We start from the raw sequence: 114847 nt of genomic DNA on the forward strand, positions 1-114847 counted from the left end.
CCCCGCCGATAGCGGCAAAGACATGCCGGGCGAGGATGGCGGCATCGGCCGGGGCGCCGGTCTCGTCGATGCGCCGATAGATGCGATCAAGCGCGTTGAGCGCGATCCAGGTGCCCGAGCCCCCATCGTCGATGAGGAGCCCCCGTCCTCCGACCCGCACCAGCGTGCCATCGGCCATGACGTGGAGGCCGATAGAGCCGGTGCCGGCCGAAACGAGGTGCCCCTCGCCCGGGGCGAACGCGGCTCGATAGGCGAGGTCCATGTCATCCGAGCAGCTTACGGCAGAAACCGGAGCGCCCAGATGCAGCGAGAGGATCGCGGCTGCGTCGCCATGCATGGCGGGCCCGAGGCCGGTCGCGCCGATATGGATGCGGCCGACCTGGCCCGAAGGCCGGTGCGCCGCGATGGTTTCGGCCATCGCCTCGAAACGCTGCCGCTCGAGGGCGGCGAAGAGGTGGCCGGTGGCGCCGGGCGTTGCACCGCGTCCGATCTCGAGCCCCTGGGCGTCGAGCGCCACCCAGCGCGAGGCCGTGCCTCCCACATCGATACCAAGGCTGATCATGGCGCGCGCTTCAGGGCCGAGGCGAAGCTGCGGGTGATTTCGCGCGGATTGGTGATCATGGTGCCCACCACCACGGCATGGGCGCCGGCATCGAGCGCGGCACGGGCAAGTTCGGGAGTATTGAAACGGCCCTCGGCAATGACCGGCACGGAGACGCGCGCGGCCAGCGCCGCGATCAGCGCCAGATCGGGCAGGATGGCCTTGGGAGCGGCCGGATCGGTATAGCCCGCCAGCGTCGAGGAGATGAAAGCCGCGCCCATCTGCTCGGCGGCAAGGCCTTCCTCGAGCGTCGAGACATCGGCAAAGACGGGGGTCGCCAGATCCTCGCTCACCCGGCGGATGAGTTCTGCGAGGGGTTCGCCATCGCGGGGGCGGGGGGTGGCATCGAGCGCAACGATATCGGCGCCGGCTTCGACCAGCTCGGCGGCAGCGGCCAGGCTGGGGGTGATGTAGACGGGGAAGCCCTCGGACACGATCTTGGCGATGCCGATGATCGGCAGGCCCGCCGGCATCGCCGCCCGCACATCCTCGGCGCCATTGACGCGCAGGGCCGAGGCGCCGCCCTGGGCGGCAGCCAGCGCCATCGCGCCCATGAATTGCGGCCCGTGCAGCGGATTGTCGGGCCGGGCCTGGCAGGACACGATCAGCGTTCCGCGCGGGATGAGGCTTTCGCTCATTTCACGGCTCCAGATGTCATGCCCGCGATGAACTGCTTTGAGAGCACGATATAGATGATCACGATGGGCGCGGCCGACAGCGTGAGGCCCGAGAACAGCACGCCCCAGTCGGTGGTGTATTCGCCCATGAAGGTGGTGAGGCCCTGCGGCAGGGTCTTGAGATTGTCGTTCTGGATGAAGACCAGCGGGAAGAAGAAGTCGTTCCAGATCGGCACGACGTTCTGGATGCCGGCGATGACCATGGCGGGCCGCACGAGCGGCAGCATGATGGCCCACATGATGCGCGCCTCGCTCGCCCCATCCATGCGGGCGGCGTCCTCGAGTTCATTGGGCAGCGAGCGGATGAAGCCCGTCATGATGAACACCGTCGTGGGCAGGCCCATGGCGGTATAGACGAAGATCAGCGACAGCTGGTTGTTGAGGATGCCAAGGTCGCGCATCAGCATGAAGAGTGGGATGATCGCGAGCTTGAGCGGCAGGGTGAGCCCGGCAAGGAAGAACATCAGGATGAAGCTCGACCCCGTGAAGGCATAGCGCCCGATGGCATAGGCGGCCATGGTCCCCAGCGTCAGGATCAGCACCATCGAGGCGCCGGTGACGAAGAACGAATTCAGCAGGTAGCGCAGGAAGTTGGTTTCGTTCCAGATCTTGATGAAATTGCCGACCTGGGTGAAATCGGGGATCGAGAAGGGCGCCTGGAAGATCTGCGGCGTGGTCTTGAAGGCCGAGAACACCATGATGACGATGGGCGCCAGCATGATGATGGTGTTGGCGATCAGGATGATCTGCAGGAGCCCGTCGCGCCCGAGGCTCGCCAGCATGCCGGGGCGGTCGCCATAGGTCATGGCCTTGCGGCTGGCAGTTGCCGATGCGGTGCTCATAGCTGGATCTCCCGGCGGCGCAGGCGGATGGTCAGCGTCGTGGCAAAGATCGCGATGAAGATGAAGATCAGCACGGCGAGCGCGCTGCCGAGCCCGAAATCCTGCTGGCCCGCCGAGACGTTACCGAAGGCGGTGCGATAGAAATAAAGCCCGAGCACGTCGGTTGAGCCGAAGGGCGAACCATCGAGCCCGGCCATGATGTAGGGCAGCTCGAACCAGTTGAACGCGCCCACGAACAGGAGGGTAAAGACGATCGTCGCGCTCGGGGCCACCAGCGGCCAGACGATCTTGGTGATCTTGACCCACTCGCTTTCGGTTTCCATGCGCACCGCATCGAGGATTTCACCGGGAATGCGCTGCATGCCCGCAAGGAAGACGAGGGTGGGAAAGCCCACCATGTGCCAGGCCTGGGCGGCGATCAGGCCCCAGAGGGCAGTGTTGCCCTGGCCGAGCCAGGGTTGCGCCAGCCAGCCCATGCCGATGCTGCGCAGGCTGATGTTAATCACCCCGAACAGCGGGTGGTAAAAGAGCTTGAAGAGATAGGCCACGATGATGGTGGAGAGCACCACGGGCAGGAACACCGCGATGCGATGGAAGCGGGCCCCCGGCATCTCGCGCCAGAGCGCATAGGCCAGAAGGAACCCCAGCCCGTTCTGCAAGACCATCAGGGCAAAGAACACGATGACGTTGTTCTTGAAGGCGTTGAGCGTCCAGCTGCGATAGGGCTCGACGAAGAGCACGGTGTGGAAATTTTCGAGCCACACGAAGTCGCCGCGCCGCAGCCCCTGCCAGTCGAAGAACGCATAGGCGAAGGCGAGGAGGATCGGATAGACGATAAAGAGCGCCACGAAGGCCATGGGCGGCACGATCAGCAGCGTGATCCAGAGGCCGCGTCCTGTCATCCTGAGTTTTGGCATCTGCGGCTCGCTGATTGCGGGACTTGGCCGGGCGATCGAATGTCGCCCGGACCGGGTTCGGTCGGCCACTCGCCCGGCTTCCCGTTGATGGGAAGGCCGGGCGAGGTTGCGCGCGGCTTAGTTCTTGAAGGGCTCGTACCAGGCCGAAAGACCGGTGGTGAGGGCTTCACCGATGGCTTCGGGCGTGGTCTGCCCGGCAAACAGCTTCTGCATCTCGCCCTGGATCAGCACCGAGCCCGAGGGCTCGCCATAACGGAAATGGGCCAGCATCAGATAGGGGATCGAGGACTGGTTGAGCTCGGCGACCTCGGCCAGGAGCGGGTTGTCGAAGGTAACGCCCGGCACGGTCGAGATGTTGTTGAGCGTATTGGCGAAGGCCTGGCCGAATTCGAGGCTGGCCAGATAGTTCAGGAACTTGATCGAAGCTTCCTTGTTGGCGCCGGCCGCGTTGGCCGCATAGCCGCCGTCGAAATATAGGCCGACCAGCTTGTCGTCCTCGGCGGTGGCGCCGGGAGCGGCGAACATGCCGAGCTCGATCGAGGGGTTCTGCGAGCGGAAGGTAGCGAGCTCATACGAGCCGCCCACGAACATCGCTGCCATACCCGACGAGAAGAGCTGCTGGGCGGAGGGATAGTCGAGCCCGATAAAGCCATCGGGGAAGTAGTCGGCGGCAAGAGCGGCAACTTCGCCGATGGCGTTGGTGAAGCGCTCGTCGGTGAAGTCGGCATCGCCCGACATCAGGCCTTCATAGAAGTCCTTGCCCATCAGCGAGGAGCCGAGGCCGAAGGTCACGGTCTCGTTCTGCCAGGCGGTTGCGGTGCCGTTGGCGAACGGAATGACGCCGGCATCCTTGAGCTTCTGGGACAGGGCCTTGAGCTCTTCCCAGGTCTGGGGCTCCTCGATGCCATTGGCGTCGAAAATGGCCTTGTTGTAGATCACGAGCTGGGTCTGGCTCGCAAAGGGCACCGCGTAGAGCGTGCCATCCGAACGGACGGATTCAGCGGCGAGCGCCGGAGCGGCGAAATCGGCGAGGGCCGGGATCGTCTCGGTCGAGAGCGGCTCGAGATAGCCGGCCGAGGCGACGTTTTCGAGCCCGCCATAGGCGCGCACCATCATCACGTCGGGGCCGGTGCCACCGGCGAGCGCGGTGGAGAGAATGGTGTTGTAGTTGGCCGCCTCGAAGGTCTGGAAATTGACCGTGATGCCGGGATTGGCAGCCTCGAAGGTGTCGATGAACTGCTCATAGGCGGCGCGGTCTTCCTGGCGCCAGCTCCAGAAGCTCAGCTCCTGGGCGAAGGCGGGCAGCGCGATGGCGCTGACGCCGAGCGCCAGGATTGCCTTGGTCACGAAAGTTCTGGTCATGCATCCTCTCCTTGGTGTTTGAGGATCGCCGTTCAGGCGACGAGCCTCTTTCCGTCTTCGGCACTGAAAAAATGCGCCCCTCCGGGCCGCACCGACACGGTCACGGCCTCGTCGGCCGCAAACTGCACGTCCGGCCCGGTGCGGACGCTGACCTGCGTGCCATCTCCCAGCCGGGCATAGACATAGGCGTTGTCGCCCAGATATTCGGTGTAGATGACGCTGGCGGCAAAGCCTTCATCGCCGTCCGTGGCGCGGGTGATGGCGAGCGCATCGGGGCGCACCCCGAGCGTCAGCCTGCCATCCGGGCTCGCGGGCAACTGGCCCGGCGCGACGCTGCCCGCCCCTTCGAGCGTCAGCTGTTCGCCCGCGTGCGTCACCGGGATCAGCGTCATGCGCGGGGAGCCGATGAAGGTCGCGACGAAGGTGTTGGCGGGCCGCTCGTAGAGCTCGCGCGGCGATCCCACCTGCTCGATGCGGCCCTGGTTCATCACCACGATGCGATCGGCCAGCGTCATCGCCTCGACCTGGTCGTGGGTGACATAGATCATCGTTGCGCCCAGCTGCTGGTGGAGCCGGGCGATCTCGAGCCGCACCTCCGAGCGCAGGGCCGCATCGAGATTGGAGAGCGGCTCGTCGAGCAGGAACAGGTCCGGCTTGCGCACCAGCGCCCGGCCGATGGCGACGCGCTGGCGCTGCCCGCCCGAAAGCTCGCGCGGCCGGCGCTTCAGCAGTGGCGTCAGTTGCAGCATGCGGGCCGCCTCGGCGATGCGGGCCTCAACCTCCTGCGGGGTGAGGCCCATGAGCCGGGCGCCGAACGCCATGTTTTCATAGACGTCCATATGCGGGTAAAGCGCGTAAGACTGGAACACCATGGCGATGCCGCGGCGCGAGGGTGCCACCCCGTTCATCAGCCGGCCATTGAGGTGGAATTCGCCCTCGGTGATCGGGTCGAGCCCGGCGATCAGCCGCAAGAGCGTGGACTTGCCGCAGCCTGAAGGCCCGACGAAGACAACGAATTCGCGCTCGTTGATATCGAGGTCGATCCCGTGCAGCACCTGCACGGACTTGAAGCTCTTGCGGATGTTTCTAAGCGAGAGCTGAGCCAAGCCCATCCCCTCCTGATGAGACCATTAAGATACCACTATAAGACCAATTTCCGAGTGGTCAAGGGGCTTGCGTATCCTCTTCCCGGCTTGTGTGGAGAAGTCGGGCACGGGGAGGCGCGAAAGCCCTGCGTCAGCCGTAAGCCCCGCCCGTGCGGGGCTTTACGCAGGCCCCCATCCTGTGGAGTATGCGCGCCCGCCTTTGCGCATTTCTCGACGGTGCCCCTTGCCCCTGATCACGATTGACGACGTCCACGCCGCTGCCCGCACGATAGCCGGACGGGTGCGGCACACGCCGGTGCTCACGGCCGACCAGCTCAAGACGCCGCTTTCGGATGGCGTGGAGGTGAGCCTCAAGCTCGAATTGCTGCAGGTGACCGGGTCGTTCAAGGCGCGCGGCGCGACCAACCGGTTGATGCATCTGGAACCCGCCCAGCTCGAACGCGGCATCGTCGCCGCCTCCGGCGGAAATCATGGCATCGCCACGGCGCGGGCGGGCTTCACCGCCGGAGTGCCGACGACGATCTACCTGCCCGACAACGCCACCCCTGCCAAGATCGAGAAGCTCAAGCAGTGGGGCGCCGACGTGCGCATCGTCGGCTCGGTGTGGCACGAGGCCAATGCGGCGGCGCTCGCCCATGTCGCAGAGACGGGGGCTGCCTATTTCCACCCCTTCGCCGATCCTTACGTGGTCGCCGGACAGGGCACGGTGGGGCTCGAAATCCTCGACCAGGTACCCGATGTCGATGTCGTGCTGGTGGCCATGGGCGGCGGCGGGCTGATCAGCGGGGTAGCAACGGCCCTGCTGGCCTTGCGGCCCAAGGCGCGGGTCATCGGTATCGAGGCCGAGGGCTGTCCGGTGCTGCTGCGGGCGCTGGAGGCCGGCGAGAATATCGGGCTCGACCGGGTCACGACGTCGGTTGCCACCATGGCCTGCGCCAGGACCGAGGATTCGATCTTCGAGATCGTCCGCGACACGGTGGATGCCATCGTGCTGGTCTCGGATGACGAGATGCGCGCCGCCGCCCGCTGGCTGTGGTTCGAGATGGGGCTCGCAGCCGACCTCTCGGGGGCGGCCGCCATCGCTGCCTTGCGCGAAGGCCGGGTGCGGCTGAGCCCGGGCGAAAAGGTCTGCGCCATCGTCTGCGGGGCGGGGCCCGACGCGCTTACGACTTAGGATGGGTCAGCGATCGTCCTGGGCCATCGCTAGCACTATCTCGCCTTTCTCGACCCAGCGGGAGCGGCGCGCAAAGACCACGCGTCCGGCGATCTCCGGAGCGATGTATGCCAGAACTCGGCCGTCGAGCCCGGTAATGGTAGCTGCCGCCTCACCGGCCGCGAGCTGTTGAAGCGGCGCGGCGCGGCAGTCGAGAAAGCCTGAAGCCGGCGCCATGATCGCGGCATCGAGATTGCCGTGCCCCACGAGCCGCAACGGCTCGACTGCCGGGGCAGGGGGCGCGGCCGCGATGTGGCCCAGCCGCGCCATCACCCGGAGGGCGCCCTCGCGATAGGCTTCGATCACGGTCTCGTCGGGGAAGGTGCCGCCATTGGCCTCGACATAGATCGAGGGAATGCCGCGCGCATATGCTTCGCTGAGGGTGCGGCCGGAGGCGGGTTCGCCATGTCGCCAGATCACCGGTGCGCCGAAGGCCTCCGCCATGGCGCGCGCCTCGGCCGCCATCGGGCCCGTATCGCCATAGCCGGCGAAAAAGGCAGAGGCGAGCGCCACTCCGCCTGAGTGGAGATCGACCAGCGCATTGGCCTTGGCGATGACTTCGGCCGCCAGCAGGGCCGCCAGCCTTTCGGTCGGCTTGCCCTCGCTATCGCCCGGAAAGCTGCGCGCGAGATTGCCGGCATCGGCGCGCGATATCCGCGTGCCGGCCGCCACCGCGTCGGGGTTGCACACCGGCACCACGATCAGCCGGCCGGTCAGCGAGGCAGGATCGAGGCCGGCCAGCAGCCGGCTCAGCGCCACGGGTCCTTCCAGTTCGTCGCCATGCACGCCGCCCAGAAGCGCCAGCGCAGGGCCGGGGCGGGCGCCCTCGACCGTGAAGACGGAAATGCTGTGGGCAAAGCCTGCAATGGAATGCTCGCGCTGCGTGATGTTGCTCATTGTCAGCCTCCCAGAACATGCAGGATGTCGTCGGCCCCGATCTCGGCGGCGGGGTGACGGTCGGCCATGACCGAAACGCTCGGGGGATCCTTGAAGCCATGGCCGGTGAGGATGCAGATGGCGGTGCCGCTGCGCAGCCCTCCCTCTTCGGCGGCAATGAGCGCCCCCGCGACGGCAGTGGCGCCGGCCGGTTCGACGAACAGCCCCTCTTCGGTGGCGAGCCGTCCCTGCACGTGGCGGATGAAATCCTCGTCCGCCACAAAGCCGGTGCCGCCGGTGCGACGCGCATGGTCCATCGCCACATCGCCATCGAGCACATGCCCGACCCCGAGGCCGCTGATGGTGGTGATGGTTTCGACCGAGCGCGCCCGGTTCGCGCCGCTGCGTAGCGGGGTGGCAACCGTATCGTTGCCCATGGGCTGCACCACATGCATGGCGGGCGGGGCGGTGCCCGAAAGGTCGGCATAACCGCGCGAGATCGCGACATGCAGCCCGGCGCCGCCGACCGGCACGAAGATGTCGGTGGCCTCCGGCACGTCCTCGGCCAGTTCATAGGCGATGGTCTTGATCCCCTCCATGTCGCGCGGCGCCTTGGCATAGGCGGTGGTGTGGAGCGAGAGCCCCATGGCGGCGACGCGGGCTTCGAGACTGTCCATGGCGCGGGCGCTTTCTGCGGCATCGACGCTCATGCCGCGAACCCGGTAGAGGGTGGCGCCATAGGCCTGCATCTGCTGCAGTTTGCCCGCCGGGGCGCGTTCGGAGACAAAGAGGATGCAGCCGAGCCCGGCCCGGGCGCAGAAGGCGGCGAGCGCCGCGCCCGTATTGCCTGACGATGTGGCGATGCAGCGATCGGCGCCCTCGGCCACCGCGCGGCCGACGGCAAGGCCGGCGAACCGATCCTTGTAGGAGCCGGTGGGGTTGAGGTGCTCGAGCTTGAAGCGCAGATCGGCGATGCCGGCCTTGGGGCCGATCGAGCGGCTCGCGACCACGGGGGTGAAGCCTTGGCCGATGTCGATGCCGTCATCGCGGCCCAGAAGGTCGCGATAGCGCGCGTAAAGCCCCTTGCCCAATCCTCGCCTCCCTCTGCCAAGCCCAGTCGGCAGGGCATGGTGCCAGCGACAAAGGCTGAGCGCGAGGCCCGCGCGTTCCGCCACACGGCACGAACGCACGGGAATGGGCGTGGCCTCAGCTCTTGAGGGTGGCGAAAATGTCCTTGGGCGGGGCGCCGGCGATGTCGATGCTGCTGGTCTTGAGCCAGGCCGGCGGCTGGCCATGGAAGCCGCCCTTGAGCGCGTGCCGACAGCCGCAATCGGCATCGTGGCTGAGCCCTTCGATCGCCGAGGCGATGGTCTTTTCCACGAGGTCGTGCAGGCCCTCGCGATAATAGGCGTCGTTCATCGAGCCGGGGCCGAAATGCACCACGGCGGGGGCCATGCCGGCGCCGAAATTGATCACCGGGGAAATCGAGGCAAAGCACATCTCGGCTTCGCGCGCGAACACGACTTCAGGCACCAAAGGGGTACCGACGATATCGCCGCCATCGCGCTGGAAGGCGCGGATCTCGGCGGGCGTCTCGAAGCGCGGACCTTCGGTGCACACGAACACCCCGCGCTCGATGACGCGGTTGGAGAGCGCCGTGGCCGCCGCGATCAGCTCGCGCCGCAGCCGCGGGCAGAACGGATCGGTAAAGTCCACCCGCACCCAGCAATCGCTATCATCGAACAGGGATTGCGGCCGCACCTTGGTGCGATCGAGGAAATCATCGGGGATGACGATGTCGCCGGGCCGGATGGCCGGGTTCACCGAGCCGATGGCGTTCTGCGAGATGATCGAACCCACCCCAAGCTCGCGCAGCGCCCAGATATTGGCCTTGTGGTTGATCTTGTGGCTGGGCACCGTGAGATTGGCGGAATAGCGCAGCACCACTGCCACCTCGCGCCCGGCGATGGTGCCGAGCAGCACCGGCGCCTCGCCCCATGGGGTGCCGACCATTTCAGTTCGCCGGTTCTTGAGCAGGGCTTCGGAGGCGGCGCTGGTGATGAGCCCGATCGGCCCCTCTGATGTGGCGGTCATGCTGAAAATCCTGAACTGGAATGGGAATGTGCGTGATGGGCCCGGGCACGGGCGAGGGTTTCGGCGGCGTCGATGAAGGTGAATTGGCCATCGGCATAAAGCGTGCGGCCCGCCACCATCACCTCGCGGATGTGCTGGGGCCCGGCGCGATAGACGAGGTCTGACAGCACCAGCTGCGGGGTTGGGGTCATGGGGTGGTCGAGTTCGAGCACCACGAGATCGGCGGCCTTGCCCGGTTCGAGCGTACCGATCTCGTCATCCCAGCACAGCACACGCGCGCCCTCGCGGGTCGCCATAGCGAAGGCTTCGGCCGCCCCTGTGATATTGGCGTTGCCGGTCGAGACGCGCTGCATCAGCACCGACACCTTCATCTCCTGGAAAATGTCGAGGCTGTTGTTGGAAACGGTGGAATCGGTGCCCAGCCCCACCGGCACGCCGGCGCGGCGCATGGCGGGGACGGGCGCGACGCCGCTCGCGAGCTTGGCGTTCGACACCGGATTGTGCGCCACCCCGGCGCCGGTTTCGGCGAGCCTCGCGATCTCTTCGTCATCGAGCCAGACGCAGTGGGCCAGGATCGAGAGGCGATCGATGACCCCCAGCCGGTCGAGATGGCGGAACGGCGTCATCCCATGCCGCTCGCGGATCATTTCGACCTCGATCGGGCTTTCGGCGAGGTGGATGACGAAGGGCAGGTTGCGCGCCTCGGCTTCGGCCTTGACCGCGACCAGCAGGTCCGGCTCGCAGCTATAGGGGGAATGCGCCCCCAGATAGTGCCGCACCAGCCCGTTGCCGGCATGGCGCGCCATCGAGGCTTCGGTCTCCTCGAGCGCCAGCGGCCAGTTCGGCCGGCCAGCCTTGCGCAGCGAGGGAGAGTTGGCGAGGGCGCCCGAAAGCGCCCGCATGCCGATGCGGCTGGCGGCATCGGCAAAGAGCCCTGCGCCGTAGCGCGCGCAGTCGCAGGCGGCGGTGATGCCGTTGCGCACCATCTCCATCACGGCGAGCTCACAGCCGATGCGGTTGTCTTCGAGCGTCAGAACGGAGGTGAAGGGGGCGAGCGAGGCGGCCCATTCAAACAGATTGCCCTCGTCGCAGCATCCGCGCTGCGCGCTCATCCCGCCATGGGCGTGGGTGTTGATGAGCCCCGGAATGACGATCCGGCCATCAAGGTCGCGGCGATCAGCGCCTTCGGCAAGGCTCGCGGGCAGGTCGGCGCGGGGCCCCGACCAGAGCACGCGGCCATCCTCGATCAGCAAAGTGCCATCGGGATGAAAGCCGGTGTCGGTGCCGGTGCAGAGGAAGAGATTCTGGAGAAGCGTTGCCATTGATCAGGCCTCCAGCGCATAGACGCGCCCATTAAGCGCGATGCTGATGGTTTCGCTCGGCGACCCTATGGGCGAGATACGCCCGCCGGAAACCCTGAGCGGAACGTCGTGGCCGGGCACGACGATATCGGCGAGCTCGAGGATGCGGGCGATGCTGCGCGCCGCCGCCGCGGGCAGGAAGGCGCCGGTGGCTTCGCCGGCCTCGGCCTCGCCGCGATGCTTGAGCGCATCCTGCGCCAGCACATGGGTTTCGCCCTGGTGCTCAACCACCAGCGAGCAATGGCCCGCCGTGTGGCCGGGCGTGCGGATCATGGCAAAGCCGGGGATGACTGCGAGCTCGCCGTTGATCAACTGCAGCTTGGAGCGGGCCAGCATGCCCTCGATCTGGTGCACGGGCAGGGCCGCGTCCTTGCCCTGCTGCTCGTAGAAATAGGCGAGTTCATCCTGATGGATGATCAATTCGGCATTGGGGAAGCACTCGACATTGGCGACATGGTCGAAATGCAGATGGCTCAGGACGATGGTGCGGATATCGGCCGGTGCGAGCCCGCGTTCACCGAGCGCCGCCATCAGCGCGGGGCGGTCGCCCGTGGCGCCGGTGTCGAAAAGCGCCGGTCCAGCGGGCGCATCGAGCAACGCCACCGTGCTCCAGCCCAGGAAGCCGCGCGAGGAGCGGCCGGGAAAGCCGTTGAGCAGGATATCATACATGGGCCGGCTCCGCCGCTGCCGGGGCCACTGCCGGATCATAGAGATGGCAGGCCACCTCGTGGCCGGGGGCCAGCGTCAGGGTGCGCGGCTCGACCCGGCTGCACAGCGTGCCGAGGGACGAAGCCTTGGGGCAGCGGGTGTGGAATCGGCAACCGCTCGGGGGCCGGATCGGCGAGGGCACGTCGCCTTCGAGCACGATGCGCTGGCTGCGGCGGGTGGGATCGGGGATCGGGATCGCCGAGATCAGCGCCTGGGTATAGGGATGGGCAGGGGCCGCAAAGAGCCGCGACTTGGGCGCCTTTTCTACGAGCTTGCCCAGATACATGACCCCGATATCGTCCGAGATGTGCTTCACCGCCGCCAGCCCATGGGCGATGAAGAGATAGGACAGTCCCATCTCGCGCTGCAGGCGTTTCAGGAGATTGAGCACCTGCGACTGGATGGAGACATCGAGCGCCGAGACCGGCTCGTCGCAGACGATGAGCTTGGGGTTGAGCGCGATGGCGCGGGCAATGCCGATGCGCTGGCGCTGCCCCCCCGAGAATTCATGCGGATAGCGCGTGGCGTGCGAGGCGGGCAGACCAACCGCCTCGAGCAGTTCGCGCACCCGCTTGCGGCGCGGCTCGCCGCTCAGCGTGCCATGGATGTCGAAGGGCTCCTCGAGGATCTGCTCGACGCTCATGCGCGGGTTGAGCGAGGCGTAGGGGTCCTGGAAGATGATCTGGAGATCGCGGCGCAGCGCCCGCAGATGCCCGCCCCCGGCTTTGAGGAAATCCTCGCCCTCATAGACGACGGAGCCCGATGTGGCCTTTTCGAGCCGCACGATGGTCTTGCCGAGGGTGGATTTGCCGCAGCCGCTTTCGCCCACGAGCCCGAGCGTGCGGCCCTTGCCGATGGTGAGCGAGACGCCATCGACGGCGCGCACCACGAGGCGGCGGCGATCGAAGGGGCTCGCGGCTTTGACGGGGTAGTGCTTGACGAGGTCGCGGACCTCGAGGATCGGGGTCTCGGTCATGCCGGCACTCCCTCAGCGAGCCGCTCTGCGGCAAGAAAGCAGGCGGCCTGCCGGCCGGGTGCGATGGTGAGCAGCGGCGGCTCCTCGGCGCGGCAGCGATCGAAGGCATATTGGCAGCGCGCGGCAAAGGCGCAGCCGGGCGGCCGGTCGGTAGGCGCAGGCACGCTGCCCTCGATGGCGTGGAGTTCCTCCACATCCTCGTCGAGCCTCGGGATCGAGGCGAGCAGCCCCTCGGTATAGGGGTGGAGCGGATTGGCAAAGAGCGGCCGGACTTCGGCCGTCTCGACGATCTTGCCCGAATACATCACCACCACCCGGTCGCACATCTCGGCCACGACGCCGAGGTCGTGGGTGATGAGCATGATCGACATGCCCATCTCGGTGCGCAGCCGGCGCAGGAGTTCTAGGATCTGCGCCTGGATTGTGACATCGAGCGCGGTGGTCGGTTCGTCGGCGATGAGCAGGCGCGGATTGCACGAGAGTGCCATGGCGATCATCACGCGCTGCCGCATGCCGCCCGAAAGCTGGTGCGGATATTCGGTCGCCCGCCGCTCGGGCTCGGGGATGTTGACAAGCTTCAGCATCTCGACGGCACGGGCGGATGCCTCTGCGCGCCCAAGCTTCATATGGGTCACGATGGTCTCGGCGATCTGGTCGCCCACCGTGAACACCGGGTTGAGGCTCGTCATCGGCTCCTGATAGATCATGGAGAGGGCCGAGCCGCGCAGCCGGCGCATCTCGGCTTCGGGCAGCGCGAGGATATCGCGGCCCTCAAAGAGGATCTGCCCGTCGACGAACCGGCCCGGTGGGGTGGGGATGAGCCGCATCACCGAGAGGGATGTGACCGATTTTCCGCACCCCGATTCCCCGACGATGCCGAGCGTCTCGCCCTCGTCCACATGCAGCGAGATGCCATCGACCGAGCGGATGTCGCCGCGATCGGAGGAGAACCACGTCTTGAGGTTGGAAATCTCGAGCAGGGGGGCGCGGGCGGGCTGCATCAGATCAGCGCTCCATCGGAAACGAGCCGCGATTGCAGGTCGCCCACGGCGAGGCGACGCGGCATCACGCCGGCAGAAAGGCTGAGTACGGCGGCGGTGCCGGCGGCCTGGCCCATGGCCATGCCGGGGCCCATCACCCGCACCGAGGCCTGCCCGTCATGGGTGGCCGAAACGCAGCGGCCGGCGAGCAGCAGCCCGTCGATCTCGCGCGGGACAAGGCAGCCATAGGGAACGTGGTAGAAATCATCGCCCGGCAGGTGCAGGCGGATGGTCTCCTGGCCCTGCGCGTGGTCCTCGATCGGCCATGAGCTGCGGCAGATGGCGGCGTCGGATTTTTCCGCGCCCAGAACGTTCTGGCGGGTGAGCACGTGCTCGCCCATGATGCGCCGCGTTTCGCGGACGCCCAGCTGCGGGGCAATGGCATCGACGATCGCGGTCTCGAAGCCGGGTATGTATTTGACGAGGAAGCGCGCGAATCCTTCCACCTGCCGGCGGCCCTCGAGCGTGCCGGCGGTGAGGCTCCAGGGGTCGACGCCGTCGCAACCGGCCACGCGGCTCATGTTGACATGCACCTTGCCCGGTTGCGGGGCCGGCGAGAACGAGCCGCTGATGCGGGGGAAGTCGAACTCACCGCTCTCCTTGACCGCGATCAGCAGCTTGCGGATCTCCTTTTCGGGGAAGGCCATGGCGCGCGGCACATCGACCTGCCCCATGTAGAAGACCATGGTGGGCGCCTGCAGCCGACCATCGTCATCACCCATCTCGAAGGGGGCGCCGGCGCGGGCCGCCACGTCGCCATCGCCCGAGGCATCGACGACGCGGCCGGCAAGGATCGCCTCGCGCCCGCCCTTGTGCTCGACGACGACACCCCGGATCTGGCCATCGGCGACCAGCGCCTCGCAGACGGTGGTGTGAAAGAGGATCTCGACGCCGGCTTCGATCAGCATCTGGTCGAGCACGAGCTTGAAGGCCTCGTGGTCGACCTGGAAGCGGTGGCGATATTTCATGCCCGCCTTGGCCGCTTCGAGCCGGCTCATCACCTCGCGCGGCAGCCCGCCCACAAGGATCTGGTGGGTGGAGTCCGGACCGCAGGTGTAGACGCCGCAGAACACGCCCACCATCGCAGCCGTCGCCGTGCCGCCCAGAAAGCCGTAGCGCTCGACGAGCAGTACTTTCGCGCCGGCCCGCGCCGCAGCGACGGCGGCCATGCAGCCGGCCGTGCCGCCGCCCACCACCAGCACGTCGACCGAGCGGGCGACGGCGAGCGGGCGCGCCGGTTCGGTGATGGTGCCCAGGGCAGGATCGACCAGGATGGCCATGGATCAGTTCTCCACTTGCTTGAGACGCGGATCGAGCATGTCGCGAAGGCGATCGCCCACGAGGTTGATGCCGATCACGGTGATGAAGATTGCAAAGCCGGGGATCGCGGCGACCCACCAGGCATTGGCGATGTAGTTGCGACCCTCGGCGATCATCGCGCCCCAGGTGGGGGTGGAGGGCGGTACGCCCAGGCCGAGAAAGGACAGCGAGGATTCAAACAGGATCATCTTGGCCACGAGCAGGCTCGAGATGACGATGACCGAACTCATGACGTTGGGCAGGAGATGTCGGAAGAGGATGCGCGGGGTAGAGGCGCCGAGCGCCCGGGCCGCCTGCACATATTCGCGCTCGCGCAGCACGAGGCATTCGGCGCGCACGACGCGGGCATATTGCACCCAGTTGGTCAGCCCCAGGACCATGATCAGGTTGAAAAGGCTGGGCCCGAGCACCGCCACCACCGCCAACGCCAGCACGAGGAAGGGAATGGCCAGCTGCACATCGGTGATGCCCATCAGGATGCGGCCGAGATACTTGTCCTCGTATCCGGCAAGGATGCCCATGGTGATGCCGACGACGCTGGAAAGCGCGACCGATGCCACCCCCACCAGCAGCGAGACCTGTGCACCGATCACCAGCCGGCTGAACACGTCGCGCCCCAGCGCCTCGGTGCCCAGAAGGTGGATGCCGCCATTGCGCGCCTCGCTGAAGGGCGGCTTCAGGCGGCCAAGGATGTTCTGCGCAAAGGGATCGAACGGCACGAGCCAGCGCCCGAACACTGCCGCGAAGACGACGATGGCGACGATGACGAGCCCGAACAGCGCCAGCTTGGAGCGGGCGAAACGGCGGAGGAAGGCGAGGAAACCCTGCATGGCTCAGCCCTTCCTCAGGCGCGGGTCGAGCAGCCCGTAGGAGAGATCGACCAGAAGATTGATGGACACGATGAGCACGGCCATGAACAGCACGAAGGCCTGCACCACGGTGAAATCGCGATTGGCGATGGCCTGGATGGCGAGCCGTCCGATGCCGGGATAGGCGAAGATTTCCTCGGTGATCACCGCGCCGCCAAGGAGCGCCCCGACCTGGAGACCGATGACGGTGAGGGTGGGAATTGCCGCGTTGCGCAGCGCGTGGCGGAACACCACCCGGCCCTGCGAAAGCCCCTTGCCGCGCGCCGTGCGCACATAGTCCGATTGCAGCACCTCGATCATCGAGGAGCGCAGCAGCCGCGTGATGATCGCAGTGGAATAGGCCGCAAGCGCGATGGCCGGCATGATGAGATGAGCCCATGTGCCGCGCCCTGATGGCGGCAGCATGCGCAGATGCTCCGAAAAGATCAGGATCAGCATGATCGCGAGCCAGAAGGTGGGAAAGCTCTGGCCGATGAGCGAGACGACGAGCCCGACGCGGTCGAAGATCGAGCCGCGATGGGTGGCTGCGAGGATGGCGAGCGGAATGGAAATGAGGAGCGAGAGCGCCAGCGCCGCCGCAGAGAGCTGCAAGGTGGCCGGCACGCGCTCGAGCACGAGCTGCATGGCCGGCTGCTGGTAGCGCAGCGACTGGCCGAAATCGCCCTGTACCGCCCGCCCGAGAAAATCGAGATATTGCACGACGATGGGCCGATCAAAGCCCATCTGGGTGCGGAACGCGGCGATGTCCTCGAGCGAGGCCTCCGGCGGCAGGAACAGGGCCGAGGGATCGCCGCCGATCCTGATGAGGAAGAAGACGGCGACGCTGACCCCGAACACCACGAGGATCGCGTAAATGAGGCGCGAGGCGACATAGCCCAGCATGGGGATCTCCGCGTGAAGGGCCGGCCCCGCCGGAGGGAGGGGCCGGCCTCTGGCTTATTCGAAGCTGGCGCCGCGCAGGTTGATGATGGAGTCGGTGCGCGGCTCCCAGCTCAGCGTGGCATCGACGGCATAGATCAGCGGGGGCTGAAGCATCGGCAGATGCGGCGCCTCTTCCTTGATGATCGCGCCGGCCTGGGCATAGATGGCCTTGCGCTCTTCGGCGTCGATGGTCTTGCGGCCGGCATCGAGCAGCGCATCGAGCTCGGGGTTCGAATAATAGCTCTGATACTGGCCGGTATAGAGCAGCGGATACCAGACGAGATCGGGATCGCGCCCGCTCCAGCCCGGGAAGATAATGCCTTCGCGGCCCTTGGCTTCAGAAACGGTGGCCCACACGCCCGGCTCGAGATAGTTGGGCTCGACCGTGATGCCGACCTCGGCGAGGAAGCCGATGGTGGCCTCCATGATCTCGCGATCCTTGAGGTAGCGACCCTGGCGGGAGGTCAGCGGGATGGTGAAGCCATCCGGATAGCCCGCTTCGGCCAGAAGTTCCTTGGCCTTTGCCGGATCGTAGGGATAGGGCTCCCAGCTGGCGTCATAGGCGAAGGCGTCGGTGGGCAGGGTCAGTGCGACGCGGGTACCGAGCCCGCCCAGCAGCGCTTCCTGGATGGCCGCGACATCGACGGCATAGTTGATCGCCTGACGCACCAGCTTGTTCTGGAGCGGGCTCTCCTTGAGCGTATCGAAGGCGTAGAAATAGATGAAGTCGCTGCCCTTGGTGACGATCTTGGTGTCGCCCTGGTCGAGCGAGGCCACGTCCTCGGGCGGCACGTCGACGATGAGATCCACGCCGCCGGAGGTGAGTTCGGCGATGCGGGTGCGCACTTCCTTGATCGGGCGGAAGGTGACGCGCTCGATCTCGGGCGCACCGCCCCAATAATCCGGATTCGCCTCGAGCACGACGCGCTCATCCTTGAGCCACTCGACGAACTTGTAGGGGCCGGTCCCGACAGGGGCATTGACCAGCGCCTCGGGGCCATTGGCCTCGATATAGCCGGGCGGCACGATCAACGCGGCGAACGAGGCCTCGTAGAGCGAGAACAGCATGGTGGGGAAGGGGGCGGCGGTCTTGAAGTCGACGGTCATGTCGTCAACGATCTCGACGGACTGGATCGCCGCGATGCGCGAGCGATAGGGCGCCTGGAAGGCCGGGTCGAGGGCGCGATCGAAGCTGAACTTGACGGCGGCGGCGTTGAACGGCTCGCCATTGTGGAAGGTAACGCCTTCGCGCAGCTTGAAGCGCCAGGTTGTGGGCTCGGGGTTGCTCCACTCGGTGGCGAGCGCCGGCTGGAACTGCCCGGCCCCATCCATCGTCACCAGCGCGTCATAGAGCTGGAACATGATGTTGGCGGTCGGGAAGGCCGAATGCTTGGCCGGGTCCATCGTCAGGGCATCATTGGCCTGGGCGATGACGATCTCTTCCTGCGCCACGGCCGGGCCGAATGCGGCGAGCAGGGCGGTGGTGCACAAAAGGGCGCCGGCAAGGCCGGTAGCAAGTCGTCGTTTCATCGGGTCACCTCGGGTTGCGAGCCTGCCTGCCGCCTCGGGCAGCGCAGAGGCTGGGGATGGAAAAACCATTAGGCCGACCGGTTGTCCCGGCTCTCTTGCGTTGCTTGCGACCCTGGCTCATGTCCGGTCCTCCACCAGAGCCAGGGCTGCAAAATCGGTAAGGCCGGGCAGGGCGATCTCAGTCCACGCACCGTCGCGCCTTATGGGAAGAGGCAGGCCCGTCGCCATGTCGAGCGCTTGGGCGAGCGCCATCTTCACCTGCACGGCAAAGCCTGCGAGCGCCATCGGTTCGGCGAAGGGCGAGCCCATGGGCCCTGATGTGTTGATGAGGTGCAGGAAACCTCCGCGCGGATGGGCCATCAGCACGGCCTCGATGCCGCTCATGCCGTGCAGCCATATCGGGGCCTCGCCGGCAGTCTCGCTCATAAGAGCGCCGAGAAGCGCTCCGCAATCTGGCACGCCGGCCCGGCCGAAAAGCGCACCACAGCGCCAGGGCAGCCAGTGGACGACGCCCTCGCCGTGCCTGCGGGTGGCAAGGCCCGCCGGCCCTGGCGGTCCATCTACCGAGGTGAATTCAGGCGCGTTGTTGCTGTAGGGCCCGAGGAGCGGCATGCGCTGCTGCCAATCCTGCGCGAGGTCGGGCGCCCAGAGCGGCCCATCGGCACCGATGAAGGGCAGGCTGCCGAGCCCGAGCGCCTCGGCATCATCGCCCAGCGCGAAATACCCACCTGAAGCATTGCGGGATGCGCCGGGCAGCGCTGGCAGCGCAGCGAGCGCCGGGGTCGCGCGAGGGCTGCCATCGGCATCATGGGCGCCGGTGTCGCCGGTGACGATCAGCGCGCCGCCGCCCGCAACGAAGGCGTCGATGGCAGCGGCGTCCTCAGCACCGATGCAGGAGACAGCGGGGAGGATGAGGAGCGAGAGGCCCTCGATCCGGTCGGCCGTGACGGCGCCCGACGCAAGGATGTCGAGCGGATGGCCGAGCGCGGCGACAAGGCTGAAAAGCCCGCGGAATTCGGCCACATGCCCCATTCCCTGCGGATCGCCGGCCGGCCGGCCCGCATCGGGGCCCCAGAGCCGGCTCGCCTCCGAGCGCAGGATGCCGATGGTCGCTTTCGGCCGGGCCGCGCCGTACCAGTCCGCATGAGCGGCGAGGTGCCGCCCCAGTCGCTTGATCGCGGGCAGGGCCCGGTCATCATCCTGCGCCAGCGTGCCATTGATGGCGGGAATGACGCCTGCGCCATGTGCGGCCGCCTGAATGGCGCTCGCCATCAGCCGGGCGGGCGGCAGCGCCACCTGCCGGCTGGCAAAGAACCCCGAACTCGATTGCACGAGGAGCGGCGAAAGGCCCGGCTTCAGTGCACGCCCAAGCAGCGCTTCTTCAGCCGGCCAGTGCCGCCATGTCGGCTGCGGATCAACCGGGTTGACCACCAGTGGGTTGGAGATCTGCGCGCTCCAGAGGTCGGCGATCTGCGCCATTGCCGGCAGGTTCCAGCCGTCGCGCACATGGTGATAGGGCACGAAGGCAAGGTCGGGGTCGCGGGCATGGATGTGGTCGGCGATCGCCCGGGCAGTCCCTGCGAGAACGCGCTGCCGCCAGCTCTCGTAGGCCGGCGTTCGCGTGCCCTTGGCAGGCACGGATGCGCCGGTTGCCGCTTGCACCTCGGCCTCGCAGCGGGCGCAGAAGCAGCGCGGCACGGTGAAATAATTGAAGAAGAACCCGTCCGGCCGATAGCGGTCGAGAATTTCGTCGAGAATGGCGAAGACATTCTCGCCCCACACCGGGCCGGTGGCGCAGGCCTGCGGCATCTCCCATACTTCGGCGAACCCGCCTTCGGCGTCGCGTACGAGGCTGTCGGGACGGAGACCCTTGGCCTCCGGGCGGAGCTTAGAGAGATCCATCCGCACCAGCGCCCTGAGGCCGGCCGGACGCGCCGCCTCAAGCAGGCGCCCGAGGAAATCGCCCTCGATATGCGGATTGACGGTCTGCCCGTGACCGGCATTCGGATACCAGGCCGAAAAGCCGCCTCCCATGGCGATATAGGTATCGGCGCCCATTTCGAGCGCCTCATCGACCAGCCGCGCCGGATCGAGCCCGATGGCGTCGGTCTCGCGCAAAAGGTGCTGGAAGCCGCGCAGCGGCCGCTCGAAGTGCCACCCGCTCATTCCGCCCGCTCCTTAGCCAGTCGCTGCCGCATGCGGGTTATGGGCCCGGCCATGCGGGCGGCCATGGCGTAGTCGGCTTCGGTGTCGCTGAGGCGGGCCGCTGCCAGCTCACGCGCTTCGGCCCATATGGCAGTCTGGTCGATGCGGCTGGCGCGCCCGGCCTGCATCACCGTCTCGCCGGCCACGAGCACCTGATCGATGACGATCGAAGCTCCCGACAGCACGATCTGCCGCGCCGGATCGAGCAGCGGCACAAGGGCCGGGCTGTCGTGGCGGATGAGGGTGAGATCGGCCGCAAGCCCCGGCGCGATCCGGCCCGTGACCAATTTGAGGCCGATGACGTCGGCGCTGCCGGCTGTCGCAAGGTGCAGGGCGCGGGCAGGGCCCGTCCAGCGCTCGGGCCCGGCGGTAACGAGATTGCCCAGCAGAGCTGCCCATTTGGTGGTTTCGAGAAGATTTGCGCTGTCATTGCAGCAGCAGCTGTCGGTGCCTAGCCCCACCCTGATGCCGCGCGCGAGCATGCCATGGAGCGGGCAGAAGCCGCTGCCGAGCCGCGCGTTGGAAACCGGATTGTGGACGATGCCCGCGCCGGCGTCTGCCAGGCGGTCGAGATCGGCATCACCAAGCCAGATGGCGTGGGCAAAGCTCGTGCGCGGACCCATCAGCCCAATTTCGCCAAGCCGCGCCAGCGTGCCCCCGGGGTGCCGGTCTCCGATTGCGCGCTGCGCTTCGGTTTCGAGCAAGTGCATGTGCACCGGCAGCTTGCGGTGACGGGCGAGCGCGGCGATCCGGTCGAGCAGGTCATCACTGCAACGCTGCGGCGCCGATGGGCCGAGGGCGCAATGGATGCGATCGGATTTGCCCTGCCAGCGCGCAATAAAGCCGTCAGCGATGGCCATCTGGTCGCCGGCGGGCAGGGGACGGCGCCGGCCCCAGCCGGCGATGTCGTCGCCTCCGATGTCGGTCGGGGTGAGCGGCAGCGTCTCGGCTACGGGAATGTCGGCGAGGATCGGGGCCATCACCACCCGCATGCCGATGTCGCGATAGGCGCTGGCGGCGGCATCCAGCACGGGCCCGTCGATATCCGGGGAGACGCGGATATGGTCGAGTACGGTGGTGGTGCCGCTCGCCAGCATCTCGATGGCCCCGAGCATCGCCGAAACATAGGCTTCGCGCGGGCTGCGGCGCTCGCGGCCGGCCGCCGAATGCAGCGACCACAGTTCGAGCGGCAGCAGGGGCGCAGAGGAGCGGATGAGCGTATCGGGTGAATGGAAATGGGCATTGACGAGCCCGGGTACAGCAATCAGCCCCCGCCCGTCGATGACGTTGTCATTGTCACTGGGAGCGATCGAGCCCGGGGCGGCGAGGGCGGTGATGCGTCCGGCGGCGATGGCGATGTCGTGGGGGCGCAGCTGCCACTGGCCGCCCTCCTCTATGAGGCAGTCGATCGCTCTGATCAGACGCTCAGCCATTGCCTCGTTCCGTCCTCCGGGCCCCTCTGCCCGTGGCCCGACACTGGTCCCGTGGCGGGGGACAGGGAATATGCGTTTGTGGAAAGAGTGCTTTTCCACTATGCCGCTTCTCTGAGCGCGGCGACGTGCTGCCGCTTTATTGTGCGGTCTGAGCCGCCCGTTTGCAATTCGACCGGGGAGCGCTACAGTGCCCACTAGCGTCAGCGATCGTCCGGCTTCATGAACAAATTCAATGACATGATCGCCTTTGCACGGGTTGCCGAACTGGGCAGCTTCACGGCCGCCGCCAAGGCGCTGGCGGTGACGACCTCCGCTGTCACGAAAAGCGTGGGGCGGCTCGAGGACGAGCTGGGCGTGCAGCTTTTGCACAGGACGACGCGCGTGCTGCACCTGACCGAGTCGGGCACGGTCTATTACGAGCGCTGTGTGAAACTGCTCAACGAGCTCGAAGAGGCCGAGGCCGAAATCCGCGAGGCCAATGCCGCCCCGACCGGCACCGTGCGCATCTGCCTGCCGCCCTCCTTCGGGCGCACGACCCTCGTGCCGGCGCTGGGCGATTTCTTCGCGCGCTATCCGGGGGTCAAGCTCGAGGTGAACCTTAAGGGACAGACGGCCAATCCGCTCGAAGGTGGCTATGACCTGACCGTGCATTCGGGCCGGCTGGCCGATTCCGGGCTCATCAACCGGCTGCTGATCCGCGGGCCGCAAAAGACGGTGGCCTCGCCCGCCTATCTCGAACGTCACGGCACGCCAAAGCGGCCCGAGGATCTTCTGACGCACAACTGCATCGTGGGCGGGTTCGGGCCGGCATGGCCGTTCCGCAACCCGTCGGGCGGGTCGGATGTGCTCAAGGTTTCGGGCAATCTCACCACCGACAGCGGCGATGTGCTGCGCGAGGCGGCGGTGACGGGGATCGGAATCGCACAGGCGACCTGGTGGATCTTTCGCGAGGACCTGAAGGCGGGCCGGCTCGTCTCGCTGCTCGAACCCTACGAGACCGAGGCCGATCCGATATCGGTGGTGTTTCCAGCCAATCGTCGCGTGCCGGCCAAGGTCCGGGCGCTGGTCGATTTCCTGCTCGAATTGAGCCGAGGCGGCTGAACGGACTGTCAGCGGCCGGTGGTGGCCGCCGCGTAGATCGCATCGACAAGGTCCTGCGCCCGCATCAGGTCTGCGAGCGTGGCCGACTGCACCCGCCGAACGGCGGCAAACTCCGCCATGGTGGCGCCAAAGCCTGCATACTGGGCAGAAGAAGGTGGGCTCGCATGCCGCTCCAGCCGGGCGAAGGCCGCGATGTCGCCGTCGAGTGTGGCGTGCCAGTGATTGACTACGGTGTCGGTCAGGTCCGTTTCGCCGCCGCCCGTGTCGAGCGTTAGGCTGCCGCGATGCGATACCCTGATGATGCCCGAGGTGCCGTGCAGCTCGGTGAACACTTGCGGCGCCACGTCTGCCCTCGTGCCGGAGATGCGGATGGTGCCGGTCACATCGCCCATCTCGACCAGCGCCGCGCCAAAATCATCGGCGTCCTGGCCGGGATGAAAGCGGGTCGCGGCGATGCCGATGGCGGCAGTGATCGGGCGCCCGCAGAGCCAGCTCATCTGGTCGATCACATGCACGCCCTGTACCAGCCACATGCCGCCGCCGGTGGCCCGCAGCTTGTGCCAGTCGCGGCGCTCATCGGCGTTCCAGGGAATGATGCGGCGGCCCTCGACGGAGACGAGATCGCCAATGGCGCCTTCTGCCACCAGCTTTAGCGCGGTGATATGGTGCGGGTTCCTGCAGGTCGATCTCGGCTGCGCGCCAGCTCCTGCTGCTATATCTTACCTAACATCCGACACCGACGTGCTGCGCGATCAGATCCAACGGAATTCGTCAGGCAGACGGTGGGATGACACTGTGGGCTACGATAGCATCACGCTCTTGCCCGGGCGACAACCCGATGTTCCCCGCTGGCGCAAGATCATCCTGGGCGCGAGGGTGCTGATGCTGGGCGCGGATGAAAAAGCCCGACACTGGGCCGGGCTGATCTGATTGAACCGATGGCAACCGGTCAGAACCTGTAGCTGATACCGACATTAGCGGTGGTCTGGCTCCAGCCCGCGTTCACATTGCCATCAAAGGTCGGATAGCTCTGCTGGAGGAACTCGGTGTAACGCACCTCTGCCCGACCGATCCAGTTCTGGGTGAAGGCATATTCGGCGCCCAGGCCAACCGTCCAGCCGACATGCGTTCTGGTCTCGCTGCTGCTCGGGATGGGATCGGACTCATTAAACCCGCTATTGGTCAGTGTGCCATCGGCAAAGGCCACGCCAGCGGTGCCGTAAAGCAGTGCATTGTCAATTGCATAGCCAGTCCGGGCCCGCAGGGAACCCTGCCAGTGGCTCGTCAGTCCCAGCGTGCGGAGCGAGAAGCCTTCACGATAGATGCCTTGGGCACCGCCGCTGATATCGGCGTAGTCGAGGTCGCCCTCGAAACCCAGCACGATGCCGCTCGGAAGCTGATGGGTATAGCCGGCATGAATGCCACCGACAAAACCGCTCATGTCGAAGGCGTCGGCGCCAGGGAAAGGGCCGCCGGGAAAGCCGGGGAAGCTGGGGGCGCTCGGGAACAAACCGCTCTGATCATCAGTCTCGTCGCCCCAGCCATAACCGGCATGCAGGCCGATATATGGGCCAGTCCAGTCAAAGGTGGAAACCGGAGCCGGATAAATCGGGCTGACCATCGAAAGGTCTGCGGCATAGGCGCTCGTGCTCACAGTGAGCGCCGCAAGGGCAAGGTAAATCTTCATGGCAATTGACCTCCTTATGTTATGAAAGACATCAATTAACATAGTGATCAATGAAATGAAGTGACATTTATGTCACCATAAATGCATAAAGTATGAAATTTATTCAAGGCCCATAATGTATCATGCAGATTATATCAAAAAATACCTAGCTATATTGTCACAAAATTGCAGGAAGTGACAGTTTCTGTCGCAGTGTGTCAAAACGATATTGATGAAACTGACATGATGACGCCTCTTCCTTCAATTTCTGTCGGCCACTGCCCCCAGTTCTGGGTGTTATTCACCGCGTGCCCGGGCGTGCTGGATTTTTCGCGCTCGTAGCGAATCGCATTGCCTTGGCCTCCAGCTCCGCTGGTCTAGTCCAGCACGCGACCTATTCTGGTTTCATTGGCGCGTGCAGCTTCGCAACCGATGGCGACAGAATGCGCCAGGAACTCGCTTTCGGTGTGGACGGAATAATGCGGCGGAGCCGCCACGATGGCGTCGGGCCTGGCCTTCACCATCGCCTGCCCGCTGGCCATGAGATGGGCCGTGCCGGCTCCGAAGACTGCGATCAGCACGTGCGCAGTCGCCCCGCCGCCAACCACGAGAATGTCCGCCTTGAGTGAAATGGTCGTCATGGTGTCCGTTCAGAAGTGCGTTGCCGAGGTGCCGCTACGGCAGAACGAGACAGCCCCGCGTTGGCGGGGCTGTTCGGCGTGCTAAGATCATCTTTGGCTGGAGCGGTGCCCGATTAGTCGAGCGTGACCAGCGCCTTGATCAGGCCGGACTTTTCGCGGGCCCAGCGCGGCAGGTCGGCGATCGCGCCTTGAAGGCTCGTGCGATGGGTGACGATCTGGTCGATCGGCACCGCGCCCGAACGCAGCGCTTCGGCCACGCGCTCGAAATCCACCGCAGTGGCGTTGCGCGAGGCGATGAGCGTCATTTCGCGGCGGTGGAAATCGGGGTCCGAGAAGGTGATGGGGTCCTTGACCACGCTCACCAGCACCAGCCGCCCCGTCGCCGCGACATGGTCGAACGCCTTTTCCATCGACTTGCCGACGCCGGTGGCATCAAAGACCACGTCGAAGCCTTCCCCATCGGTGGCTGCCGCAACGGCTGCGTCCATGCCCTCGTCGGCGCGGATGGTGCCTGCGGCGCCGACGATGGCGCCGATGCTGGCGAGCCGTTCGGCATCGCGGTCGAGCAGATGCACCGTGGCGCCAGACAACCGGGCAAAGAGCGCGGCGCCGAGCCCGATCGGGCCCGCTCCGATGACCAGCGCCCGGTCTCCAGGGCCGACGCCGCCGCGCCGCACGGCATGGGCGCCGATGGCAAGGAATTCGACCGCCGCGCACTGGTCGAGATTAAGACCGTTGCCGGAAATCACATTGGTTTCAGGCAGCACGAGATAGTCGGCCATGCCGCCATCGGTATGCACTCCCAGCACCGCGATCCTCGTACAGCAATTGGGGCTGCCCTTGCGGCAGGCGATGCAGGTGCCGCAGGCGAGATAGGGGTTGATGATCACCGCCTCGCCGACGACGAGCGGTGAACCCTCGGGCGCCTCCACCACCTCGGCGGCGAGTTCATGGCCCATGACGCGCGGATAGGCGAGGAAGGGGTGCTTGCCTTCAAAGATATGATAGTCGGTGCCGCAGATGCCCACGCGCCGCACCCGCACCAGAACCTCGTCCGGGCCGCGCTGAGGGATCGCGCGGGTGGCAATGGCCAACTGGCCGGGCTCGGCGCAGACCAGCGCGCGCATGGTGGCGGAAGGCGACATGGGCAACCTCGATTTGACGTCTAACGGGTATAAATGGCTTCGGCATTGGCTGCAAAGCGCCCCGCATCGAGGCCGGTGAGCCGTTCGATGGTGGCGAACACATCACGATAGGCAAAGCCGGGAGCGCTCACCGGCCAGTTGCTGGCGGCGAGCAGGCGGTGGTGGCCGAACTGGCGGGCGACATGAGCAAAAATCGCTGCCAGAGCGGCTTCATCGGGCAGGGTCTGGCCGGGCAGCCACAGCATGGAGAGCTTGGCGAAGGCGTTCGGCAAACGCGCCAGACGTGCAATGCCCTCGTGCCAGACCGGATCGCCGGGATGGGTGAGATCGGGATTGGCCACATGGTCGATGACGATGCGCAGGCCTGTGTGGCGTTCGAGGACGGTTGCGACGGTCGCGATCTGGTGGGGCGCGACCAGCACCTGTATTACTGCGCCGACATCGGCAAGCGCCGCCAGCGCATCGTCCAGCCCCGGCTGGGCGACCCAAGTCTCGGCATCTTCGAGCACGACGGGAAGGCGCAGCCCGAGCCATAGGGGATTGGTGCAGGCCGCTGCGAGCCGGGCCTCGAAATCGGGCACCGCAAGATCGAGCCAACCGATGACGCCGGCCACCACATCGCGATGCGCCTCGGCCACAATCAAGAGCCCAGCGGGTTCGGCCTCGATCTGCGCCGCCGAAACGAGGATGAGCCTCGAGATTTCTGCCGACGCCAGCAGGGGGCGCAGGGCATGCATGTCGAAGTCCGCATCGAGCTCTGGCACGCGCGAGCGGATGCGCACGGGGTGGCCATCGCCGCGGCGCCAGAGATGCACATGCGTGTCGAACCGGCTCATGGCGTTGCCGCGATGCGGGCGAGTGCTTCCGGCGCGATCGGTTGCGCGAGCAGGTCGAGGCAGTCCTCGAGTTCGGCAGGCGATGTCGCGCCCAGAAGCGTCGCCGCTACCCGCGCGTCATCGGCTACGAAATGCAGGGCCGCCGCCCTGAGGCTCGTGCCTTCCACTTCGGCCGTTGTGCGCAGCCGCTGCGCATGCGCCACGATATCTGGCGCTGCCGCGCCATAGTCGAACCGGCCGGTTGCCGGGTCGTCGGCGGCGAGGATGCCCGAATTGAATACCCCGCCCACCACCAGTTGTGCCCCCTGCGCTGCGGCCGCAGCAAAAAGGCCGGCTTCGGCGCGCCGGTCGAGCAGGGTCTGGCGCCCGGCGATCAGCACGGCATCGAGCCGGTGGCGCGCGAGAGTGGCGATGGCCAAGTCGCAATCGGTGACACCGATCCCGATGCCCCCGATCCGGCCTTCTGCCCTCAGCGTTTCGAGCGCCTCCACCGCATCATCGATCGCCTCGGCCGAGGGACTATCGTGCAGATAGACCAGGTCGAGCTTTTCGAGGCCCAGTCGCCTAAGGCTCGCCTCAACCGATGCCCGGATGAAGCCCGCCGAGAAATCCTGCCGCCGCTCGGCCGGTGGCTGTCGCCCGCCTTCGGGAAAGTCGATGCGGTAGCTGGCCTTGGTGGACACGAAGGGCAGGGCGCCGCCTTCAGAAAGGTGACGCTGGATCGCCCGCCCCAGGCGCTTTTCCGACAGTCCGGCTCCATAGAGCGGGGAGGTATCGAAATGGCTGATGCCGCGCCTGAAGGCTGCTGCGAACGTCGTTGCAGCGGCCTCTTCGCCGATATCGGCGAGCCCGAGCCCGGCACAGCCGAGCCCGATGCGGGGGACGGGGGCCATCATCCCTTCACCGCCCCCGATGAGAGGCCGGAGACGATGAAGCGCTGGAAGATCAGCGCCAGGAGGAAGGGCGGCAGCGCCGTGATGACGCCGGCCGCCATGACATAGTCGAACTGGATCGATGCGGTATCGACAAAGCTCGCCGCCACCACCGGCAGGGTCCGGCTGGCCGAGGTGTTGGTAAAGGTCACGGCAAAGAGGAACTCGCTCCACGAGCCCATGAAGGCGAGGATCGCGACGCAGGTCAGCCCCGGCAGGGACAGCGGCAGCAGCACCATGCGCACTGTTTGCCAGCGGCTCGCCCCATCGATGACCGCCGCTTCCTCTAGTTCCACCGGCATGGTGCGGAAATAGGATTGCAGCAGCCAGATCGAGAACGGCAACGTCAGCGCGCAATAGACCGCCACAAGCGCCAGGGGCGTATCGATCAGCCCCAGATTGCGCACGATCAGGAACATCGGGACGACGAGCATGATGGGCGGCACCATGCGGGTGGCGAGATAGACCATCAGCAAGGGCAGCGAATAGCCGAATTTGAGCCGCGAAAAGGTGTAGGCGGCAGGCGTCGCGATCAGGATATTGGCAATCGCCACGCAGATCCCCACGATCAGGGAGTTGACCAGCCCCTGCCGCACCTCGAACACCGCCGGGGCCCGGTTGCGCGCCTCGGCGAGAAATTGCGGGTCTCCGAGGCCCAGCACCGCCATGTAGTTGTCGAAGGAGAGCTCGGACGGCCAGAGTTTGGGCGGCACCGAGAGCATTTCCTGCTCGGTCATCAGGCTCGTCACCACCATCCAGTAGAACGGGCCGAAGAGGAAGATGAAGAAGAGGAGCGCAAAGACCATCAGCAGGGCAGTGCGCAAGGGGTGTTGTCTGGCGCCGGTCATTTGGACATGTCTCCCCGCTTCCAGAGCATGCGGATGTAGAAGATCGAGAGCGTCATGGTGACGAGTGCGATGATGTAGGCATAGGCGTTGCCCTTGCCGAAATCGGTGAAGCTGAAGGTCGTGACATAGGTGAGCCAGGCGATGACGGTAGTGGAATCGCCCGGTCCGCCGCCGGTGAGCACATAGACGATGTCGAAGGTGCGCAGCGCCACCATGGTCTGGGTGATCAGCACCAGAAGCAGCGAATGGCTCAGCCAGGGGAAGGTGACGTACCAGAAGCGCTGGAAGACATTGGCGCCATCCACACGCGCGGCGTCGTAGAGTTCGCCCGGAATGGTCTGCAAGGCCGCCAGCATCACGATGGCGACGAAGGGCACGTGGTTCCACACCTGGGCGATGACCAGCGCCGGAAGCGCGGTGGTGGGATGGGCAAGCCAGGCCTGGTAGCTGTCGATGACCCCGACGCTTAAGAGGATGTGGTTGATGAGCCCGTTCTGCCCCTCGAACAGCCATTGCCAGACGAGGCCGTTGACCACCGGGGGAATGGCCCAGGGGATCAGCGCGATGGCGCGCAGCACGCTGCGGCCCGGAAAGCGCTCGTTGAGCAAAAGCGCCAGAAGCGTGCCGAGCAGAACCGTGGTGCCGATCGAGCCGATCGAGAAGACCAGCGTGATCCGCGCCGCGTTCCAGAATTGCGGGGTCGAGAAAATCTCGATGTAATTGCCCAGCCCGATGAACTCCACCGCGCGGGGCCGCCTCAGATTGTATTGGTGCAGGCTCAGCCATGCCGAATAAAGGATCGGGTAGAGCACCATCACCAGCAGCAGGAGGATCGCCGGCGAGTTCAGCACGAAGGCGAGCAGGGGTTGCGGCTGGTCGCTGGTGCGCCAGCCTCGGGCGCGGGCTGCCATGGCTCAGCCCTTGAGCGTCAGGTAGACGATGGCGCGGACGGATGCCGCCCCTTCGACGGTGAAGCGAAGCCGCTGCCAGGGGCCGATATCCCTCAACGGCATGGTGGCGAGGCCTGCGCCCGACAGCGAGACCGGAGCGGCCTCGTGCGCACACCAGGTCAGCCCCTCGGGCGAGGTTTCGGCGGAAAAGGCGATGCGAGCCCCGGCCGGCGCCTCGAGCACATGCACGAACCAGCGGGCCTCGTCGGCCCAGGCGGTTTCATAAGGCTCGGTGACAAAGCCGTCGGCGATGGCGACGTTACGCTCGGGAACGGCGGTGAATGAACGGCGAAGCATGGTCAGGGCCTCCTTACCAGTCGACCGAGACGAGGCAGGAATCGAGGAAAAGGAAGTTCCTGACATCGCGATGAGTGTGCACGTCGAGGCAGAAATTCATCAGCTTTTCGAGGCCCCAATAGCCGTGCGGATAGCGGGGGACAGGGATGGCGCTGAGGTCCATCAGCTTGTCGTTGACCTGTAATTCGACATTGCGCCCTTCCTTCGTGTCGAAGACGTAGCGCAGATAGTGCCAGTTTATCTTGGTGGGGATCTCGTTGTAGCAGAGGTTCTGCTGGCCATCGGGCACGTCCTCCCAGTCGTCGGGGTGCGAGACGTGGTAATCGGCGACGGCGGGGTTGCCGGCGATCTCCATCTTGGTGGTGGTCTGCACGCTGGTCTTGTACTGCCACTTGCGTACAAGATTGCCGTGGCGGTCGGTGTTCACATAGCGCAGCGCGCAGTGATAGCGCCGGCCATATTCGGCATCGCAGACATCGTTGCCGATGCAGAAATCGCCGAAATCCATGACGCTGGGATCGATATTGCCGTCAAAGGCCTGACGGTCGGGCCGGGGGCCGATCCAGCTTTCCGATTTGAGGGTGAAATAGGTCTCGAACTGCACCCGGCCCGGCTTCACATAGGTCATCCGCTTGATGGCGAGCGCCATGTGGTTGGCCTTGGGACGGGTGGCGAGCTTGAGCGCATAGGTCCCGTCGACGGCGCCATGCGTGCCGATATCCCAGAACGAGAGGTTCGAGATCTGGGGCGGGCGCATGTCGGCGACGATGGTGCGGATCTTGTCCGGGTCCCCGTCGTGATTGCCGACGAGTTCGCACCAGCCATTCACGCCCTCGTCGAAATCGTCGAAGAACAGGATGCGGTTGAGCGGGTTGTAGCGCGACAGGCGTGGGTTTGCGGCAACGAGCGCCTGGCGCATCGCTTCGAACTGGGTCATCGATAGCTCCGAAGGAGGGGCCGGAAGCGCTGGCCGCGCCTCCGGCGATGGTGTCAGCCGGCGGCGAGCTCGCGGGCAAAATCGGCCGAGGCCGTGATGGCGGCGTCGATCGTCGTGGATTTGAGCAGCGCATCCTGAATGTGGGTCATGAAGGCCTGCTCCCATTCGGGATACCAGGGCGCCTTGATGCCCTGCTTGGGCTTGGAGATCTGCGACAGCTTTGCGAAATCGGCCGCATCGCCCAGCGTGATCGACTGGATCAGCGCCTGAAGCTCGGGCGCTTCGTAAACGCCGGGGAAGGGGCAGCGCCCACCCTGGTCGAGCGCCCGCATCTGGGTCAGCGTCCACTGCCCGTCGGCGCCGGGGCCGGCATAGGCGTTGAGCGCCCGCCAGGACGCGTCGGGATTGCGCGTGCCTGCCGCGATGCCGGCGCCGTGGCAATAGCCCACCGCACCCACATCATTGGCGTTAAGGCCCGGAACCAGGGCCATCTTCACCTTGCCGGTCACCGCCGAATCCGGCTTCACGTTGAATTCGGTCAAGGCATACTGGGCCATGTAGCCCGACTTGATCTGGCCGGTGCGGATGCCGGTGCGCGCCACGCCCCAGTCGCGCTGGAGGTCTTCGAGGCTGACGATCTTCCAGTCGTTATAAGCCGCGACATACCATTCGAGGATCGCCTTCATCGGGCTCTCGGGCTTGTCGAAGGCCGGCTGACCTTCGGCATCGAACATGTCGCCGCCCGACGCATAGAGCGTCGACCACAGGCTCCAGAACTGGCCGGCCTGCTTCTTCATCCCGAGGCTCAGGGGATAGGGCTCGATGCCGGCCGCCTTGATGGCCTCCATCTGCGTGCGCAACTCATCGAGCGTCGCGCCGGGCTTTTCGAAGCCGGCCGCATTGAAGGCCTCGGTGTTGTAGGCGAAGCCGAAGGCATCGGCGAAGATCGGCAGAGCATAGAGCTTGCCATCGGGTGCGCGGCTGGCCTCGACATTGCCCGGCGAGGCCGCTGCCAGAATGGCGTCGATGCCCTCCATGTCATCGAGCGGCATCAGCCACTCGCTCTCGGCCCAGGAGGCGAGCTCGGTCTCGGGCACCTGCACCACATCGAGGGGCGTGCCGCCGATGAATTCGGCGATCAGCCGGTCACGATAGCGGGCGAAGGGCGCGCTCGACCATTCGATCGACAGGTCCGGATTGGCGTCGAGGAACTGGTTGAGGCCGGGAATGTCACTGGCCGGATAGCGCTCCCAGGCGCGGAAATTGAGTACTGTGCCGCCGGCGCGACGCAGCGAGGCCGGATCGGCCAGATCCTGTGCGAAAAGCCTGCCGCCGGGCAGGGCAAGCGCGGTGGCCAGGGTGGCGGTGCCGGCCATGAAGGCGCGACGGGTCATTCGCACGGAGCCCGTGCGTCGGGTCGTCTCGAACATTGGGTATCCTCCAGGTGTGCCGCCCCTCCTCGGGCGGCGATCAGCGATGCAGGCTGTTCCGGGGGCGCCGGGTGCCCGGCGGGCCGGTAATCTCGCCCGGAAGGGCGAAGAATTCGGGTCTCTTGGCCTTCAGCAGGTCGTAGCGCGGCAGCACCTTCTCGATATGCAGGTGCATGAGCTGTTCGGCCGCCGCCACATCCTGCGCCGCGATGGCGGCAACGATTGCGCGGTGTTCCTCGATGATCGGCGCCAGCGGGTAGGGGCCGGCATGATCGAGATGCGCAAGCCGCACCCGGTCGAGATGATGGCGGGCCTCATCGAGCACCCCGGCGATGCCGGTGAGGTCCGAAACCACCACCAGCTGGCGGTGGAAATTGGCGTTGAGATCGAAGAAGTCCTCGCGCTGGCGCGATGCGAGCACGCCTTCCTGCTCGGCGATGGCCGCCTCCAGCCGCTCGACATCCTTGGCGCTGCGCAGCCGCGCCGCCTCGGTGGCGACGGCCTTTTCGAGCGAGAGGCGGATGAAATAGGCCGAGCGGATCGCCTGCAGATTGAGGGGGGCGACGAAGGTGCCGCGCTGGGGGCGCACGAAAACGAGCCCCTGTCGCTCGAGCCGCTGCAGCGCCTCGCGGATCGGGGTGCGGCTCACCGACATTTCGGCCGCCAGCGCGTTTTCGGAAATCCGCTGCCCCGGCAACAGCTCCATGCGCACGATGGCGCGATGCAACAGGGCGTGAACCTGCTCGCCGGCAGGCAGGTCGGAGACGGAGATGGCATGTTCTATCGTGCTCATGAGCATGGTGATACACGCCTGTGCACTTGTATGCAAGTATGCATATTGAAGCGGTCGCGTTTGTTCGCGCGCACTCAGTGAGGCGTCAGATCAACATTCGTGAGTTGCGCGATGTGCGCCACAGGGGCGCCCTGGCGCTCGCGGCCAGGAAGCCGGCATCGACACGTTGGGGGCAAGGCGCCGATGCCGGCCGACAGACCGTCAGGTCCGCCGCAGGAGAGGAATACAGGCCAATTTATCCCGGAGCCATCCCGAGGTTGGAAAAGTTTGTCTGTTCACACTCCAAACCAACGCGGCCTAGGTTGTCACGATTCCATGACAACTGACTGTATATGCTGCACTTATCGTTCGTTCAGTGGCTTTGTTGCAGCAGGGCAACAGGGCTTGGATGTGAAACATCGTCCTCCTGAGCGGATTTGCTGGGGGCTTGGCGCTGCATCATCACGAATCGAGCGTCGAGCGCGCAGGGGCTTCATCGCGCAGCTTTCGAGGGGGATGGGTCGGGGGCAATCGGGGACTGCCGGTGATGAGCCGCGCGCCCTTGCGATAGGTCAGCCACTGCCAGAACCAGTTGACCAGCACCACGATACGGTTCCGGAACCCGACCAGATAGCCCACATGCACGAGGCCCCACAGCACCCACGCGAAAAAGCCTTTGACGGCAAACTTGCCGAACTTCCCAACGGCCGCCGAGCGCCCGATGGTCGCCATGGTGCCCCAGTCCCGATATCGAAACGGCCCAGGGGCGGGCTCGCCCGTCATCTCCGCCGCGATGATCGCGGCAACATGGGCGCCCTGCTGCTTGGCGACGGGGGCGAGCGCGGGATAGGGCTTTCCGTCGGGGCCGGTAACCGAAGCCGCATCCCCGATCACGAAAACATCGGGGTGACCCGGCAGCCGCATCTGCGCGTCTACCACAACGCGACCCTGCTTGTCGGCCGCCGCACCGAACCAGCCTGCGACCGGTTCGGCCTGCACGCCCGCGCACCAGAACACATTCGGCGTTTCCACGGTTTCCCCGCCGAACCGCACGAAACCGGGTCCCACCGCTTCGACGGGCGATTTGAGACGCACCTCGACGCCCATTTTCGAGAGCGCCTCGCAGGTATAGGCGCTCTGGGAATCGGTGAAGGCCGAGAGCAGCTCGTCGATCGCCTCGACCAGGATGATGCGCGCCCCGGCAGGGTCGATATGAGAAAAGTCCTGCCGCAGCGTCGCCTTGGCAAGTTCCGCCATCGCCCCGGCCATTTCGACGCCTGTCGGGCCACCGCCCACCACCACGAAGGTCAGCAGCCGTCGCCGTTCCTCGGGGTCCTTGACCGTTTCGGCGCGCTCGAAGGCCAGGAGGATCCGGCGCCTGATTTCGGTGGCATCGTCGAGCGATTTGAGGCTCGGCGCGTGCGCCTGCCATTCATCATGCCCGAAATAGCTGTAGCGCGATCCGGCAGCCACGATCAGCCGGTCATAGGCGACGGGCCCATCGGTGCGCAGGTTAACGAGCCGCTTTTCGAGATCGACCCCCGTCACCTCGTCGAGGAACACCTCGAGCCCCTCCTCGCGCCCGGTGCCAAGCACGCCGCGGATCGGCACGGCAATGTCGGCGGGCGAGAGCGCGGCCGTCGCCACCTGATAGAGCAGGGGCTGGAACAGGTGGTGGTTGCGGCGATCGATCAGCGTCACGCGGACAGGTGCGCTGGCAAGAGCGCGCGCTGCGGAGAGGCCGCCAAAGCCGCCCCCGATGATCACGACCCTGGGCCGCCCGTCTCTGGTGTCTGGAATTGCCTGCATCCTTGCCTCCTTGGCTGGCCAACGCCCCGACGGAAAGCAGCGTTCCCGCCTCATGTGGGATTGCAGGGCGCCTCTCGCCAGAAGACTGGCTTTGCGCTAGCTCATAAGGCAGTCGATCCCATCGAGGCTTTACTTCCATGACCAAGGCGCTCGTCATTCACGCGCAGCACGATCTCCGTATCGATCCGATCTCGTGCGGCGAGCCGGGCCCGGGCGAAGTGCTGGTGGCCATGGCGCGCGGCGGCATATGCGGATCCGATTTGCATTATTATCACCATGGCGGCATCGGCACCGCGATCCGGCTCAAGGGCCCGATGGTCCTGGGCCATGAGGTTTCGGGGCGCGTCGCCGCTCTGGGTTCGGGCGTTGATCATCTGGCGGTGGGGGACCTCGTTGCGGTCAACCCCTCCTCGCCCTGCGGCCGCTGCACCTATTGCCGCTCGGGCCTCCCCAACCACTGCCTCGAAATGACCTTTCTGGGCTCGGCGATGCGGTTTCCGCATGCCGATGGCGGCTTTCGGAGCCAGATGGTCGTGCGCGCCGAAAACTGCGTGCCGGCAGCCGGTCTTTCCCCCGAGGCGGCGGCCATGGCGGAGCCATTGGCCGTGTGCCTTCACGCGCTGCATCAGGCTGGCGACATCGTGGGCAAGCGGGTGCTCGTGACCGGTTGCGGACCCATCGGGCTGCTCTGCGTCATGCTGGCGCGCCGGCTGGGCGCCGCCGAGGTCACTGCTACCGATATCGGTGAAACAGCGCTTGAACGCGCTCGTGCACTTGGCGCAGATACCGCGCTCAATGTCGGGCTCGATCCCGACTGGCAGGCTCGCCATGCTGCACGCAAGGGGCATTTCGATGTCCAGTTCGAATGCTCGGGGGCCCCGCAGGCGCTGGCGACCGGCGTGGCCGTGCTGCGCCCGCGCGGCATCATCGTTCAGGTCGGGCTAGGCGGCGATATCGTTGTTCCGCTCCAACAGATCACGGCCAAGGAACTCCAGCTGCGCGGCTCCTTCCGGTTCACCTCCGCTTTTGCCGAAGCCGTGGCGCTCCTGCGCCGTGGCGTGCTGTCCGTGGATGGCATGGTGACCCAGCACTTTGCTCTCGACGATGCCCGAGAGGCTTTCGAGACGGCATCGAACAGAAACATCGCCAACAAGGTGCAACTGGTGTTCGATGCCTGAGGCCGCTCAAGCAGCATTGTCGGCCAGCCCTCTTGCGTCGTCCTCCCTGATCGCTGGCGGGAGGCTGCCGGGAGCCCGATGAAGTCGCCGCAGATCGAGCTCCGTCATCTGGCCAGTTTCGTCTTGGCCTGCCAGAACGCCACGGTCACCGAAGCGGCGGCGGAGCTGGGCGTGTCGGCCTCAACCCTGTCGGTGGCCCTGCACACGCTCGAGCGCGAGCTCGATATGAAGCTCTTCCAGCGCCAGGGTGGCTGGCTGCGGCCGCTTCCCGCCGCGTTCTGGCTCTTCCAGCAGGCTGTGGCGCTGCTGCATGCCGAAAGCGCCGCGCGACATGCGCTGGGCGCAGATGCGCCGGTCGCAGCACGCCTCCATGTCCACCTCGATCTCAGCTTCACCATCGGCCGGTTTTCCAAGGCCGTGAGCCGCACCATCGAGGCGATGCGTGTGCTCAACCCCGCGCTGGCTGTGGATTTCGATTTCCGTGATGGAGCCGATCCTGCGCCGGCAGCGGGGGCGTTCGAGATCGATCCCGAGCCGCCGCGTACCGTGCTGGAGATCGGCTATTTCGCCCCAGGCAGCGATCCCATCGCCGGCGAAGGCTGGGCAGAGGGACCAAACCTCTCCCTGCCGCTGATCGCCGATCGCTGGGTGGTGGTGGGTGCGACCGATGCCGAAGCACGGGGCAGGGATGGCGATGGCCCGCTTCTGCTCGTCCGCATGCGCCAGACCCTCAGCGACCAGGTGACCCTGCACGCCCGCCGCCATGGCTTTGCGCAGCGCCTGACGCCGATCGATGCCGAACCGGCCGATCTGGGCGAGCGCCTCGCTGCCAATCCGGCCGCCCGCTTCCTTCTGCCCCAGAGCATGCTGGCCGATCGCCTCGGGCTGGGCCGCACCCATGTCGCTCCGCTCGATCCGGCCCTCTCGAGCCTCGTTTCGGCCCGCTGCCGCGGTGGCGATACGGCGGCGGCGCGTCTGTTTCTCGATCAGTTCCGCACCGCCCTTTTGGGCACCGAAGCCAATGCCGCCTTCGATCCGGTGCTGACCATGCGGCAGGTGCGGGCCTTCACGGCGATCGGCAAGGCCGGCGGCATATCGGCGGCGGCGCGCAATTCCAATGTCACACAGCCCAGCCTCTCCTCGCAGGTCCAGCGGCTGGAAGAGGCGCTGGGTCGGCCGCTGTTTGCGCGAACCCGCACCGGCATGGCGCTTTCGGATGCCGGGCGGACGCTGCTGCCCTTCGCCCTCGATCTCGAGACGCGGCTCGAACGCATCCTGCGCGCCTGTAAGGACGTGGCGGCCCACACACAATCGGCGCTGGTCATCGGCATGTTGCCCAGTTCCGGCCATGACAGCGCGATGACCGGCCGCGTGGCCGCAGCGCTCATCGCCCTGCGCGCCCAGAACCCGCAATGCCGGTTGCGGCTGGTCGAAGGGTCCAACCTCGCTCTGCACGAAGCCGTGCGCGCCGGCGCGCTCAACCTCGCCATCGTCGGGGCGGTGCAGGGCGGCCTGCCGCATCTGGCGCTCGGGCCCAGCGAACGCCTGTCCGTCATCGCCCATCCCGCCCTGGGGCTTGCCGCGCGGCTCGAAATGGGGCTGCGCGAGGTGTGCGCGCTGCCGCTGGTGCTGGGGCCGCGCCATCTCAGCATTCATCGCGCCTTCGTCGAAGCGGCCTCGGCTGCCCGCCTCGCGGTCAGCCCGGTGATGGAGGTGGGGTCGCTGCCGCTCGCGATCGCCATGACCCGGAGGGCGCCGCTCGCCACGATCCTCCCCGCCTCCTCAGTGCGGCAGGATCTCGAGGAGGGCCGGCTCACCGCTACCCGTCTCGGCGATGATTTCGGGCTCGGGACACTGTCGATCATCTTTTCGGGCGAGCGCAGCCTCTCCGACAGCGAGCGGGCGCTCGTCCGGGCCCTGACGGAGGCCTTCGCGCGCCCGGCGAGCCCCTGAGCCGCCGGATTTCGAAAACTCCTATCGCCCAGTTCGGAATTTCCGATCTATCCGCCTCCCGCCCCCCGGTTGCTAGTCTGAGGCATCGGCGAAAGGGCAAGTCCCCGAGCCAGCAAGCGCCCCAGGGGACGGCACGCATGAAGATCGAGCGCCTCACCGACCAGTCCTGCCGCAGCATCCTTGCGCGGCTCGACCAGCGTGGCGACCTCCTCACCCTCGAGGAGCCGGTCGATGCCCATCACGAGGTCGCCGCCGTGCTGTCGCTCGTCGATGCGCGCCGCGCCGTTAGGTTCGCGAGCATCAGGGATCATGAGACGGGCATTTTCGCCGGCATCCTGTCCGATCTCGATCGCATCGCCATGGTGCTCGGGGTTCCTGCTGCGGAGATCCAGGATCGCCTGATCGCGTCCATATCGCGTCCGGTGGCCCCCCAGATCGTCGAGGCCGCGCCGGTGCAGGAGGTCGTGCGCCATGACAACGTGCTCTCCAGCCTTCCCGTGCCGTGGTTTTTTGCCCGCGAAACCGGCCCCTACATCACGGCCGGGCTGATCGTGGCCCGCGACCCCGAAACCGGGCTCGGCAATGCCTCCTATGCCCGTCTCAAGGTACTGGGCCCCTCAGAGGCGCTGATCGGTATCGCGCCCAACCATCATCTGTCCATAATGGCGCGCAAGGCCGCCGCGCGGGGCGAGACGCTGCCCTTTGCCGTGGTGCTGGGCGCGCACCCTGCCATCCAGCTGGCCGCCTGCTTCTACCTGGGGTTGGGGGACGACGAAATCCACTGCGCCGGTGCGCTGCTCGGCGAACCGGTCCGGCTCGTGAAGGCGAGGACCAGCGACCTGCTCGTTCCTGCGGAGGCCGAGATCGTGCTGGAGGGCGAAATTCACGCCGATGACATCATCGTCGAAGGTCTCGTCTCGGAATATCACGGCATGTACGAGGATTACGGCACCGGGGTGCGCGCCACCTTCGGGTGCCAGACCCGCCGCGCCGACGCGATGCTGCAGGTCATCGAGCCTGGCTATCACGCCGAACATCTCTATCTCGGTGCCGTGCCGATCGCCGCGAGCCTGCGGGCTCAATTGGCCCGGGTCATCCCGAATGTCGGACAGGTCGCCGTGACCTTGTCGGGTTCGGGGCGGACCAATGTGGTGGTGCAAATCGACCGGCCGCGTCCCGGCCAGGCCAAGCGCGCCATGATGGCCTGCTGGAGTGCCGTCAGCATCGTCAAGAACGTCACGGTCGTCGATGTCGATATCGACCCCTGGGATCTCGCCGCCGTCGAGCTCGCCAAGATGAACCGCATGCGCGCCGAGCGCGACGTGCTCATCGTGCCGGGCATGAGCGCCGATCGTTCCGAACCGCAGGAGGAGCGGGGCATGGTCACCAAGACCGGCTACGACGCAACCTGCAAGCCGGGCGACCGCAAGGAGGGCTTTGAGCCGGCCCTGCCGCCGCCCGAGGCGATGGAGCGCATGCGCGCGCTTCTGACAAAGCATCATCCGGAGCTTGGGCTGTGACCGGGCGCCGCTGCCTGTTCGCGCCGGACGCGCCGGCGATCGAGGCCGGGCAGACCCGGTCCGCGGAGTGGTTCGCCGACGATCCGAACCGAGAGGGACGCTGACCGAAGGGCTCGCCGGCGGTTCTCCGCCCGATGATGCCCCCGGCCGGCCTTGTACCAACCGGTGCCCCTGCAACCCAGGGTGCACGAGACTGGAAAGAGAGGGTTCCATGACTACGCTTACGATCAAGGCCCGGTCGGGCAACGGTACGTCGCGATCCGCCATGCTGGCGGCTGCGGTCTGCCTCGCGCTCCTCGCCCCCACGGCCGCGCTGGCCCAGACGCCCACGAGCGGCGGCACGATGACCATCATCAATGGCTCGGACATCCGCAGCTGGGACCCCGCCATCACCTCGGGCACCTTCCCCGGCGGGCCGATGGACGTTCTGGACGCGGTTTATGGCTTCATCGTCTACGTGAACGACAAGGGCGTCGTCACGGGCGGCATGGCCGAAAGCCTCACCTCCGAGGATGCCATCACCTGGACGCTGAAGCTGCGCGAAGGCGTCAAGTTCAGCGATGGCGTCGCCTATGATGCCGAAGCGGTGAAGTACAACTGGGAACGCGTTGCCGACCCGGCCACCGCCGCGCCCTCACAGGCCTTCGTGGCCGGTTGGGCCTCGGGCATGGAAGTGGTCGATCCCCTGACGCTCAAGATCACCCTGCCGGCGGCCAACGCCAACTTCGCCGCCCAGATCGCCGAACTGGCCCCCTTCATCGCCTCGCCCGAGGCGCTCAAGGTCGCCAAGGAAAAGTCCGAGATCAAGCCGGTCGGCGCCGGTGCCTTCCTCCTCGATGCCTGGGACCAGGACGTGTCGGTCTCCATGAAGCGCAATCCCGACTACTGGGATCAGCCGCGCCCCTATCTCGACACGCTCAAATTCGCGATCATTCCCGAGACCAACGCCCGCATCGCCACCGTCGTGCAGGGCGGCGCCACGATGATGGCGGGGTATCCCTATCAGTTCGGCTCGAATGCCGATGCGGATGGCGTTGCCACCAAGCAGATCCCCATCCGCGGCATCAACCGCGCCTATTTCAACCACACCAAGGGCGTCTTCTCCGACGTGCGGGCCCGCGAGGCCTTCTACTCGGCCATCGATCGCGGCCGGCTGATGCAGGCCTTCACGCAGATGGAAGGCTTCACGCCGCCCGTCTCCTATTTCGGCACCAGCTCGCAATATTACGATCCGGCCTACAGCCTGCCTTCCTATGATCCGGCCAAGGCGCAGGAGCTGATCAGCGCACTTGCCGCCGACGGCAAGCCGTTCGAAGTCAAGATCGTCACCTACACCAACTCCGACCTTAAGCGCCTCGCCGCCTATGTCCAGCAGGTGATCTCGTCCTATGAGGGCGCCTCGGCGACCATCGAGGAGGTCGATCAGGCCAACCTCATCGTCAGGTGCAAGCAGCAGCTCGAATTCGACCTCTGCGTCGAAGGTGGCGTTCTGGTCTCGAACGGCGCCGAGCCCAACATCTCGAACCTTCTGCGCTCGACCGGCAATTTCAACTGGGGCCAGTACAACAACCCCGAAATGGATGCCGCGCTCTCGGCTGCCGCCAGCACCGTCGATCCGACCGCCGTCAAGGCCGCCTTCTCGGACGTGCAGAAGCTCGTGGTGGAAGACCTGCCGCTTTACATCTTCGGCGAGCAGACCCGCTACCTGCTGCTGCGAGACAACACCGGCGGGGTGGTCAACTCCAATGGCGGCATCCTGCAAAAGCAGTTCCTCTATGTCTGCGACGCGCCCTGCGTCGAATGACCGCCTGAGCCCTTCAAGCATCGCCTTTCGCCCGGCATCCTGCGCCGGGCGGAAGGTCACCTTCTCCTCACGCCGCCAATCCTCGCCATCGCGCCCCGGAGCCTTTCCATGATCGACAAACGCCCCCGCAAGACCTTCCGCGAGGTCGTTTCCGCAGGACAGGTCTTTACCCCCTGCGTGTGGGATTGCTTCTCGGCCCGCGCTGCGGAACTGGCCGGTTTCGAGGCCACCCTGCTGTCGGGCGCCGCCCTGGCCTACTCGATGTGCGGCTATCCCGATCTGGGCCTGCACAACCAGGAAGAACTGGTCTGGGCCACCGACCGCATCGCCGATTTCTCACCCCTGCCGCTCATCATCGATGCCGATGACGGGTTCGGCGACATCGTCCACGCCTATCGCACCTGCCAGCGCCTCGCCAAGGCCGGCGCCGGTGCCATCCTGATCGAGGATACCCCCAACGAGCGCGGCTTTGCCCGTTTCGGCCGGGCCATGGAAGCGGCGACGCTGGCCGGCAAGGTCGATGGCAATGTGCCCCATCCGGTGATCGATGCCGATCTCTGGCTGGCCAAGATCAAGGCCTGCATCGAGGCGACCGAAGGCACCGATTGCGTCATCATCGCGCGCAGCGAATCCAAGCTCGAAAAGGGTCTCGACGACGCCATCGAGCGTTGCGTCCGGGCCGCCGAACTGGGCGCCGAGATGACCTATGTGCATGGCCTGCGCACCCTCGAGGAATGCCGCAAGGTCAACGACGCTCTGCCCGGCTGGAAGATGTTCGGCGATGTGGCCACCGTCAACGGGGTGCCCTTCGTCACTCTCGAGGAGATCGCCGAACTCGGTTTCAACCTCGTCACCATGCACTATCTGGAAAAGGGCTCGATGTACGGCATGATGGATTATGGCCGTCACGTCTTCTCCGAGCGCAGCACCTATTATGCCGACAGCCACACCATGGGTGGCCTGACGCCCGAAGAGCAACGCGCCATCCTTGGCCGCGATGGCGGCTGGCTCGATGCCGAGGAGCGCTGGAAGGCGCTTTGACAGGCAAGGCGAGCGGCATCGGCAGTCATCTCGAAGGGCAGGGGAGGTCATCACATGCGTAGTGCCGGATCGACCTATCTGCGGGCCGCCGGAACCCGGCTGCTCGCCGGCATCCCCGTATTCGTGCTCGTGACCTTCGCGGCCACCGCGCTCTCGGACCTGATGCCCGGCTCTGCCGCCCAGACCATTCTGGGCGAAAACGCCACACTCGAGCAGATCGCCGCGCTCAATGCCGAATATGGCTACGACCGCCCGGCCGTCATCCGCTATCTCGACTGGCTGGGCGGCCTTGCCCGAGGCGATTTGGGCTATACGCTCTTCTCGCGCCAGCCGGTCGCTGAGCTGCTGGTCAATCGCGCGGCAGTGACCTTCGAGATCGCGTTGCTTGCCATGCTGGTCTCCCTGCTCCTCGCCATCCCCCTCGCCATGGTTTCGGCGGCGCGCGCCGGCGGCCTGGTGGATTCGACGCTGAGCGCAGTCACCTCGTTTCTTCTGTCCATTCCCACCTTCGTCTCCGTGGTGGTGCTCTCCTACGTCTTTTCCATCGTGCTACGCTGGCTTCCGGCCACCGGATGGGTATCGCCCTTCGTCGATCCGCTGGGCAATCTGATGTTCGTCGCCCTGCCGGTTCTGAGCCTTTCGGTGCACCAGTCGGCCTATTTCTTTCGCGTCGCCCGCAGTCAGTTCGCCGCGACCCTGCAGGAGGATTTCGTGCTGGTGGCGCGCGCCAAGGGCCTGTCGACGAGCTACATCATGCTGCGCCACGCGCTGCGCCCATCGCTGCCCCAGGTGCTGACGGTGCTCGGCCTTTCGATGACCTTCCTCCTCGGCGGCTCGTTCATCGTGGAGAGCTATTTCGCCGTGCCCGGTATCGGCTGGACGGTCCTGAATGCGGTCAAGAACCATGATCTGCCCGTGGTCCAGGCCATCCTCTCGCTCACCGTCGTCATCTTCGTGGTCGTCTTCATCCTCGTCGATCTCGGCTATGCCCTCATCGATCCAAGGGTGCAGGCCACATGAGCACACTCGAGGCCCATCCCGTTTCCGCCGGTGAAAAGCCCCTCGCGGCCCCGCGCCGCTTGCGCTGGCCCAGGCTCACGCTGGCCGAAGCCTTCTCCTTCCTCTTTCTCTTGCTTCTGATCGCGGGCGCCATCTTCGCCGATCGCATACCCGGTCTCGTGCGCCCCAATTTTCCCTATGGCGATTTCTCCCGGCCCCCCGAATGGTCGATCAACGGGCTTTTCGGCACGGATGGGCTGGGGCGCAGCATCTTCTCCCGCATCCTGCATGGTGCGCGCGCCACCCTGACCATCGTAGGCATCGCGACCCTGATCTCGCTGGGCTTCGGGCTGCTCCTTGGCATGCTTGCCGGCTATTATCGCGGCATCATCGAGCGCTTCGTCGATCTCTTCGCCAACACCGTAGCCGCGCTGCCCCCGATCCTGGTCATCCTCGCCCTGCTCACGGCGACCGGTCCCTCGGTCACCACCATGACGCTCGCGCTGGGGTTTCTCGAGATCGGCACTTATGCCCGCATCGCCAAGGGCGGCGTCATCTCGCAATATGACCGCGACTATATCCTCGCCGCCCGCGCGCTCGGGGCCAGCGATGCCCGCATCCTGCTCCGCGAGATCCTGCCCAATCTGATGCCGACGCTGGCCGCGCTCGTTCCGCCTCTGATGGCCGGGCTCATCATCACCGAAGGCTCGCTCAGCTTCCTGGGCTATGGCATCGCGCCGCCGGCGCCGAGCTGGGGCGGCATGATCGCCGATTCCACCGACCTGTTGAGCCGCTTCCCGCTGCTGATCTTCGGGCCGATCCTCACCATCGTCTGCACCGTCTTCGCGCTCAACACCGTCGGCGACTATCTCTCGCGCCGCATCGACAGGCGGGAAAAGCAGCTATGACGGTCCCGTCCGACATTCATCCGCTGCTCGCGGTCGAAAATCTCTCCTGCGCCGTGCCGGGCCCGGCGGGTGCCATGCGCATCCTGACCGATGTCAGTTTCACCCTGCCGCATGCCACCGCCCTCGGCATCGTAGGGGAATCCGGGGCGGGCAAGTCCATGCTGGTCAAGACGATCATGGATATCGCGCCGTCCCGCGCCGCGGTCACGGGCGCGGTGCGCCTCGATGGCACGGCCCTCCAGAGCCTTGATACCCGAACCCGTCGCACCACGCTGGGGCGGCGCGTCGGCATGGTGTTCCAGAACCCGATGACCTCGCTCAACCCCTTCGTGCGGGTCGGCCGCCAGGTGGAAGAGGCGAGCCGCAAGCATCTCGGGCTCGATCGCCGCGCCGCGCGGGAGAAGGCGATAGCGCTGCTGCGTGCGGTCGGCATTCCCGATGCGGCCGAATGCTATCACGGCTTTCCGCACCAGTTTTCGGGCGGCATGAAGCAGCGCATCATGATCGCCACGGCGCTCGCCTGCGATCCCGAGCTGCTGATCGCCGACGAGGCGACCACCGCGCTCGATGCCACGGTGCAGAAGGATATTCTCGACCTGTTGCAGACGCTTCAACAGCGCCGGCGCATGTCGATGATCCTTGTCACCCACAATCTGGGCGTCGTTGCCGGCCGCACCGACGAGGTGATCGTGATGTATGGTGGCCGCCTCGTCGAGCATGCGCCCACCGAGCGGCTTTTTGCGTCGCCGCGCCACCGCTACACCGCCGCGCTGCTCTCGGCCATGCCGCGCATCGACCAGCCGGCTCATACCCGCCTCGCCACCATTCCCGGCCAGCCCCCCAGCCTTGCCCATCCCGAACCCGGCTGCCCGTTCGCGCCACGCTGCCCGGCCGCCATCGATGCCTGTCGGGCCGCCATGCCGCCCATGACCGTCTCCGCCGATGGCCGGCACCGCTTCGCCTGCCATGTGCCGCTTGATGCCGGCATATCGGGCGACGCGTCGGTCCGCCAGCCGGAGGCCGCAAATGTCTAGCGACGCTCCTTCGGTCACGTCCGCCGGCGATCTCGGCTACCTGCGCGATGACGCCGCGCTCAAGGTGCGCAACCTGACCGTGTCGTTCCGGCGTGGCCAGAAGATCTTCAACGCCGTGTCGGACGTGTCGTTCGATCTGGCGCGCGGCGAAACGCTCGGGCTCGTGGGCGAATCCGGGTCGGGCAAGACCACCATCGGCCGGGCGATCCTGCAGCTCGTGCCCGCTCATGGCGCCGATCTTGGCGGCGCGATCACTTATGAGGATGACGATCTGGCGACGCTCTCACGCGCCCAGATGCGGCTCATGCGCCGGCGCATGCAGATGATCTTCCAGGATCCGGTGTCCTCGTTCAACCCGCGCCGCAAGGTCGTCGACATCGTGGGCGAGGGCCTCGAGATCCAGGGCATGCCACGCGACGAGCGCCGCCGCCGCGTCGATCAGGCGCTGGCCGATGTCGGGCTCAGCCGCGCCATGGTCGAAGGGCGCCGGCCCTACCAGTTCTCGGGTGGCCAGTGCCAGCGTCTCGCGATCGCCCGCGCCCTCGCGCTCGGGCCAGATATGATCGTCTGCGACGAGCCTGTCGCCTCGCTCGACGTCTCGGTTCAGGCCCATGTCATCAATCTGCTGCAGGACATCCGGGCCGCGCGCAATCTCGCGCTGATCTTCATTTCGCACGACCTTGCCGTGGTGCGGAATGTCAGCGATCGGGTCGCGGTGCTCTATATGGGGCGCATGGTCGAGATCGGCCGGGCCGACGATATCTATCGCGCCCCCGCCCATCCCTACACGCGCCGCCTGCTCGATGCGATCCCCGTGCCCGACCCTGCGCGCCGCATTCCGGCCGGCGAGGGCGGTGCCGAGCCGCATTCCCAGCTGGCCCCGCCCTCGGGATGCCGCTTCCGCCTGCGCTGCCCGCGCGCCGATGCGCTGTGTGCGGAGGTGGAGCCGCAGCTGCGTCCCATGGCTCAGGGCCAGTACGCCGCCTGCCACCATCCGTTGCCAGAGTTAGGGCAGGGCAATTCGTCCCGGCCCGCCGCTCTTTCCACGCCAGCCTGACGAGGACCCCATGGCCGATTTCGATACCCTCATCCGTGGTACGCTCGTCACCGAAGCCGGCACGATCGAGAACGGCTACATCGCCATCCGCGACGGGCTGATCCGGCTCATGGGCACCGGCGACAGTCCGGCCGCCGGCGAGGTGCTCGATTTCGGCGACGCCCTCGTCCTGCCCGGCGCCATCGACCCGCAGGTGCATTCGCGCTCGCAGGCCGATCAGGAGGACTTCATCTGGTCCACCCGAGCGGCAGCCGCCGGTGGTGTCACCACCATCGTCGACATGCCCTATGATGCGGGAAAGCTCATTTCTACCCCGCAGATGCTGCTCGAAAAGGCCGAGAGCGCCGGCGCCCAGGCGCGGGTTGATTTCGCACTCTACGGCACCATCAACGCCGCCCACGGCACCGCTCATATCGCCGGCATGGCCGAAGCGGGGGCGGCGGCATTCAAGTTCTCGACCTTCGAGACCCATCCCGAGCGCTTTCCGCGCATCGCGACCCCGCTCCTTTACGAAGCCATCGCCGAGGTCGCCAGAACCGGCCTCATCGCCGGGGTGCACAACGAGAATGACGAGTGCGTGCGCGCCTTTTCGGCAGCGGTGAAGGCGGCCGGCATCACCGATTATCGCGCCCATGGCGCCTCGCGCCCGCCCATCGCCGAAACCCTCGCCATCGCCGAGGTCTACGAGATCGCGCGAGCCACCGGTGCCGCCGGCCATATCGTGCACTGCTCGGTGGGGCGCGGCTATGAGCTCGCCGAGGCCTATCGGGCCCAGGGCGTCGATGCCACCATCGAAGCCTGCATCCACTATCTCGTGCTCTGCGAGGAGGACGATGTCTCTCGCCTCGGGGGCAAGGCCAAGTGCAATCCGCCGATCCGTGGGCGGGCCGAGCGCGAGGCGCTCTGGCAGAAGCTGGCGGCCGGTGCGATCACGGTGGTTTCGACCGATCACGTCGCCTGGAGCCTTGCCAGCAAGTCGCACAAGGCCATGCTCGACAATGCTTCGGGGATGCCGGGGCTCGAGGTGATGACGAGCCTTCTGCTCGACGGGCTGACCGAGCGCGGTCTGCCGCTCTCGCACGCCGCCCGGCTGATGTCGGGCAATCCGGCACGATTGTTCCGCTTTTCTGACCGCAAGGGCGCGCTGGCGCCGGGGCTTGAAGCCGACATCGCCGTCTATGCCGAGCGGCCTCGCCTCTATGATCCGGCCGAGAGCGGCAACACCGTCGTGCACTGGAGCCCCTATGAGGGACGTCTCATCCGCCACCGCCCCATCGCGACCTTCCAGCGCGGGCGCATGATTTTCGACGGCAAGACGGTGCTGGCGGCTCCCGGCGACGGCCGGTTCGTGCGGCCCACCCGCGCCGCCAGGCTTGCGAGCGAGGCCGCCTGATGCACGCGCACCGCCCGCTGCGCATCGATCGCGCCGCTTTCGCTGCCGACATCGATGCCCTTGCACAGATCACCGAGCCCGGCCGCCCGTGGACGCGCCGTTCCTTCTCTCCGCGCTTTCTTCAAGGGCGCGCCTGGCTTGCCGGCCGTTTCGCCGAGGCCGGTCTTGAGACACGCATCGATGCGGCCGGCAATCTCATCGGCAGATGGTCAGCCAACAATCCTCATGCTGCGGTGCTGATGACCGGTTCGCATTCCGATACCGTCCCTGATGGCGGCCGCTTCGATGGCATTGCCGGTGTCCTCGCCGGGCTCGCCGCCATCCGTGCGCTGCGTGCTGCCGGCTACGACCCGGTGCACACGTTCGAACTCGTCGATTTCCTTGCCGAAGAGCCCAGCGAATGGGCCCTCTCCTGCATCGGCAGCCGCGGCATGGCGGGCGCTCTCTCTGCCAAGGACCTTGCGTCTCTCGGGCCCGCCGGCGAGAGCCTCGCCGCTGCGATCGACCGGGTTGGCGGATCAATTGCCCGACTCGACAGCGCCAGGCGCGACGACATTTTGGCCTTTGTTGAACTCCACATCGAGCAGGGGCCGGTGCTCGAGGCCGAAGGCGATGATATCGGCATCGTCTCGGGCATTGCCGGCATCGGCCGGGTGCGCGCCCGCTTCGAAGGGGTCGCCGGCCACGCCGGGACCCAGCCCATGCACATGCGCGCCGATGCCGGGCTGGCGCTTTCGCGCTTTATGCTCGCGCTGCGCGATGCTGCCCGCGCCGTGATCGGGGTGGGCCATTTCACCGCGACCGTCGGGGTGGCGAAACTTGAACCTGGCGGTGCCAATGTCGTGCCCGGCGCCGCCGAGGCCATCGTCGACATCCGCGCCGAGGACGATGGCGCCATGGCCGGCTTTATCGAACATCTCGCGATCATCGCCGGGGAAGCGGCCGCGGCCGAAGGGTGTCGGGTTGCCGCGCTCACCGAAATCAGCCGGACCCGCGCCGTAGCGTGCGACGCCGCGCTGCGCGATACCATCGCCGCCGCCGCATCGTCCGTGTCCGCGACCACGCGGCCGCTCGCCTCGGGCGCCGGCCATGACGCGGCTTTCATGGCCCGGATCGCCCCCTCCGCAATGCTCTTCGTGCCCTCACGCGATGGTGCCAGCCATTGCCCGGAGGAATGGACCGACCCCGAGGCGCTCGCGCTCGGCGCCGACGTTCTGCTCAACGCCCTCATTCTCCGCGACCAGGCCCCTGCCGGCGCGGACCTCAATCGTCTCCCGAAAGGACGCCAGTCATGACCGCCATTGTTTTCGACGGCGACAGCCTCACCATCGATGATGTCGTGCGCATCGCCCGCGAGGGCGCCAAGGTCGCCATTTCCGACGCAGCGCGCGCCGAGATCATCCGCGTGCGCGACTATATCGACGAGAACTGGCTGACCGAGAACGCGCCGCCGACCTATGGCTTCAACACCGGCGTCGGCAAGCTCAAGGACTACGCCATCTCGCAGGCCGACAACGACCGCTTCCAGAAGAACATCGTGCTCTCCCACTGCTCGGGCATCGGCGAGCCGGCCTCCATCGAGATCGTGCGGGCCATGATGGCGGTCCGCATCAATGCCTTCTGCCTCGGCGCCTCAGGATTGCGCATCGAAGTGGTCGATCGCCTCGTGGCACTCCTCAATGCCGGCGTTCATCCGGTCGTGCCGATCCAGGGCTCGGTGGGCGCATCGGGCGATCTTGCGCCGCTCGCCCATATGGTTTCGGTGCTCATCGGCTATGAGGAGGCTGAGGCCTACTACGAGGGCGTGCGTATGCCGGCCCGCGAGGCGCTCAAGAAGGCCGGCATCTCGCCGATCGATTTCGATCTCAAGGCCAAGGACTGCCTGGCGCTGATCAATGGCAATTCGCTCTGTGCCGGCATGGCCGCGCTCAACCTTTTCGATGCGCGCCGCATCATGAAGGTGGCCGACACCGCCGCGGCCCTCAGCCTCGAGGCCATTCGCGGCGAGCAAGCCGCTTTCGATGCCCGCATCCATGCCGTGCGCAAGCAGCCCGGCCAGATCGCCGCCGCCGAGAATGTCCGCCGTATCACCGCCGGCAGCCGGCGCACCAGCGAGGCGGCCCGCGCCGTGCGGCTCGAGGACGACATCCTTCACCCCGTCCACACCGCCCGCGTGCAGGACCAGTATTCCTTCCGCTGCATGCCGCAGGTGCACGGCTCGTGTCGCGACCAGCTCGACCATTGCTGGACCATCGTGACCCGCGAACTCAACGCTGCGACCGACAATCCGCTGGTGTTCTGGAATGATCGCGGCGGGCTCGAATTCATGTCGGGCGGCAATTTCCACTGCGAGCCGCTCGGCTTCGCCATGGATATCCTCGCCATCGCGCTGATCGAGATCGGCAACATCTCCGAGCGGCGGCTGTTCGCGCTCTGCGACACCACGCTCAATTACGGGCTGCCGCCGAACCTCGCCGGCAAGCCCATCGGGCTCAATTACGGTTATGGCATCATCTCCACCGCTGCGGCGGCCGTGACGTCGGAAAACAAGACGCTGGCCTACCCGTCGGTTGCCGATACCATCCCCACCAAGTCGAGCCAGGAAGATCACGTGTCCATGGCCGCCTGGTCGTGCCGCAAGGCTCGCCAGGTGCTCGACAACATGCCCAAGATCATCGGGGTGGAATATCTGCTCGCCGCCCGCGCCATCTTCCTGACCCAGGAACCGCTCGGCCGATTTGCTCTCGGTGCCGGCAGCGCCGTGGCCTACGAGGCGCTGCGCAAGAGCGTGCCCTTCACCCAGGAGGACAGCTACATGCAGAACCAGATCCGCCCGGCGCTCGAGGCGGCCCGCTCGGGCAGCGTGCTCGATGCCGTCGAGGCGGCCATCGGCACGCTGAACTGACGGGGCAGAACGAGGTAAAGGGACCGCCATGCTCGAAGCGCTGACCGCTCCGCCGCCCGACAAGATCCTGTCGCTCATGGACCTCTTCAGGGCCGATACACGGCCCGAGCGGATCGATCTGGGCGTCGGGGTCTATCGCGACGCCCAGGGGTTGACCCCCATTCTCGATGTGGTGCGACGCGCCGAGGCGCGCCTCGATGCCGCCGCCACCACCAAGGCCTATGTGGGGCCGGCGGGCGACCCGCGCTTTGTCGAACTGGTGCGCGACCTGGCGTTTGGGTCCGACGCGCCGGTCGATCGCCTGCGCGGCATCCAGACGACGGGCGGGGCAGGGGCGCTGCGGCTGCTCGCCGGGCTCATTGCCCGCGCCCGGCCGGGCGCAACCGTTCACCTGCCCGATCCCACCTGGGTCAACCACGCGGCTCTCCTCGCCGATGCAGGGCTCAAGCTTTCGCGCTATCGCTATTACGATCCGGCAACCGGCGGCGTCGCGCTCGAAAACATGCTCGAAGACATCGCCGCGATGGCCTCCGGCGATGTCATCATGCTGCATGGTTGCTGCCACAATCCCACCGGCGCCGACCCGAGCCGCGAGGATTGGCAAAAGATCGCGGACGCCATCGCCGAACGCGAAATCTTCGCCTTCATAGATCTCGCCTATCAGGGCTTCGGAGACGGACTCGAGGCCGATGCCTGGGCAACGCGCCTGCTGATCCGGACGCTGCCGCAGCTTGTGGTTGCCTACAGCTGTTCAAAGAACTTCGGCATCTATCGCGACCGGGCCGGGGCAGCCTTCATCCTCGCCCGCACGCCCGCAGAAGCCGATATCGCCCGCGCCCAGCTCACCGTGCAGTCGCGCATCGCCTATTCGATGCCGCCCGACCATGGCGCGGCCCTGGTGCGCGACATTCTCGCCGATCCCGCATCAGCGGCGCTCTGGCGCGCCGATGTGGAGGCGATGCGCAACCGAATCGCATCGACCCGCGCTGCTCTTGCTGCGGCACTCGTTTCCCTCGGCCATCCCGGGCTCAGGGGGCTGGGCGCCCAGAAGGGCATGTTCTCCCTGCTCCCGCTCACTCCGGCTCAGGTTGCCCGCATGCGCGAGACCTTCGGCATCTACATGGTGGATGACGGGCGGATCAACCTGGCGGGATTGCAGATTTCTCAGATTCCGGTGCTGAAGCGGGCGCTCGAGGCCATACTGTAGAGGGCGCCGAGCGGCCCCTCCGCAAATCTACCCATGTGGCGGTGTCGCCACAGCATTGCGTCTGGCACATGCGAAAACAGCCCTTATGACGCATTATGACGATCGTCGGCATGGACATGTTAAGGGGTGTCTCCTATTGTCCTTCATTGGCTGGGCATGTTGAGAGGTCTTCCTGTGGCACGGGCGTTGGGATTGGCGGCGGGTTTTGTCCTGTCTTGTGCGGGGCTTCTGGTTGCGGTCAGCGGTGCTCAGGCTCAGGCGCTTTCGGATTGCACCTGCGTCACCGGCCTTTCCACTGCGCCCAATGGCGGGGTCATCGGGACGGTGTCGGGCTCGGTCTATGTTCCGGGCTCCAATGGCATCGTCCTCGTCTCGTCCAATACGGCCATCAGCACGTCCTCGGAATTCTCGACCGGCGACAGCTCGCTGGCCAGTTATTCCATCGGCGGCTGCTCGGCCACCGTGGGCGCCCAGGTGCGCGTGCTGATCTCGGTCGTTCAGAACAACATCTGCGTCCAGCATGTGGACGAATCCACGGCGCCGCCGCTGGTTGACGGCAATGGCATGCCGCTGATCATCGCGGGCGGTGCGGTCGCGGCCGGCGGCGCTGCGGCAGCCCTCGTCTTCGGGCTGGGCGGGCTCAACGTTAGCAGGTAGGCCGTCGCGCCGGCGCGGCCGGATGCGATGCAGGGCAGGTCGGGCGCATCGTCGCATTGCAGCAAGAGAACGGCTTCATCGACATCCACTGTCATCTGCTCTTCGGGCTCGATGACGGCTCGGGCTCGATCGAGACCAGCCTCGCCATGGCCCGCATGGCGCTGGCCGATGGCACCGAACTGGTGCTCTGCACCCCGCACATTACCCCCGGCATCTATGACAATACCGCCTCCCGCATCGATGCCGCGCTGTCAGCCTTTCGCCAGGATCTCGATGCCGCGTCGATCGGGCTTGCGGTCGCTATGGGCGCTGACGTGCACATGGCGCCCGATCTGCTCCCCAAGCTCCGCGCCGGTGAGATTCCGACCCTTGCCGGGTCGCGATACTTCCTCTTCGAGCCGCCCCATCATGTGCTGCCCCCGCGCATGGAGCAGTTGCTCGCCAGCCTGCTCGAAGCCGGCTACGTGCCCATCCTCACCCATCCCGAGCGTCTCTCCTGGGTCGAGCAGCATTACGATCTCATCCGCCGGCTCAGCGCCATGGGCATTCCCATGCAATTGACGGCCGGTTCGATCACGGGCCGGTTCGGTCCACGCATCCGTCAGCTTTCGGAGCGCATGCTCGACGATGGCCTTGTCGACATCATAGCGAGCGATGGGCACAACCTGACGAGCCGGCCGCCCAGCCTTTCGGCCGCTCACGCGCTGGTCGCGGCGCGTCTGGGGCAGGCGGAAGCCGATGCGATGATGCGCCTGAGGCCTTCTGCGATCGTCGCGAACGCGGATTTGCCGGCCCGGCCCGGGCCGTCCTCAGATGCGCCACAAAAACAGGGCAGGCAGGCCGGCTGGGCGGGCTGGTTCCGGCGGGGCGAAAAGGGTTGAGCATGCGTGCGTTCGGCAGGTTGGCGGCTTTGATGCTGCCTTTGGTTGTGGTGCTGGGCGCCTGTTCGGGCGCTTCGCAGATGGCGCGACCGGCCGCGAGCGTCGAATCGCCCGAAATTGCCGCGGGCCAGTCCCTCGGCGGCGGCTTGCGCACGGTGGCGAGCCTCCCCAACCCCGTCGATTCCTCGGGTGCAGCGGTTCAGCGCATCGCCGCCAATGACGTTCTGGCCATCGATGTCTTCCGGGTCGACGAGCTCGACCATCAGGCCGAGGTCGACGGTTCGGGCAATGTGACGCTGCCGCTGATCGGCAGCGTGCGTGCCGCCGGGCGGACAATCCCCGAATTCCAGGCCGATCTGAAGCGGCTCTATGGCAGCCGCTATCTACAGAATCCCGAGATCACGGTCTCGATGAAATCTTCGGCCGGCCAGCGGGTTACCGTGGATGGCGAGGTGCGCAGCGCCGGGCTTTACCCCACCGGTGCCAACACAACGCTGCTGCAGGTGGTGGCCCTTGCTGGCGGGCTCAACGCCATCGCCGATCCCTCCAAGGTCTTCGTCTTCCGCGATGTCGGCGCCGAGAAGCTGGTTGCACAATATGACGTCGCGGCTATACGCGAGGGGCGCAGGCCCGATCCGCGCATTGCCGGGGGCGATGTAGTGGTGGTGTTTGCCTCGGGGATTAGGATCTTCGGGCAGAACCTGCGCGAAGCCCTGGGTCTGGCTTCGAGCGCCTCGGGGCTGCTATTGTAACTGTGAGGTCCTGGTTCAGGGCGGGGCGGAGTAAAGAGTGCTGGATCGGAACAATTCGAGCGGGCAGCAGGTCCCGGCCTTCCGGGGCCAGGGCGGGGCTGTTGCCGGCTACGATCCTGCACTGGACCGGCGCGGCTATGGCGAACTGCCGGTCGAGCCCGATGAGGGTTTCAACCCCCTCAAGCTGCTCCTTTACGTCGTCAAATATCGCTGGCTGATCGTCATCGCGCTGGCCATAGCCCTTGTGGTCGGCGGCGTCGTCACCCTGATGCAGACGCCCAAATACCGCGCCACCGCGCGGGTCGAGATCATGGTTCCTTCGGCCCGCGTGCTCGAGGATATGGACGTTGTCGCCCAGTCGAGCGACATGCGCACCTTCGAGACGGCGCGCGAAAAGCTCAAGAGCCGCGACCTTGCCCGCCGCGTGGTTTCGCAACTGGGCCTCGCCTCGGATGCCAGCTTCCTGTTCCCGGCGCCGGATTTCTCGGTCGGCAACATTTTTGCCCGTGTTTTCGGCAGCGCCCCGCGCGCTTCCGTCGATGATTTCGGTGCCGAACAGCGCGAGGCCATCGCCGTCGCCAATCTCCTCGCCGATCTGGATGTCGCGCTCGTGCGCGGCACGAGCCTGCTCGCCGTCTCCTTTGCTTCCACCGACCGGGAGAAGGCGGCCGCGATCGCCAATCAGGTCGTGCGGTCCTACATGGACCAGCAGGTGGATCGGACCGTCGAGACCTCGGTGCTGGCCCGCCAGTTCATCGAGGAGCAGGTGCGCGATCTCAAGCAGCGCCTCGAAAGCTCCGAGGCTGAGCTCGTCGCCTATGCCCGTTCGGTCGGCATTTCGTCCACGGGTACCGATGGCTCGCTGGTCAGCGCCAATATCCGCGAGATCAATGCCGGGCTCTCGGAGGCGATCCGCGAGAGGCTCACCAATGAGCGCATCCTTGCCCAGGCGGAATCGGGGGGCGCAGGCGCCCTGACGCAGGTGGTCGAGAGCGAGACCATCCAGTCGCTCCAGACCCGCAAGGCCGGTCTGCAGGCCGAGTACCAGCAGAACCTGACGATCTATAAGCCCGATTTCCCGCAGATGCGCACCATGTCCGCGCAGATCGCGGAGATCGACCGGCAGATCCAGGTCGCCATGGCCGCCATCGTCGCGGGAATCCGACTCAATTACGAAGGCTCCGTCCGCGCCGAGTCCGACCTTCGCGCCAAGCTCGCCGAACTCGAGCAGGCCCAGGCGGATTTCCAGGACAAGAACATCCAGTACACCATCCTCCAGCGCGAGGTGGAATCGAACCGGACGCAGTATCAGGCGCTGATCGGCAAGCTCAACGAGTTGACGGTGGTCTCGGAGTTGCGCCGCGCCAATATCGAGGTGGTCGATTTCGCGGTGACCCCCGGCTCGCCCTATGCCCCGAGCATAGCGCGCAACCTCCTCATCTTCCTTGGGGTCGGGGCGGCGCTCGTAGCCGCGCTCATCTACCTGCTCGAGTTGCTCAACAACAAGTTCAACGTTCCCGATCAGATCGAGGCCGACCTGCAGCTGCCGGTTCTGGGCATCATCCCGCTGATGCCGGGCGATCTGTCGAGCGTTTTGCACGATACGCGCTCGCCGATATCGGAGGCCTATCGATCGCTGCGCACCTCATTGCAGTTTGCCGGCACGGATGGCGCGCCCAAGACGCTTCTGGTCACGAGCGCCGAGCCGGGCGAATCCAAATCCACATCGGCGGTCAAGCTGGCTGAGGAATTTGCCGCGATCGGCGTGCGTGTCCTCATCATCGATGCCGACCTCCGCCGGCCGACGCTGCACCGCCAGTTCAAGATCAACAATACCACCGGGCTCACCAACCTTTTGACCAATACCGTGGCGCAGGAGGACAGCAATGCCATCTTCAAGCCCACGGAGGTCGAGAACGTTACGCTCCTGCCCTCCGGACCGATGGTGCCCAACCCGGCCGATCTGCTCTCTTCCCACCGCATGGGCGCGATCATCCATGCCTGTGCCAAGGCCTATGACATGGTGATCATCGATGGTCCGCCTGTCCTCGGGCTCTCAGATGCGCTGATCCTCTCCCGCCTCTCGGAAGCCACGCTGCTCGTGGTTTCCGCCCATCAAGTGCCGCGAAAGGCCGCGCAGTCGGCCTTAAAGCGCCTGCGCTCGGCGGGCGGTCATATCATCGGTGCAACCCTCAACAAGCTTGACGTCAAGCGCGTCGAGTACAGCTATGCCTACAGGAACATGTACAGTTCCTATTACGGCTATGGCGGCGAACAGCCCAAGCTGGAGAACAAGGAAAGCCAGGAGGACAATGCTCTCGCCGCTCGCATTACCCGTCAGGCTGAGCGTGTTCTTGGTCGCCTGCGCGCTTATCGTCCCAAATGGCGTTAGCCAGCTGCTGCAACCGGACAATCCGGCTGCCGCGCTCACGGTAAATCCCTTCAATGCCGATGCCGGCATCGCCGCTATTGCCCGCGCGCTCGCCGCGTCAGAGCTTGCGCCGGGTTCGCTGGAGGCGCTGCGCGGCACTGCTGAGCGGACGCTAGCCGCTGCGCCCGGCGATGCTCGCGCGATGAGTGCGCTCGGCGCCGTTCTCGAGCGCGAGGGCGATCGGGACGGAGGCTATGCCCTTTTTGAACAGGCACGCGCCATCTCGGCTACCGAGATCCATGCCATCCTGCGGCTGCTCGATCGCAGCCTCGCGGCGGGGGAGCATGCCGAGGTGCTCGATCTCATCGATGTCGCGCTTCGTCGCTGGCCGTCCTACTGGCCGCAACTGGCCGAAGTCCTCACCTACATGGCTGGCACGCCGGATGGCCGCAGCGAGCTGGCCGACCGCCTGGGGCAACGGCCGCCCTGGCGATCCTCGGCCCTGCGGCATCTGCTACGAACCGAGGCGGGGTTGCCCATGGTCTCCGCCCTCGTCGGCGCGGAACTGGCCGCAGGGGCGCCTGCGGATGCAGGAGACGTCAATGCGGTGATCGCCGCGCTCGTGGGGCGGGGCGCCGTCGCTTCCGCCTACCAGCTCTTCATGGCCTCGCTCTCTCCTGAGGAGCGGAGCGTTGCCGGCTATGTTTTCGATCCCGGGTTCACCCAGCCGGCCGGCCGGTATCATTTCGGCTGGAGCTTTCGCCAGGGCACCGGTGCTGAGATGCGCCTCGGGATCGACGCTCCGGGCTCGGGGGGGCTCCTCGTGCGCTTTCTCGACAGTCCCGCTCGGCTCGGTGGCGTGGCGCAGCTGCTGCGGCTGCCGACCGGTCGATACAGCCTCGCCATGGAGGCTGATGCCAGCCAGTTGCAGGCCCCTCGCGGCCTCTATTGGCGGCTTGCCTGCGTAGGCGGCCGGCAGGGGGAGCTTGTTCGGCTGGCCGCCGAAACCGGCAGCTATGCCGCTCGGGCGAGCGAGGTGACATTCGAGGTGCCGGCCACCGATTGCGCCCTGCAGCGGCTCAGCCTTGAAACCGGCGTCGAGACCGACAGCTGGCGCGACCGCTATTCCGGCAGCTTCTCCGTGAGGTCCGTCAGTGTCACGCGCCTCTGATCCCCCCAGCGCCGTGGTGCCGTGGAGCGCGGTTCTCTATTGCGGGCTGGTGATAGCCTTGGCGCTGGTGCTGGGCGGCGGCACTGCGAAGGGCCTCTGGAGCGCCTTCGTCATCCAGCTTGCGGTCTTGCCGCTGATTCTCGTCACCGACTTCCAGGCTGCGATCCGCCATCTGGGCCGGCTGGGCACTGCCGTGCTGGTGGGCACCATCCTCATCTTCGCGCTTCAGCTTCTGCCCCTCGGTCTCGTCGATCATCCTTCCGTCCCCGAGGCGGGGTCTCTCACCCTCGGCATGGGTCGAACCCTCGATAGTCTCGCCTTCATGCTCGCCGCTTTCACCATGCTTGTGTTCGCAACCGGGCTCTCGGAAAACGACCACAATCGGCTGCTGCGCTTCTTCTTTCTCGGGCTGGTCGTCAACATGGCGGTAGCGCTGGTGCAGTTCGCCGCCACGCGCCAGGTCGTGATCGGGCTGCTGCCCTACGAACCGGTCGCAGGTTTCTTCGCCAACCCGAACCATTTCTCGTCGCTGCTCTTTGTGGCCATTCCGTTCGTTGTCTATCAGGCGGTATCGATGCAGCGCGCCTGGGTCGCTGTCCCGGTCGTTGCCTTCGTCATCTTCATCCAGTTCGCGGCCGGCTCGGTGGCGGGCATCTTCATCGCGCTGGGCTGTACGCTGCTCTCCTTTGCCGTGCTCGCACCGATGAAAGGGGTGGCTCGAGCCGTTCTCGGGGCGGCGGTTCTGCTCGGGAGCGCAGTGCTGCTGCTCAACCCCGGCAATGTCCTGGGTCTGCGTCCGGACAGTGCGCTTGATCGTCCGGCGATCTTCGCCACTGCCTTCGAGGCCGCTCTCGCCAGCCTGCCCTGGGGTTCCGGGTTCGGCACCTTCACCCTGGCCTATCCGAGGGTACAGTCGGCAGACGAGTTCTTTTCCGAAGTCGTCAATCACGCCCATAATGACTTTCTCGAGCTGTTCATCGAGGGCGGCATTCCAGCGCTGCTGTTGATGCTGGCCTATGTCACGCTTCTGGCCTGGCGCGTTCTTTTGAGACCGTGCCTGCCCATCCAGCGCGCCGCCGCCCTCGCCGTCCTGTTCGTGCTCGTGCACACCCTCGTGGATTACCCCCTGCGCACCATGGGTCTTGCCATGGTGTTTGCATGGCTCAACGCCATCATACTGTCGCGTATGGACGCGATGGTGCCGACTGTGGCGATAATGGCAGACGGCGACGCTGCCCAGCAACCGCGACAGGGCGATGAGCGTGTGCGCGCGCTCGTGAGAGTCAATTAACGGGTTGACTGGTGCAGAATACACGGCATTGTGCTGCCCTGACGGGCGATGTCCACCGTTCTGCTTAAATATTAGGCGGACCGGTTGCGCCGCTCGTCAAGGGGCTGGGGTCATATATGGCTGAACTCTCGGGATACGGCGCGGCCGACCTCCCGCCGAAACCTGCTGGCGCAGCGCAATTGTTGCGGCTCCGCTATCAGTTTCTGGGCGCGGTCGTGCTGGCGGTCATCGTGCCCGTGGCACTGCGCTGGGGCTTCTATTTCCCCGGCTGGCTGCAGGATGTGCAGGTCAACACCGCCGCCGGCTCGGCTCTGGCCATCCTTTTCGGCATCATCATCATGCACCAGATGGAGCCGCTGCCCGGCGTCCGGCGCGCTTCCTATATCGTGCCGGCGATGATGTTCGCCTTCGGGGTCGTGCTGCTCATCTTCTTTTTCGCGCGCATCGACTACAACCGCTTCCTGTTCCCCGTCAGCCTGGGGATCGCCATCGTCTGGCTTTACCTGCTGCAGGTGGCCTTCGGGCATCTGGCGAGGCCGCGCCTGCTCATCGTCCCCGGCGGTGATGGAGCGACACTTCTCGATGTTCGGGGGGTCGACTGGGCCATGCTGAGCGAACCCCGACTGAGTGGGCTGCGCTGCGATGGTATCGTTGCCGATCTGCGCGCCGATCTGCCGGAGGACTGGACCCGATTCGTTGCCGATGCCGTACTCCAGGGTGTGCCGGTCTACCACGTGCGCCAGGTGCAGGAATCGCTCACCGGTCGTGTCGAGATCGCCCATCTGTCTGAAAACACTCTGGGTTCGCTCAATCCTGCGTCCATCTACATGCAGTCCAAGCAGCTGGCCGACTGGCTTTCCGCGTTGGTTCTCCTGCCGTTGCTCCTGCCGCTCTGCGCGCTCCTTGCCATCGCGATCAAGCTCGACAGCAAGGGCCCGATCCTGTTCACCCAGAAGCGGATCGGCTTCCGTGGCGAAGTCTTCACCTGCTACAAATTCCGCACCATGCGCATGGACGATGCCGCCCCGGTGGCCGGCAAGGCTGCTGCCGAACGGGCCATGACGCGTGACAATGATCCGCGCATCACCCGTATCGGTCGCTGGCTGCGACCCTGCCGGATCGATGAATTGCCCCAGGTGATCAACATTCTCCGTGGGGAAATGAGCTGGGTTGGCCCGCGCCCGGAAGCGGTGCCGCTGTCTGAGCTTTATGCGCGCAAGCTGCCATTTTACCAGTATAGGCACATCGTGCCTCCTGGTATAACCGGATGGGTCCAAGTCAATCAGGGGCATGTCGTGGCAGTTGACCAGGTCCAGGAAAAGCTGCATTACGATTTCTATTACATCAAGAACTTCTCGTTCTGGCTCGATATGCTGATCCTGTTCCGTACCATCGGTACCGTCATCACCGGCTTCGGTGCGCGTTGAACCAGACGGCTCAACAGAGCTGACGGCCGGCAAGCCCGGTTGGCACGTCGCGCGGGGGTTGAGGCCCGCAAGTCAAGAGAGGGTCCGACGAAAGGACCCCGTATCGAGTTCGGAGGCAAAACCGATGGATATCAGCCAGGCACCGCTTGCTGGGGTGTTCGTCATCAAGCCGCAGCGGTTTGAGGACGAGCGCGGGTATTTCAGCGAGGTCTGGAACCGCCATCGGTTCGAAGAGGCCGGCCTCTCCATCGACTTCGTCCAGGATAACCAGTCGCTGTCGCGCCGGTCCGGAACCGTGCGCGGCCTGCATTATCAATTGCGCCCGCACGCACAGGACAAGCTGGTTCGGGTCGTCCACGGGCGCATCCTCGATGTCGCTGTCGACCTGCGCCGGGACAGTCCGACGTTCGGGCGCTGGTTTGCAATCGAGTTGTCCGCCGACAATCAATTGCAGCTGCTGGTGCCCAAAGGCTTTGCCCATGGCTTTGTGACGCGCGAACCCGATACACAGGTGGCCTATAAATGTTCTCATACTTATGCCCCGGCATCTGATCGTGCGATACGCTATGACGATCCGGCCATCGGCATCGATTGGGGGCTCGGGGCAGGCGAGGCCATTCTGAGCCCCAAGGACGCCGCCGCCCCGCTACTGGCCGATGTCGGCGAGCTGTTTTGACAGGGACGAGACGATGAAGCTGATCGTGACGGGAGGCGCGGGATTCATAGGCTCGGCGGTGGTGCGCCAGGCCATCCGTGCCGGGCATTCTGTGGTCAATCTCGATGCGCTCACCTATGCCGCCTGCCTCGACAACGTCGCTGCGGTGGAAGGATCGCCCCTTTATGCCTTCGCGCAGGTCGATATCCGCGACGCCGGTGAGCTCGAGGCCGTCTTTGCGGAGCATCGCCCCGATGCGGTGATGCATCTGGCGGCGGAAAGCCATGTCGACCGGTCGATCGATGGTCCCGGACGGTTCATCGAAACCAATGTCAACGGCACCTTCAATCTGCTTGAGGCATCGCGTCGCTCGTGGCAGTCGCAGGGAAAGCCTGCGGGCTTCCGCTTTCTCCACGTGTCGACGGACGAAGTCTATGGTTCGCTCGGGCCCGAGGGGCGCTTTACCGAGGCGACGCCTTATTCGCCCAACAGCCCCTATTCGGCCTCCAAGGCCGCTTCGGACCACCTCGTCCGCGCTTGGCATGAAACCTATGGGTTGCCGACGCTGGTGACCAATTGCTCCAATAATTACGGCCCCTTCCATTTTCCCGAAAAGCTCATTCCCGTCGTCATTCTCAAGGCGTTGGCGGGCCAGCCGATCCCGATCTATGGCCGGGGTGAGAATGTGCGTGATTGGCTTTTCGTCGAAGATCATGCCGATGCCCTGTTGACGGTGCTCGGCAAGGGCGAGCCCGGACGCTCCTACGCCATCGGCGGGGAGAACGAGTGCAGCAATCTCGAACTGGTCGAACGCATCTGCGCCATTCTCGACGAGGCGGTGCCCGATGCGGCCCCTCATGCCCGCCTCATTACCTTCGTGGCCGATCGGCCGGGTCATGACCTGCGTTATGCCATTGATCCGACACGCATTCGCACCGAATTGGGCTGGGCTCCGCGCCACGGTCTCGAAGAGGGGCTGAGGGCGACCGTCGCCTGGTACCTCGATAACCGCGACTGGTGGCAGGGCCTGTTGTCGCGCCAAGGGGTCGGCCAGAGGCTTGGGATTTCGGGATGAAGGTGCTTGTCTTCGGACGTAGCGGGCAATTGGCCAGCAGCCTGCTCGCGAACGCGTCGTCCTGGGACGTGACTGCCCTCGGGCGGGACGAAGCGGATCTGCTCGATCCTCGGCGTGCCGGTTTAGAGATTGCGCAGAGGCGCCCGGATCTGGTCGTAAACGCGGCGGCCTATACGGCAGTCGATCTCGCCGAGCGCGAACCGGATCTCGCCTTGCAGATGAACGCTGAGGCGCCAAGGTGTCTTGCCGAGGCGGCGGCGGCGGTCGACATTCCATTCGTGCATGTGTCCACAGACTATGTCTTTGATGGCGCAGGACAATTGGCTCATCGGCCGACAGACCCCACGGCGCCCCTCAATGTCTATGGCCGTACCAAGCGTGAGGGCGAACTGGCCGTCGCAGCTGCGGGAGGACGGTTCTCCATTCTGCGGACGTCATGGGTCTTTTCTACGTACGGGCATAATTTCGTCAAGACGATGCTGCGGCTCGGCAAAGATCGGGCCGAGATCAAGGTGGTTTCCGACCAGGTGGGCGGCCCCACCGAGGCTTCCGACCTGGCTGCCGCGGTGCTTGCGGTGGGCGCTCGCCTGCGGGACGGGGCCCCCTCGGGCATTCACCATTTCGCCGGCGCGCCGGATGTCAGCTGGGCTGATTTCGCGCGGGCCGTGTTTCGCGAAGCGGGGCTCGCAACGCGCGTCGTGGACCAGTCGGCGGCGGAGTATCCTACGGTGGCGCGGCGGCCGTTGAACAGTCGGCTCGACTGTTCGAGCCTGCTGGACGTTTATGGGATCGGACGGCCGGATTGGCACGAGGGGCTGCGGCGGGTCGTTGCGCAGTTGGGAGAAAACGGATGACGGGGCAAAGGGTTAGTCCGAGCGAGGGTACGATCGGGCGCAAGGGGATCGTGCTGGCGGGCGGAACGGGCTCGCGGCTGCACCCGATCACGCTTTCTACTTCGAAACAACTGCTGCCAATATACGACAAGCCGATGATATACTATCCGATCAGCGTGCTGATGCTCGCCGGCGTACGGGAGGTCGCGATCATCACGACGCCGGAGGACCAGGCACAGTTTCGGCGCCTGCTCGGCGATGGCAGCCAGTGGGGCATGGCCTTCACCTACATCATCCAGGAGAGGCCCGAAGGACTGTCGCAGGCCTATATCCTCGCAGAGGATTTCCTGGCCGGATCGCCATCGACCATGGTGCTGGGCGACAACATCTTTTTCGGCCACGGCCTGCCGGAACTGCTCGCCCGTGCCGATGCCAACGGCCTTGCCGCCACGGTCTTCGGCTACAAGGTGGCCGACCCAGAGCGCTATGGCGTGGTGGATTTCGACGCGGAGGGAAAAGTCCGCGCGCTGGTGGAAAAGCCCAGCATTCCGCCCAGTTCCTATGCCGTCACGGGACTGTATTTTCTCGATGGCACGGCGCCTCGGCGGGCGCGGTCGTTGAAGCCCTCGGCACGCGGGGAGCTGGAAATCACCGACCTTCTCGAAACCTATCTGCGGGAAGACAATCTCTTTGTCGAGCAAATGGGCCGCGGATTTGCCTGGCTGGACACCGGCACTTATGCCAGCCTGCTCGATGCAGGCAATTTCGTGCGCACGCTGTCGCAACGCCAAGGCATGCAGACCGGCTGCCCGGAGGAGATCGCCTTCAACAAGGGGTGGATCGACGCGAATGCGCTGCGCGTGCAGGCCGCCCGGTTCGGCAAGAGCGATTATGGACGGTATCTTCTTGATCTGGTTGATTGATCGCTGCCCATTCGGTCGGTGCCCCATGGCGTGGGCGGCCTGACCGGTGCTGCCCTATTGGCTCCTGTTCCTGATCCCAGCCTATGCCGCGCTGCGCGAAAGGCCCGGCCAGCACTGGCACCTTCGCAGGCAGCCGCTGTTGCTGGGCGCGGTGGCACTGCTGGGCCTGATGATCGGGTTCCGCTATCAGGTCGGCGGAGACTGGGGCAGCTATATCGCCTATCTCTACAGCGCCCAGTTCATGGGGTTCCTTGATGCGCTCATGGCCCGGGACCCGGGTTACATCCTGCTGAACTGGCTGGCATCGAACAGCATTAACGAGATCTGGCTCGTCAACCTGGCCTGCGGCCTGATCTTTTCGATCGGCCTCGTATCCTTCGCCCGGACACAGCCGCGCCCCTGGTTGGTGATCGCCGTGGCCGTGCCCTATCTTGTCATCGTGGTGGCCATGGGCTATAGCCGGCAGGGTGTCGCGATCGGGCTGACGATGCTCGGGATCGTCGCGCTGGTCCGCGATCGCTCGACGCTCAAATTCATTCTGTGGATCGCTTTCGCGGCAAGCTTCCATCGCAGTGCGGTAATGCTCGTGCCGATCGCGGCCCTATCCATGGGTCGTGGTAGGTATTGGGCAGCCATTTGGGTCGGTATTGCGACAATTGTGCTCTATTTTCTGTTTCTCGATGACAGCGTCGATTCACTTGTGTCCGGCTATATTGAGGCGGAGTATCAGTCGCAGGGCGCCGCTATTCGAATTGCGATGAATGCACTGCCCTCTGCCATGCTGTTGATCTTCCGCAAGCGTTTTCCCTTCCTGCCGGGGGAGTGGTTGCTCTGGCGGAATATGGGTCTGCTTTCGCTGTTCTTCGTTGTGCTGCTAATAGTATCGCCATCGTCGACGGCGGTTGATCGCGTGGCGCTTTATCTCATTCCGGTGCAACTGTTTGTGTTGTCACGACTGCCCGATGCGTTTCCGTCACGGCGGGCGGGCGTTGATCCGATGGTGTTAATGGTTGTGCTCTACTCGGCGGCCGTACAGTTCATCTGGCTCAATTTTGCCGGACACTCGAGTGCCTGGGTGCCGTATCAGCTCTATCCACTGGTGTAGGAGCAGAAGGACTTGGTGCAACCGTATGATCAAAAGGACGCTCAGCCGGCTCTAAAGGTGGTAGGTCAACGTCCCGTGCGCGTGATCATCTCGGCCAACACGTCGTGGAACCTCGTCAATTTCCGGTCATCGCTGATCCGTGTTCTGATTGCGCGTGGCTATGAGGTGATCGCGGTGGCGCCGCGTGACAAGTATTCGGACGCCTTGGTGGCGCTGGGGTGCAGATATATTTCGGTCGAAATGGACAATAAGGGTACCAACCCTGTCCGTGACCTCGCGTTGACGGCTCAGTATCTGCGCATCATGCGGCGGGAGCGGCCCGACCTGTATCTCGGTTGGACGATAAAGCCGAATATTTATGGATCTCTATCAGCGCGAGCAGTTGGCGCAGCATCGATAAACAACATATCGGGCCTTGGTACCGCCTTCCTCCATGGGGGGATGATCCAGGCGTTGGTGAAGGCGCTCTATAAAATAGGGCTGATTAAATCGGAGCGCATACTATTTCAGAACGACGAAGACAGAAGCATATTTGTTGCGGACGAAATTGTGGAGGCGGGCAGATCGATAACAATACCGGGGTCCGGTATCAATCTCGATCACTACGAGCCACAGTCCCTCGGCGCGCGTTCGGGCCAAGGCGGGCCGGTTTTCCTGCTGATCGCGCGCATGCTCCGCGACAAGGGGGTGGAGGAATTTGTCGAGGCGGCACGGCAAGTAAGGGCGGTAATGCCCGCTGCCCGGTTTCAGCTTCTGGGGTTTCTCGATGTGGAGAATCGCACCGCCATAGCCCGTTCGACGGTGGAGCAATGGGTTGCCGAGGGGGTGGTTGAATATCTCGGCGTGACTGACGATGTGCGGCCCTTTATTGCCGCATCCGATTGCGTTGTTTTGCCCTCTTACCGCGAGGGGACGCCCCGGACGTTGCTGGAAGCGATGGCAATGGGCCGACCGCTGGTGGCTACCGATGTGCCGGGCTGTCGCGAGACGGTGGATGATGGCGTAAATGGCTGGCTGTGCAGGGTAAAAGACGCGGCTGACCTCGCGGAAAAGATGCTGCGGATGGCCCGGGCATCGCCCGAGTCGCGGGCGGAGATGGGGCGGCAGAGCCGGCTCAAGGCCGAGCGGGAATTCGACGAGCGCATTGTGATCGATGCCTATCTTAAAGCAATAGACGAGGCGATGGCAAAGAAGGGAAATAAAGCGACGGGCGTGCCTGATGTGGCATGAACTAAAAGAGCCGATCGTTCGGCTGCTCGACCAATCTCGCGATGCACTGCACATCCATTTCGGCCTGATCATATTTATCGCTATACTGGTAGCTTTGCGACGGCACCCGAAGGCGGCGCTCATCGCCTGGTTCGGCGTGCTTGCAGCGCAGGTGGGGAACGAAGCACTTGACCTGCATGACTGGTTTTTCTGGACGCGTGGCTGGAACTGGCGCGATGCATTGCGCGACAGCCTGTTGACACTGATCTGGCCCACCGTGTTGCTGGTGCTCATTACTGTGGAGAAGCGCCGCAGGCGCGGGGATTGATGTCGATGAAATTCCGTGCGGATGGGGTGGGGCGCACGCATGGATAACGTGATTTTCGTCGTTTCCCGAGTGGCGGGCACATTTCTCAAGGTCGAGACGTTGCTGCTGCTGCTGATTGTGCTGGCGGCTATACTTGCGTTTACCGGGCGGCGACGCGCAGCCGGATGGCTGGCCGGCATGAGTGCTGTGCTGCTGCTTGTGCTGGGCATGCTGCCGATTGGCGATCTGCTGATGCGCCCGCTCGAAGCCCGCTACCCCGCTCAGCCGGTGCTCGACCGGGTCGATGGCATCGTCGTTCTAGGCGGTGGAGAGGATCTGACGGCAACCCGCTTCTGGGGCGTGCCCTCCCTCGGCGAAGCGGCCGACCGGCATGTGGCCGCTGCGACGATTGCCCTGCGTTATCCCGAGGCGCGGATCATCTTCAGTGGCGGCTCGAACCGGCTTCGTGACCTTGGCGGCGCGGAGGTGACCGAGGGTGCGATCGCACGGGCGACGCTGACGGGGCTGGGCGTGGCGCCCGAGCGGCTGGCGGTGGACGAGACGGCGCGCAACACCACCGAGAATGCGCGCTCGGCCCTTGCGCTGGCCGCGCCCGCGGAGGGAGAGGTGTGGCTGCTGGTGACGAGCGCCTTCCACATGCCGCGCGCCATGCAGAGCTTTGCCGCCGCCGGCTGGCAGGGGATCGTCGCCTATCCGGTCGATTTCCGCTCTTCCAGCTTTGTCGATGGCATCGACTGGCGACTGGCGCGCAACCTCATGCTCATCAACTCCGCTCTGCGCGAGTGGATCGGGCAGCTAGCCTATGCGGTGACGGGGCGCTGAGGAGCTGTCGTCCCTCCGGGCGCTCTGCTATTCGGCCGCCTCGCGCGTGACATCGGGGCCATTGGGATCGCCGGGCAGGGTTTCGACCTGCAGATCGGGGAAGGCGACGATGCGCTGGCCGTGGAAATCGGTGCGCACCACGATGAGCCCGCGCTCTTCGAAATAGCTCAGCAGCCGCCGCGCCCGGGAGGCCGAATGCGTGCCGTAGATGCGCGCAAGAGTGGCATCGGCCGGGCAGGGCAGTCCGCTGACGGCGGCCTGGGCGAGGATGAGGAACACCGATTGCACATCATCGGTGAGCCGTTGCGAGAGCGCCAGGGCTTCGGCCCAGAGCGGGCCCTGGGCGATCTCGTCATCGACTTCGGCGCGGGCGATGGCGAGCCGGCGGCGGAACGCCGGCAGCGCAAGGGGCTCGCCTGGCACGCGATGGATGCGGCAGCGCACGAGGAAATCCTGATAGAGCACGGCAACCGAGCGGAAGCCGGCATCGGGATCATCGAGCAGCTCGCGCATGACCTTGTCGAGCATGGCATCGCGCTCGGCCGCATCGATCTCGGGAAAGAGGGTCTGTGGCGCCTCGATCTCGGGGGGGCGGGCGCGGCTCAATTGCGCGAGGATATCGGCGGTGGGCGTGACCACCGGCTGGGGCGGCGGGCGACGAACGGGCTGGCGGAGCTCGTCTGCGGCGGCGGTGAAGATCAGCGCCTCGACATCGACCGGCGCATCGGGCAGCGGCTTGAGCTTGGGGCTCGACGAGCGCGCCGAGGTCTCGACCGGCCCGATGGTGATGGGCAGCGGCCGGCGCGACAGGGCCGGGCCGAGGGCGACGAAATGCCCCCGTGCCAGATCGCGGAAGGTTTCGGCCTGGCGGCGATCCATGCCCAGGAGATCGGCGGCGCGGGCCATGTCGATATCGAGAAAGGTGCGGCCCATGAGGAAGTTGGAGGCCTCGGCCGCGACGTTCTTGGCCAGCTTGGCCAGCCGCTGCGTGGCGATGACCCCGGCCAGCCCGCGCTTGCGGCCGCGGCACATGAGGTTGGTCATGGCGCCGAGCGAAAGCTTGCGGGCTTCGTCGGAGACTTCACCAGCCACGGCGGGCGCGAAGAGCTGCGCCTCGTCGACCACCACCAACACCGGATACCAGTGATCACGATCGGCATCGAAGAGCCCGCCCAGAAAGGCGGCGGCGCAGCGCATCTGCTGCTCGACATCGAGGCCTTCGAGATTGAGCACCACCGAAACGCGATGCTGGCGGATGCGCCCGGCGATGCCGGTGAGCTCGGCCTCGGTGCGCTGGGCATCGACCACGACATGGCCGAACCGGTCGGCGAGGGTAACAAAATCGCCCTCGGGATCGATCACCACCTGCTGCACCCAAGGCGCGCTCTGCTCGAGCAGGCGGCGCAGGAGGTGAGATTTGCCAGACCCCGAATTGCCCTGCACCAGAAGGCGTGTGGCCAGGAGCTCCTCGAGATCGAGGGAGGCGCCCGCGCCTCCTGTGGCCGTGCCCATATCGACGGCGATGTGCATAGGCGATTCTGGTCTAGGAACGGTTCAAGCGGATGCCATAGCACGGACGGGCGCGGCTGTGGGGGCGCGGGGGTGGATTACCCACAGGTGATGGGGGGCTTGTCGGCATCGAACTCGACCGACCTCACGGTGATCAGCGCCGCAAGGCGCGTCTCGAACTGCGAGGGCGGGGCAGTGGATCAAGAGAGGGTCCTTTCTTTTGCAGGAACGACGCGGGGCTTGGGGAGGGTTGGGGCAGCCCGAACCTCGTCCTTCGAGACGCCCCTGCGGGGCTCCTCAGGATGAGGTTCTCTGCAAAACTCATAGGAGCCGAACCCCTCATCCGGTCCTTCGGACCACCTTCTTCCCTCAGGGGAGAAGGGAAGGGCGGAGCCATTCGAGCAGAAGGCAAGGGGCCTTTGCGCGCTGATCTCTCGCTCCCTCTCCCCTGAGGGGAGAGGGTTGGGGTGAGGGGGTCGGGCTCTCGGCCTAGCACATGATCTGAACCCCTCATCCGGTCCTTCGGACCACCTTCTCCCCTCAGGGGAGAAGGGAAGGGCGGAGCCCTTCGAGCAGAAGGCAAGGGGCCTTTGCGCGCTGATCTCTCGCTCCCTCTCCCCTGAGGGGAGAGGGTTGGGGTGAGGGGTTTGGGCTCTCGGCTAAGCTCATGATCTGAACCCCTCATCCGGCCCTTCGGGCCACCTTCTCCCCTCAGGGGAGAAGGGAAGGGGGGCGGGGCGGATTGCGGGGAGGGCTCGAACCTCGTCCTTCGAGACGCCTCTGCGAGGCTCCTCAGGATGAGGTTCTTCGTGACATCCTCGGCCTACCGCACCGAGTGCATCGCCAGTTCGGAGAGGACTTCGAGGGTGCGGTCTTCCAAAGGAAGGGCCCCGCCATTGGCGTGGGTGGCGAGGACGGCGTCGCGTTCGATGATGAGGGCTTCGATCTCGTTGGCGTAGGCGACTAGGATGGCGGTGAGCCAGCGGTTGAGGAGGTAGGAGGGGCGGGGCATCTGCATGTCGAAGCGTGCGACGAGGGGCAGCGTGGTTGCCGCATCGGCGAAATCATCGCCGACCACCCAGCGGTTGACGGTGAAGAGCCGCAGGAGCCGGCCATCGGCATCGACGCCGATGGCGCAGAGGTGGTGGATGGGGCCCGCGGGACCATCGGGCCGCAGGAAGCAGTGGAAATGCCCGTGCTCAGCCGACCCCTCGCTGGCCGGATGGCAGTGGTAGAACCACTGGGAATTGCTTGAAGGATCAAAGACATCGCCGGGCGGGAAATGATCCCAGGCGGCGATGCTGGAGACGCCCGCAAACAGCTCGGACAAGATCGTGAGCCCGCGCTTGGCGAGGATGGCCTCGCAGAAGGCGATCTCCCTGAGGGCCTGTTCGCGGGTCTCCGACATCAGCCCGGAACCGCGAGGTCCGGCGCCTCCTGACCCTCGGGAAGGGGGCGCGGGGGCGGGGGAGGTGGAGCCAGCTGCGGCGCGGCGGCGGGCGGCGTTGCCGGTGGCGGAGTTGGCGCGAGGCGCTGCGGTTCGGCCGCGGGCTGAGCCGGCGGAGGCGGGGGCGCGAGCCGGGTTTCTGCCGGTCGCTGCGCGGGCGGGGGCGGGGGAGCCGCAAGCGTCGGGGCGCCGGCCGCGCAGGGGGCGGCGGCGGGCGGCGGCGGAGCGGCCATCATCGGCGCGCCGGCGGCGCAGGGTGCACCGGCTGCGCAAGGGGCCGCGCCCGCGGCACAGGGCGCCGAACCCGAGGCGGCCGCGACCTGCGCGGTGGGGCGCGGCGGCACCGGATTGGTCAGATGATCATAGGCGATGGCGGCGGTAGAGACGGCGAGGGCCGCGCCGAAGAGCAGGGTGTTGCGCGAACTCATTTCTTGGCGAACCCATCGAGACCGAAGACAGGCCGGAGCCAAACGCCCACGAACGACCCCACGAAGGCGGCGGCGAACCACAGCCAGCCATGCAGGCTGCCCGTCGCGATGCCGGAAAACAGCGCGCCGATATTGCAGCCGAACGACAGCCGCGCGCCATAGCCCATCAGCAAACCGCCGATGATGGCGGCCAGCAGCGAGCCCAGCGGCAGGGCGGCCTTGGGCGCGAACTTGCCGGCGAGCGAGGCGGCGATGCCGGCCCCGAGCACGAGGCCGAAATCCATCACCGACACGGTATCGGCCAAAACGGAGGAGTTGAGGGCCTGCGCCTGGGCCGGCCAGGTCCAAAATTCCCAGCTCGCCACATCGATGCCGATGGCCTGCGCGATCTTGGCGCCCCAGAGGCCGAAGCCATAGGTGATCGACCAGGGGTGACCGGCCGTCAACAGGGTTGCGATGTTGAGGAGCGCGAGCACGAGACCGGCGCCGACCATCGGCCAGGGCCCGAGCCACAGCCAGCTCCAGCCGGGACGGGCGGGCACGGCCTCGGTCTCGAGATTGCCATGGGCGCGCTTTTCGATGACGGCGGTGATGAGCGCCACGAGCGCCAGCCCGGCAAGGGTGAGAGCGATGGAGCCGGAAATGCCGAGCTCGGCCCCGAGGCTGATGGTGCCAAAAGAGGGCTGCTGCAGCCAGAAGGGCAGGTGGGCCGTGCCGATGAGCGCGCCGATGATGAAGAACACCAGCGTGACCAGCATGCGCGACGACCCGCCGCCTACGGTGAAGAGCGTGCCCGAGCCGCAGCCGCCGCCCAGCTGCATGCCGAGCCCGAAGATCGCCGCGCCAAGCAGCACCGAGAGCCCCACGGGTGCGACGGCGCCCACCATGGCCTGTCCGCCGATAGTGCCTGCCGCGACCAGCGGGATCATGGCGATGGCGGCGACCCCGATCGTCAGCATCTGGGCGCGCATGCCGCGCCCGCGCTTTTCGACCACCATGCGGCGCCAGCCGCCGGTGAAGCCGAACGAGCCGTGAAAGAGCGCCGCCCCGAGCCCGCCCCCGATGAGGAACAGCGCGCCCTGCCGCAGATCGACGAGATTGGTGATGAGGAAAAAACCCGCCACGAGCACGCTGGCGGCAACGATGAGCGGCCAGCGATCGAGCGTGACCGGTGGCAGGAAACGGGGCGCGGAGGCGGAAATGTCGGTCATGATATCCGGGGACGCTGGTCTTTTAAAAAGCTATGGATGCTGCGCCTTTTGAGCGCAACATCCAAGCGTGACCGGGCTGGAAAGCCTCGGGCTTACTGGATCGGACGGGCCGGATCGGCCGCCCATTCGGACATCGAGCCATCATACATGGCGGTGTTCTTGTTGCCGGCCACTTCGTGCAGGCCGAACCAGGCGATCGAGGCCCAGTGACCGGTGTTGCAGAAGACGATGTTCTTCTCGTCGATGCCGAGCGACAGGCCCTCGGCGATCGCCGCGATGGTCTCGGGCTGCGCGAAGCTGGCATATTCGGCGCTGTAGAACTTGGAGTGCGGGATGTTGATGGCGCCCGGAATGGTGCCTTCGATGCGCACGACCGGGCTCTTGGCCTTGCCCAGATACTGCTCCTCGGGGCGGCCATCGACCAGCGTGACGCCAGCAGTCAGCGCCGCTTCGACATCGGCGGTGGTGGCGCGCAGCTCTTCGCGAACCGCGACGGGGAAGGTGGTGGGCTCGGGGGTCGCGGCAGTGGCGACGCGCTCGCCGCCCTGGGCATCATACTGGCGCCAGCCGCCATCGAGGATCGAAACCTCGTCATGGCCGAGATATTTGAAGGTCCAGTAGACGCGGGTGGCGCCGCCGAACTCGCTCGAATCGGTGCCCCACGGCACGATCACGACATGATCGTCGCCATCGATGCCGAGCCCGCCGATGAGGCTGGCGATCTGCTCGACGGGCGGGATCTGGCCCGGCACGCCCTGGACCTCGGTGCGCCAGCCGGCGGAGGCATAGGGGGCAACGACGGCATCGGCGATATAGGGCAGGGCGCCCAGATCGGTCTTTTCGATGTTGTCGCGAATATCGAGGATGACGACATTCTCGTTGCCGGCATTGGCCTTGAGCCATTCGACGGTGACGAGGGGGGTGATTTCCTGGGCCATGACCGCGACGGGGGCGGAGACCAGCAGGACGGCGGCGGCAAGGGATGCAAGACGCATAAAAAAAGCTCCCGGATGGATTGGCGATATGTCTACAGGATGGTGTGCCCGGACGCTAAGCGTAGCCATCCAATTGAAGGGAATTTGAAGAAAAAACCGCATCGCGGGGAGGGCTTGGCTGGAAACGGCGTTTCTGGGGGGTGGGTGGGCACTCTAAACGGAGGGCCCTGCTTTTGCGGGGACGACGGAGGGGGGCGGCGTCTGTGCCCGAACCTCGCCCTTCGAGACGCGCCTTTGGCGCTCCTCAGGGTGAGGTTCTCCGTGCGGCTCCCCAGGGTGAGGTTCTCCGTGGGGCTCCCCAGGGGGCTCCTTGCCTATGAGGTTCTCTCTATCAGGCTTGGGTATGAAGTTCTCTCCATGAGTTTCGAACGGCCTCATGGTGGGGAGCCTCGCAGAGGCGTCTCGAACCACGAGGGCGGGGAACGCGGGGTGCGGAGGCAATTCCGTCATGGCCCGAGGGAGCCGGCTTTGGTAAGGAGCGGGTCCCGTCTGGCCGGTGCTCATGCTTGCAAGTCTCCTTACCGTACTGCCCATCTTCGCGCTGGTCGCAACCGGATGGCTCGCGGCGCGCCTCAAGGCGCTGGGGCCCGAGGCGACGCGGGAGCTCAATCGGTTCGTGGTCTATCTGGCGCTGCCGGCGCTGCTGTTCGGGATCATGGCGCGATCAGAGCCGGCCGAGATCTGGCAGCCGGGCTTCATCCTCGCGTTTCTGGTCGGCACGGGGATCGTGTTCGGCCTCGTGCTCTGGCTGCGGCTGCGGCGGGGCGAGGGGCTCGCGGCAGCGACGGTGGATGCGCTGAGCGCGAGCTATCCCAATACCGGCTTCATGGGGTTTCCGCTGGCAGCGGCGCTGTTTGGCGAGATCGGACTGGCGCCGACGCTGGTTGCCGCCATCCTCACCGCCTGCGTGCTCTTTGGCTTCGCGCTGGTGCTGATGGCGTTTGCAAAGCGTGACAGGCAACGCTCGCCGATCCTGGCGCTGGTATCGGTGCTGAAAAGCCCGTTGCTGGTGGCGCCGGCGCTGGGGGCGGTTGTAATGCTGTCGGGCTGGTCGCTGCCCGAGCCGGTGGATGATTTCGTGACGCTTCTCGGCGCGGCGGCTTCGCCTTGCGCGCTGGTTACACTGGGGCTGTTTCTTGCGCAGAGCCAGGGTGCGGGTGCGGACGGGACCGGGCGGCGGATCGGCGAGATCGTCGGGCTCAAGCTCATCGTGCAGCCGGCGCTGACCTTTCTGGTTGCCGGACCGATCCTGGGATTACCGGCGCATCTGGTCGCGCTGGCGGTGATTCTCGCCGGACTGCCGACGGGGACGGGGCCCTTCATGCTGGCCGAACTGCATGGGCAGGGCCAGCGCATCGCGGCGGGTGCGCTGCTTTATTCGACGCTGGCCTCGGTGCTGCTGCTGCCCCTGCTGATGGTGGTGCTGGGGGTGTGAGGGGCTTCATCCGACCCCGGCCCTCCCCGTCAAGGGGAGGGGCGCTGACTGACGGGCCTTTGGCGTCAGATCGAGATCGGCAGGCGATAGAAGCGGGCGGCGGTGACAAAGAGCATCTGGTCGCGCTCCTCGGGCGTGTAGCCCGAAACCAGCCGCTTGAAGGCGTTCCAGAGGACCGGATAAGGCACGAACTGCCGCTCGACGGGATAGTTGCTCTCGAACATCACGCGCGCGGGGCCGAAAAGGTCGATGACCGTGTGCGCGTAGGGAGCCCAGAGTCTGGCGAGCTCTTCTGACGATGCGGGTTCAGGCCGGTTTCTGAGATCAAAGCCGCCGCGCTGGGCGCTCATGCCGCCGATCTTGACGAAGATGTTGGGGCAGGTGGCGAGGTCGCGCAGGCCGTCGCGCCAGAAGGCGAAGGCCTCGTCGCGCCGGCCGGCATAAGGTCCGCTGCCCAGAATGCCGCCGAGATGGTTGAGCACGATGCGCTGGAGGGGGAAGGCGCGGGCCAGCGCCAGAAGCTCGGGAAATTGCGGCTCAAAGGCCGTGGCGTCATAGGCGAGATCGTGCTTGGCGAGGCAGGCAAAACCCTCACGGAAACCGGGGCTTTCGAGCGTGCCGGGAACGATGGCGAGGTCCGAAAAGGCGAAGGCCGGATCGGGATGGTGCCAGGTGAGGTTGCGGATGCCGCGCACGCGCCCGAAGGCCATGTGGCGCTCGAGGATGTCGGCGACGCGCGCGCCCAGCCGCAGATCGACAAAAGCGACGATGCCCGAGACAATGCCGGGCGGGCAATAGAGCCCGCTGGCGGCCATGGCGCCATAGCCGTGGAGGAATTCGGTTTCGCCCAGCGATGCAAGCTCCGGCGGCCCGCTTTGCCGGTACATGGTGCCGGGCTCCAGCCCCTCGCGCATCAGGGCGCCGGCTTCGACAGCCACCGAGGCGATGATGTTGTGGCCTGTGAGGAGATCGGCGAGGAACTCATCGAAGAGGTAGCAGAAGCGTCCGGCGCCGGGCACCGGACGATCCCAGAAATGATGATGGGGGTCGCAGATGCGCTGGCCGGGATCGAGGATCGGCTCGCGCCGCAGCGCGAGCCAGTCGTCATCGGGCAGGCCTAATCCCGGCATTGATGAGGGCTCCAGTGGCCTATGAAAGCGCTTTAGGCGCTGCCGAGCTTGCGGGCATCGTCATTGTCGTTGACGAAATCCATGTCGAGCTCCAGCCCGAGCCCTGGCAGGTCGGGGATGTGCATATAGCCATCGACCGGCACCGGTGCGTTCTTGAAGACGTGGGCGGTGACCTCCTCGAACATCAAGAGGCGCTCGAGGAAGAGCGAATTGGGCAGCGCGGCGACGAGATGGAGGTGGATGTTCTCCATGGCGTGCGGGGCGAACTTGATGTTGAAGGCCTGGGCGATGGCGCTGGCCTTGAGCATTTCGGTGATACCGCCGACACGCGCGCCATCGACCTGGAGGATATCGACGGCTTCGGCGGCGACGAGGTCGCGCACGCCGAACTTGGTGTATTCATGCTCGCCGGTGCCCAGCGGAATGTCGGTGCCGCGCTTGAAGCGGGCAAGGCCTGGGATGTCGTCGGCGAACACCGGCTCCTCGAAGAGGAAGATGTCGTATTCGCGCACGCGGTTGGCCGCCTGGATGGCGGTGGCCGCATCCCAGCAATTGTTGGCATCGAGCAGGAGCTTGATCTCGGGCCCGACGGCCTCGCGCACCTTGCGCACGCGCTCGGCATCGCGGCGCGGATTGGTGCCGCCCTCGACGCCCACCTTGAACTTGATGAAGGAAAAGCCGCGCGCGACCATGCCCTTCATCTCGTCGACCAGCTGGTCGTCGTCGTACGAGGTCCAGCCGCCGCTGGCATAGACGGGCGCCTTGGTCTGGTTGCCGCCGAGCAGGCGGTAGAGCGGCAGGTTGACGATCTTGCCCTTGAGGTCCCAGAGCGCGATGTCGATGGCGCTGAGCGCGCAATACATCAGGCCCTTGCGGCCAACGCCCCGTAGATAATGGAAGAATTCCTGCCAGATGGCTTCCGTCTCGAGCGGATCGCGACCGATGAGCTTGGGCGCCATGTTGTTGAGGATGAGCGCCCGCGTCGCCTCGCCACCCACTTCGTGATAGGTGACCCCGATGCCTTCGAGCCCCTGATCGGTGGTGATGCGCACGATGGTGTAGCCGATCGTCTCGACCTTGCGGGTCGCATCCGCGAAGCCGCCGGTGATCGGGTGGGAGACGAGATGGACGTCGATCTTCTTGATTTTGTGCTGCACTTTGGGCGCGTATCCGGGATTGTTGCCGACCATTCGGGATGATGTCGCTGCCCTGAACTTCACGCTCTTGCGTGCAAGGCAGTCAGACAGATTTTTGCGTTCGGGGCTAGACATTTGCCGCATGAGCAGCGAATGTCAACGCGTCTCCGGCGATCCAAGGCGAAAAATCCGGCGAGGCTGATGAAGATGTCAGGCAGGTTCAAATGAACGAGCGCATCGAGCGGCCGGGCGACCAGCTGGTGCAGCGCATCGTGGACCTCGTGCGCCGCAAGGGCATCGGGGAGGGCGAGCGCATCCCCGGGGAGACCGATCTCAGTGCCGAACTGGGGGTCAGCCGGCCGGCGGTGCGCGAGGCGCTGATGTCGCTCGAAGCGGTGGGCATGCTGGTGTCGCGCAAGGGCAGCGGGCGCGTGCTGCAGCGGATGGATTTCGGTGCTGTGCTGCAGAAGGTGGCCACCCTCGCCCCCCTCGACGACCGCCGGATGCTGGAGCTGCTCTCGATCCGGCAATTGCTCGAAGTGGGGTTTCTCGCCGAATCGATCTCGCGCATGACCCCGCAATCGCTCGATGCGCTGGGGCGGGTAACGGCCGAGATCGAGGCCAAGGCGGCGCGCGGCGACTATTTCGCCGAGGAGGACCAGACCTTCCACCTGCTGCTCCACAGCGGGCTCGAAAACGCGGTGCTCAACGGCATCCTGTCGCTGTTCTGGACCAGCTACAGGCGCATCGACCCCGAACGGATGTCGCACTCGCAGCGGCTGGACGAAACCGCCGCGCATCACCGGCGCATCCATGACGCGATCCGGGCGGGCGACGTGCGGCGGGCGCAGCATCATCTCGACCGGCATTTCTACGACACAGCCTATGTCATCGCCAACACGCCGGGAGGCGGCGAGCCCGACGGCTGACGACCCGGACGACCTCGAACCGGTCGCTCCCCTCTCCTCGCGCCAGAGCCGGCGGCGGGGTTTTCGCCGTGACGTAAGCGCTATCAAGGGGCTGCGATAGCTGCGCTGCAAACCTGTTGACAGCCCTTCAAAACATGCCGTAGGAAAAATGTAAGCGGTTCCAATTTGGCTTTCCAAATGGTCGCTCTTGCTGATGGGAGGAATCATGCGCTTCAGGAAATTTGCCCTTCTCGCCACCACGGCCGCAGTGCTCGTGGGCGCCGGCTCGGTGCGTGCGGAGGACGTGGAAGTTCTGCACTATTATACGTCGGGCGGTGAATCGCGCGCCGTCAACGTGCTCAAGGAAGACCTCGAGAAGATCGGCCACACCTGGGTCGATTCCGCCATTGCCGGCGGCGGCGGCGCCAATGCCATGACCGTGCTCAAGACCCGCGTCATCTCCGGCAACCCGCCCAAGGCGGTGCAGATGCGCGGCCCCGCCATCCAGGACTGGGCCTCGCAGGACGCGCTGGTCCCCCTCGACGCCGTGTCGGGCGATTGGGACAATCTGCTGCCCCCCGCCATTGCCGAAGTGCTCAAGTATGACGGCCATTATTATGGCGTGGTGAACTGGGTCCACCGCGTCAACTGGATGTACATCAACAAGCCGATGCTCGACGAAGTCGGCGGCACCGTGCCCACCACCTGGGACGAATTCTTCGCCGTCGCCGACAAGATGAAGGCCGCCGGCCATACGGCCATCGCCCATGGCGGCACGCCCTATCACGACGCCGTCTATTTCGAAGGCATCGTGCAGTCGATGGGCGTGGATTTCTACCGCAAGGCCATCCTCGAGGGTGATGCCGAAGCGCTGAACTCCCCGACCATGGTTCAGGTCTTCGACATCCTGCGCAAGTCGACCGAATATTTCGACGACGCCACGCAGGGCCGTCCGTGGAACCTCGCTGCCGCGATGGTGATCGAGGGGCAGGCGGGCTTCCTGTTCATGGGTGACTGGGCCAAGGGCGAATTCAGCGCCGCCGGCAAGGTGCCGGGCGTCGACTATATCTGCGCGGTGCGCCCGGGCAATGAAGGCATCTTCACCTTCATCGCCGACGGCTTCGTGTTCTTCAAGCAGAATGGCGGGGAGGCCACCGAAGGCCAGCTCGAACTCGCCAGCCTGATCGCGAGCCCGGACTTCCAGCTGCGCGGCGCGCAGTTCAAGGGCGCCATCCCCGCGCTCAACACCGTGCCGGTGGATTCCTTCGACGACTGCTCCAAGAAGGCCGCCGCCGACCTGCAGTCGACCGCAGCCAGCGGCGGGCTCGTTCCCTCGCAGAACCAGGGCACGACCGAAGCCGTGCTCGGCGCCATCCGCGACGTGGTGACCAACTTCATCAACTCCGACCAGGATTCGGCCAGCGCCGCTGCCGATCTCGCCGCTGCCGTGCAGGCCGCGAAGTAAGCTTGGAAACCGCGGCGCGGGGGCTGTTCTCCCGCGCCAGTTTCTGGTCGATCGCACAGGTCGCGGGCCGTATCTCCGGTCCGCGGCCATTCCGGCGCCTCCTGCGGGCAGGGTCTTGCAGGCAGGGTGTGGCCGGCACTCTCATGGAGCGAACTGGTGGCTGACACGATCCCCGCCGATGCGGGTCTGCGCAAGGGGCTCGCCCGGCCTTCGCGCGCTTCTGTTTGGGCCGATAAATGGATCCCGCTGGTGGTGCTCTCGCCCAGCGTGGTGATCAGCCTCATCTTCGTCTATGGGTTCCTCGCCGCCACGGCGGTGCTCTCGTTCACCAACTCCACCCTGATGCCGCGCTATGTCGGGGCCGGCTTCCAGCGCTATATCGACCTGTTCTCCAATTCGGTGTGGTGGACCTCGGTCGCCAACCTGTTCTGGTTCAGCGTGCCGTTCATCGTGCTGAGCCTGGGGCTGGGGCTGCTGCTCGCCATCCTGATGGACCAGCGCATCAGGGCCGAAGGCGCGCTGCGGGCCATTTATCTTTATCCGCTGGCGCTCTCGCAGATCGTGGCCGGTACGGCCTGGCAGTGGCTGTTCAACCCCGAATACGGCATCCAGAACACCGTGCGGGCGCTCGGGTTCACGAGCTTTGAATTCAACTGGCTCAACGATTCCCGCATGGCCATGGCCTGCGTGGTGATCGCGGCGGTGTGGCAGTGCACCGGGTTCGTCGCGGCGCTCTTTCTCGCCGGCCTGCGGGGGGTGGACGAAGAGGTGATCAAGGCCGGCATGGTCGATGGCGCCTCGATGCCGGTGATCTATCGCCGCATCGTGCTGCCGGCGATGTGGCCGGTGTTCTTCTCGGTTCTGCTGCTTTTGACCCACCAGGCGATCAAGACCTTCGACCTCGTAGTGGCGATGACGGCGGGCGGGCCCGGCACCTCCACCTGGCTGCCCTCCTACTTCATGTACAATTTCTCCTTCGAGCGCGGCCGCATGGGCGTGGGCGCGGCCTCGGCGGTGATGATCCTCGTGATGGTCGTCGCCATCCTCATCCCCATGATGTATCTCGAGAAGCGGGCCCAGAAAAATGCGTCCTGACAAGCTCGTCGCCCGGATCGCGATCTATGCCGTGCTCGGCTTTTTCGCGCTCATCTTCCTCGCCCCGCTCTATGTGGTGCTGGTGACATCGCTGAAGACGCTGCCCGAATTGCGCGTCGGCACCATGCTCGCCCTGCCGCAGGGGCTCAATTTCGATGCCTGGGGCAAGGCGTGGAGTTCGGCCTGCACGGGCGCAGCCTGCAACGGCCTCCAGCCCTTCTTCATGAACTCGGTCTATATCGTCATCCCCTCGGTGATCATCTCCTCGATGATCGGCTCGATAAACGGCTACGCGCTGGCGCAATGGCGGTTTCCGGGCTCGGAGATCATCTTCACCGGGCTGTTGTTCGGGTTCTTCATCCCGTTCCAGGCGATCCTTCTGCCGGCGGCGCAGTTCCTGGGGATGCTCAAACTCGCAAATACCATCCCCGGGCTGATCATCATCCAGACCGTCTATGGCATCGCCTTCTGCACCATGCTGTTCCGCAACTATTACGTTGCCATGCCGCTCGAGCTGGTGAAGGCGGCGCGGGTGGACGGGGCCGGGTTCTTCCGCATCTTCTGGCGCATCTTCCTGCCGATCTCGCTGCCGATCTTCACCGTCTGCGTGATCTGGCAGTTCACCCATATCTGGAACGACTTCCTGTTCGGTGTGGTGTTCTCGGGCCCGGAATCGCGGCCGATCACGGTGGGGCTCAACAACCTCGTCAACACCTCCGAGGGCGTGAAGGAATACAATGTCGATACCGCCGCTGCCCTCATCACCGCGCTGCCGACCCTGATCGTCTACATCATCGGCGGACGCTACTTCATTCGCGGCCTCACCGCCGGCGCCGTGAAGGGCTAGGGCGCACGCCCAAGCCCCGCCGCGCCCAACCAACGCAGTTGGCAGCCACAAGACTGCCCGAGGACAAGAGCATGACCGGTCTTTCCATCCGCAACGTCCACAAGAGCTATGGCAACGTGCCGGTGCTCAAGGGCATCAACATCGATGTCGCCGAGGGCGAGTTCCTCATTCTGGTGGGCAGCTCGGGTTGCGGCAAATCCACCCTGCTCAACATGATCGCCGGGCTCGAAACCATCACCCAGGGCGAGATCGCCATCGGGGGGCGGGTGGTCAACGACCTGCCGCCCAAGAGCCGCGACATCGCCATGGTGTTCCAGTCCTACGCGCTCTATCCCTCGATGACGGTGCGCGAGAACATTTCCTTCGGGCTCGAGATCCGCAAGGTCGCCCCCGAGGAGCGCAAGCGGATCGTCGAGGCGGTGGCGGAATCGCTCCAGATATCGCACCTGCTCGATCGCAAGCCGCGCCAGCTTTCGGGCGGCCAGCGGCAGCGCGTGGCGATGGGCCGGGCGCTGGCGCGCGATCCGACGCTCTTTTTGTTCGATGAGCCCCTGAGCAATCTCGATGCGCAGCTGCGCATCGAAATGCGTTCGGAAATCAAGATGATGCACAAGCGCACCGGCAAGACGGTGTGCTACGTCACCCACGATCAGGTCGAGGCGATGACGCTAGGCGACCGCATCGCGGTGATGAAGGATGGCGTGGTGCAGCAGCTGGGGCGGCCCCAGGAAATCTATGACGCGCCCGCCAACATGTATGTTGCGGGCTTCATCGGCGCGCCGCCGATGAACTTCATTCCCGGCACGCTCGAGGGCGAGGGCTCGGGGCTGGTGATGAGCATCGATACGGGCGCCGAACGCCGCCGCCTCGCCCTGCCGTTCCGCCCCGCCGACGTCAAGGCGCGTCCGGGCCAGAAGGTGGTGCTGGGCTTGCGGCCCGAGCGCATCACGGCGGCCGGCGCTTCAACCAGCGATCCGCTCAAGGTGCGGGTGGACATGACCGAGCCCACCGGGCCCGATACGCTGATCTACGCAACGCTCAACGGCAAGCGCACGCTCTGCCGCGTCCAGCCCTTCGCGGCGCCCAAGGCCGGCGAAGCCATCGCGCTCGATTTCGACCTGTCGCGAGCGCTGCTGTTCGATCCCGAAAGCGGCGCGCGGCTCGATGGGGGGCTCGCGGGCTGAGGCCAGGGTGGGGCTGGCGGGGGGCATTCGCTGTCTTCGCGGGAATCCCCTCGGTTGCCCCTGCCGGGGCCTGCGTTTGCGAAGTGCTTGCGGGGGAAACTGGATTCCTGCTGGCGCAGGAATCACGCCGTAGGTGGGTGAGATAGCGGCTCCTTCTGGCCCTCTTCATACGGGGAGGGACTGGGCGAGGGGGGCCAGCGATCTTGCGTGGGGCAAGGCCCCCTCACCCGGCGCTGCGCGCCGACCTCTCCCCAAGGGAGAGGTGAAGGAGGCTCCGCTGAGGATAAGGCATTGACGCCGTGGGTGGGCGGAGGCTTTCCCTAGGGATCAGCACTGCGAGGCAGGCCAGATGCCATGAGAGGTCCTCACCCTGAGGAGCCCCGAAGGGGCGTCTCGAAGGGCGAGGGCCGCTTGCACGCTGCGGCCCGCCCTCGTGCTTCGAGACGCGCCTTTGGCGAGCCGTCCGCGCATAGCGCTCATGGCCTTGCTGCGCTCCGTTTGCCGCCAACGGCCCGCCCTCATGCTTCGAGACGCCCCTACGGGGCTCCTCAGCATGAGGGCTTGTTTCGATCCGGGCCCGCGATGGCGATCGGCCCCTTAAATCTCAGCCCTGGGGGCGGCGGTGGAGCCGCGGATGATCAGTTCGGCGTCGATCCGCTCGGGCAGGGTGACGTCGTGGCCTTCGAGATAGTCGACGACGTAGCGGCCGAGCTTTTCGCCGATGGTGCGGGCCGGGATGTGGATGGTGGTCAGCGGGGGATCGAGATGTTCGGCGAGGTCGACATCGTCGAACCCCACGATGCTGAACTCCTCGGGGACGGAGTGGCCGGAGCGGCGCGTCTCGATGAGGGCGCCGGAGGCGAGATAATCGTTGGCGCAGATGACGGCGGTGGGGCGGGGGCTGGTTTCGAGCAGCGCCCGCATGCCCTTGCGCCCCGATCCGATGGTCCAGTCGGGCACCGAGACGAAATGCTGCGGCCTCACCGCAATGCCGGCCTGCGAGAGTGTGTAGGAAATGCCCTCGATGCGCTGGCGGATGCGATCATTGCCCTCGAAGGGGCGGGTGATGACGGCGAAATCGCGATGCCCCAGATCGATGAGATGCTGGGTGAGCTTGCTCATTTCGACGAAATTGTCGAAGCCGATGCAGTTGGGTCGGCCGTAGCGGCCCGAGGTGTAGGCGATGACGGTGAAGATGCCCTGCTCGTCGAGCATGGAAAAAAGCTCGGGCGGATGATCCTCGCCCATCATGATCATGCACTCCACCCCCTGCTGGATCATCTTGGAGACCTGCGACACCGTGCGCTCGGCATGGTGATAGGGGCGGCCCAGGAGCAGCGTGTATCCCGAATCGCCAAGCGTGCTTTGGAGCGATTCCAGCATGGCGGCGATGGTCTGGTGACCGAGCGTGGGAATGAGCGCGCCGACGGTGCGGGTGCGGAGCGTGGCGAGCGCCTGGGCGGCGCCATGGGGGATCCAGCCCAGCTGCTTGATGGCCGCATGCACCTTTTCACGGGTGCGGGCCGAGACGGTGTCGGGCGCGTTGAGAACGCGCGAGGCGGTGGCGGTCGAGACATCGGCGGCGCGCGCCACATCCTCGAGCTTCACCCGGCTGGGCGAAGATCGCCGGCTGCGCTTCTGCCTTGTCTTGTCGGTCGGCTCCACGCAAATGCCTTTCATCACACTGCAGAGTTTGCAAAGATCGCCCGCCGGGCATCAGCACCCTAGCAAGTTCAGCCCTGGATGCGAAGCGCTTTCATCGCGGCGCAGGCGGCGCCGAAGCCATTGTCGATATTGACCGCGACGATGCCGGGCGCGCAGCTGGCAAGCGCCGAATGCAGCGCCACATGCCCGTCGCGGCTGACGCCATAGCCCACGGAGGTGGGCACGGCGATGACGAGGCCGGGCACGAGACCGCCCAGGACTGAGAACAGCGCCCCCTCCATGCCGGCCACGGCGATGATGACGGAGTGGCTGCGGATGACCGCGATCTTCTCCATCAGGCGCCAGAGCCCGGCCACACCGACATCCTGAATGACCGGCGCCTGCCAGCCCGAAAAGGCGAGCGTGCGCGCGGCTTCAAGCGCCACGGGCGCGTCAGAGGTGCCAGCGGAGACGATGCAGATCGGGCTTTCCAGCCCGTTTGCGGGGGCGCTGCCGAGGATGGCGGTGCGGGAGACGGGATCGTAGTCGAGGGCGCCGGGTGCAGCGGCATTTAGGGCGGCGAACTGCGCCGCCGTCATGCGGGTAAAGAGCATGCGTTCGCCGCGCTCGAGTGTCTCGGAGAGGATGCGCGACAGCGCTGCGACAGACTTGGTTTCGGCCAGCACGGCCTCGGGAATGCCGGTGCGCGCGCCGCGCCCCCAGTCTCCGGTAAAATCGTCCGACATCATGTCTCCAAGGCTCGCCGCTGGCCTGTGGTTTTGAGCGCTTCCAGCACCGCATTCAAGCCAAATCCATGCTCAGGCGCTGGACAAAATGGAAGCGCTTACGTAAACCGGTCGCTGCGCCGCCGTGGCGCCGGATTTTCGGGTTGCTGCCATGTCATCGAGCCCCAAGGGGATGCGCAAGGGCCTTGCCAATTACGGCGATGCCGGGTTCTCGCTGTTTCTGCGCAAGGCCTTCATCAAGGCCATGGGCTATTCCGACGATGCGCTGGACCGGCCCATCATTGGCATCACCAACACCTATTCGGGCTATAATGCCTGCCATCGCAACGTTCCCGACATCATCGAGGCGATCAAGCGCGGCGTGATGCTGGCGGGCGGGCTGCCGATCGACTTTCCGACGATCTCGATGCACGAGGCCTTCTCGCACCCCACCAGCATGTTCACGCGCAACCTGATGTCGATGGATGTCGAGGAAATGGTGCGCGCCCAGCCCATGGATGCGGTGGTGCTGATCGGGGGCTGCGACAAGACCGTGCCGGCCCTGCTGATGGGCGCGGCCAGCGCCGACGTGCCGGCGATCCTGACCGTGACCGGCCCGATGATCACCGGCAGCCATCGCGGCGAGCGGCTCGGCGCCTGCACCGATTGCCGCAGGCTCTGGGGCCAGCATCGCGGCGGATCGATCGGCGAAGAAGAGATCGAGGAGATCAGCGGCAAGCTGGCGCCGGGGCCGGGCACCTGCATGGTGATGGGCACGGCGAGCACCATGGCGCTCTGCGCCGAGGCGATGGGCATGATGTTGCCGGGTGGCGCGGCGATCCCCGCCGTGCATGCCGACAGGCTGCGCCATGCCGAGGCCACGGGCCGGCGTGCGGTGGAAATGGCGGCTGCCGAGACCGGCGTGCGCCCCACCGAGATCATGACAAAGGCCGCGATGCGCAATGCCATGCGCGTATTGCAGGCGGTGGGCGGTTCGACCAATGGCGTCGTGCACCTGGCGGCGATTGCCGGGCGACTGGGCTTTGACCTCGATATGGAGGATTTCGACCAGATGGGGCGCGAAACCCCGGTGCTGGTCGACCTCAAGCCGACGGGGCAGGGCTATATGGAAGATCTGTTCAAGGCCGGCGGGCTCAATGCGGTCTTGCGCAACATTGCCCATCTGCTCGAGACCGACTGCGTGACGGTGAGCGGCCGCACGCTGGCCGAGGATATCGAAGCCGAGCCGATGTGGAAGCAGGATGTGGTGCGCCCGCTCGACAACCCCATCCATTCGGGCGGCGGCATCCGGCTGTTGCGCGGCAACCTTGCGCCCAATGGCGCGATCATCAAGCAGGCCGCGGCAACCGCTTCGCTCTTGAAGCATCGCGGGCGGGCGGTGGTGTTCACTTCGCTCAAGGACCTCGCCGAACGGGTTGACAGCCCCGATCTCGATGTGAAAGCCGATGACGTTCTGGTGCTCCAGAATGCCGGGCCCAAGGGCGCGCCGGGCATGCCGGAATCGGGCTATCTGCCGATCCCCAAGAAGCTTGCGGCGCAGGGCATCAAGGACATGGTGCGGATTTCGGATGCGCGGATGAGCGGCACGGCCTTCGGCTCGATCGTGCTGCATGTGAGCCCCGAGGCCGCCGATGGCGGGCCGCTGGGGCTGGTGCGCGATGGCGACATGGTCGAGCTCGATGTCGAGGCGGGCCGGCTGCATCTCGATGTCAGCGACGAGGAGCTCGCCGAGCGCCGAAAGGGCTGGGCGCCGCCCCCGCATGAGGATGTCGAGCGCGGCTACAAGCGGCTCTATTTCCAGCAGGTGCTGCAGGCCGAGCATGGCTGCGATTTCGACTTCCTGCGCAAGCACCCGCTCAACACCAAGTCGCTCTAGGAGGCCGGGATGCCGTCCGTCGCTTTTCCGCCGATGGCATTCGGCTTTCTCGAAAAGGTGGCGCTGCCTCCGGTGCGCCGGGTGAAACTGGCGCAAAAGGGCGGCGAGAGCATCGCCGATGTGGCGGGCACCGTGCGCGCGGCGGTGCTTGCCAGTGCGCGGCTCAAGGCACTGCCCAAGGGCAGCGAGATCGCCATCGCGCTTGGCAGCCGCGGCATTTCGAAAATCCCGGTGATCGGGCGGGCCATCGTCGATGCCGTGCGCGAGCTGGGGCTCTCGCCCTTCATCGTGCCGGCCATGGGCAGCCATGGCGGGGGCACGGCCGAGGGGCAGGTGGATGTGCTCAAAAAGCTCGGCCTGACCGAAGACGCGCTCGGCGCGCCGATCCGCGCGACGATGGATGTGGTGGATCTCGGCGCAACCCCGCAGGGCGCGCGCTGCAAGTTCGACGCCAATGCGGCAAAGGCCTCAGGCATCATCGTGGTCAACCGGGTGAAATCGCACACCACATTCGACCGCGAGATCGAAAGCGGGCTCGTGAAGATGGTGGCGGTGGGCCTGGGCAAGGCTGAGGGCGCCCGCTCGGTGCACCGCACCGGCCCGACGGCGTTTCTCGACGTGCTGCCGGCGCTGGCCGAGGTGGCGCTCAACGCCGCGCCGATCGCGCTCGGCATCGCGCTGGTGGAAAACGCCAAGAAGCAGCTCGTGGCCATCGAGGGTGTCGCGCCCGAAGACTTCTTCGAGAGCGACAAGCGGTTGCTCAAGCTCGCCAAATCCTTCATCGCGCGGCTCCCCTTCGGGCGGATGGATGCGCTGGTGGTCGAGCAGATCGGCAAGGATATCAGCGGCGCCGGCATGGATTATGCGGTGATGGGGCGCGCCGATCTGCGCAGCATTCCCAACCCGCCCGAACCCTTCGCCGCCCGGGTGACGGTGCTGGGGCTGTCGGAGGCCACGGGCGGCAACGGGCTGGGCATCGGGCTGGCCGATTTCACCACCATCGATGTGGTGGACAAGATCGACCTGCAGCAGATCTACATGAATTCGCTGACCTCGACGCTGGTGGAAAAGTCGCGCATCCCGATCGTTCTGCGCAACGATCTCGATGCGCTGCGGGCGACGGTTTCGACCAGCTGGTCAAGCGATGACCTCTCGACGCGGCTCTGCTTCATCCGCTCGACGCTGCATCTCGAAGAAATCCTGATCTCGGAAGCGCTTTTGTCCGAAGTCGAGGCGAGCGGCCGTGCCAGCGCCATCAGCGAGCCTTTCGACCTGCGCTTTAGCCCCGAGGGGCGGCTTCTGAGCCGCGCCTATGCCAGCGACGAAGCCTGAGGGCGAAGGAGCACATCATGACATTGCGCGTCGCCATCATCGGCTGCGGCTGGGTCGCCGGTTCGCAGATGAGCTTCGGCTTCGACCATCTCAAGGATCGCTACAGCGTCGCCATCGCCTGCGACAGTGATGTGGGCAAGGCGCGGGCCTTTGCCGACACCCATGGCATCGCGGGCATTGCGACCGATTATGACGCGGTGCTGGCCGACCCGGATATCGAGGTGGTCAGCATCTGCACCCCACCCTCGCTGCATCATCCCATGGTGATGGCCGCGCTCAGGGCCGGCAAGCATGTGATCTGCGAAAAGCCCTTCACCAGCTCGCTCCGGCTCACCGACGAGATCATCGCGGAAGAGGCGAAGGGCAGGGCGCGGGTGATGCCGATCTTCCAGTATCGCTTCGCGCCGGGCATCCAGCGCATCCGGCAGATCCTCGAAACCGGCATTGCGGGGGCGTGCTACATCGCTTCGGTCGAGACGGCCTGGAAGCGCGGGGCGGAGTATTACGCAGTGCCGTGGCGGGGCAAGTTCGCCACCGAAATGGGCGGCGTGCTGCTGACCCAGGCTATCCACATCCACGACCTGCTGCTCTATCTGCGCGGGCCGGCGGCGGAGGTGAAGGCGTTCAAGACGACGCGGGTCAACCAGATAGAGGTCGAGGATTGCGCCGTGGCGGCGGTGCGGATGGAGGACGGGTCGCTGGCCTCGCTGACCGCGACGCTGGGCTCGCAGCGGCCGGTGACGCGCATCCGGCTCTGCTACGAGAACCTGACCATCGAGCGGCAGTGCTTTGATGCCGAGGCGCCCAAGCCGGGCGAGGAGCCTTGGATCATCGTGCCCAAGAACGACGAGATCGCGGCCCGCATCGCGGCGATCCCGATCACGCCGCTCGAGCACACCTCGTTCGCGTACCAGTTCGCCGCCTTCCACGATGCCCTTCGCGATGGGGGCGAGATGCCGGTGAGCCTTGCCGATGCGCGCCGCTCGATGGAACTGGTGACGGCGCTTTATCATGCCTCCGAAACCGGCGAGACGGTGAGCCTGCCCATCGGCGCGGATCATGAGCGCTATGGCGGCTGGATCACGCCCAACTCCTACAGCCGCTATTCAACCGCAGCGTCCCAGATGCGAGCCGCAAATGGACTTTGACTATATCATCGTGGGCGGCGGCACGGCCGGCTCGGTGCTTGCGAGCCGGCTTTCGGCCAACCCGGGCAACAGCGTGCTGGTGATCGAGGCGGGCGAGGATACAGCGCCCGGCCGTGTGCCGAGCGAAATTCTCGACAGCTTTGCCGGGCTTGCCTATCTCAACGACCGGTTCCTGTGGAACGATCTGCGGGTGACCACCGAGCAGCGCTCGCACAACCGGCCCGAGATCGTGCCGCGCCAGCGCAAATACGAGCAGGCGCGGGTGCTTGGCGGGGGCTCCTCGATCAACGGGCAGTTCGCCAATCGCGGCGCCCCCGACGATTACGATGAGTGGCAGACGCTGGGCGCCAAGGGTTGGACCTGGACCTCGGTGCTGCCCTATTTCCGCAAGCTCGAACGTGATTATGATTTCGAAGGCCCGCTGCATGGCAAGGACGGGCCGATCGCGATTTCGCGCATCTTCCCCGATCTCTGGCCCGAGCACGCCAAGGCGATGGCGCGCTCGCTGGAAGCGGCGGGCTACCCCTATCTGCCCGACCAGAACGGCGAGTTTGTCGACGGCTACTATCCGGTCGCGATCAGCAATGTATATGACCGAAGGGTTTCGGCCTCGATCGGCTATCTGACGCCCACCGTGCGGGCCCGGCCCAATCTGCGCATCCTCACCCGCACCGAGGTTTCGGGCCTCGTGATGGAGGGGCGGCGCTGCATCGGGGTGCGCGCGGTGGCAGGCGGGGCGGAGACAACCTATCGCGCCCGCGAGGTGATCGTTTCGAGCGGCGCGATCTATTCGCCGGCGCATCTTTTGCGCGCGGGTATCGGGCCGGCGGCGGAATTGAGGGCGCAGGGCATCGAGGTGCTGCATGACCTGCCGGGCGTCGGCAAGCGGCTGATGGACCATCCGGCGGTGGCGATCGCCGCCTTCATCAAGCCCGAGGCGCGCATCAACGGGCTGACGCGGCGGCACCTGATGCTGGGCGTGCGCATGTCGTCGGGCCTCGAGGGCGTGCCGCGCGGCGACATGGCCGTCTCGATCTCGACCAAATCGGCCTGGCACAAGGTTGGCGACCAGCTGGGCACGGCCAATATCTGGGTCAACCGCACCTATTCGGATCGCGGCGAGGTCAAGCTCAAATCCACCAACTGGCGCGACCAGCCGCAGGTGGATTTCAACCTTCTGGCCGACGAGCGCGACATCGTGCGGCTTGCCGCCGCCTTCCGGCAGATGGCGGCGATCATCCTGTCGCCGCTGGTTGCGCACGCCATCTCCGATCCCTTCCCGGCAAGCTACAGCGACAAGGTGCGGCAGGTGGCGGCGATAACGCCCAAGAACCGGCTGCTGACCAGCATTCTCGCGCGGCTGCTCGACGGGCCGCCGGCCTTGCGCAGCTTTCTCATGAAGACGCTGATCCTCGAGGGGGCGCCGCTCGAGGTGCTCTTGAGCAACGAGGCGGAGCTCGAAGCCTTCGTGCGCCGGGCGGCCGTGGGCGTGTGGCACGCCAGCTGCTCGTGCCGCATGGGTGCCGACACCGACCCGATGGCGGTGGTGGGCAGCGATACGCGGGTGCGGGGCGTCGATGGCCTGAGGGTGGTGGATGCTTCGATCTTCCCGACCATTCCGCGCAGCAATACCAGCATTCCCGTGATCATGGTGGCCGAGCGCGTCGCCGATCTCATCCTTGCCGAAGACGCGGCAAGACGCGCCGCCTGAGGGCGGCTTCAAAAGCCTCCGGCCGTGCGGGCGGAGGCGCTTCATCAATGCGCCGGACCGGCCGGGCTCCCTCCGAGCCCGCAGGGGATCGGCGAGGAGGACGACATGGCCCATCTGGCTCTCCCCGAGACCCCGCGCGGCTTTTCCGCGCTCATCGATGGCCGCTTCATCGCGGCGAGCGAGCGCGAGGCGATCACGCGGGAAAACCCGGCCCATCGCCGCCCCGTCAGCCTCTATCCCAAGGCGACGCGCGAGGATGCGCAGGCGGCGCTGACCGCCGCTCGTCGTGCCGCCGACCAGCGCGTGTGGTCCTCGCTCTCGGGCGCCGACCGGGCACGCATGCTGATGCGGGTGGCCCAGCTCATCGACCAGCACCGGGTGGAGTTGCGCGAGATCGAATGCCTCGAAGTGGGCAAGCCGATCGGGCTCGTCGACCGCGAGATCAATGGCGCCATCGCGCATTGGGAGTATGCGGCAACTCTGGCCCGGCACACCTATGGCGACACCTATGATCAGCTCGGGGGCAACAGCCTGGCGCTGGTGTTCCGCGAGCCCGAGGGCGTGGTCTCGATGATCACGCCGTGGAATTATCCGCTGCTGATCCTGAGCCAGAAGCTGCCCTTCGTTCTGGCGGTGGGCGGCTGCGCGGTGGTGAAGCCAAGCGAATTGACCTCGGGCACGGCGCTGCGGCTGGGTGAACTGATCATGGAGGCCGGCATTCCGGCCGGCGTCGTCAACATCATCGCCGGCACGGGCGTGGACCTCGGTGATCTCATCACGCGGGCGCCCGAAGTCGACATGGTGACCTTCACCGGCTCGACGGCGGTGGGCCGCATCATCGGCCGCAATGCCGGGGAGACGCTGAAGAAAGTCTCGCTCGAACTGGGCGGCAAGGCGGCCCATATCGTGTGCGCCGATGCCGACCTGACGCTGGCGGCCGAAAAGGTGGCGCTGGGCGCGACCCGCAATGCCGGGCAGGCCTGTGTGGGCGGGCACCGGCTGCTGGTGGATGCGCGCATCGCCGATGAATTCGTCGAAGCGGTGGAGCGCGAGATCGGCAAGCTGGTGGTGGGCGATCCGCTCGATCCGGCGACCACGATGGGGCCGGTGGTGAGCGCCCAGCAGTTCGCGCGCGTCAACGGCTATATCGCGGCCGGCAAGGCGGCGGGGGCCGAGCCCTGGCAGATGCAGGCGCGGCCGGGCGTGCCGGATGGCTATTTCGTGCAGCCCACAGTGTTCACCGGGGTGGCCGACACTATGTCGATCGCGCAGGAGGAAATCTTCGGGCCGGTGCTGTCGGTGATGCGGTTCACGAGCCACGACGAGGCGCTGCGGATTGCCAATGGCACCGCCTATGGGCTTTCGGCCGGCGTCTGGACCCGCGACATGGATACGGCGTTCTCCTTCGGGCGCGGGTTGAAGGCGGGGACGGTGGAGGTCAACACCTTCCTTGCCGGGGCGCCCGAATTGCCGTTGAGTGGACATGGCGACAGCGGCGTCGGCCATGAGCGCGGGCGCTTCGCCATCGAGGAGTTCACCAAGCTGCGCACCGTCCAGATCCAGCTCCAGCCGCCACGGGGATGAGGTGACAAAAACCCCTAGGCTCTCGGCCATCCATCTCGATGCCGTGGGCGGCATTGCCGGCGACATGTTCGTGGCCGGCATGCTGGATGCGTTGCCGCATCTGGAGCGCGGGGTGATGGCTGACCTCGCGGCGCTGCTGCCCGCCGAAGCCGGGCGGCCGGTGCTGTCGGTGGGAGAGAGCGGCGGGCTCAGGGTCAGGCGATTCGGGCTCGAGGCGGCTGGGCACGCGCATCATCACCATCATGGGCATGCGCATGCCCATCACGATCATCACCATGGCACCTCGTTTGCGGCGCTGCGGGCGCGGATCGCCGGGGCCCGGCTTTCGACCGGCACGGCGGAGGCGGCGATCGGCATCCTGACGCTGCTGGCCGAGGCCGAGGCCAAGATGCATGGCGTGGCGATCGAGGCGGTGCATTTCCACGAACTGGCGGACTGGGATTCGCTGATGGACGTGGTGGCGGCCGGCAGCATCGTTGCGGCGCTGGGGCCGGTGGACTGGTCGGTTTCGGCGCTGCCGCGCGGGGCGGGGCTCGTGAAGACCCAGCACGGATTGCTGCCCGTGCCGGCGCCGGCGACGGCCGAACTGCTTGCGGGCTTTGCGCTGCGCGACGACGGCATTGGCGGCGAGCGGGTGACGCCGACGGGGGCGGCGATCGTGAAATTTCTCGTCGATCCGGCTCGGGCGCCAGTCTCCGGCCGGCTGGTCGCGAGCGGCATGGGCGCGGGGACGCGGACGCTGCCGGGCATGCCCAACATCCTGCGGGTGCTGGGCTTTGCGGCCGAGGCGAAGGTGGCGGGCGAGAGCGTCGTCGTCATCAGCTTCGAAATCGACGACATGACGGGCGAGGAAATCGGCATTGCGGCCGAGCGGCTGCGGGCGACCGAGGGCGTGCTCGACCTGGTGCTCGTGTCCGTCGCCGGCAAGAAGGGCCGGCCGGCAACGCAATTCCAGCTGCTGGTGCGTCCGGGTGACGAGGATGCGGTGGCGCGGACGTGCCTGTTGCAGACCTCGACGATCGGGCTGAGGCTGCGGGAGGAAAAGCGGATGATCTTGCCGCGCAGTCTCGCTGGTGACCCGGATGCGCGCATCAAGCGGGTGACGCGGCCCGATGGCAGCGAGACGATCAAGGCCGAAAGCGACGATCTGGCTGTTGGTGACACACTGGCCGAGCGGCGGGGTCTGGCGCGGCGGAGGGAGGGGCAGTGAACGAGCTCGACCCCATCGCCGCAGCCGAGGCGCGGCTTGGCGCCGTGCTCGACAGGCTCGGGCCGCTGGCGATTGCCGTCAGCGGCGGGGTCGACAGCATGACGCTGGCGTTTTTCGCCCATCGCCATGGGGCGGAAATGGTGCATGCCCTTTCGCCCGCCGTGCCAATGGCCGCGACCGAGCGGGTGCGCCGGCATGCCGTGCGGCTGGGATGGGCGCTGACCGAGACGCGGGCAGGGGAGTTTTCCGACCCCGATTATCTCGCCAATCCGGTCAATCGCTGCTTTTTCTGCAAGGCCAATCTCTACGACCGGATCGCGAGCCTCACGACCCGTACCATCGCGTCCGGTGCCAATCTCGATGATCTGGGCGATTATCGGCCGGGGCTGCTAGCAGCCGCCGAGCGGCGCGTGGTGCATCCGCTGGTCGAGGCGAGGATCGACAAGAGGATGGTGCGGGCGCTGGCGGCGCGGGCCGGGCTCGGCGATCTTGCAGAACTGCCGGCCCAGCCCTGCCTATCGAGCCGCGTGGAGACGGGCATCGCCATCGATGCCGACGATCTGGGGTTTATCGACCGGGTGGAGAGCGCGGTGCGGGGGCTGACGGGGGCGAGTGTCGAAACGCGCTGCCGGATCACCCATCAGGGCGTGGTGCTGGAACTCGACCCCGATGATCCCACCCATGCCGACGCGGCGGCGGCTGCGATGGCGCTCACCGCCGAGACCGGCCGGCGCTGGGCCGGCACGCGCCCCTACAAGCGGGGCGCGGCCTTTTTGCACAAGACCTGATCAGGCCGCGATGGCGCGGAGCGCATCGAGCGCCGCGACGACTTCGGGGGCCGGCTCCACCGCAACCAGAGGCGCGCGGACACGGGCAAAGCCGGGCTGGCCGTGGCGATAGCCGGCCAGTGCCTTGACCATGGGCACCACCGGATGGCGCGCCACGGCGTGGTAGAGCGTCTCGACCGCAGCAAAGATCGCGTCGCTGCCCTCGGCGCCGGCCGAGAGCGCAGCGAGCTGGCGGGTGGCGAAATTGCCATGGCCGGAAATAGCGCCCGCGCCGCCCATGGCGAGGGCCTGGGGCAGGAAGATCTCGTTGCCCACGAACACTTCGAGATCGGGGAAGCTCGCGATGGAATTATGTACATGGCCCCAGTCGCCGACGCTGTCCTTGAGCGCGGCGATGACGGGGCCGTGCCGATCCCTGAGGCTGCGGATGACCTTGGGTGCGATGGCGACGCCGACGACGCTGGGGATATCGTAGAGCGTCACGCGCATCCGCGAATCATCGACGGCATCGATGACCTGGCTCAACGCCGCCTCGATGCCTTGGTCGCTGACGCCCTTGAAGAAGAAGGGCGCGATGACGAGCGAGCGCTCGACGCCCTGTGCCAGGGCATGGCGGGTCAGCTCCACCATGTCGGGCAGGGCGGCGGCGCCGGTGCCGACGACGAGCTTTTCAGCCGGCGTGCCGGCGGCGAGCAGGCCTTCGAGGATGGTGCGGCGTTCGGCGACGCTGAAGGACTGGCCTTCGCCCAGTGTGCCGAAAAGCACGATGCCCTCGGCGCCATCGGCGAGGGCGGCCTTGCACAGCATGTCGAGCGCCGCGACATCGCAGCTGAGATCGGCATTGAGCGGAGTGATGGTGGGAACGAACAGCTTGCCCATGGGGGCTCCTTGATGGCGACGGCTCTGGCGGTTCAGGCGACGCGGTAGCGGCGCCAGGCCTCTTTTGTGAATTCGACGCCATGGCCCGGGCGGTCGGGGACGACGATCTCGCCATCCTTCACCAGCAACTGGTGGGTGAGGAGATCATCCATGAAGGGGTAGAACTCGACAAAGGTGGCGCGCGGCAGCGAGGCAGCCACATGCACGCTCAGGACCGACATGAAATGAGGTGCAAAGCCGATGCCGAAGCTGTCGGCGACATGGCCGATCTTCATGGCCTCGGTGATGCCGCCCACAAAGCAGATGTCGGGATTGACCACATCGGTCACCCCCTCGCGGATGAACGGCATGAAATCACGGCGCGAAAAGACGTGCTCGCCCATCGAGAAGGCCATGGGAAGGGCGGAGCGCAGGCGGCGATAGCCCTCGATATCCTGCGAGAGGATCGGCTCTTCGAGCCAGAAGACGTTGAGATCGGCGAGCCGCTTGCCCAGCCAGAGCGCTGCGGGCAGGCTCAGGCGCTCATTGGCGTCGCACATGATGAGCGGCTCGGGCCCGATGGCCTCGCGGACGGCGCGCACGCGGTCGACATCGCGATCGGGCTCGCGGCCGACGCGGATCTTCACCGCCTTGAAGCCATCGGCGATATAGCCGGCCGAGAGGCTGACGAGATCATCTATGGGCAAAGACGGGCTGGCCTTGCCGCTGCCATAGCAGGGGATGGTGGCCCGCGACCGGCCGAGCGCGCGCGAGAGCGAGAGGCCGGCCATGCGGGACTTCAGGTCCCACAGCGCCACGTCGATGGCCGAGATCGCCATCGAGGCGATGCCATAGCCCAGCCGGTGGGTGAGGTGGAAAAGCTCGGCATTGATGGTCTCGACCTCATGGGCTTCGCGGCCCTTGAGGCGGGGCACGAGGATGTCGTCGAGCAGCGCCTTGACCGCGCCGCCCCCGCCATGGTCGGAGGTGAAGGTCCAGCCCGTGCCGGTCTCGCCCGAGCTGTCCTCGAGGGTGACGCCGATCAGTTCGAACTCCTCGTCGGCCCGTTCGGCCGCCGCGCGGTTCGAGGGAAAGCGCAGCATCCAGCTTGATGCCTTGGTGATGGTCATGAGCGGACCTTCCGGATGGAGTTTGCGTCAGTCCCTGAGCGCGACGGTGCGCGAGGGGTCGAAGACGAGGGTGACGGGCTCGCCCTTGCGGGCACGGATGGGGGGCGTCGACTGCACGCGCAGCTCGATTTCGGGCGCGGCATCGAGGCGGACGAAATAGTCGACGAGCCCGCCGGTGAAGATGGTGTCTCGGACGGTGCCGGTGAGGCTGTTCATGCCGGGCGCAATGGCGGCGCCGGCCCCGAGCACGGTGATTTCCACCGGGCGCACGCAGATCTTGAGGGGATCGCGGGCGGTCTCGATGGCGCCGGCGGCGGCGCGGATGGGCTGGCTGGTGCCGAGGCGCCCGACAAGGCTCTGGCCATCGCGGGAGGCGCCCGAGAGCGTCAGGATATTGGCGAGCCCGATGAAGGCGGCGACGAATTCGGTTTCGGGCAGGCTGTAGATCGTGGTGGGATCGCCCGACTGCACGATCCTGCCCTCGCGCATCACCGCGATGGAATCGGAGAGAGCAAGCGCCTCTTCCTGGCTGTGGGTGACATAGATGGCGGTAATGCCGAGCCGCTGCTGCAAAGAGCGGATCTCGAAGCGCATCTGCTCGCGCAGCACCGCGTCGAGATTGCTGAGGGGTTCGTCAAAGAGCAGCGTGCGGGGCTCTGAGGCGATGGCGCGGGCGAGCGCGACGCGCTGCTGCTGGCCGCCGCTCAGCTGGCTCGGATAGCGCTCGGCGTGGCTCGGAAGGTTGACGATATCGAGAACCTGCCGGACCTTGTCGGCGATCTCGGCCTTGCCGAGCTTTTTCTGCGCCAGCCCGTAGCCGACATTCTGGGCCACCGTCATGTGCGGCCAGAGCGCGTAGGTCTGGAACACCATGCCCATGTCGCGGGCCTCGGGGGGCAGCATCTGCCGCCCCTCCGAGAGCACGATATCGCCCGAGCGGATCGAGCCGGCCGAGGGGGTCTCGAGCCCCGCGATCATGCGCAATGTGGTGGTCTTGCCGCAGCCGCTGGAGCCTATCAGCGAGACCATGTGGCCGGCCGGGACATGCAGGTCGATTCCCCGGACGGCGTGATAATTGCCGTAGGTCTTTTCGAGCCCGAGAAGATGAAGGTCGTGCGCCTGACCCTTGTGATGTGCGCGGTCCTGCGGTGCCATGCCCGTCATCCTCTCAGTGTCGATCAGCGGCCGAAGGCCTTGGCGAACTCGGCCGTCTGGGCCTCGCGATTGGCGGTGACGAAGGCGGAATCGACCGGCACGATGTTGATCTGGTCGAGCGGGGTGCCGCCCGGCAGGGTGTAGGTCACATCGTTGCGCACCGGCGCGCAGCCCAGCGCATCGGGCATCACGCTCTGGCCTTCGACGCTGACGACGAAGTCGAGCCAGGCCTGGGCGGCTTCCTTGTTGTCGGAGCCGGCGAACATGGCGAAGGCCGAGATTTCGCCAGGCGAGCCTTCCGGCGGCCAGACCAGCGCGGTGGGATCGCCGCGACGGGCCGAGGTCTGCCCGTTGGCGAGCAGCTGGATCCCGATGGGGCGTTCGCCGCTGGCGGTCAGGTCGCGGATGGTGCCGTGCGAGCCTTCGAGCCGGGTGCCATTGGCGGCGAGGGCCGAGAAGAACTCCCAGCCCGAGCCGGCGACGTTCTGGGCCGGCAGGTACTGCGTCTCGAACCAGAGGAAGGAGTGCACGGACTGCGAGCTGGCCGGATCGGCCATCGCCACCTTGTCCTTGTATTTGGCATCGGTGAGGTCGGCCCAGCTCTTGGGCGCGTCGGCCGCGGCGATCTGGTTGGTGTTGTACTGGATGAGGTAGGGGTTGACGCAGGCCGGGATCACGAGGTTCTCGGCATCGCGCAGCGCCTCGCGCACGCCATCGAGACCGGCAGGGGTGTACGCCTCGAAAGCCGTGTGGCGGGACTGCAGCGCGTTGATCGAGGCTTCGTTGAGGCCCACGACGTCGGCGCGCGGGCTGTTGGCGCGCATTTCGAGCTCGATGGTGGAGAGCAGCTCCTCGCCCGGCTGCACCGAGACTTCGACGGTGACGCCCGGATGGACCTTGTTGAAGGCCTCGATGAGCGGGCGCATGTGCTCGTCGGGATAGGCGGAGTAGATCTGCAGCGATCCGCTCTGGGCAAGCGCCGGCGCGGCTGCGAGGGCGGCGAAGGCCGCGAGCGCGGTGGTGGTCAAGAGGCGAGACGTCATCATTTCACTCCCTTTGGTTTTTTAGTCCGCGTGATGCGGGTCAGGCGAGTTGCACGCCGCGTAGCAGGCCCGAGCGCCGGGCAAACCATGCGGCGAGACCGAACAGCACGCCCACGACGATGAAGATGGACATGCCGAAAGCGCTGGCGACCGCGAGCCCGCCATTGCCGCTCCAGATGCCGAGCAGCGCCGTCGACAGGGTCTGGGTGCCGAAGCCACGCAGGATCACCGAGGCGGAAAGCTCGGGGATGGCCATGATGAAGACGAGCAGCCAGGTGTAGACGATGGCGGGCAGGATCAGCGGGGCGGTAATGCGCAGCAGCGTCTTGAGCTCGCTTGCCCCGAACACCCGCGAGGCTTCCTCGAGCTCGGGCGCGATCTGGAGCAGCGTGGTCTGGCTGTTGCGCACCCCGAGCGGAATAAAGCGCGCGAGATAGGCCACGAGCAGGATGGTGGGCGTGCCATAGATGCCCAGCATGTTCATCGGCCAGTTGAGGTAAACGACGATGAGCGCAAAGGCGAGCGCCGTGCCCGGAATGGCGAGCGGCAGGATGGCGAGATAATCGAGCAGCGCCCGGCCGCGCGCCTTGACCCTCAGGATCACGTAAGCGACGACGACGCCCATCACCGCGACGAGGGTGGCGCTGGTGGTGGCGAGCGTGAGGCTGAGGGTGGCGGCCTTGAGGATGCCGGGATCGGTGAAGACCACGCGGTAATTGTCGAGCGTCCAGTTGTCGCCCGAAAAGCCGTTGCCGATGCTCTTCATCAGGGAGGCGGCGGTCATCGCGCCGTAGGGAATGACGAGCGAGACGACGCCATAGACGAGCCCGAGCGCGGTCAGGAGGTGCGTGCCCCAGCCCAGATCGATGGTGCGGGCGCCAAACGACTTGCCGCCCAGCGTGCGGTAGCGCTCGACATGGCGCACGGCCCAGCGCTGGATGAAGAGCGCGATCAGCGAGAGCCCGATCAAGACCATCGCGGCAACCGAGGCGGTGGCGAAATTGAGCCGCACCAGCGCGTCGCGGATGGCGACCGTCAGCACGTTGATGCCCAGCATCTGCGGCGGGCCGAACATAGCGAGGCTGGTGGCGAAGGCGAGGAGCGCCCCCGAAAGCATGGCGGGGCGCATCAGCGGCAGGGTAATGTCGCGCACCGCCCGCAGGGCCGAAGCGCCGCGCACGCGAGCGGCTTCCTCGAGCGCCGGATCCATGTTGGTGAAGGCGGGCACCAGCGCGAGGAAGACGAAGGCGACGCCATTGGGCAGAGCGGTGAGGATGAGGCCGCCGAGCGAGAAGACGTTGAGCGGCCCCGATGCGCCCTCGATGCCGAAGGCGCCGCGGATCAGCACGTTGAAATAGCCCACATTCGGGCCCGCCAGGAGGATGTAGCCCATGGCGAGGAGGAATTCGGGGCTGATCAGCGCGATGATCATGGTGGCGCGCACGAGGCCCTTGAAGCGCATCTCGGTGCGGGCGACCCCGAAGGCCAGCGGCCCGCCGATGAGCAGCGACAGCCCGGCGATGCCGACCGCGACAAGCAGGCTGTTGAGCGTGGCGGTGAGCAGGGCGCTGCTGGTGAAGAAGGCGGCGTAATGATCGAGGCTGACGCCTTCGTCAAAGACGCTGCTGATGACGATGACGCCGACCGGCAGAGCGACGAGAAAGAACAGCCAGAGGATCGAGACGAACCAGGCCAGCCAGCCCCAGTTGACGGCAAAGCGCTGCGAGCGAGCCGGAGGATCGGTTCTGAGCGTGCCGGTCGTCATCGGGGATGCGGTTCCTTCCCTTGCCTTCGCCTTGCGTTGGTGCGCAGGAGAGCGCCGCAACATGTCAGACAGATTATCCAAGTACGCATATTGATTTGCGGCTGTCAGGCAGGTGTAGTCAACAAAATTGGCAGTTCGAGGTCAATAGGCGCTGGTAGCGTTATCGCCGACTATTTTTACTGAGGTTTTCTGTCTTACAGCTTTACGCGGGTGAGCAATTGCTCGCTCGATGCCGCGACGGCCTGCTGTGCGGCAACGAGCACCGGGACCATGTCGAGCGCCAGCACGAGGCCGGGGGTCATGGTTTCCCCGCGCGCCCGGGTCTCGAGCAGTTCAATGATGGCGCGGCCGAAGGCGCCGACCCGGTCATAGAGCGGACCGGTGAGGGCCAGCCCCTCGTCTTCGGGGCCGAATTCATAGCGCTCGTAGAGCCGGCCGGGCGGGGAGTCATGGCCGATATCGATGCGGGAGGTGGCGCCGTTCTCATGGATCAGGTCGAGCCGATAGGTGCCCTGGGCGATACACTCGCCGCTGATCGAGGCCACGGGCCCGAGCACGCTGAGGAGGGGTGTGAGGGTGTGGGCCCCGACATCCCAGAGCGTCGCATCGGGAGCCTTGCGCCAGAGCGAGCCGGCATAGGGGCTGTCGGCCTGCTGGGAAACCGACTGGAAGGTGACATAGCCGCTGCGTGGGGCAGCCGCACGCGCCCGTTCGATGAGCCCCGCGGTTTCAGGGATGTGGCGGCGGGTGAGAAAGCAGGTGCCGGTGACACCGGCTTCGGCGATGGCCTGCCGCAGGCTCTGGGCATCGGCAATGCTCTGGGCGGCGGGCTTTTCGAGGATTACATGCTTGCCCGCCGCGATCGCGCGCAGCGCCAGTTCGGGCTGGAGCGCCGGCGGCATGGCAAAGCTGACCGCATCGACCTCCGCCAGCATTGCGTCGAAATCGGCGAAGGCGCGGATGCCAAGCGTGTCCGCGAGCAGTTCGCGGCGTTCGGCATTGCGGCCCTGGACCCCGACCAGCGTGACCCCGTCCGCCCGTTGCAGGGCCGGCAGATGCACGGTGCCGGCCCAATGGGCGGTGCCGCAGACCCCGAAGCGCAGGCCCGCCACGATCAGCGCACCGGCCGGAGGGTGGCGATGAGCCGCCCGAGATCGGGCTCGGCCTCGATGGCATGGACGATCTCGATCGCCTCGCGCGCCGCCTTTTCGGAGATGACGGTGCACATCAGCTCCATCGCCTTTTCATGCACCTGCTCGGTGGTCATCGGGTTTTCCTTGCGGCCGAGCACATGCAGGCCCTGGGCGGCGGAATAGGTCTGGCCGCCGCAATCGATCTCGACGCGGGCCTCGAAGCGGTCCTGGCCGGGCTCTTCGTCAAGGAAAGTGATGCGCTTGCCCATCGCGAGGATCGCCGGATCCTGCATCTTGGCGACGTCGTGCGAGGCATCGAAATTCAGCCGGCCCTCGACGAGCGTCGCGGCCATGCAGTGGCGCAGGTTGAGGTCTGGCATGCGGTTCTTGTCGCCGATGACCTTGTACCAGTCCGAAAGGTAGCGGATGCGCACGGCTTCGACGCGCGAAGCATCAAAGCCCGGGTGGGCCATGATCTCTTCCACCGCCGAGAGCGGAGCGGCGATGGGGAAGCCGACGGAGTATTTCTTGATGTCGGTTTCGAGGATCTTGTAGCGCGTGCCGAGCTCGTGGAGCAGCCGCTCAGGCTGGGTCTTGGGCGAGATGGCCTCGAAGAGATTGCGGTCTGAGGGATCGACCACATCGCCGCTGCCGGTAAAGCCCGAGGCGACGAGGGCTGCCGCCTTGACGCCATTGCTCGCCGGCATGCCCGCAAACACATAGCTCTTGAGGGTGTGGGCATCATCGAGCCGCCAGGTGGTGAGGCCCGAGGCTTCCTGCGCGAGATAATTGAGCAGAATGCGGAAGCGCTCGGCATCGAAGCCCATCAGCGCGCCCGAGGCATAGCCGGCCCCGAACAGCGGGCCATAGCCATGGCAGGAGAGCGAGGAGCGGGCAAAGCTCATGGCCGGCGACAGCGCCTCGCCGAAGCGGATGGTGGTTTCGTAGCCGAGGAATACCGCGTTGAGGAAATCGCGGCCGCTCGCCTTCCGCCCTTCGGCAACGGCGAGCGCCGCCGGCAGCACGCCGCAGCCGGGATGGGTCTGGCTGGTCTCGTGGCTGTCGTCGGATTCATCGGCATGGGCGGCCATGCCATTGGCGAGCGCCGCATCGATCATCGAGACCTTGATGTCGGTGGCGATCACCGAGGCCTCGGCGCGGCTGCCGGTGGCGGCAGCATAGCGCTGGCCGGCAATGCCCGCCTCGAGCGCGGCGCCCGAGACGATGGCGGCGATGCTGTCGATGATGTGGATCTTGGTCTTGAGCACCACCTCATCGGGTAGTGTCGCGCTGCGCGTCTCGGCGGCAAAGGCGGCGAGGCGGTGGCCATGGGCGAGGGGCATGGTCATTGCGCAGCCTTCCCGGACATCTGGCCGGCGATGAAGAGGCCGATATCCATCGTTTGAAGATCGGCCGCGACCCGGACGGGGAAGGGGATCTGCGAGAGCACGTGCTTTTGAAGCTCGATACCCGGCGCGATGGCGAAGAGTTCGAGCCCGTCCGGGGTGAGGCGGAACAGGCCACGATCGGTGACATAGGTCACGGTCTTGCCGGCCGCGAGGGCGCCCCTGGCGTTGAAGGTGATCTGCTCGACATCGGGCACGAAGCGCTGGATGCGGCCTTCGGTGGTGACGGCGAGGCCGGTTTCGCCCAGATCCTCGACCAGCCCGCCGGTGGTCAGCGTGCCGCAGAAGAACAGCGTCTTGATGCCATGAACGATGTTGATGAAGCCGCCGCAGCCGGGCAGCATCCCGGAGAACTTGCTGACATTGACATTGCCGTGCCGATCGACCTGCCCGAAGGAGAGCACCGAGACGTCGGGGCCGCCGCCCTCGTAGAAGTGGAAGACCTCCTGCTGCTCGAAGATCATCTCGAGATTGCGCGAGACCCCGCCCACCTTGGGCCAGCCACCCATCGGGCCCTGCTCGACGGTGAAATAGATGTCGCTGCGGCCGGCGCGACGGGCGGCCTCGGGCACGTCATACATCGGGATGCCGGCGCCCAGATTGACCATTGCGCCCTGCGGCAGCCGCTCGACCACGGCCCGGGCGACGAGATCGCGCGGCAGGTTGCGATCATCGGGCGGGGCGAGTTCGGCGCGGGCGGCCCCGGTGATCACCGGATCCTGCTCGTCTTCCCACGGCTCGGGGGCGACCACCACGGCATCGACGATGGCGCCCGGAATGAGCCCCATGCGCGGATGGATGTCGCCGATATCGACGAGGCGGTTGACCTCGGCGATGACGATGCCGCCGCTGTTATGGGCCGCCAGCGCGCAATCGAGCACGCCATGGCTGAAGGCCTCGCGATCGAAATAGAGATTGCCGCGGCTGTCGGCGGCGCTGGCCTTGACGAGCGCCACATGCACGGGCTCGCAGGGGTAGTAGATCATCTCGTGGCCGGCCAGATCGACCACCGAGCTCATCGGGGCGCTGGCGGCGGCGTTGACCCGGCCACCTTCGATGCGCGGATCCACATAGGTACCGAGCCCCACGGGGGTGGCGAGGCCGGGGCGGCCAGAGGCCTGCGCGCGCAGCCATTGCACGATGGTGCCCATGGGAAAGTTGTAAGCGGCAAAGGCGTTTTCGGCGATGCCGACATTGAGCTCGTGGGTGGAGGAGCGGCTGAAGCTCGAGACGATGATGCGCCGCATCAGCCCCTTGCGGGCCAGCCGGTTGAGGCCGGTGGTCATGCCGCCCTTGCCGCCGCGGCTGCGCTCGATCATGGCGGCGGCGATGACGGTGAGGTCGCCCGGCGCGCCCTCGGTGGCGAAACGCTCGGCCACGGCGGCGATGATGCTCTCGGGCGCCACGCGATAGCCGCCCCCGGAAATGGCGATGGTGGCACCGGCGGGAACGAGGCGCGCGGCCTCCTGGGCATCGACGATCTTCACGTATCCCTCCTGGCTGGCTAATAGGGTCTCGACAGGGCAGGGCGGACGCGTCCACAATTCCCCGGCCAGCGCTATAGTAACCCGTTACTGTAGCGGTTACTGTCGGTCAAGGCTTATCGGGCGCCAGGGTTTATCGGGCAAAGGGTCCACATGGACGAGACGGCACCACCAACACGCAGGACGGGCTCAGGTCGCGGGCGGGCGAGCGGGCGCGTCGGCATCCGCGACGTGGCGCGCGATGCCGGTGTGTCGGTGGCAACCGTATCGCGGGTTCTGGCCGATGACGGCTATCCGGTGTCGGAAGCGTCGCGGCGCAAGGTGCTCGAATCGGTGGCGCGACTGAATTTCGTGCCCAACGACCTGGCGCGGGGGCTCTCGCAGGATCGCACCAACACGGTGGGCGTGATCGTGCCTAATCTCGCCAACCTCTATTATGCCCGGGTGCTGCTGGGGGTGGAGGAGGTGGCGGCGCAGAACGGCATGTCGATCATCTTCTGCAACACCAACCACAACCTCGCCAATCGCGAGCGCGACATCAAGCTGCTGCTGCAAAAGCGGGTGGATGGCATCATCATATGCGGCAGCGGCACCGATTACGAGAACAGCGCCGGCCGCCTCGCCGACGGGCCGGCGCCCTTCGTGGTGCTGGGACGCAACGAAAAGCTCGATTATCCGGCGGTGCATGCCGACAACCGGCGCGCAGGATATACCGCGACCCGGCATCTGGTCGATCTCGGGCACACCCGCATCGCCTTTCTGACCGGGCCCGAGCGCTGGTCGGACGGCAATGATCGGGTGGCGGGCTACAAGGCCTGCCTCGCCGATCATGGCCTCGATTTCGACCCGGACCTGCTGATCCGCTGCGATTTCGCCGAGCAGGATGCCTATGAGCGCATGACCCAGCGCGGACACGCCGGCATGGGCTTTTCGGCCTGCCTTGCCGGCAATGACCGCATCGCGCTCGGCGCCATGGCGGCGGCGATCGACCTGGGGCTGCGCGTGCCGGAGGACCTGGCCTTTGTCGGCTTCGACAACATTGCCACCAGCCTCTACATGCGCCCATCGCTCACCACCATGGACATGCCGGCCCAGCGCATGGGCGCAGAAGGCATGCGGCTGATGCTGCGCATATTGGCGGGAGAGGCGGTGCCCTCGCGCACCGTGTTCGATGCGGCGCTGCTCGTGCGGCAATCCTCGGGCGGCCTGCGCTAAACGATCTTGACCGGGGTTGGCGCGAGGGCGTATCCAGTAACCGGTTACTATCGTTTTCCGAGGGGTTTTCATGTCGAGCGCCTTGCGCAGCGGCGTCATTCCGGCGCCCGTCATGCCGTTCAATCTCGATGCGTCGCCGGACTGGCCGACCTTCGAGCGCTACATGGCCGAACTGGTCGAGGGTGGGGCGAGCGCCATCGCGGTCAACATGGCGGCCGCCGAAGTCACCTCGCTCGAGCATTCCGAACAGCTCGAAGCGGTCGAGCGCACGCGCCGGGTCGTGGCAGGCGCCGTGCCGGTGGTGGCCGGGCTGGTTGCGACCTATACGCAGGGCGCGGCCAATCTCGCGAAGCGCCTCGTCGATGCCGGGGCCGAGGGCCTCGTGGTGTTTCCGCCGCTGCCGACCTTCAGCTCCAAGCCGATCAAGCCGCAGATGATTGCCGACCATCATGCCGGCATCGCGGCGGCGGTGGACGTGCCGCTCGTCGCCTTCAATACCGGCAACGCCACCTACCCCAAGGGCACCATCAAGGCGCTGGCCGAAATCCCGACCCTGGTCGCGATCAAGGATGCGGCGTTCAACATCGAGCTCTCGGCCGAGATGGTCGATGAGGCCGCCGAAACCGACGGCCGCATCGTGGTGATGACGGGCAACGACACCTTCATCGTCGAGGCGCTGCTGCTGGGATCGCCCGGCGCGCTGATTGGCTATGCCGGCACGGCGACGGCCGAACTCGTCGCCATGCAGCGCCACGCGGCAGCGGGCCGGGCCACCGAGGCCTATGAGATCTGGGGGCGGCTGGGGCCGCTCGCCCGGCTGATCTGGAGCGCGCCGCTGCGCGATTATCGCCCGCGCATGAAATACACCCTGATGCGGCAGGGGGTTCTGCCCAACATGGTGACGCGCGCGCCCCAGCCGGGCATCGAGCCGGCCGACAAGGCGGCCATCGACGCGCTGTTTGATCGCTACGGCTATGCCGATGCCCGCTATCGGCCGCGCGGCCGGGCCTGAGGAGACTGAAGATGGCAGACCTTTCCAGCCACATCCGCCTCGAGCATCTCGAGGGCCATGTCGCGCTCATTCGCATCGAGCGCGCCGAAAAGCGCAATGCGCTGCACAGCTCGATGGTGATCGAGATCGGCCGCATCATCACTGCGCTCGAAACGGACGAGACGGTGCGCGCGGTGGTGATCACCGGCACCGAGCAGATCTTTGCGGCCGGCGCCGACATCAAGGAGATGCTCGAGCGCGGGCCGGCCGGCACCTCGAACAATCCCGACCGCGTCGCCGCCTGGCGCCGGATCGAGAATTTCTCCAAGCCCATCATCGCGGCGGTGAACGGCATCGCCTTCGGTGCCGGCAGCGAGCTGGCCCTGACCTGCGATTTCATCATCGCGGGCGATAATGCCCAGTTCGGCCAGCCCGAAGTGAAGATCGGCGGCATGGCCGGCGATGGCGGCACGCAGCGCCTGCCGCGCAAGATCGGGCCCAATGTCGCCTCATACATGCTGATGACCGGCGACCCGATCGGGGTCGAGCGCGCCTACCAGCTGGGGCTGGTGGTGGAAATCTGTACGCCCGACAAGACCGTCGACCGGGCGGTGGAAATCGCCCGCACCATCGCGCTGCGGGCGCCGGTGGCGGTGCGCAACACCAAGGCCTGCATCCGCGTCTCGGTGGGCGCGACGCTCGAAAACGGCATCGCCTTCGAGCGCGATGCCATCTGGCGCAATGCGATGACCGACGACAAGCTCGAGGGCATGCGCGCCTTCACCGAAAAGCGCGCGCCGGTGTTCACCGGCAAGTAAGGCGCTCGGCCCATCCCACACGTCACAGCCGCCGGTGCGATGCCGGCGACTCTTTTTTCTGCGGGCGGCTCAGGCGGCGCTGAGCCTGCGCGCCTTGCCGCCGCGCTGCCGCTTGCCCGGTCTGGCGACCGAGAGCGGCGGCGGATTGAGCGCGGTCGCAGCCGCGCCGTCGAGATGATCGAAGACCCAGAAGGGCTTGATGCCGTCATGCGGGAAAAACCGCGTCGGCCATGAGGCCGCATCAGGCAGCGCCACCGCCGCGTCGGCCACCCCGCTGCGCTCGCGCAGGGCGGCGAGCAGCGGGATGTAGCGCTGGAGGTCGAAGGGATCGTCCTGCGGATAGGGCCAGGGGCCAGTTGCAAGCTGCGGCACGAGCCAGGCGAGAGCATTGCGGAGCTGGCTCGTTTCACCATCACCGCACGCCCAGAGATCGCAGCCCACCGTCTGCGCCAGCCGCGCCAGATTGAGCCAGCACTGAAGGTTGAAGGCGGAGTAGTGCGCGCTCTGGGTGCGTGCCAGCTCTTCGGGCTGGCTGCCATCGGGCGAAATCTGGCTCAAGAGCCGGGCCCGTGCGGCGCGCAGCGTATACGAAAGCGTCTTCATGTCGCCCAGATAGAGCGCGATGGCGGCCACCTGCAGGTCGTGGGCGGTGCCGTGATTGTTGCGCGAGGCGCGCTCGTCCTGCCCCTGCTGGCTGGCTTGGAGCCAATCGAGATAAGCCCTGAGCCAGCCGCGCAGCCCCTCGCGATCCTTAGCCGGCAGGGCGCCATCGGCATCGAGCAGCCGCACGGCATCGAGGAAGAAGTAGAGGTCCTTCATTTCGATGATGCCGAAGCCGAGCCGGACATCGGACGGCCGCTCCGGCATCCACTGGGCATAGAGCAGATGCGGGTTCATCCGCGTGTCCGGATCGATGAACCAGCGGTGGATGAGCCCCCGGGCATGGCCAGCGAAACGCTGCTCGCCCGTCACCCGCGCGGCGAGCGCGAGGAGGATGGTGTCATCGAAGAGCCGTTGCAGGCGCGTGCGGTCGTAGCGCTCGCTTTCGGGGCTATAGAGTTCGCTGCCGGGTATGCGCTCGCCATCGCGGCGCACGAGCGGCAGGCCGTCGGCGCTGTCGGGATTGGGCCACCAATAGGGTGCGGGGTGCCAGTAGTCGTGCCGGTCTCCGCTCGGGGGCAGGCTGGTCTTGTCGACCACCGCATAGGGGCCGCGCGCGAGCGCCTCCTCGGCGGCGGAGACGAGAGCTTCCCGCCATTGCGCGGCCACGGACCCCGCCGGCGCCTCGGCCAGGCGGACGAGGCTTTGCGCGTCATAGGCAGCAAGTGCGGCTGGCTGCCAGCGGCGCTCGAGGGCCATGCAGTCGAGCATGTCGAGGGTTGCGACGATGGCTTCGTTGCGCGCCCCTTCGCGGCCCGACTGGCTGGCGCGCGTGCCCGCTTCGAGCTCTGCCCGGCCCGAATCGAGCCGTGCCACCCAGCCGGCCCGGCCGAATTCGGCCCCGCGCTCGCTGGGGGTGGGGCGCGGCAGATCCCATTTGTCATCGCGCGCCTGGTCCCATGGGCCCGGAATGCCGAGCCGCCAGAACAGCGACACCTTGGGGCGCCGACCATAGGGGTAGGCTTCGTCGAAGGCCTCCTCGGCATCGCGGCGGAAAATGAGCTGCGGCTCCTCGCTGGCCTCCGCGAAAAGGTCGCGGGTGAGGGCAAGCGTGTTGTCGGTCAGCCGCGCCATCGGGGTGTGGAAATATTTGAGATAGGGCCGGGCCGCGATCTCCGCGACGAGCCGATCCCAGGCCGATTGTGACAAAAAGCAATTGCCATCCCAGGGCAACACCCATTTGGCGCGGCCCCGCCCGTCGGCGAGGGCGGCATTGCGGGCGCCATTGTTGTTGATGGCATAATTGATCTTGTGGCGCCTCAGCCGGGCTTCGAGCCGCAGCCTCAGGCGGGCGGAAATCTCGGCCATCTGCGGGAAGAGCCAGGCGGCGGGTTCCTCGAAGCCGGCAAAATCCCAGTCGGTCGCCTCATAGGCCTGCCAGTCGAAGGGCAGGTGCAGATAGGGCTGCCCGGCATCCTCGAGAACCCGGATGATCGCTTCTTCGGCGCCCCGGTCGACGATGCGATTGACCACCCAGCGCTTCTGGCAGCCGGGGAAATCGGGCTCGTGATCGAGGATGAAGCGCACATTGCGCAGCGATTGGCCATCGGCGTGGCGAGGATGGAGATCGTTGCCGATGATGCGATAGAGGGCGAAGGTGTCGGGCGCCTCGGCAAGCCCGCGCATCGCCGCTTCCGACCGCAGCGCCGCGATATCGGGGGGCGGCATGGGCCGGGCGGGAACCACCTTGCGCTCCCACCGCCGGTCGGCGGCGCTGCGCTCGGCGCGGAAATCGAGAACCTCGAGCCCGCGCACCAGCGGCTCGAGCGCGGTCCCCGACAAATCGATGAGCCGGCTTGCGCCCCATTTGTGCCAGCGCGTCAGAAAGCGCTGCCGGAACTGGGCGCGGGCGGCCGGATCGGCGAGGTCGAAGGGCGGGAAATATTCGGCGATATAGCCTTTGGCCCGAAACGGCGCCATGTCGGCACAGTCGGTGAAAAACACCGGCACGAAGCCCTGCGACTGGCTCTGCTGGCGGGCCACCTCGTCGATGCCCAATCGCAGCGCCCGCCCATCAACGCCGAAAAGGCCCACCACCGCCACGATGGCATCGGGGTGGGGCTTGCGCCGCGACCAGCCGACCAGCGGCTGAAGCGGCTTTTCTGAGCCGCCGAACGCCGTCCAGCCCGGTGGCAGGGGCGGCTCCATTTCGGGCAGCGGCGGCGCGCTTTCGGGCCCGAAGGCAACGAGCCGCGATGCGCGGCCTTCGCCCTGATGGGCGGCAAGCGCCTCGAACATCGATTGCAGGGCGCGGAAATGGCTGGCTTCTAGCGCCGTGGCTGCGGGGGCACGTTTCTGGCTCACTCTGTCCTCCAGAGCCCGGCGATCGCGGTGGCGGCCTCGGCGGCGCCATTGGGCCGGGCCAGCGCGGCGCAGTTCTGCGCCATCACCTCGCGGGCCCGCCGATCGAGCAGGACAGCGCAGATGCTGGGCAGCAGCGTCAGCTGGTCTTCGGCCAGATCGAAGCCCGCGCCCTTGTCCTGCGCAAAGCCGGCGCGGGCGCGCTGGTCATCGAGCGCGGGATGATCGGCGGCGAGGAATATGGTGGGCAGGCCAAAGGCGATGGCTTCGTGGAAGCTGTTATAGCCCGCCGCCGAGATGGAGAAATCGAAGGCGCGGGCGTGGCGGCTGAGCGGAAAGCCCGAGACCACGAGAGTATCGGGCCAGAGCGACAGCGGGGCACGCGAATTGGTCCACTCCGCGATGGCGATCTGCAGGCCCGGAAAGCCCTTCAGCACGCGCACGACCGCATCGATGAGCTGAATGACGTCGCGATGGGCTCCGGCGCCCAACTGTACGAGAACCGCGGGGCGGGCGGGATCGAGCCCCAGCGCGCGGCAGGCGCTGTCGCGATCGCTAAGGTCGCCGGCATCGAGCAGGGTGATGGGCGGCACTTGCAGGGCCTCGTGCCGGCGCGCGGCGGTGGGCCCGGTGTCGCGCTCGGCGGCGATCTCGCCCGGCTCGATGATGAGATCGAATTCGGAGGCCGCATCGAGATGGGGCGAGGCGATGCGGTTCATGCCACGGCGCACCCAGACGAGCTTGCAGGGCGGCTGCGACAGGGCGGCGCCGACGAGCCCGGGCGCGGGATTGTTGCCGTCAAAGACGACGGCCTGCGCATCATGGGCATGGATGAGCTGTTCGAGCTCGACGCGCAGCCAGCGATCCCACAGCCTCGGATCGGCGGCAGTATCGGACAGCGAGGGGATATAGTCGGCGTGATGGCCGAAGCCGCGCAGGATCGGCAGGGCCTGGGCATGGCTGGCAAAGACCGGCCGGAAGCGGTTTTCGGCCCGGTTGGCGATGGCCAGGAGCCGGGTGACGTGGCCAAGCCCGACCCCGTTGGAGGGCAAAAACAGCACACGCGGCGGAGATGGCGCGGTGATCACGGCGGGACGGGCCGGCGCCAGCGTGCGGCCGAGGAGGCGCGACAGCCTTTCGGCATGATAGAGCGGCGGAAAGGCCAGGGCGCCGGCCTGCCGCGCCTGCTCCAGCCGGGTCGGCAGTTCGGGCCCGGCGAGTGCCGCAGCGAGGGTTTCGGCCATGGCCTCGGGCTCGCAATAGAGCGGACCCTCGCCCAGATGCAGGCGCAGATGCGGCCGCGTCACCACCAGCCGGCCCTTGGCGAGCGCCGCCCCGATTGCCGCATCGGGCACGGTTTCATTGGCCGGGGAGGGGGCGTAGACGAGGGCGTCGATGCGCTCGAGGAAGCCATCGAGCCCCATGTCGCCCCGATCGATGATCCGCCAGTTGGGCGGCAGCATTTTGGGCACGAGCGCGCCGGGCGGTCGGCCATGAAATGTGATGTCGACATCCACGCCACGGGGCAGGGCGACGGCCAAGGCTTCGGCGGTCTCGGGCCAATGGCGGCGTCCGCCGAAATCGACGAGCCCGATGGTGAGCCGGCCGGTCCTTGCGCGTGGGGCGGGACGATCGGCATCCGCGATGACGGGCGGGCGCCAATCGATCTCCTCCATCGGCACGGGCAGGCCGAGTGCGGTGAGTTCGGCGCGCACAAAGCGGTTGGTGGGCACCCAGATCACACGGCCACGCAGGAGCCCGAAGAGACGCCACATATCGGCCGGTACCGGCGCCCGATCATGGATGAGACAAACCGTTTCGGCTGAGAGGGCGGCCAGCCCCTGCCGCGCCAGCGGCGACAGGCTGCCCAGCGCCATCGGTGCATGCACGACCAGCAGCCGCGCCTCCACCGGTTGGGCCGGATCGACGACGACCGCCAGTTTTTCGCGCACGGCGCGCTGGATATCGGCCGAAAGGGGCCGTGGCGGGCCCTCCGCCCCCAGATGCAGGAGGCCGGTGGCAAGGCCGAGTGCTTTCTGCGCCCTGCATTCAAAGAGCGCGCGCAGCGCGGTATCCCCGGGTGCGGCAAAGTCGGCGGCGATGATGACGTCGAGCATGGCCGGCCCCCCAAAGACAGGCGCAGCCGGCGTTTCAGCGCCGGCTTTTCTCCGCACGTGCGATGGCGGCTCTCCGCAGCGCGGGGAGAGCGACCCTCGTCACGCGGCGATGCAGGCGCTGGTCAGTAGGGCGCGTTGACGTCGAAGGCGAGGCGATCCTCGCGCCGGCTCGGCGGCTGCGACAGTTCCACGATCCGGCTCATCAGCATGGCGAGGATCGGGCTGTCCGGATCGGTGGCGCGAAGCATCTCGAGCTCGGTCTGCAAATCGACGATCGAGGCGGTGCTTTCGATGCGCTGCTGCGCGGCGGCTATGGCGTCCGCCGGGCTCTCGATGGCGCTGGCGGCATCGATGCCGGCGGCCATCATCAACGCAGCGAGTGCTGCGCTTAGCTTATGCTTGCGATCCATGATCATCCCCCAACCCTGGATGAACGTTGTCATAGCGTCACAGGTGTTAACGAAGGCTTAAAGCGGGATGGGGAGCCCGCTGGCGTAGGGCACTGTCGCGGCGCGATATCGGGGGATTTTGCGAGGCCGGGGGGTGGGCTCGCGGGTGCCGGAACGGGAGGGGCCGTACCGGCGTACTGTCTTGTAGCAGCTCCGGCAGAAGCGCTGGCGCCTCTGCCGGACAGACTTGAAACGCGGCTTAGAAGTGGAAGTTCAGGCCGGCCTTGACGGTGTGCACGTCGAAGCTCAGCGGATAGTCCTGGTCGTAATGGTCGACCGCGCCGAAATTGGCATAAAGATATTCCGCCTTGAGCGAGATGGTCTCGGTGATCATCTTTTCCACGCCGGCGCCCACGGCGAAGCCAACATGGGTTTCCGCGCTGTCATCGTCGAAATAGTCGATGAAGAGCCCGGCGATGGCGACGCCGGCGGTTCCGTAGACGAGGTAGCCATCGAGATCGACGCCGACCCGGCCGCGGAGGGTGCTCATCCACGAGATCGAGGCGACATAGTCTTCGTCATCGAGGGCGCCGTTGAACAGATAGGGGCCATTGACCCCGGTCCAGGCGATGTCTGCCTCGAGGCCGAGGACAATGCCGTCCATCTGGTAGTTGACGCCGGCCTGCGCGCCGGCGATCAGCCCCGACATGTCCCAGGTATAGCCATCATTGTCGATGTCGATGGCCTCGCCGAAGCCATAGCCGACATGCACGCCGACATAGGCACCCGACCAGCTGCTGGCCGGAGATGTCGGAATGAAGGGCTGCTCGGGAATGTAGAGATCGGCGGCGAAAGCCGACGCCGTCAGCGCAGCGGATGCTGCCAGTGTCATGAGCGCTCTAGAAGCGAATCGCATTCGTCGGTCTCCGGAAAACAATGGAGCAGCAAGGCCATGCGCTCCGGAGCCCTCGATATGACGGATGTTATACGGGGCAGCATTGTGGTCGCGCTGTGTCGCTTCGGCCACAATGGCGGCGCGGGGCGGGGACGGTCAGGGCAGGGCGGCGAGCACCTGGATTTCGACCTTGATGTCGGGCAGCGCCAGACGGGCCTCGACGGTGGCCCTGGCCGGGGTATGTCCGGGCATCACCCAGGCATCCCAGACCGCGTTCATCTCGCTGAAGGTCGTGATGTCGCTGAGCCAGATATTGACCTGGACGAGGTGCTGCTTGCTCGTGCCGGCGTCGGCGAGCAGTTCATCGATGCGCTTGAGGATGTCGCCGGTCTGCTCGGCGACGCTGCGATCCTTGCGGTTGGCGGCGGTCATGCCCGAAAGATGGACATTGTTGCCGTTGATGACGATGCCGCTCATGCGCGGGCCGACATGGATACGTCTGATGGTCATGTGTGAAGTCCTGAAACGGTGCAGGCGGGGAGGGGATCGGAGGGTGTGGGCCAGCTCGCGACCCGGCCGCGATCACGGCGGGCGCGCTCTGCCACGGGGTCGGGAACCGGCACGGCATCGAGCAGCACCTTCGTATAGGGGTGGACGGGAGCGCCGATCACCTGCGCCGTATCGCCCAATTCGAGCATCTGGCCGCCATACATGACGCCGATGCGGTCGCTGAGTTCGGCGACG

General features: G+C 66.2%; 102 protein-coding genes (1 of these 102 cut by a window edge). 47 read left to right on the forward strand and 55 right to left on the reverse strand.

From position 1 onward, the window contains the following. The 6 genes from BT183_RS00005 to BT183_RS00030 all read right to left on the reverse strand — a co-directional run. Positions 1-562, reverse strand: a 562-nt coding sequence (locus BT183_RS00005) for a BadF/BadG/BcrA/BcrD ATPase family protein (RefSeq protein ID WP_210185426.1), incomplete at its 3' end; no start/stop codon positions are given. Then, positions 559-1239 (reverse strand): N-acetylmannosamine-6-phosphate 2-epimerase, encoded by a 681-nt coding sequence (locus tag BT183_RS00010; protein ID WP_072338391.1) that lies wholly within the window; start codon positions 1237-1239, stop codon positions 559-561. The genes BT183_RS00005 and BT183_RS00010, both read right to left, overlap by 4 nt. Then, positions 1236-2120, reverse strand: coding sequence for a carbohydrate ABC transporter permease (locus tag BT183_RS00015; RefSeq protein ID WP_072338392.1), 885 nt, complete (start codon positions 2118-2120; stop codon positions 1236-1238). The genes BT183_RS00010 and BT183_RS00015 overlap by 4 nt, the downstream gene beginning before the upstream one ends. Beyond that, on the reverse strand, positions 2117-3037 hold the full coding sequence (locus BT183_RS00020) for a carbohydrate ABC transporter permease (protein WP_072338393.1): 921 nt from the start codon (positions 3035-3037) through the stop codon (positions 2117-2119). Before BT183_RS00020 ends, BT183_RS00015 begins: the two co-directional genes overlap by 4 nt. Positions 3038-3154: 117 nt before the next feature. Then, positions 3155-4399, reverse strand: coding sequence for an extracellular solute-binding protein (locus BT183_RS00025; protein ID WP_072338394.1), 1245 nt, complete (start codon positions 4397-4399; stop codon positions 3155-3157). A 32-nt stretch (positions 4400-4431) separates the two neighbouring features. Continuing rightward, positions 4432-5511, reverse strand: a complete 1080-nt coding sequence (locus BT183_RS00030; RefSeq protein ID WP_177282321.1) for an ABC transporter ATP-binding protein — start codon at positions 5509-5511, stop codon at positions 4432-4434. 217 nt (positions 5512-5728) lie between these two features. Between BT183_RS00030 and BT183_RS00035 the strand changes: the two genes are divergently transcribed. Next, a complete protein-coding gene (locus BT183_RS00035; protein ID WP_244545223.1) occupies positions 5729-6679 on the forward strand; it encodes a threonine ammonia-lyase in 951 nt (316 codons plus the stop codon). A gap of 6 nt (positions 6680-6685) precedes the next feature. Here the strand turns inward: BT183_RS00035 and BT183_RS00040 are convergent, their stop codons facing one another. The 13 genes from BT183_RS00040 to BT183_RS00100 form a co-directional block, all read right to left on the reverse strand. Next, the gene (locus BT183_RS00040) at positions 6686-7615 is read right to left on the reverse strand and encodes a succinylglutamate desuccinylase/aspartoacylase family protein (protein ID WP_072338395.1); all 930 of its coding nucleotides are present in this window, start codon (positions 7613-7615) and stop codon (positions 6686-6688) included. 2 nt (positions 7616-7617) lie between these two features. Beyond that, complete coding sequence (locus tag BT183_RS00045) at positions 7618-8685, reverse strand: pyridoxal-phosphate dependent enzyme (protein ID WP_072338396.1); 1068 nt, start codon at positions 8683-8685, stop codon at positions 7618-7620. 115 nt (positions 8686-8800) lie between these two features. Then, positions 8801-9688, reverse strand: a complete 888-nt coding sequence (locus tag BT183_RS00050) for an MTAP family purine nucleoside phosphorylase (protein ID WP_072338397.1) — start codon at positions 9686-9688, stop codon at positions 8801-8803. Continuing rightward, positions 9685-11010, reverse strand: a complete 1326-nt coding sequence (locus BT183_RS00055; protein ID WP_072338398.1) for an amidohydrolase family protein — start codon at positions 11008-11010, stop codon at positions 9685-9687. The genes BT183_RS00050 and BT183_RS00055 overlap by 4 nt, the downstream gene beginning before the upstream one ends. Before the next feature lie 3 nt (positions 11011-11013). Beyond that, on the reverse strand, positions 11014-11718 hold the full coding sequence (locus BT183_RS00060; RefSeq protein ID WP_072338399.1) for an MBL fold metallo-hydrolase: 705 nt from the start codon (positions 11716-11718) through the stop codon (positions 11014-11016). Beyond that, positions 11711-12733: an ABC transporter ATP-binding protein gene (locus BT183_RS00065; protein ID WP_072338400.1), complete on the reverse strand. Its 1023-nt coding sequence runs from the start codon at positions 12731-12733 to the stop codon at positions 11711-11713. The genes BT183_RS00060 and BT183_RS00065 overlap by 8 nt, the downstream gene beginning before the upstream one ends. Next, the gene (locus BT183_RS00070; protein WP_072338401.1) at positions 12730-13734 is read right to left on the reverse strand and encodes an ABC transporter ATP-binding protein; all 1005 of its coding nucleotides are present in this window, start codon (positions 13732-13734) and stop codon (positions 12730-12732) included. The genes BT183_RS00065 and BT183_RS00070 overlap by 4 nt, the downstream gene beginning before the upstream one ends. Further along, a complete protein-coding gene (locus BT183_RS00075) occupies positions 13734-15053 on the reverse strand; it encodes an FAD-dependent oxidoreductase (protein ID WP_072338402.1) in 1320 nt (439 codons plus the stop codon). The genes BT183_RS00070 and BT183_RS00075 overlap by 1 nt, the downstream gene beginning before the upstream one ends. Before the next feature lie 3 nt (positions 15054-15056). Continuing rightward, positions 15057-15923 (reverse strand): ABC transporter permease, encoded by an 867-nt coding sequence (locus BT183_RS00080; RefSeq protein WP_072338403.1) that lies wholly within the window; start codon positions 15921-15923, stop codon positions 15057-15059. Between the two features lie 3 nt (positions 15924-15926). Beyond that, positions 15927-16844 carry an ABC transporter permease gene (locus BT183_RS00085; protein WP_072338404.1) on the reverse strand — a complete coding sequence of 306 codons (918 nt, stop codon included), beginning with the start codon at positions 16842-16844 and terminating at the stop codon, positions 15927-15929. Between the two features lie 54 nt (positions 16845-16898). Further along, positions 16899-18413 (reverse strand): ABC transporter substrate-binding protein, encoded by a 1515-nt coding sequence (locus tag BT183_RS00090; protein ID WP_072338405.1) that lies wholly within the window; start codon positions 18411-18413, stop codon positions 16899-16901. A 117-nt stretch (positions 18414-18530) separates the two neighbouring features. After that, positions 18531-20579 (reverse strand): alpha-amylase family protein, encoded by a 2049-nt coding sequence (locus BT183_RS00095; protein WP_072338406.1) that lies wholly within the window; start codon positions 20577-20579, stop codon positions 18531-18533. After that, a complete protein-coding gene (locus BT183_RS00100; RefSeq protein WP_072338407.1) occupies positions 20576-22051 on the reverse strand; it encodes an amidohydrolase family protein in 1476 nt (491 codons plus the stop codon). The genes BT183_RS00095 and BT183_RS00100 overlap by 4 nt, the downstream gene beginning before the upstream one ends. A gap of 219 nt (positions 22052-22270) precedes the next feature. On the opposite strand from BT183_RS00100, the gene BT183_RS00105 reads away from it, so the two are divergent. Beyond that, the gene (locus BT183_RS00105) at positions 22271-23152 is read left to right on the forward strand and encodes a LysR family transcriptional regulator (protein ID WP_072338408.1); all 882 of its coding nucleotides are present in this window, start codon (positions 22271-22273) and stop codon (positions 23150-23152) included. 8 nt (positions 23153-23160) lie between these two features. On the opposite strand, the gene BT183_RS00110 is transcribed toward BT183_RS00105, so the two are convergent. Next, positions 23161-23796 (reverse strand): Gfo/Idh/MocA family protein, encoded by a 636-nt coding sequence (locus BT183_RS00110; protein ID WP_072338409.1) that lies wholly within the window; start codon positions 23794-23796, stop codon positions 23161-23163. Here BT183_RS00110 and BT183_RS20320 point away from each other — a divergent pair. Further along, on the forward strand, positions 23780-24082 hold the full coding sequence (locus tag BT183_RS20320; protein WP_143145584.1) for a hypothetical protein: 303 nt from the start codon (positions 23780-23782) through the stop codon (positions 24080-24082). The genes BT183_RS00110 and BT183_RS20320 overlap by 17 nt on opposite strands. A gap of 19 nt (positions 24083-24101) precedes the next feature. Here the strand turns inward: BT183_RS20320 and BT183_RS00115 are convergent, their stop codons facing one another. The 12 genes from BT183_RS00115 to BT183_RS00170 all read right to left on the reverse strand — a co-directional run bounded on the left by BT183_RS00115 (position 24102) and on the right by BT183_RS00170 (position 35415). Beyond that, complete coding sequence (locus tag BT183_RS00115) at positions 24102-24839, reverse strand: outer membrane protein (RefSeq protein WP_072338410.1); 738 nt, start codon at positions 24837-24839, stop codon at positions 24102-24104. Between the two features lie 356 nt (positions 24840-25195). Next, positions 25196-25459 carry a hypothetical protein gene (locus BT183_RS00120; protein ID WP_072338411.1) on the reverse strand — a complete coding sequence of 88 codons (264 nt, stop codon included), beginning with the start codon at positions 25457-25459 and terminating at the stop codon, positions 25196-25198. Between the two features lie 113 nt (positions 25460-25572). Continuing rightward, positions 25573-26586: a zinc-binding alcohol dehydrogenase family protein gene (locus BT183_RS00125; protein WP_072341267.1), complete on the reverse strand. Its 1014-nt coding sequence runs from the start codon at positions 26584-26586 to the stop codon at positions 25573-25575. A gap of 38 nt (positions 26587-26624) precedes the next feature. Beyond that, positions 26625-27440, reverse strand: coding sequence for an amidohydrolase family protein (locus tag BT183_RS00130; RefSeq protein ID WP_072338412.1), 816 nt, complete (start codon positions 27438-27440; stop codon positions 26625-26627). Then, positions 27437-28336 carry an aldo/keto reductase gene (locus BT183_RS00135; RefSeq protein WP_072338413.1) on the reverse strand — a complete coding sequence of 300 codons (900 nt, stop codon included), beginning with the start codon at positions 28334-28336 and terminating at the stop codon, positions 27437-27439. The genes BT183_RS00130 and BT183_RS00135 overlap by 4 nt, the downstream gene beginning before the upstream one ends. Further along, on the reverse strand, positions 28333-29220 hold the full coding sequence (locus BT183_RS00140; protein ID WP_072338414.1) for a carbohydrate ABC transporter permease: 888 nt from the start codon (positions 29218-29220) through the stop codon (positions 28333-28335). The genes BT183_RS00135 and BT183_RS00140 overlap by 4 nt, the downstream gene beginning before the upstream one ends. Beyond that, positions 29217-30131 carry a carbohydrate ABC transporter permease gene (locus BT183_RS00145; RefSeq protein WP_072338415.1) on the reverse strand — a complete coding sequence of 305 codons (915 nt, stop codon included), beginning with the start codon at positions 30129-30131 and terminating at the stop codon, positions 29217-29219. The genes BT183_RS00140 and BT183_RS00145 overlap by 4 nt, the downstream gene beginning before the upstream one ends. 3 nt (positions 30132-30134) lie before the next feature. Continuing rightward, complete coding sequence (locus BT183_RS00150; RefSeq protein ID WP_072338416.1) at positions 30135-30467, reverse strand: hypothetical protein; 333 nt, start codon at positions 30465-30467, stop codon at positions 30135-30137. A gap of 13 nt (positions 30468-30480) precedes the next feature. Beyond that, the gene (locus BT183_RS00155; RefSeq protein WP_072338417.1) at positions 30481-31404 is read right to left on the reverse strand and encodes a DUF6772 family protein; all 924 of its coding nucleotides are present in this window, start codon (positions 31402-31404) and stop codon (positions 30481-30483) included. Between the two features lie 53 nt (positions 31405-31457). Further along, positions 31458-32834 (reverse strand): extracellular solute-binding protein, encoded by a 1377-nt coding sequence (locus BT183_RS00160; protein ID WP_084603141.1) that lies wholly within the window; start codon positions 32832-32834, stop codon positions 31458-31460. Positions 32835-32874: 40 nt separating this feature from the next. Further along, positions 32875-33633 carry a GntR family transcriptional regulator gene (locus tag BT183_RS00165; protein WP_072338419.1) on the reverse strand — a complete coding sequence of 253 codons (759 nt, stop codon included), beginning with the start codon at positions 33631-33633 and terminating at the stop codon, positions 32875-32877. A 435-nt stretch (positions 33634-34068) separates the two neighbouring features. Beyond that, positions 34069-35415: an NAD(P)/FAD-dependent oxidoreductase gene (locus BT183_RS00170; protein WP_072338420.1), complete on the reverse strand. Its 1347-nt coding sequence runs from the start codon at positions 35413-35415 to the stop codon at positions 34069-34071. A 137-nt stretch (positions 35416-35552) separates the two neighbouring features. Here BT183_RS00170 and BT183_RS00175 point away from each other — a divergent pair, with 137 nt between their 5' ends. From BT183_RS00175 to BT183_RS00310, 28 genes are all read left to right on the forward strand, one after another. Further along, positions 35553-36593, forward strand: coding sequence for an L-idonate 5-dehydrogenase (locus tag BT183_RS00175; protein WP_072338421.1), 1041 nt, complete (start codon positions 35553-35555; stop codon positions 36591-36593). A gap of 78 nt (positions 36594-36671) precedes the next feature. Further along, on the forward strand, positions 36672-38546 hold the full coding sequence (locus BT183_RS00180; RefSeq protein WP_072338422.1) for a LysR family transcriptional regulator: 1875 nt from the start codon (positions 36672-36674) through the stop codon (positions 38544-38546). A gap of 137 nt (positions 38547-38683) precedes the next feature. Continuing rightward, complete coding sequence (locus BT183_RS00185; RefSeq protein WP_072338423.1) at positions 38684-40066, forward strand: UbiD family decarboxylase; 1383 nt, start codon at positions 38684-38686, stop codon at positions 40064-40066. A gap of 211 nt (positions 40067-40277) precedes the next feature. Then, entirely contained in the window at positions 40278-41870 is a 1593-nt protein-coding gene (locus BT183_RS00190) for an ABC transporter substrate-binding protein (protein WP_072338424.1), read from the forward strand. 108 nt (positions 41871-41978) lie between these two features. After that, entirely contained in the window at positions 41979-42911 is a 933-nt protein-coding gene (locus BT183_RS00195; RefSeq protein WP_072338425.1) for an isocitrate lyase/PEP mutase family protein, read from the forward strand. Positions 42912-42965: 54 nt separating this feature from the next. Then, positions 42966-43931: an ABC transporter permease gene (locus BT183_RS00200; RefSeq protein ID WP_072338426.1), complete on the forward strand. Its 966-nt coding sequence runs from the start codon at positions 42966-42968 to the stop codon at positions 43929-43931. Next, entirely contained in the window at positions 43928-44818 is an 891-nt protein-coding gene (locus BT183_RS00205; RefSeq protein ID WP_072338427.1) for an ABC transporter permease, read from the forward strand. Before BT183_RS00200 ends, BT183_RS00205 begins: the two co-directional genes overlap by 4 nt. Continuing rightward, positions 44815-45852, forward strand: coding sequence for an ABC transporter ATP-binding protein (locus tag BT183_RS00210; protein ID WP_072338428.1), 1038 nt, complete (start codon positions 44815-44817; stop codon positions 45850-45852). Before BT183_RS00205 ends, BT183_RS00210 begins: the two co-directional genes overlap by 4 nt. Next, positions 45845-46909 carry an oligopeptide/dipeptide ABC transporter ATP-binding protein gene (locus BT183_RS00215; RefSeq protein WP_084603142.1) on the forward strand — a complete coding sequence of 355 codons (1065 nt, stop codon included), beginning with the start codon at positions 45845-45847 and terminating at the stop codon, positions 46907-46909. Before BT183_RS00210 ends, BT183_RS00215 begins: the two co-directional genes overlap by 8 nt. Before the next feature lie 10 nt (positions 46910-46919). Further along, on the forward strand, positions 46920-48302 hold the full coding sequence (locus tag BT183_RS00220) for a dihydroorotase (protein WP_072338429.1): 1383 nt from the start codon (positions 46920-46922) through the stop codon (positions 48300-48302). Beyond that, entirely contained in the window at positions 48302-49597 is a 1296-nt protein-coding gene (locus BT183_RS00225; protein WP_072338430.1) for a Zn-dependent hydrolase, read from the forward strand. The genes BT183_RS00220 and BT183_RS00225 overlap by 1 nt, the downstream gene beginning before the upstream one ends. Then, a complete protein-coding gene (locus tag BT183_RS00230; RefSeq protein ID WP_072338431.1) occupies positions 49594-51207 on the forward strand; it encodes an HAL/PAL/TAL family ammonia-lyase in 1614 nt (537 codons plus the stop codon). Before BT183_RS00225 ends, BT183_RS00230 begins: the two co-directional genes overlap by 4 nt. Before the next feature lie 28 nt (positions 51208-51235). After that, positions 51236-52414 carry an amino acid aminotransferase gene (locus tag BT183_RS00235; RefSeq protein ID WP_072338432.1) on the forward strand — a complete coding sequence of 393 codons (1179 nt, stop codon included), beginning with the start codon at positions 51236-51238 and terminating at the stop codon, positions 52412-52414. A 192-nt stretch (positions 52415-52606) separates the two neighbouring features. Next, a complete protein-coding gene (locus tag BT183_RS00240) occupies positions 52607-53071 on the forward strand; it encodes a hypothetical protein (protein WP_072338433.1) in 465 nt (154 codons plus the stop codon). 56 nt (positions 53072-53127) lie between these two features. Then, positions 53128-53952, forward strand: coding sequence for a tyrosine-protein phosphatase (locus tag BT183_RS00245; RefSeq protein WP_177282323.1), 825 nt, complete (start codon positions 53128-53130; stop codon positions 53950-53952). Between the two features lie 32 nt (positions 53953-53984). Beyond that, positions 53985-54704, forward strand: a complete 720-nt coding sequence (locus BT183_RS00250) for a polysaccharide biosynthesis/export family protein (RefSeq protein ID WP_177282325.1) — start codon at positions 53985-53987, stop codon at positions 54702-54704. Between the two features lie 37 nt (positions 54705-54741). Then, positions 54742-57096 (forward strand): GumC family protein, encoded by a 2355-nt coding sequence (locus tag BT183_RS00255; RefSeq protein WP_072338434.1) that lies wholly within the window; start codon positions 54742-54744, stop codon positions 57094-57096. After that, complete coding sequence (locus BT183_RS00260; RefSeq protein WP_143145585.1) at positions 57017-58246, forward strand: tetratricopeptide repeat protein; 1230 nt, start codon at positions 57017-57019, stop codon at positions 58244-58246. The genes BT183_RS00255 and BT183_RS00260 overlap by 80 nt, the downstream gene beginning before the upstream one ends. Beyond that, positions 58230-59537 carry an O-antigen ligase family protein gene (locus BT183_RS00265; protein WP_143145586.1) on the forward strand — a complete coding sequence of 436 codons (1308 nt, stop codon included), beginning with the start codon at positions 58230-58232 and terminating at the stop codon, positions 59535-59537. The genes BT183_RS00260 and BT183_RS00265 overlap by 17 nt, the downstream gene beginning before the upstream one ends. A gap of 116 nt (positions 59538-59653) precedes the next feature. Continuing rightward, positions 59654-60964: a sugar transferase gene (locus BT183_RS00270; RefSeq protein WP_084603144.1), complete on the forward strand. Its 1311-nt coding sequence runs from the start codon at positions 59654-59656 to the stop codon at positions 60962-60964. A 124-nt stretch (positions 60965-61088) separates the two neighbouring features. Continuing rightward, the gene (rfbC, locus tag BT183_RS00275) at positions 61089-61640 is read left to right on the forward strand and encodes a dTDP-4-dehydrorhamnose 3,5-epimerase (RefSeq protein WP_072338438.1); all 552 of its coding nucleotides are present in this window, start codon (positions 61089-61091) and stop codon (positions 61638-61640) included. Positions 61641-61653: 13 nt separating this feature from the next. Next, on the forward strand, positions 61654-62694 hold the full coding sequence (gene rfbB, locus BT183_RS00280) for a dTDP-glucose 4,6-dehydratase (RefSeq protein ID WP_072338439.1): 1041 nt from the start codon (positions 61654-61656) through the stop codon (positions 62692-62694). Continuing rightward, on the forward strand, positions 62691-63548 hold the full coding sequence (gene rfbD / locus BT183_RS00285) for a dTDP-4-dehydrorhamnose reductase (protein ID WP_072338440.1): 858 nt from the start codon (positions 62691-62693) through the stop codon (positions 63546-63548). Before rfbB ends, rfbD begins: the two co-directional genes overlap by 4 nt. Then, on the forward strand, positions 63545-64450 hold the full coding sequence (gene rfbA, locus BT183_RS00290; RefSeq protein ID WP_072338441.1) for a glucose-1-phosphate thymidylyltransferase RfbA: 906 nt from the start codon (positions 63545-63547) through the stop codon (positions 64448-64450). Before rfbD ends, rfbA begins: the two co-directional genes overlap by 4 nt. A gap of 46 nt (positions 64451-64496) precedes the next feature. Then, positions 64497-65555 (forward strand): EpsG family protein, encoded by a 1059-nt coding sequence (locus BT183_RS00295; RefSeq protein ID WP_072338442.1) that lies wholly within the window; start codon positions 64497-64499, stop codon positions 65553-65555. A 75-nt stretch (positions 65556-65630) separates the two neighbouring features. Next, positions 65631-66785, forward strand: coding sequence for a glycosyltransferase family 4 protein (locus BT183_RS00300; RefSeq protein WP_072341278.1), 1155 nt, complete (start codon positions 65631-65633; stop codon positions 66783-66785). Next, positions 66775-67092, forward strand: coding sequence for a hypothetical protein (locus BT183_RS00305; protein ID WP_072338443.1), 318 nt, complete (start codon positions 66775-66777; stop codon positions 67090-67092). The genes BT183_RS00300 and BT183_RS00305 overlap by 11 nt, the downstream gene beginning before the upstream one ends. A 39-nt stretch (positions 67093-67131) precedes the next feature. Then, positions 67132-67914, forward strand: coding sequence for a YdcF family protein (locus tag BT183_RS00310; RefSeq protein ID WP_072338444.1), 783 nt, complete (start codon positions 67132-67134; stop codon positions 67912-67914). 27 nt (positions 67915-67941) lie between these two features. Here the strand turns inward: BT183_RS00310 and BT183_RS00315 are convergent, their stop codons facing one another. The 5 genes from BT183_RS00315 to BT183_RS00335 all read right to left on the reverse strand — a co-directional run bounded on the left by BT183_RS00315 (position 67942) and on the right by BT183_RS00335 (position 73504). Then, entirely contained in the window at positions 67942-69444 is a 1503-nt protein-coding gene (locus BT183_RS00315) for a helicase HerA domain-containing protein (RefSeq protein ID WP_072338445.1), read from the reverse strand. Positions 69445-70246: 802 nt separating this feature from the next. Continuing rightward, positions 70247-70834: a DUF6969 family protein gene (locus tag BT183_RS00320; RefSeq protein WP_425290548.1), complete on the reverse strand. Its 588-nt coding sequence runs from the start codon at positions 70832-70834 to the stop codon at positions 70247-70249. Beyond that, positions 70831-71298, reverse strand: coding sequence for a hypothetical protein (locus tag BT183_RS20625; protein ID WP_177282328.1), 468 nt, complete (start codon positions 71296-71298; stop codon positions 70831-70833). Before BT183_RS20625 ends, BT183_RS00320 begins: the two co-directional genes overlap by 4 nt. Next, on the reverse strand, positions 71295-72509 hold the full coding sequence (locus BT183_RS00330) for a YeeE/YedE family protein (protein WP_072338447.1): 1215 nt from the start codon (positions 72507-72509) through the stop codon (positions 71295-71297). The genes BT183_RS20625 and BT183_RS00330 overlap by 4 nt, the downstream gene beginning before the upstream one ends. Before the next feature lie 92 nt (positions 72510-72601). Further along, complete coding sequence (locus BT183_RS00335; protein WP_072338448.1) at positions 72602-73504, reverse strand: sulfurtransferase; 903 nt, start codon at positions 73502-73504, stop codon at positions 72602-72604. A 502-nt stretch (positions 73505-74006) separates the two neighbouring features. On the opposite strand from BT183_RS00335, the gene BT183_RS00340 reads away from it, so the two are divergent. Beyond that, the gene (locus BT183_RS00340; protein ID WP_072338449.1) at positions 74007-74939 is read left to right on the forward strand and encodes an AEC family transporter; all 933 of its coding nucleotides are present in this window, start codon (positions 74007-74009) and stop codon (positions 74937-74939) included. Between the two features lie 65 nt (positions 74940-75004). Here the strand turns inward: BT183_RS00340 and BT183_RS00345 are convergent, their stop codons facing one another. Both BT183_RS00345 and BT183_RS00350 read right to left on the reverse strand, forming a co-directional pair. Continuing rightward, a complete protein-coding gene (locus tag BT183_RS00345; protein ID WP_072338450.1) occupies positions 75005-76069 on the reverse strand; it encodes an amidohydrolase family protein in 1065 nt (354 codons plus the stop codon). 32 nt (positions 76070-76101) lie between these two features. Then, a complete protein-coding gene (locus BT183_RS00350; protein ID WP_244545224.1) occupies positions 76102-77226 on the reverse strand; it encodes a mandelate racemase/muconate lactonizing enzyme family protein in 1125 nt (374 codons plus the stop codon). Between the two features lie 203 nt (positions 77227-77429). Between BT183_RS00350 and BT183_RS00355 the strand changes: the two genes are divergently transcribed. The 5 genes from BT183_RS00355 (at position 77430) to BT183_RS00375 (ending at position 82704) form a co-directional block, all read left to right on the forward strand. Continuing rightward, on the forward strand, positions 77430-78134 hold the full coding sequence (locus tag BT183_RS00355) for a FadR/GntR family transcriptional regulator (RefSeq protein WP_072338452.1): 705 nt from the start codon (positions 77430-77432) through the stop codon (positions 78132-78134). Positions 78135-78339: 205 nt separating this feature from the next. After that, a complete protein-coding gene (locus BT183_RS00360; RefSeq protein WP_072338453.1) occupies positions 78340-79578 on the forward strand; it encodes an ABC transporter substrate-binding protein in 1239 nt (412 codons plus the stop codon). 240 nt (positions 79579-79818) lie between these two features. Continuing rightward, on the forward strand, positions 79819-80673 hold the full coding sequence (locus BT183_RS00365) for a carbohydrate ABC transporter permease (protein ID WP_425290549.1): 855 nt from the start codon (positions 79819-79821) through the stop codon (positions 80671-80673). Further along, positions 80663-81520, forward strand: a complete 858-nt coding sequence (locus tag BT183_RS00370; RefSeq protein ID WP_072338454.1) for a carbohydrate ABC transporter permease — start codon at positions 80663-80665, stop codon at positions 81518-81520. Before BT183_RS00365 ends, BT183_RS00370 begins: the two co-directional genes overlap by 11 nt. A gap of 71 nt (positions 81521-81591) precedes the next feature. Beyond that, positions 81592-82704, forward strand: a complete 1113-nt coding sequence (locus tag BT183_RS00375) for an ABC transporter ATP-binding protein (RefSeq protein ID WP_072338455.1) — start codon at positions 81592-81594, stop codon at positions 82702-82704. A 597-nt stretch (positions 82705-83301) separates the two neighbouring features. Here BT183_RS00375 and BT183_RS00380 read toward each other — a convergent pair. Both BT183_RS00380 and larB read right to left on the reverse strand, forming a co-directional pair. Next, positions 83302-84384, reverse strand: a complete 1083-nt coding sequence (locus tag BT183_RS00380) for a LacI family DNA-binding transcriptional regulator (RefSeq protein WP_072338456.1) — start codon at positions 84382-84384, stop codon at positions 83302-83304. A 53-nt stretch (positions 84385-84437) separates the two neighbouring features. After that, positions 84438-85094 (reverse strand): nickel pincer cofactor biosynthesis protein LarB, encoded by a 657-nt coding sequence (gene larB / locus BT183_RS00385; protein WP_072341285.1) that lies wholly within the window; start codon positions 85092-85094, stop codon positions 84438-84440. Positions 85095-85266: 172 nt separating this feature from the next. On the opposite strand from larB, the gene BT183_RS00390 reads away from it, so the two are divergent. The 7 genes from BT183_RS00390 (at position 85267) to larE (ending at position 94743) form a co-directional block, all read left to right on the forward strand. Further along, positions 85267-86970: an IlvD/Edd family dehydratase gene (locus BT183_RS00390; RefSeq protein WP_244545225.1), complete on the forward strand. Its 1704-nt coding sequence runs from the start codon at positions 85267-85269 to the stop codon at positions 86968-86970. A gap of 9 nt (positions 86971-86979) precedes the next feature. Then, positions 86980-88302, forward strand: a complete 1323-nt coding sequence (locus tag BT183_RS00395; protein WP_143145587.1) for a nickel pincer cofactor-dependent isomerase, group 22 — start codon at positions 86980-86982, stop codon at positions 88300-88302. Between the two features lie 17 nt (positions 88303-88319). Next, positions 88320-89450 carry a Gfo/Idh/MocA family protein gene (locus BT183_RS00400; RefSeq protein ID WP_084603146.1) on the forward strand — a complete coding sequence of 377 codons (1131 nt, stop codon included), beginning with the start codon at positions 88320-88322 and terminating at the stop codon, positions 89448-89450. Continuing rightward, positions 89440-91161 (forward strand): GMC family oxidoreductase, encoded by a 1722-nt coding sequence (locus tag BT183_RS00405; protein ID WP_072338460.1) that lies wholly within the window; start codon positions 89440-89442, stop codon positions 91159-91161. The genes BT183_RS00400 and BT183_RS00405 overlap by 11 nt, the downstream gene beginning before the upstream one ends. Before the next feature lie 105 nt (positions 91162-91266). Continuing rightward, positions 91267-92745 (forward strand): aldehyde dehydrogenase family protein, encoded by a 1479-nt coding sequence (locus BT183_RS00410; RefSeq protein WP_072338461.1) that lies wholly within the window; start codon positions 91267-91269, stop codon positions 92743-92745. 1 nt (position 92746) lies between these two features. Beyond that, positions 92747-93955: a nickel pincer cofactor biosynthesis protein LarC gene (gene larC / locus BT183_RS00415; RefSeq protein WP_244545226.1), complete on the forward strand. Its 1209-nt coding sequence runs from the start codon at positions 92747-92749 to the stop codon at positions 93953-93955. After that, positions 93952-94743 carry an ATP-dependent sacrificial sulfur transferase LarE gene (gene larE, locus BT183_RS00420; RefSeq protein WP_072338462.1) on the forward strand — a complete coding sequence of 264 codons (792 nt, stop codon included), beginning with the start codon at positions 93952-93954 and terminating at the stop codon, positions 94741-94743. The genes larC and larE overlap by 4 nt, the downstream gene beginning before the upstream one ends. Here the strand turns inward: larE and BT183_RS00425 are convergent, their stop codons facing one another. The 8 genes from BT183_RS00425 to BT183_RS00460 all read right to left on the reverse strand — a co-directional run bounded on the left by BT183_RS00425 (position 94744) and on the right by BT183_RS00460 (position 104720). Beyond that, complete coding sequence (locus tag BT183_RS00425; RefSeq protein ID WP_072338463.1) at positions 94744-95622, reverse strand: dihydrodipicolinate synthase family protein; 879 nt, start codon at positions 95620-95622, stop codon at positions 94744-94746. A gap of 32 nt (positions 95623-95654) precedes the next feature. Then, a complete protein-coding gene (locus BT183_RS00430) occupies positions 95655-96731 on the reverse strand; it encodes a mandelate racemase/muconate lactonizing enzyme family protein (RefSeq protein WP_072338464.1) in 1077 nt (358 codons plus the stop codon). 27 nt (positions 96732-96758) lie between these two features. Next, positions 96759-97886, reverse strand: coding sequence for an ABC transporter ATP-binding protein (locus tag BT183_RS00435; protein ID WP_072341290.1), 1128 nt, complete (start codon positions 97884-97886; stop codon positions 96759-96761). Between the two features lie 23 nt (positions 97887-97909). Next, positions 97910-98929 (reverse strand): ABC transporter substrate-binding protein, encoded by a 1020-nt coding sequence (locus tag BT183_RS00440; RefSeq protein ID WP_177282330.1) that lies wholly within the window; start codon positions 98927-98929, stop codon positions 97910-97912. Positions 98930-98969: 40 nt separating this feature from the next. Then, on the reverse strand, positions 98970-100694 hold the full coding sequence (locus BT183_RS00445; protein WP_072338466.1) for an ABC transporter permease: 1725 nt from the start codon (positions 100692-100694) through the stop codon (positions 98970-98972). Positions 100695-100888: 194 nt separating this feature from the next. Beyond that, entirely contained in the window at positions 100889-101806 is a 918-nt protein-coding gene (locus tag BT183_RS00450) for a Gfo/Idh/MocA family protein (protein ID WP_072338467.1), read from the reverse strand. Positions 101807-101808: 2 nt separating this feature from the next. Then, positions 101809-103176 (reverse strand): MmgE/PrpD family protein, encoded by a 1368-nt coding sequence (locus BT183_RS00455; RefSeq protein ID WP_072338468.1) that lies wholly within the window; start codon positions 103174-103176, stop codon positions 101809-101811. After that, positions 103173-104720, reverse strand: a complete 1548-nt coding sequence (locus BT183_RS00460) for a malonate decarboxylase subunit alpha (protein WP_072338469.1) — start codon at positions 104718-104720, stop codon at positions 103173-103175. The genes BT183_RS00455 and BT183_RS00460 overlap by 4 nt, the downstream gene beginning before the upstream one ends. A 150-nt stretch (positions 104721-104870) precedes the next feature. Here BT183_RS00460 and BT183_RS00465 point away from each other — a divergent pair, with 150 nt between their 5' ends. The 3 genes from BT183_RS00465 (at position 104871) to BT183_RS00475 (ending at position 107741) form a co-directional block, all read left to right on the forward strand. Beyond that, positions 104871-105932, forward strand: coding sequence for a LacI family DNA-binding transcriptional regulator (locus BT183_RS00465; protein ID WP_072338470.1), 1062 nt, complete (start codon positions 104871-104873; stop codon positions 105930-105932). A gap of 70 nt (positions 105933-106002) precedes the next feature. Next, positions 106003-106944, forward strand: a complete 942-nt coding sequence (locus tag BT183_RS00470) for a dihydrodipicolinate synthase family protein (protein WP_072338471.1) — start codon at positions 106003-106005, stop codon at positions 106942-106944. Between the two features lie 11 nt (positions 106945-106955). Next, positions 106956-107741: an enoyl-CoA hydratase-related protein gene (locus BT183_RS00475; RefSeq protein ID WP_072338472.1), complete on the forward strand. Its 786-nt coding sequence runs from the start codon at positions 106956-106958 to the stop codon at positions 107739-107741. Positions 107742-107810: 69 nt separating this feature from the next. Here the strand turns inward: BT183_RS00475 and BT183_RS00480 are convergent, their stop codons facing one another. The 6 genes from BT183_RS00480 to BT183_RS00505 all read right to left on the reverse strand — a co-directional run. Next, the gene (locus BT183_RS00480) at positions 107811-110705 is read right to left on the reverse strand and encodes an alginate lyase family protein (protein ID WP_210185427.1); all 2895 of its coding nucleotides are present in this window, start codon (positions 110703-110705) and stop codon (positions 107811-107813) included. Beyond that, on the reverse strand, positions 110702-112819 hold the full coding sequence (locus tag BT183_RS00485; protein ID WP_072338474.1) for a glycosyltransferase: 2118 nt from the start codon (positions 112817-112819) through the stop codon (positions 110702-110704). Before BT183_RS00485 ends, BT183_RS00480 begins: the two co-directional genes overlap by 4 nt. A 122-nt stretch (positions 112820-112941) precedes the next feature. Next, a complete protein-coding gene (locus BT183_RS00490; protein ID WP_143145589.1) occupies positions 112942-113229 on the reverse strand; it encodes a hypothetical protein in 288 nt (95 codons plus the stop codon). Between the two features lie 238 nt (positions 113230-113467). Then, a complete protein-coding gene (locus tag BT183_RS00495) occupies positions 113468-114100 on the reverse strand; it encodes an outer membrane protein (RefSeq protein WP_072338476.1) in 633 nt (210 codons plus the stop codon). Between the two features lie 159 nt (positions 114101-114259). Next, on the reverse strand, positions 114260-114613 hold the full coding sequence (locus tag BT183_RS00500) for a RidA family protein (protein ID WP_072338477.1): 354 nt from the start codon (positions 114611-114613) through the stop codon (positions 114260-114262). After that, positions 114610-114847 carry the 3' end of an ABC transporter ATP-binding protein/permease gene (locus tag BT183_RS00505; RefSeq protein WP_072338478.1) on the reverse strand. 2384 nt of this gene lie beyond the right edge of the window, so the window shows 238 of its 2622 coding nt (coding positions 2385-2622); its start codon lies off the right edge, out of view — the gene reads right to left on this strand; the stop codon is at positions 114610-114612. The genes BT183_RS00500 and BT183_RS00505 overlap by 4 nt, the downstream gene beginning before the upstream one ends.

It is taken from the genome of Devosia enhydra (assembly GCF_900119845.1).
Taxonomy (GTDB): Bacteria; Pseudomonadota; Alphaproteobacteria; order Rhizobiales; family Devosiaceae; genus FPKU01.

Bases quoted from the DNA above. Each gene is read 5' to 3' on its own strand.
- BT183_RS00010 (WP_072338391.1), bottom strand. From the start codon at position 1,239: ATGAGCGAAAGCCTCATCCCGCGCGGAACGCTGATCGTGTCCTGCCAG.
- BT183_RS00015 (WP_072338392.1), bottom strand. From the start codon at position 2,120: ATGAGCACCGCATCGGCAACTGCCAGCCGCAAGGCCATGACCTATGGC.
- BT183_RS00020 (WP_072338393.1), bottom strand. From the start codon at position 3,037: ATGCCAAAACTCAGGATGACAGGACGCGGCCTCTGGATCACGCTGCTG.
- BT183_RS00025 (WP_072338394.1), bottom strand. From the start codon at position 4,399: ATGACCAGAACTTTCGTGACCAAGGCAATCCTGGCGCTCGGCGTCAGC.
- BT183_RS00030 (WP_177282321.1), bottom strand. From the start codon at position 5,511: ATGGGCTTGGCTCAGCTCTCGCTTAGAAACATCCGCAAGAGCTTCAAG.
- BT183_RS00040 (WP_072338395.1), bottom strand. From the start codon at position 7,615: ATGAGCAACATCACGCAGCGCGAGCATTCCATTGCAGGCTTTGCCCAC.
- BT183_RS00050 (WP_072338397.1), bottom strand. From the start codon at position 9,688: ATGACCGCCACATCAGAGGGGCCGATCGGGCTCATCACCAGCGCCGCC.
- BT183_RS00055 (WP_072338398.1), bottom strand. From the start codon at position 11,010: ATGGCAACGCTTCTCCAGAATCTCTTCCTCTGCACCGGCACCGACACC.
- BT183_RS00060 (WP_072338399.1), bottom strand. From the start codon at position 11,718: ATGTATGATATCCTGCTCAACGGCTTTCCCGGCCGCTCCTCGCGCGGC.
- BT183_RS00065 (WP_072338400.1), bottom strand. From the start codon at position 12,733: ATGACCGAGACCCCGATCCTCGAGGTCCGCGACCTCGTCAAGCACTAC.
- BT183_RS00070 (WP_072338401.1), bottom strand. From the start codon at position 13,734: ATGCAGCCCGCCCGCGCCCCCCTGCTCGAGATTTCCAACCTCAAGACG.
- BT183_RS00075 (WP_072338402.1), bottom strand. From the start codon at position 15,053: ATGGCCATCCTGGTCGATCCTGCCCTGGGCACCATCACCGAACCGGCG.
- BT183_RS00080 (WP_072338403.1), bottom strand. From the start codon at position 15,923: ATGCAGGGTTTCCTCGCCTTCCTCCGCCGTTTCGCCCGCTCCAAGCTG.
- BT183_RS00085 (WP_072338404.1), bottom strand. From the start codon at position 16,844: ATGCTGGGCTATGTCGCCTCGCGCCTCATTTACGCGATCCTCGTGGTG.
- BT183_RS00090 (WP_072338405.1), bottom strand. From the start codon at position 18,413: ATGAAACGACGACTTGCTACCGGCCTTGCCGGCGCCCTTTTGTGCACC.
- BT183_RS00095 (WP_072338406.1), bottom strand. From the start codon at position 20,579: ATGAGCGGGTGGCACTTCGAGCGGCCGCTGCGCGGCTTCCAGCACCTT.
- BT183_RS00100 (WP_072338407.1), bottom strand. From the start codon at position 22,051: ATGGCTGAGCGTCTGATCAGAGCGATCGACTGCCTCATAGAGGAGGGC.
- BT183_RS00105 (WP_072338408.1), top strand. From the start codon at position 22,271: ATGAACAAATTCAATGACATGATCGCCTTTGCACGGGTTGCCGAACTG.
- BT183_RS20320 (WP_143145584.1), top strand. From the start codon at position 23,780: ATGGCGCCTTCTGCCACCAGCTTTAGCGCGGTGATATGGTGCGGGTTC.
- BT183_RS00115 (WP_072338410.1), bottom strand. From the start codon at position 24,839: ATGAAGATTTACCTTGCCCTTGCGGCGCTCACTGTGAGCACGAGCGCC.
- BT183_RS00120 (WP_072338411.1), bottom strand. From the start codon at position 25,459: ATGACGACCATTTCACTCAAGGCGGACATTCTCGTGGTTGGCGGCGGG.
- BT183_RS00125 (WP_072341267.1), bottom strand. From the start codon at position 26,586: ATGCGCGCGCTGGTCTGCGCCGAGCCCGGCCAGTTGGCCATTGCCACC.
- BT183_RS00130 (WP_072338412.1), bottom strand. From the start codon at position 27,440: ATGAGCCGGTTCGACACGCATGTGCATCTCTGGCGCCGCGGCGATGGC.
- BT183_RS00135 (WP_072338413.1), bottom strand. From the start codon at position 28,336: ATGATGGCCCCCGTCCCCCGCATCGGGCTCGGCTGTGCCGGGCTCGGG.
- BT183_RS00140 (WP_072338414.1), bottom strand. From the start codon at position 29,220: ATGACCGGCGCCAGACAACACCCCTTGCGCACTGCCCTGCTGATGGTC.
- BT183_RS00145 (WP_072338415.1), bottom strand. From the start codon at position 30,131: ATGGCAGCCCGCGCCCGAGGCTGGCGCACCAGCGACCAGCCGCAACCC.
- BT183_RS00150 (WP_072338416.1), bottom strand. From the start codon at position 30,467: ATGCTTCGCCGTTCATTCACCGCCGTTCCCGAGCGTAACGTCGCCATC.
- BT183_RS00155 (WP_072338417.1), bottom strand. From the start codon at position 31,404: ATGACCCAGTTCGAAGCGATGCGCCAGGCGCTCGTTGCCGCAAACCCA.
- BT183_RS00160 (WP_084603141.1), bottom strand. From the start codon at position 32,834: ATGTTCGAGACGACCCGACGCACGGGCTCCGTGCGAATGACCCGTCGC.
- BT183_RS00165 (WP_072338419.1), bottom strand. From the start codon at position 33,633: ATGCTCATGAGCACGATAGAACATGCCATCTCCGTCTCCGACCTGCCT.
- BT183_RS00170 (WP_072338420.1), bottom strand. From the start codon at position 35,415: ATGCAGGCAATTCCAGACACCAGAGACGGGCGGCCCAGGGTCGTGATC.
- BT183_RS00175 (WP_072338421.1), top strand. From the start codon at position 35,553: ATGACCAAGGCGCTCGTCATTCACGCGCAGCACGATCTCCGTATCGAT.
- BT183_RS00180 (WP_072338422.1), top strand. From the start codon at position 36,672: ATGAAGTCGCCGCAGATCGAGCTCCGTCATCTGGCCAGTTTCGTCTTG.
- BT183_RS00185 (WP_072338423.1), top strand. From the start codon at position 38,684: ATGAAGATCGAGCGCCTCACCGACCAGTCCTGCCGCAGCATCCTTGCG.
- BT183_RS00190 (WP_072338424.1), top strand. From the start codon at position 40,278: ATGACTACGCTTACGATCAAGGCCCGGTCGGGCAACGGTACGTCGCGA.
- BT183_RS00195 (WP_072338425.1), top strand. From the start codon at position 41,979: ATGATCGACAAACGCCCCCGCAAGACCTTCCGCGAGGTCGTTTCCGCA.
- BT183_RS00200 (WP_072338426.1), top strand. From the start codon at position 42,966: ATGCGTAGTGCCGGATCGACCTATCTGCGGGCCGCCGGAACCCGGCTG.
- BT183_RS00205 (WP_072338427.1), top strand. From the start codon at position 43,928: ATGAGCACACTCGAGGCCCATCCCGTTTCCGCCGGTGAAAAGCCCCTC.
- BT183_RS00210 (WP_072338428.1), top strand. From the start codon at position 44,815: ATGACGGTCCCGTCCGACATTCATCCGCTGCTCGCGGTCGAAAATCTC.
- BT183_RS00215 (WP_084603142.1), top strand. From the start codon at position 45,845: ATGTCTAGCGACGCTCCTTCGGTCACGTCCGCCGGCGATCTCGGCTAC.
- BT183_RS00220 (WP_072338429.1), top strand. From the start codon at position 46,920: ATGGCCGATTTCGATACCCTCATCCGTGGTACGCTCGTCACCGAAGCC.
- BT183_RS00225 (WP_072338430.1), top strand. From the start codon at position 48,302: ATGCACGCGCACCGCCCGCTGCGCATCGATCGCGCCGCTTTCGCTGCC.
- BT183_RS00230 (WP_072338431.1), top strand. From the start codon at position 49,594: ATGACCGCCATTGTTTTCGACGGCGACAGCCTCACCATCGATGATGTC.
- BT183_RS00235 (WP_072338432.1), top strand. From the start codon at position 51,236: ATGCTCGAAGCGCTGACCGCTCCGCCGCCCGACAAGATCCTGTCGCTC.
- BT183_RS00250 (WP_177282325.1), top strand. From the start codon at position 53,985: ATGCTGCCTTTGGTTGTGGTGCTGGGCGCCTGTTCGGGCGCTTCGCAG.
- BT183_RS00260 (WP_143145585.1), top strand. From the start codon at position 57,017: ATGCTCTCGCCGCTCGCATTACCCGTCAGGCTGAGCGTGTTCTTGGTC.
- BT183_RS00270 (WP_084603144.1), top strand. From the start codon at position 59,654: ATGGCTGAACTCTCGGGATACGGCGCGGCCGACCTCCCGCCGAAACCT.
- rfbC (WP_072338438.1), top strand. From the start codon at position 61,089: ATGGATATCAGCCAGGCACCGCTTGCTGGGGTGTTCGTCATCAAGCCG.
- rfbB (WP_072338439.1), top strand. From the start codon at position 61,654: ATGAAGCTGATCGTGACGGGAGGCGCGGGATTCATAGGCTCGGCGGTG.
- rfbD (WP_072338440.1), top strand. From the start codon at position 62,691: ATGAAGGTGCTTGTCTTCGGACGTAGCGGGCAATTGGCCAGCAGCCTG.
- rfbA (WP_072338441.1), top strand. From the start codon at position 63,545: ATGACGGGGCAAAGGGTTAGTCCGAGCGAGGGTACGATCGGGCGCAAG.
- BT183_RS00305 (WP_072338443.1), top strand. From the start codon at position 66,775: ATGTGGCATGAACTAAAAGAGCCGATCGTTCGGCTGCTCGACCAATCT.
- BT183_RS00310 (WP_072338444.1), top strand. From the start codon at position 67,132: ATGGATAACGTGATTTTCGTCGTTTCCCGAGTGGCGGGCACATTTCTC.
- BT183_RS00315 (WP_072338445.1), bottom strand. From the start codon at position 69,444: ATGCACATCGCCGTCGATATGGGCACGGCCACAGGAGGCGCGGGCGCC.
- BT183_RS20625 (WP_177282328.1), bottom strand. From the start codon at position 71,298: ATGAGTTCGCGCAACACCCTGCTCTTCGGCGCGGCCCTCGCCGTCTCT.
- BT183_RS00330 (WP_072338447.1), bottom strand. From the start codon at position 72,509: ATGACCGACATTTCCGCCTCCGCGCCCCGTTTCCTGCCACCGGTCACG.
- BT183_RS00335 (WP_072338448.1), bottom strand. From the start codon at position 73,504: ATGCGTCTTGCATCCCTTGCCGCCGCCGTCCTGCTGGTCTCCGCCCCC.
- BT183_RS00340 (WP_072338449.1), top strand. From the start codon at position 74,007: ATGCTTGCAAGTCTCCTTACCGTACTGCCCATCTTCGCGCTGGTCGCA.
- BT183_RS00345 (WP_072338450.1), bottom strand. From the start codon at position 76,069: ATGCCGGGATTAGGCCTGCCCGATGACGACTGGCTCGCGCTGCGGCGC.
- BT183_RS00355 (WP_072338452.1), top strand. From the start codon at position 77,430: ATGAACGAGCGCATCGAGCGGCCGGGCGACCAGCTGGTGCAGCGCATC.
- BT183_RS00360 (WP_072338453.1), top strand. From the start codon at position 78,340: ATGCGCTTCAGGAAATTTGCCCTTCTCGCCACCACGGCCGCAGTGCTC.
- BT183_RS00370 (WP_072338454.1), top strand. From the start codon at position 80,663: ATGCGTCCTGACAAGCTCGTCGCCCGGATCGCGATCTATGCCGTGCTC.
- BT183_RS00375 (WP_072338455.1), top strand. From the start codon at position 81,592: ATGACCGGTCTTTCCATCCGCAACGTCCACAAGAGCTATGGCAACGTG.
- BT183_RS00380 (WP_072338456.1), bottom strand. From the start codon at position 84,384: ATGAAAGGCATTTGCGTGGAGCCGACCGACAAGACAAGGCAGAAGCGC.
- larB (WP_072341285.1), bottom strand. From the start codon at position 85,094: ATGTCGGACGATTTTACCGGAGACTGGGGGCGCGGCGCGCGCACCGGC.
- BT183_RS00390 (WP_244545225.1), top strand. From the start codon at position 85,267: ATGCGCAAGGGCCTTGCCAATTACGGCGATGCCGGGTTCTCGCTGTTT.
- BT183_RS00395 (WP_143145587.1), top strand. From the start codon at position 86,980: ATGCCGTCCGTCGCTTTTCCGCCGATGGCATTCGGCTTTCTCGAAAAG.
- BT183_RS00400 (WP_084603146.1), top strand. From the start codon at position 88,320: ATGACATTGCGCGTCGCCATCATCGGCTGCGGCTGGGTCGCCGGTTCG.
- BT183_RS00405 (WP_072338460.1), top strand. From the start codon at position 89,440: ATGGACTTTGACTATATCATCGTGGGCGGCGGCACGGCCGGCTCGGTG.
- BT183_RS00410 (WP_072338461.1), top strand. From the start codon at position 91,267: ATGGCCCATCTGGCTCTCCCCGAGACCCCGCGCGGCTTTTCCGCGCTC.
- BT183_RS00425 (WP_072338463.1), bottom strand. From the start codon at position 95,622: ATGGGCAAGCTGTTCGTTCCCACCATCACTCCGCTCAATGCCGATCTC.
- BT183_RS00430 (WP_072338464.1), bottom strand. From the start codon at position 96,731: ATGACCATCACCAAGGCATCAAGCTGGATGCTGCGCTTTCCCTCGAAC.
- BT183_RS00435 (WP_072341290.1), bottom strand. From the start codon at position 97,886: ATGGCACCGCAGGACCGCGCACATCACAAGGGTCAGGCGCACGACCTT.
- BT183_RS00440 (WP_177282330.1), bottom strand. From the start codon at position 98,929: ATGACGTCTCGCCTCTTGACCACCACCGCGCTCGCGGCCTTCGCCGCC.
- BT183_RS00445 (WP_072338466.1), bottom strand. From the start codon at position 100,694: ATGACGACCGGCACGCTCAGAACCGATCCTCCGGCTCGCTCGCAGCGC.
- BT183_RS00455 (WP_072338468.1), bottom strand. From the start codon at position 103,176: ATGACCATGCCCCTCGCCCATGGCCACCGCCTCGCCGCCTTTGCCGCC.
- BT183_RS00465 (WP_072338470.1), top strand. From the start codon at position 104,871: ATGGACGAGACGGCACCACCAACACGCAGGACGGGCTCAGGTCGCGGG.
- BT183_RS00470 (WP_072338471.1), top strand. From the start codon at position 106,003: ATGTCGAGCGCCTTGCGCAGCGGCGTCATTCCGGCGCCCGTCATGCCG.
- BT183_RS00475 (WP_072338472.1), top strand. From the start codon at position 106,956: ATGGCAGACCTTTCCAGCCACATCCGCCTCGAGCATCTCGAGGGCCAT.
- BT183_RS00485 (WP_072338474.1), bottom strand. From the start codon at position 112,819: ATGCTCGACGTCATCATCGCCGCCGACTTTGCCGCACCCGGGGATACC.
- BT183_RS00490 (WP_143145589.1), bottom strand. From the start codon at position 113,229: ATGGATCGCAAGCATAAGCTAAGCGCAGCACTCGCTGCGTTGATGATG.
- BT183_RS00495 (WP_072338476.1), bottom strand. From the start codon at position 114,100: ATGACACTGGCAGCATCCGCTGCGCTGACGGCGTCGGCTTTCGCCGCC.
- BT183_RS00500 (WP_072338477.1), bottom strand. From the start codon at position 114,613: ATGACCATCAGACGTATCCATGTCGGCCCGCGCATGAGCGGCATCGTC.